The 115,343-nt window shown below is 61.9% G+C and carries 92 protein-coding genes, 2 tRNA genes and 1 pseudogene (2 of these 95 only partly in view); 46 read left to right on the top strand and 49 right to left on the bottom strand.

Features of this window, described 5'->3' with window-relative positions; genetic code table 11:
* From phaP to BM193_RS05365, 4 genes are all read left to right on the top strand, one after another.
* Positions 1–764, top strand: partial view of a TIGR01841 family phasin gene (gene phaP / locus BM193_RS29265; protein ID WP_092795963.1) — the 3' portion only. The gene continues 139 nt to the left of window position 1, outside the view; the window shows 764 of its 903 coding nt (coding positions 140–903); its start codon lies off the left edge, out of view; the stop codon is at positions 762–764.
* A gap of 161 nt (positions 765–925) precedes the next feature.
* Positions 926–2,677 carry an ABC transporter transmembrane domain-containing protein gene (locus BM193_RS05355; RefSeq protein ID WP_092795965.1) on the top strand — a complete coding sequence of 584 codons (1,752 nt, stop codon included), beginning with the start codon at positions 926–928 and terminating at the stop codon, positions 2,675–2,677.
* On the top strand, positions 2,667–4,475 hold the full coding sequence (locus BM193_RS05360) for an ABC transporter ATP-binding protein (protein ID WP_254785845.1): 1,809 nt from the start codon (positions 2,667–2,669) through the stop codon (positions 4,473–4,475). The genes BM193_RS05355 and BM193_RS05360 overlap by 11 nt, the downstream gene beginning before the upstream one ends.
* A 120-nt stretch (positions 4,476–4,595) precedes the next feature.
* Complete coding sequence (locus BM193_RS05365) at positions 4,596–6,725, top strand: tetratricopeptide repeat-containing diguanylate cyclase (RefSeq protein WP_175533148.1); 2,130 nt, start codon at positions 4,596–4,598, stop codon at positions 6,723–6,725.
* Positions 6,726–6,774: 49 nt separating this feature from the next.
* On the opposite strand, the gene BM193_RS05370 is transcribed toward BM193_RS05365, so the two are convergent.
* Both BM193_RS05370 and BM193_RS05375 read right to left on the bottom strand, forming a co-directional pair.
* Entirely contained in the window at positions 6,775–7,104 is a 330-nt protein-coding gene (locus BM193_RS05370) for a hypothetical protein (RefSeq protein WP_092795969.1), read from the bottom strand.
* Positions 7,105–7,243: 139 nt separating this feature from the next.
* The gene (locus BM193_RS05375; protein WP_092797087.1) at positions 7,244–8,563 is read right to left on the bottom strand and encodes a cytochrome-c peroxidase; all 1,320 of its coding nucleotides are present in this window, start codon (positions 8,561–8,563) and stop codon (positions 7,244–7,246) included.
* A 166-nt stretch (positions 8,564–8,729) separates the two neighbouring features.
* Here BM193_RS05375 and acpA point away from each other — a divergent pair, with 166 nt between their 5' ends.
* A complete protein-coding gene (gene acpA / locus BM193_RS05380) occupies positions 8,730–10,862 on the top strand; it encodes an acid phosphatase (protein ID WP_254785846.1) in 2,133 nt (710 codons plus the stop codon).
* 61 nt (positions 10,863–10,923) lie between these two features.
* Here acpA and BM193_RS28705 read toward each other — a convergent pair whose 3' ends face one another.
* The gene (locus BM193_RS28705) at positions 10,924–11,874 is read right to left on the bottom strand and encodes a hypothetical protein (RefSeq protein WP_175533149.1); all 951 of its coding nucleotides are present in this window, start codon (positions 11,872–11,874) and stop codon (positions 10,924–10,926) included.
* Between the two features lie 168 nt (positions 11,875–12,042).
* Between BM193_RS28705 and BM193_RS05395 the strand changes: the two genes are divergently transcribed.
* Both BM193_RS05395 and BM193_RS05400 read left to right on the top strand, forming a co-directional pair.
* Positions 12,043–12,933, top strand: a complete 891-nt coding sequence (locus BM193_RS05395; protein ID WP_092795975.1) for a hypothetical protein — start codon at positions 12,043–12,045, stop codon at positions 12,931–12,933.
* Positions 12,930–14,444, top strand: coding sequence for a hypothetical protein (locus BM193_RS05400; protein ID WP_092795978.1), 1,515 nt, complete (start codon positions 12,930–12,932; stop codon positions 14,442–14,444). The genes BM193_RS05395 and BM193_RS05400 overlap by 4 nt, the downstream gene beginning before the upstream one ends.
* A 136-nt stretch (positions 14,445–14,580) precedes the next feature.
* Here BM193_RS05400 and BM193_RS05405 read toward each other — a convergent pair whose 3' ends face one another.
* On the bottom strand, positions 14,581–15,000 hold the full coding sequence (locus BM193_RS05405) for a hypothetical protein (protein WP_092795980.1): 420 nt from the start codon (positions 14,998–15,000) through the stop codon (positions 14,581–14,583).
* A gap of 298 nt (positions 15,001–15,298) precedes the next feature.
* Between BM193_RS05405 and BM193_RS05410 the strand changes: the two genes are divergently transcribed.
* On the top strand, positions 15,299–16,369 hold the full coding sequence (locus BM193_RS05410) for a M29 family metallopeptidase (RefSeq protein ID WP_092795982.1): 1,071 nt from the start codon (positions 15,299–15,301) through the stop codon (positions 16,367–16,369).
* Here the strand turns inward: BM193_RS05410 and BM193_RS05415 are convergent.
* Entirely contained in the window at positions 16,362–17,321 is a 960-nt protein-coding gene (locus tag BM193_RS05415; protein WP_254785847.1) for a LysR family transcriptional regulator, read from the bottom strand. The two genes, BM193_RS05410 and BM193_RS05415, sit on opposite strands and share 8 nt — an antisense overlap.
* A gap of 109 nt (positions 17,322–17,430) precedes the next feature.
* Here BM193_RS05415 and BM193_RS05420 point away from each other — a divergent pair, with 109 nt between their 5' ends.
* The 12 genes from BM193_RS05420 (at position 17,431) to BM193_RS05475 (ending at position 33,062) form a co-directional block, all read left to right on the top strand.
* A complete protein-coding gene (locus tag BM193_RS05420; RefSeq protein ID WP_092795985.1) occupies positions 17,431–18,270 on the top strand; it encodes a phytanoyl-CoA dioxygenase family protein in 840 nt (279 codons plus the stop codon).
* Positions 18,270–19,088: a sugar phosphate isomerase/epimerase family protein gene (locus BM193_RS05425; protein WP_092795987.1), complete on the top strand. Its 819-nt coding sequence runs from the start codon at positions 18,270–18,272 to the stop codon at positions 19,086–19,088. The genes BM193_RS05420 and BM193_RS05425 overlap by 1 nt, the downstream gene beginning before the upstream one ends.
* 104 nt (positions 19,089–19,192) lie before the next feature.
* Positions 19,193–19,654 (top strand): MarR family winged helix-turn-helix transcriptional regulator, encoded by a 462-nt coding sequence (locus BM193_RS05430; RefSeq protein ID WP_092795988.1) that lies wholly within the window; start codon positions 19,193–19,195, stop codon positions 19,652–19,654.
* 165 nt (positions 19,655–19,819) lie between these two features.
* Positions 19,820–22,195, top strand: a complete 2,376-nt coding sequence (locus tag BM193_RS05435; protein WP_092795990.1) for a M1 family metallopeptidase — start codon at positions 19,820–19,822, stop codon at positions 22,193–22,195.
* Positions 22,192–22,680 carry a DUF6702 family protein gene (locus tag BM193_RS05440; RefSeq protein ID WP_254785848.1) on the top strand — a complete coding sequence of 163 codons (489 nt, stop codon included), beginning with the start codon at positions 22,192–22,194 and terminating at the stop codon, positions 22,678–22,680. Before BM193_RS05435 ends, BM193_RS05440 begins: the two co-directional genes overlap by 4 nt.
* Positions 22,681–22,799: 119 nt before the next feature.
* Positions 22,800–23,534, top strand: a complete 735-nt coding sequence (locus BM193_RS05445) for a 2OG-Fe dioxygenase family protein (RefSeq protein WP_092795991.1) — start codon at positions 22,800–22,802, stop codon at positions 23,532–23,534.
* A gap of 142 nt (positions 23,535–23,676) precedes the next feature.
* Complete coding sequence (locus tag BM193_RS05450) at positions 23,677–25,038, top strand: hybrid sensor histidine kinase/response regulator (protein ID WP_092795993.1); 1,362 nt, start codon at positions 23,677–23,679, stop codon at positions 25,036–25,038.
* Between the two features lie 406 nt (positions 25,039–25,444).
* Positions 25,445–26,182 carry a CerR family C-terminal domain-containing protein gene (locus tag BM193_RS05455; protein ID WP_092795994.1) on the top strand — a complete coding sequence of 246 codons (738 nt, stop codon included), beginning with the start codon at positions 25,445–25,447 and terminating at the stop codon, positions 26,180–26,182.
* The gene (locus BM193_RS05460; RefSeq protein ID WP_254785850.1) at positions 26,172–27,626 is read left to right on the top strand and encodes an efflux transporter outer membrane subunit; all 1,455 of its coding nucleotides are present in this window, start codon (positions 26,172–26,174) and stop codon (positions 27,624–27,626) included. Before BM193_RS05455 ends, BM193_RS05460 begins: the two co-directional genes overlap by 11 nt.
* A gap of 13 nt (positions 27,627–27,639) precedes the next feature.
* On the top strand, positions 27,640–28,806 hold the full coding sequence (locus BM193_RS05465; RefSeq protein WP_092795998.1) for an efflux RND transporter periplasmic adaptor subunit: 1,167 nt from the start codon (positions 27,640–27,642) through the stop codon (positions 28,804–28,806).
* 9 nt (positions 28,807–28,815) lie between these two features.
* Positions 28,816–31,932 (top strand): efflux RND transporter permease subunit, encoded by a 3,117-nt coding sequence (locus tag BM193_RS05470; RefSeq protein WP_092795999.1) that lies wholly within the window; start codon positions 28,816–28,818, stop codon positions 31,930–31,932.
* A gap of 131 nt (positions 31,933–32,063) precedes the next feature.
* On the top strand, positions 32,064–33,062 hold the full coding sequence (locus BM193_RS05475) for a hypothetical protein (RefSeq protein WP_092796001.1): 999 nt from the start codon (positions 32,064–32,066) through the stop codon (positions 33,060–33,062).
* A gap of 52 nt (positions 33,063–33,114) precedes the next feature.
* On the opposite strand, the gene BM193_RS05480 is transcribed toward BM193_RS05475, so the two are convergent.
* The 7 genes from BM193_RS05480 to BM193_RS28200 form a co-directional block, all read right to left on the bottom strand.
* A complete protein-coding gene (locus BM193_RS05480; protein WP_092796003.1) occupies positions 33,115–33,855 on the bottom strand; it encodes a tetratricopeptide repeat protein in 741 nt (246 codons plus the stop codon).
* A gap of 109 nt (positions 33,856–33,964) precedes the next feature.
* Entirely contained in the window at positions 33,965–35,356 is a 1,392-nt protein-coding gene (locus BM193_RS05485) for an efflux transporter outer membrane subunit (protein WP_092796004.1), read from the bottom strand.
* The gene (locus tag BM193_RS05490) at positions 35,353–36,552 is read right to left on the bottom strand and encodes an HlyD family secretion protein (protein WP_092796006.1); all 1,200 of its coding nucleotides are present in this window, start codon (positions 36,550–36,552) and stop codon (positions 35,353–35,355) included. The genes BM193_RS05485 and BM193_RS05490 overlap by 4 nt, the downstream gene beginning before the upstream one ends.
* Entirely contained in the window at positions 36,539–38,233 is a 1,695-nt protein-coding gene (locus BM193_RS05495; RefSeq protein WP_175533150.1) for an MFS transporter, read from the bottom strand. The genes BM193_RS05490 and BM193_RS05495 overlap by 14 nt, the downstream gene beginning before the upstream one ends.
* A 216-nt stretch (positions 38,234–38,449) precedes the next feature.
* Positions 38,450–40,861 carry a catalase gene (locus BM193_RS05500; RefSeq protein ID WP_092796009.1) on the bottom strand — a complete coding sequence of 804 codons (2,412 nt, stop codon included), beginning with the start codon at positions 40,859–40,861 and terminating at the stop codon, positions 38,450–38,452.
* 248 nt (positions 40,862–41,109) lie between these two features.
* Positions 41,110–41,463 carry an ElaB/YgaM/YqjD family protein gene (locus tag BM193_RS05505; RefSeq protein WP_092797093.1) on the bottom strand — a complete coding sequence of 118 codons (354 nt, stop codon included), beginning with the start codon at positions 41,461–41,463 and terminating at the stop codon, positions 41,110–41,112.
* Between the two features lie 153 nt (positions 41,464–41,616).
* A complete protein-coding gene (locus BM193_RS28200; RefSeq protein WP_139176028.1) occupies positions 41,617–41,862 on the bottom strand; it encodes a hypothetical protein in 246 nt (81 codons plus the stop codon).
* Here BM193_RS28200 and BM193_RS05510 point away from each other — a divergent pair.
* Positions 41,853–43,253: an aminotransferase-like domain-containing protein gene (locus tag BM193_RS05510; RefSeq protein ID WP_092797096.1), complete on the top strand. Its 1,401-nt coding sequence runs from the start codon at positions 41,853–41,855 to the stop codon at positions 43,251–43,253. The genes BM193_RS28200 and BM193_RS05510 overlap by 10 nt on opposite strands.
* Before the next feature lie 109 nt (positions 43,254–43,362).
* Here the strand turns inward: BM193_RS05510 and BM193_RS05515 are convergent.
* The 3 genes from BM193_RS05515 to pepN all read right to left on the bottom strand — a co-directional run bounded on the left by BM193_RS05515 (position 43,363) and on the right by pepN (position 47,285).
* Positions 43,363–43,438 (bottom strand) — tRNA-Thr (locus BM193_RS05515).
* A gap of 115 nt (positions 43,439–43,553) precedes the next feature.
* On the bottom strand, positions 43,554–44,555 hold the full coding sequence (locus BM193_RS05520; protein WP_077408194.1) for a class 1 fructose-bisphosphatase: 1,002 nt from the start codon (positions 44,553–44,555) through the stop codon (positions 43,554–43,556).
* A 75-nt stretch (positions 44,556–44,630) separates the two neighbouring features.
* Positions 44,631–47,285, bottom strand: a complete 2,655-nt coding sequence (gene pepN, locus BM193_RS05525; RefSeq protein ID WP_092796011.1) for an aminopeptidase N — start codon at positions 47,283–47,285, stop codon at positions 44,631–44,633.
* Between the two features lie 238 nt (positions 47,286–47,523).
* Between pepN and BM193_RS05530 the strand changes: the two genes are divergently transcribed.
* Positions 47,524–48,153: a DUF4136 domain-containing protein gene (locus BM193_RS05530; RefSeq protein ID WP_092796013.1), complete on the top strand. Its 630-nt coding sequence runs from the start codon at positions 47,524–47,526 to the stop codon at positions 48,151–48,153.
* Between the two features lie 188 nt (positions 48,154–48,341).
* On the opposite strand, the gene BM193_RS05535 is transcribed toward BM193_RS05530, so the two are convergent.
* The 4 genes from BM193_RS05535 to BM193_RS05550 all read right to left on the bottom strand — a co-directional run bounded on the left by BM193_RS05535 (position 48,342) and on the right by BM193_RS05550 (position 53,312).
* Positions 48,342–49,271, bottom strand: a complete 930-nt coding sequence (locus BM193_RS05535) for a quinone oxidoreductase family protein (protein ID WP_254785894.1) — start codon at positions 49,269–49,271, stop codon at positions 48,342–48,344.
* Between the two features lie 93 nt (positions 49,272–49,364).
* Entirely contained in the window at positions 49,365–49,754 is a 390-nt protein-coding gene (locus BM193_RS05540) for a methylglyoxal synthase (protein ID WP_034786684.1), read from the bottom strand.
* Between the two features lie 29 nt (positions 49,755–49,783).
* Positions 49,784–50,704: a DMT family transporter gene (locus BM193_RS05545; RefSeq protein WP_092796017.1), complete on the bottom strand. Its 921-nt coding sequence runs from the start codon at positions 50,702–50,704 to the stop codon at positions 49,784–49,786.
* A gap of 136 nt (positions 50,705–50,840) precedes the next feature.
* Entirely contained in the window at positions 50,841–53,312 is a 2,472-nt protein-coding gene (locus BM193_RS05550; RefSeq protein WP_092796018.1) for an alkaline phosphatase D family protein, read from the bottom strand.
* A gap of 185 nt (positions 53,313–53,497) precedes the next feature.
* On the opposite strand from BM193_RS05550, the gene BM193_RS05555 reads away from it, so the two are divergent.
* The 11 genes from BM193_RS05555 to BM193_RS05605 all read left to right on the top strand — a co-directional run bounded on the left by BM193_RS05555 (position 53,498) and on the right by BM193_RS05605 (position 63,001).
* Positions 53,498–54,223, top strand: a complete 726-nt coding sequence (locus BM193_RS05555) for a YebC/PmpR family DNA-binding transcriptional regulator (RefSeq protein WP_092796020.1) — start codon at positions 53,498–53,500, stop codon at positions 54,221–54,223.
* Positions 54,224–54,296: 73 nt separating this feature from the next.
* Positions 54,297–55,565, top strand: a complete 1,269-nt coding sequence (gene purD / locus BM193_RS05560) for a phosphoribosylamine--glycine ligase (protein WP_092796022.1) — start codon at positions 54,297–54,299, stop codon at positions 55,563–55,565.
* 124 nt (positions 55,566–55,689) lie between these two features.
* Entirely contained in the window at positions 55,690–56,484 is a 795-nt protein-coding gene (locus BM193_RS05565; protein ID WP_139176030.1) for a hypothetical protein, read from the top strand.
* Between the two features lie 116 nt (positions 56,485–56,600).
* Complete coding sequence (gene hemF / locus BM193_RS05570) at positions 56,601–57,515, top strand: oxygen-dependent coproporphyrinogen oxidase (protein WP_092796025.1); 915 nt, start codon at positions 56,601–56,603, stop codon at positions 57,513–57,515.
* A gap of 23 nt (positions 57,516–57,538) precedes the next feature.
* Complete coding sequence (gene nadD / locus BM193_RS05575) at positions 57,539–58,207, top strand: nicotinate (nicotinamide) nucleotide adenylyltransferase (RefSeq protein WP_092797098.1); 669 nt, start codon at positions 57,539–57,541, stop codon at positions 58,205–58,207.
* Entirely contained in the window at positions 58,208–58,897 is a 690-nt protein-coding gene (gene rsfS / locus BM193_RS05580; RefSeq protein ID WP_092796027.1) for a ribosome silencing factor, read from the top strand.
* A gap of 6 nt (positions 58,898–58,903) precedes the next feature.
* Positions 58,904–59,374 carry a 23S rRNA (pseudouridine(1915)-N(3))-methyltransferase RlmH gene (rlmH, locus tag BM193_RS05585; RefSeq protein ID WP_092796028.1) on the top strand — a complete coding sequence of 157 codons (471 nt, stop codon included), beginning with the start codon at positions 58,904–58,906 and terminating at the stop codon, positions 59,372–59,374.
* A gap of 8 nt (positions 59,375–59,382) precedes the next feature.
* Positions 59,383–60,003 carry a Maf family protein gene (locus tag BM193_RS05590; protein ID WP_092796030.1) on the top strand — a complete coding sequence of 207 codons (621 nt, stop codon included), beginning with the start codon at positions 59,383–59,385 and terminating at the stop codon, positions 60,001–60,003.
* Between the two features lie 43 nt (positions 60,004–60,046).
* Complete coding sequence (rng, locus tag BM193_RS05595) at positions 60,047–61,510, top strand: ribonuclease G (protein ID WP_092796031.1); 1,464 nt, start codon at positions 60,047–60,049, stop codon at positions 61,508–61,510.
* A 2-nt stretch (positions 61,511–61,512) separates the two neighbouring features.
* Entirely contained in the window at positions 61,513–62,295 is a 783-nt protein-coding gene (locus BM193_RS05600; RefSeq protein WP_217638414.1) for an AraC family transcriptional regulator, read from the top strand.
* A gap of 85 nt (positions 62,296–62,380) precedes the next feature.
* Positions 62,381–63,001 carry a LysE family translocator gene (locus BM193_RS05605; protein ID WP_092797102.1) on the top strand — a complete coding sequence of 207 codons (621 nt, stop codon included), beginning with the start codon at positions 62,381–62,383 and terminating at the stop codon, positions 62,999–63,001.
* Between the two features lie 11 nt (positions 63,002–63,012).
* Here BM193_RS05605 and BM193_RS05610 read toward each other — a convergent pair whose 3' ends face one another.
* From BM193_RS05610 to BM193_RS05620, 3 genes are all read right to left on the bottom strand, one after another.
* Positions 63,013–63,552 (bottom strand): hypothetical protein, encoded by a 540-nt coding sequence (locus BM193_RS05610; protein ID WP_254785851.1) that lies wholly within the window; start codon positions 63,550–63,552, stop codon positions 63,013–63,015.
* A gap of 77 nt (positions 63,553–63,629) precedes the next feature.
* A complete protein-coding gene (locus BM193_RS05615) occupies positions 63,630–64,103 on the bottom strand; it encodes a hypothetical protein (RefSeq protein ID WP_175533151.1) in 474 nt (157 codons plus the stop codon).
* Positions 64,104–64,211: 108 nt separating this feature from the next.
* Entirely contained in the window at positions 64,212–65,237 is a 1,026-nt protein-coding gene (locus BM193_RS05620; protein WP_092796034.1) for a LacI family DNA-binding transcriptional regulator, read from the bottom strand.
* A 207-nt stretch (positions 65,238–65,444) separates the two neighbouring features.
* Here BM193_RS05620 and BM193_RS05625 point away from each other — a divergent pair.
* From BM193_RS05625 to BM193_RS05635, 3 genes and pseudogenes are all read left to right on the top strand, one after another.
* Positions 65,445–66,683 (top strand): annotated as a pseudogene (locus BM193_RS05625) (malic enzyme-like NAD(P)-binding protein); the annotation flags it as partial.
* Between the two features lie 253 nt (positions 66,684–66,936).
* Positions 66,937–68,148 carry an O-antigen ligase family protein gene (locus BM193_RS05630; protein WP_092796039.1) on the top strand — a complete coding sequence of 404 codons (1,212 nt, stop codon included), beginning with the start codon at positions 66,937–66,939 and terminating at the stop codon, positions 68,146–68,148.
* A 216-nt stretch (positions 68,149–68,364) separates the two neighbouring features.
* Positions 68,365–69,465, top strand: coding sequence for a glycosyltransferase family 9 protein (locus BM193_RS05635; protein ID WP_092796041.1), 1,101 nt, complete (start codon positions 68,365–68,367; stop codon positions 69,463–69,465).
* A 25-nt stretch (positions 69,466–69,490) separates the two neighbouring features.
* Here BM193_RS05635 and BM193_RS05640 read toward each other — a convergent pair whose 3' ends face one another.
* The 4 genes from BM193_RS05640 to BM193_RS05655 all read right to left on the bottom strand — a co-directional run bounded on the left by BM193_RS05640 (position 69,491) and on the right by BM193_RS05655 (position 73,874).
* Positions 69,491–70,102, bottom strand: coding sequence for a response regulator transcription factor (locus BM193_RS05640; RefSeq protein ID WP_092796043.1), 612 nt, complete (start codon positions 70,100–70,102; stop codon positions 69,491–69,493).
* Positions 70,089–71,684, bottom strand: a complete 1,596-nt coding sequence (locus BM193_RS05645; protein WP_254785853.1) for an ATP-binding protein — start codon at positions 71,682–71,684, stop codon at positions 70,089–70,091. Before BM193_RS05645 ends, BM193_RS05640 begins: the two co-directional genes overlap by 14 nt.
* A 118-nt stretch (positions 71,685–71,802) precedes the next feature.
* Positions 71,803–73,191, bottom strand: a complete 1,389-nt coding sequence (locus BM193_RS05650) for a sensor histidine kinase (protein WP_092796046.1) — start codon at positions 73,189–73,191, stop codon at positions 71,803–71,805.
* Positions 73,188–73,874, bottom strand: a complete 687-nt coding sequence (locus BM193_RS05655; RefSeq protein WP_092796048.1) for a response regulator — start codon at positions 73,872–73,874, stop codon at positions 73,188–73,190. Before BM193_RS05655 ends, BM193_RS05650 begins: the two co-directional genes overlap by 4 nt.
* Before the next feature lie 157 nt (positions 73,875–74,031).
* On the opposite strand from BM193_RS05655, the gene BM193_RS05660 reads away from it, so the two are divergent.
* The 4 genes from BM193_RS05660 to BM193_RS05675 all read left to right on the top strand — a co-directional run bounded on the left by BM193_RS05660 (position 74,032) and on the right by BM193_RS05675 (position 76,954).
* On the top strand, positions 74,032–74,853 hold the full coding sequence (locus BM193_RS05660; RefSeq protein ID WP_175533152.1) for a MipA/OmpV family protein: 822 nt from the start codon (positions 74,032–74,034) through the stop codon (positions 74,851–74,853).
* A 169-nt stretch (positions 74,854–75,022) separates the two neighbouring features.
* The gene (locus BM193_RS05665) at positions 75,023–75,496 is read left to right on the top strand and encodes a universal stress protein (protein WP_092796050.1); all 474 of its coding nucleotides are present in this window, start codon (positions 75,023–75,025) and stop codon (positions 75,494–75,496) included.
* 46 nt (positions 75,497–75,542) lie between these two features.
* Complete coding sequence (locus BM193_RS05670; RefSeq protein WP_175533153.1) at positions 75,543–76,541, top strand: VirK/YbjX family protein; 999 nt, start codon at positions 75,543–75,545, stop codon at positions 76,539–76,541.
* A gap of 182 nt (positions 76,542–76,723) precedes the next feature.
* Positions 76,724–76,954: a DUF6139 family protein gene (locus tag BM193_RS05675; RefSeq protein WP_092796053.1), complete on the top strand. Its 231-nt coding sequence runs from the start codon at positions 76,724–76,726 to the stop codon at positions 76,952–76,954.
* A 63-nt stretch (positions 76,955–77,017) separates the two neighbouring features.
* Here the strand turns inward: BM193_RS05675 and dnaE are convergent, their stop codons facing one another.
* Positions 77,018–80,566 carry a DNA polymerase III subunit alpha gene (gene dnaE / locus BM193_RS05680; RefSeq protein ID WP_254785855.1) on the bottom strand — a complete coding sequence of 1,183 codons (3,549 nt, stop codon included), beginning with the start codon at positions 80,564–80,566 and terminating at the stop codon, positions 77,018–77,020.
* 213 nt (positions 80,567–80,779) lie between these two features.
* Here dnaE and BM193_RS05685 point away from each other — a divergent pair, with 213 nt between their 5' ends.
* Positions 80,780–81,682: a sulfurtransferase gene (locus BM193_RS05685; RefSeq protein WP_254785856.1), complete on the top strand. Its 903-nt coding sequence runs from the start codon at positions 80,780–80,782 to the stop codon at positions 81,680–81,682.
* A gap of 347 nt (positions 81,683–82,029) precedes the next feature.
* Here the strand turns inward: BM193_RS05685 and BM193_RS05690 are convergent, their stop codons facing one another.
* The 17 genes from BM193_RS05690 to BM193_RS05770 all read right to left on the bottom strand — a co-directional run bounded on the left by BM193_RS05690 (position 82,030) and on the right by BM193_RS05770 (position 106,441).
* On the bottom strand, positions 82,030–83,046 hold the full coding sequence (locus BM193_RS05690; RefSeq protein WP_092796056.1) for an acyltransferase: 1,017 nt from the start codon (positions 83,044–83,046) through the stop codon (positions 82,030–82,032).
* Positions 83,047–83,517: 471 nt separating this feature from the next.
* Positions 83,518–83,919, bottom strand: coding sequence for a GtrA family protein (locus BM193_RS05695; RefSeq protein ID WP_092796057.1), 402 nt, complete (start codon positions 83,917–83,919; stop codon positions 83,518–83,520).
* Positions 83,916–85,205, bottom strand: a complete 1,290-nt coding sequence (locus tag BM193_RS05700) for an NAD(P)/FAD-dependent oxidoreductase (RefSeq protein WP_217638431.1) — start codon at positions 85,203–85,205, stop codon at positions 83,916–83,918. Before BM193_RS05700 ends, BM193_RS05695 begins: the two co-directional genes overlap by 4 nt.
* Positions 85,206–86,153, bottom strand: coding sequence for an NAD-dependent epimerase/dehydratase family protein (locus tag BM193_RS05705; RefSeq protein ID WP_092796060.1), 948 nt, complete (start codon positions 86,151–86,153; stop codon positions 85,206–85,208).
* Positions 86,154–87,058: 905 nt separating this feature from the next.
* Positions 87,059–89,584 (bottom strand): hypothetical protein, encoded by a 2,526-nt coding sequence (locus tag BM193_RS05710; RefSeq protein ID WP_139229959.1) that lies wholly within the window; start codon positions 89,582–89,584, stop codon positions 87,059–87,061.
* Between the two features lie 91 nt (positions 89,585–89,675).
* A complete protein-coding gene (locus BM193_RS05715) occupies positions 89,676–90,431 on the bottom strand; it encodes an SDR family NAD(P)-dependent oxidoreductase (RefSeq protein WP_092796065.1) in 756 nt (251 codons plus the stop codon).
* Positions 90,432–91,730: an FAD-binding oxidoreductase gene (locus BM193_RS05720; RefSeq protein ID WP_092796067.1), complete on the bottom strand. Its 1,299-nt coding sequence runs from the start codon at positions 91,728–91,730 to the stop codon at positions 90,432–90,434.
* Positions 91,727–93,157, bottom strand: a complete 1,431-nt coding sequence (locus tag BM193_RS05725) for a UbiA family prenyltransferase (RefSeq protein ID WP_092796069.1) — start codon at positions 93,155–93,157, stop codon at positions 91,727–91,729. The genes BM193_RS05720 and BM193_RS05725 overlap by 4 nt, the downstream gene beginning before the upstream one ends.
* Positions 93,158–93,317: 160 nt before the next feature.
* On the bottom strand, positions 93,318–97,766 hold the full coding sequence (locus BM193_RS05730; RefSeq protein WP_092796072.1) for a glycosyltransferase: 4,449 nt from the start codon (positions 97,764–97,766) through the stop codon (positions 93,318–93,320).
* Positions 97,763–99,109, bottom strand: coding sequence for an ABC transporter ATP-binding protein (locus BM193_RS05735; protein ID WP_092796074.1), 1,347 nt, complete (start codon positions 99,107–99,109; stop codon positions 97,763–97,765). The genes BM193_RS05730 and BM193_RS05735 overlap by 4 nt, the downstream gene beginning before the upstream one ends.
* Positions 99,099–99,953: an ABC transporter permease gene (locus tag BM193_RS05740; protein ID WP_092796076.1), complete on the bottom strand. Its 855-nt coding sequence runs from the start codon at positions 99,951–99,953 to the stop codon at positions 99,099–99,101. The genes BM193_RS05735 and BM193_RS05740 overlap by 11 nt, the downstream gene beginning before the upstream one ends.
* Positions 99,950–100,495, bottom strand: coding sequence for a dTDP-4-dehydrorhamnose 3,5-epimerase (gene rfbC, locus BM193_RS05745; RefSeq protein WP_092796078.1), 546 nt, complete (start codon positions 100,493–100,495; stop codon positions 99,950–99,952). The genes BM193_RS05740 and rfbC overlap by 4 nt, the downstream gene beginning before the upstream one ends.
* On the bottom strand, positions 100,492–101,382 hold the full coding sequence (rfbA, locus tag BM193_RS05750) for a glucose-1-phosphate thymidylyltransferase RfbA (RefSeq protein WP_254785895.1): 891 nt from the start codon (positions 101,380–101,382) through the stop codon (positions 100,492–100,494). The genes rfbC and rfbA overlap by 4 nt, the downstream gene beginning before the upstream one ends.
* Positions 101,382–102,278: a dTDP-4-dehydrorhamnose reductase gene (gene rfbD / locus BM193_RS05755; RefSeq protein ID WP_092796080.1), complete on the bottom strand. Its 897-nt coding sequence runs from the start codon at positions 102,276–102,278 to the stop codon at positions 101,382–101,384. Before rfbD ends, rfbA begins: the two co-directional genes overlap by 1 nt.
* A complete protein-coding gene (gene rfbB, locus BM193_RS05760) occupies positions 102,275–103,345 on the bottom strand; it encodes a dTDP-glucose 4,6-dehydratase (protein ID WP_092796082.1) in 1,071 nt (356 codons plus the stop codon). Before rfbB ends, rfbD begins: the two co-directional genes overlap by 4 nt.
* Before the next feature lie 2 nt (positions 103,346–103,347).
* Complete coding sequence (locus BM193_RS05765) at positions 103,348–104,397, bottom strand: glycosyltransferase family 2 protein (RefSeq protein ID WP_217638415.1); 1,050 nt, start codon at positions 104,395–104,397, stop codon at positions 103,348–103,350.
* Between the two features lie 502 nt (positions 104,398–104,899).
* A complete protein-coding gene (locus tag BM193_RS05770) occupies positions 104,900–106,441 on the bottom strand; it encodes a DEAD/DEAH box helicase (protein WP_092796084.1) in 1,542 nt (513 codons plus the stop codon).
* 318 nt (positions 106,442–106,759) lie between these two features.
* Between BM193_RS05770 and BM193_RS05775 the strand changes: the two genes are divergently transcribed.
* A complete protein-coding gene (locus BM193_RS05775; protein ID WP_254785858.1) occupies positions 106,760–107,032 on the top strand; it encodes an oxidoreductase-like domain-containing protein in 273 nt (90 codons plus the stop codon).
* On the opposite strand, the gene BM193_RS05780 is transcribed toward BM193_RS05775, so the two are convergent.
* On the bottom strand, positions 107,029–108,711 hold the full coding sequence (locus BM193_RS05780; RefSeq protein ID WP_092796086.1) for a methyl-accepting chemotaxis protein: 1,683 nt from the start codon (positions 108,709–108,711) through the stop codon (positions 107,029–107,031). The genes BM193_RS05775 and BM193_RS05780 overlap by 4 nt on opposite strands.
* 589 nt (positions 108,712–109,300) lie before the next feature.
* Between BM193_RS05780 and BM193_RS05785 the strand changes: the two genes are divergently transcribed.
* Complete coding sequence (locus BM193_RS05785; RefSeq protein ID WP_092796088.1) at positions 109,301–110,020, top strand: Crp/Fnr family transcriptional regulator; 720 nt, start codon at positions 109,301–109,303, stop codon at positions 110,018–110,020.
* A gap of 156 nt (positions 110,021–110,176) precedes the next feature.
* Positions 110,177–110,644, top strand: a complete 468-nt coding sequence (locus tag BM193_RS05790) for a lipocalin-like domain-containing protein (protein ID WP_092796090.1) — start codon at positions 110,177–110,179, stop codon at positions 110,642–110,644.
* Here the strand turns inward: BM193_RS05790 and BM193_RS05795 are convergent.
* Positions 110,635–111,033: a GFA family protein gene (locus BM193_RS05795; RefSeq protein WP_092796092.1), complete on the bottom strand. Its 399-nt coding sequence runs from the start codon at positions 111,031–111,033 to the stop codon at positions 110,635–110,637. The two genes, BM193_RS05790 and BM193_RS05795, sit on opposite strands and share 10 nt — an antisense overlap.
* Before the next feature lie 79 nt (positions 111,034–111,112).
* On the opposite strand from BM193_RS05795, the gene BM193_RS05800 reads away from it, so the two are divergent.
* Together BM193_RS05800 and BM193_RS05805 are read left to right on the top strand one after the other, a co-directional pair.
* Positions 111,113–111,604: a DUF4265 domain-containing protein gene (locus BM193_RS05800; protein ID WP_092796094.1), complete on the top strand. Its 492-nt coding sequence runs from the start codon at positions 111,113–111,115 to the stop codon at positions 111,602–111,604.
* 435 nt (positions 111,605–112,039) lie between these two features.
* On the top strand, positions 112,040–112,753 hold the full coding sequence (locus BM193_RS05805; protein WP_092796096.1) for a YjjG family noncanonical pyrimidine nucleotidase: 714 nt from the start codon (positions 112,040–112,042) through the stop codon (positions 112,751–112,753).
* 109 nt (positions 112,754–112,862) lie between these two features.
* Here BM193_RS05805 and BM193_RS05810 read toward each other — a convergent pair whose 3' ends face one another.
* The 3 genes from BM193_RS05810 to rpoD all read right to left on the bottom strand — a co-directional run.
* Complete coding sequence (locus BM193_RS05810; protein WP_092796098.1) at positions 112,863–113,198, bottom strand: FKBP-type peptidyl-prolyl cis-trans isomerase; 336 nt, start codon at positions 113,196–113,198, stop codon at positions 112,863–112,865.
* A 101-nt stretch (positions 113,199–113,299) separates the two neighbouring features.
* A tRNA-Ile gene (locus tag BM193_RS05815) sits at positions 113,300–113,378 on the bottom strand.
* 108 nt (positions 113,379–113,486) lie between these two features.
* On the bottom strand, positions 113,487–115,343 hold the 3' portion of the coding sequence (gene rpoD / locus BM193_RS05820; protein WP_092796101.1) for an RNA polymerase sigma factor RpoD. It continues 384 nt past the right edge of the window; 1,857 of the gene's 2,241 nt are visible here — the last part of the coding sequence; its start codon lies off the right edge, out of view; its stop codon occupies positions 113,487–113,489.

The following is a 115,343-nucleotide window of genomic DNA, read 5'->3' on the forward strand; positions in this document are numbered from 1 at the left end:
CCGCCATTTCGCAGACGGCGGAAACGGCGCAGCACCTGCTGGTCACGCAGGACCCGCGCGACTTCTTCAGCTACAGCACCAGCCAGGCGCAGCCGAACATCGAGAGCGTGCTGGCCTACAGCCGCCAGTTGTTCGGCATCGCCTCGGGCACCCAGGCCGAATTGCTGGCCTCGGCCAAGGCCCGCCTCGATGCAGCCTCGCCTGCCGACGCGCCCGCCGCTTCGCGCGCGCCTGCGCCGTCGGCGGCCGCCCCGGTCGCCCGGCTGGCGCCAGTGCCGGCGGCGCCGCTGCCACTGGCCGCCACCCTGCCGATCGCCGCCTCGGCCCCCGCTGTCACCACGGCCGCGGAAACGCCCAAGCCGGTGGCCAAGGTGGCCCTTGCCCCTGCGCCAGCCGCCAAGCCGGCACCAGCGGCCAAGGTGGCCGACAAACCGGCCGTGAAAGCGGCGGAAAGCAAGCCGGCCACCAAGGCGGTGGAGAGCAAGCCAGCGCCGAAAGCGGAAGCAGCCAAGCCCGCCCCGGCACCGGCGAAGGCCGCTGCCCCTGCGCCAGCGCCAGTAGCGGCCAAGCCCGCCGCCAAGCCGTTCCCGGCCAGCAAACAGGTCGCCAAGCCGGCCAGCGCCGCCGGCCAGACCGTGGCCAAGGCTGCCGTGAAGCACGCCGCCGCGCCGGCCGCCAAGCCGGCAGCCAAGCCCGCGCCCAAGGGCACGCCATCGAAACAGCTCGACATGCTGGGCGGTGGCAAAGGCAGCAGCCGCAAATAAGCCGGCACAGCGCAGCAAGCGGCAAAACAACGGGCTACGGCCCGTTTTTTGCGTGCCCGTCCACAGCGCGGTTTTCCGCCTTGTTGTATCCTACGCGTACTTTCTGTCCGCGTGCCCCTCCTTCCGCCCCGCGACACCCCAACAAAACAACAAAGGTAATCATGAGTTTATCGAGGCTCATCGCCGGCTTCGTGCGTCAGCATTGGCCGGCGTATGCCGCCGCCGCCGTCATGCTGACGGGCGTGGCAACCCTGACCGTCTGGATCCCGCGCCGCGTGGGCGCCATCATCGACGCCCTGGCCGCGCACCGCATGACGGCCGCCGAACTGTGGCTGGAGCTGCTGACCCTGCTCGCCGTCGGCGTCGTCATCTACTTCCTGCGCGTGGGCTGGCGCATCACCCTGTTCAAGGCCGCCTACCAGCTGGGCGTGATGCTGCGCACGCGCTTCTACACGCGCATGTCGCAGCAGGGCGCGTCGTTCTACCAGCACCAGCGCACGGGCGACCTGATGGCGCTGGCGACGAACGACATCGACGCCATCGAAATGGCCGCCGGCGAAGCCATGCTGGCCGGCTTCGACGGCACCTTGACCCTGCTGATGGTGCTGGGCATCATGCTGCTGGGCGTGGACTGGCGCCTGGCCTGCATCGCCCTCTTGCCGTTCCCCCTGATGGGACTGGCCTTCTGGCGCATCTCCAGCCATATCCACACGGCCTCGACGGACTCATTACAACGCTTTGCCGCGCTGAACGACCATGTGCAAGAGTCCTTGTCGGGCGTGCGCACCTTGCGCGCGCTGGGACTGGAAGAACGCAGCAGCAAGCAGTTTTCCACCCTGGCCGGCCACGCGGCCAACGCCAGCCTGACGGCGCAGCGCTGGGAAGCGGCGTACGAACCGGCCGTCGGCCTGACCCTGACGGCCGCCACCGCGCTGACCTTGGGCCTGGGCGGCTACCTCGTATGGCACGACCAGCTGACCATCGGCGCGCTGACGAGCTTTTCCATGTACCTGGGCCAGCTGATCTGGCCCATGTTCGCCGCCGGCTGGGTGCTGTCATTGATCGAACGGGGCCGCGCCGCCTGGCAGCGCCTGCAGCCCATGCTCGATGCGCCGCTGGCCATCGACGACCATGGCACGATCGATACGCTCACGCCCGGCCCCCTGCAATTGCAGGATATCGGCTTTGCCTACGCGGGCCAGACGGCGCCCGCGCTGTCGGGCATTTCGCTGCGCCTGCTGCCGGGCCAGACCCTGGGCCTGGTGGGCCCGACGGGCAGCGGCAAGTCGACCCTGCTGCGCGTGCTGCTGCGCCAGGTCACGCCGCAATCGGGCACGGCCACGTGGAGCGGCCAGCCGCTTGATGCATATACCCTGCACGCGCTGCGCGCGGCCATCAGCTGGGTGCCGCAGGAATCCTTCCTGTTCTCCGCCACCATCGCCGACAATATCGCCCTGGCCCGCCCCGGCGCCACGCGCGAGGAAGTGGAGCGGGCGGCGCAGCTGGCCGACATCCATGCCGACATCCTGCAGTTCCCCGATGGCTACCAGACGCACGTGGGCGAGAAAGGCATCACCCTGTCGGGCGGCCAGCGCCAGCGCGTGGCGATTGCCCGGGCCCTGCTGGCCGACAACGGCTTGCTGCTGCTCGATGATGCGCTGTCCGCCGTCGACACGGGCACGGAAACGCGCATCCTGCAGCACCTGGAGGACCTGCGCCGCAAGCGCCCCGAGCGCAGCGCCATCATCGCCAGCCACCGCCTGAGCGCCGTCGTGAATGCCGATGTGATCCTGGTGCTGCGCGATGGCCACGTGACGGAAACGGGCAACCACGAGACCCTGATGCAGCGCGACGGCTGGTATGCCAGCCAGTGGCGCTATCAACAACTGGAGGCCAGCCTCGATGCCATCTAAAACCATGCGGGCCGACAGCGCCACGTCCTCCGTGCGCCGCCAGGCCGTGCAGGCCATCGGCCTGCTGCGCCGCGCCGCCGCGCCCGACCTGCGCCATTTGTACTGGGCCACGTTCTGGCTGATCCTCGCCGCCGCGCTGGAAGTGACGGGCCCCATCCTGGGCAAGGCCCTGATCGACCAGCACCTGCTGCCGCGCCACCTGGACTGGACGCGCATGTCCCTGCTGCTGGGCGGCTGCCTGCTGACGGGCTGGGTCGCGTCCGGCTTGCGCTACCTGCAGCTGGTGCGCCTGTCCGGCCTGGCCATGCGCTCGGTGCAGCGCCTGCGCGAAACCGTGTACCAGCACGTGCTGCGCCTGCCGATGGCCTTCTTCGACCGCGCCATCACGGGCCAGCTGGTCAGCCGCGTCACGAACGACACGGAAGCGGTGAAATCGCTGTACGTGCAGGTGCTGTTCGTCATTCTCGACAGCTCCATCGTCCTCGTCGGCACCATGGCCGCCATGGCTTTCCTCGACTGGCGCCTGATGCTGATCGTGCTGGCCCTGCTGCCGGCCGTGCTGGTGATCGTCTTCCTGTACCAGCGCTGGAGCGCGCCGGCCGTCACGCGCGCGCGCGCCCTGCGCAGCGAGATCAATGGCCAGATCGCCGAATCGATCGGCGGCATGAGCGTGCTGCAGGCGAACAATGCGGAAAAGCGCTTCGGCGCGCGCTTCACGGGCATCAACCAGGACCACTACACGGCGCGCATGCAGGAATTGCGCGCCAACGCCTGGCTGCTGCGCCCCGCGCTCGACATGCTCAACATCGTGCTGCTGGCCGTCGTCATCTTCAGCTTCGGCCGGCGCGAGATGGGCGCCGTGGAGGTGGGCGTGCTGTATGCGTTCATCAGCTACATCGCGCGCGTGATCGAGCCGCTGATCCAGATCACCATGCAGTTCAGCCAGCTGCAGCAATCGGTGGTGGCGACGGCGCGCGTCTCGGCCCTGCTCGATGAAGCGCAGGCGCTGGAACACGCGCAGGGCAGGCAAACACCGGCCCTGCGGCAGGCGCACACGGGGGGCGACGTGCCCGCAGTGGACATTGCCCACCTGACCTTCGCCTACGTGGAAAACCAGCCCGTGCTGCACGACCTGTCGCTGACCATTCCGCAGGGCGCCTTCTTTGGCATCGTCGGCCACACGGGCAGCGGCAAGTCGACCCTGCTGTCGCTGCTGCTGCGCTTTTACCCCGTCACGCAGGGCGGCATCGCCATCAATGGCGTGGCCCTCGACAGCATCGACAACGAGCATTTCCGCGCCGACGTGGGCCTGGTGCCGCAAGACCCCTTCCTGCTGGCCGCCTCGGCGCGCGAAAACATCGACATGGGCCGCGGCTACACGCAGGCGCAGATCGAGACGGCCGCGCGCGCCGCGCATGCGCACGATTTCATCGCCGCGCTGGAACACGGCTACGACACGCCGCTGGGCGAAGGCGGCTCGCGCCTGTCGTCCGGACAGAAGCAGCTGATCGCCATTGCCCGCGCGCTGGCCGGCCAGCCGCGCATCCTGCTGCTCGACGAAGCCACGTCGCGCATCGATAGCCAGACGGAGCAGATCGTGCAGACGGCCCTCAATGAATTGCGCGGCAAAGTCACCATCATCGCCATCGCGCACCGCCTGTCGACCATCCGCGACGCCGACCGTATCATCGTGCTCAATCACGGCCGCATCACGGAAGCGGGGCCGCACGATGCGCTGATGCAGATCGACGGCGGCCTGTACCAGCGCCTGTACCTGCTGCAGCAGCTGGCGCAGTGATGACGTCCTGTCCATGCCCGTAGTGTGCACTTTCGGAGATTTCTGCAGTGCGCATGATATTTCTTGATTGCAACAGAATATAATCGTTGCAGACAAGTGGGCCATTGCGGGGGCGGGACGTTGGCAGGCAGAGAGAAACGGGCATCATGGCGAAAGGCACACTGGCTGCTGCTACTGGCCTGCTGGCTGCCGCCCGCCGCCAGCGCCCAGGAAGCGTCGCTGCAGCAGCAGATCGACGCCGTGCGCGAAGACGGGCGTTTCGTGCCCGAACGCGCCCTGCAGCGCCTGCAGGAAGTGGAAACGCAGGCGCGTAGCGCCGCCCTGCCCGTGCGCGCCGAATTTCTTACCCAACTGAGCAACGCCCGCATGCGCCTGGGGCAGCACGACATCGCCATGCAGCTGGCCGAGGAACTGATCGCCGACGCGCGCCAGAACCACAACGACGTGGCGCTGGCCAAAGGCATCCTGAACAAGGCCTACATCACCTTCGCCATGAACGAGCGCCGCGCCTCGCACCTGCTGGCGTTCGAGGCGGAGCGCGTTGCCAACCGCACGGACGACTTGCCCGTGCGCGTGCAGGCGACCATCAGCGCGGGCCAGTCGTGGGCCGAGGAAGGCAACTTCCCGTTCGCGCTGGCCAAGCTGCAATCGGCCGTCGACCTGGCGCGCCAGAGCGATTCCCCGTCCACCCTGGCCGCCGCCCTGAATGCCCTGACCTTGCTGTACACGCAGATGCGCGAGTACGAGCAGGGCTTCAGGACACTGGACGAATTGCTGGCCGTCTCCGCCACCCTGGCCTCGCCGGGACGCATGGCGCAGGCGAAGAATACGGAATATGGGCTGGCGCTCGATGCGCAGCAGCCGCAGCGGGGCCAGCGCGCCCTGCTGGCGGCCCTGGCGCTGGAACGCCAGCTGGGCGCGAAGGGCATGGTAGCGACCACCCTCGTCAACCTGTCGGACAGCTACCTGAAGGAGGGCGACTATGCGCGCACCCTGCGCTATGCGAATGAAGCCATCACGGCCGCGCGCCTGGTCAACAACGAACAGGTGGAGGCGACGGCGCGCCTGAACATCGGCCAGGCGCTGATCGGCCAGGGCCGCCTGCAGGAAGGCAAGCAGAGCGTGGCCACGGGGCTGGCTTATTACGAGCGCACGGCCAGCCAGCCGGACATGCAGGCGGTGCTGCAGGAATACGGCATGGCGCTGGAAAAGGCGGGCGACATGCGCGGCGCCGTGACGGCGTACCACCGGGAACGGGGCATTTCCAACCAGCTGTTCGAAAAGCAGCGGCAAAAAGCCGTGTACGAATTGCAGGAAAAATATGAGGCGGAAAAGAAGCAGCGCCAGATCGAACTGCTCAGCCGCGAAAACCAGCTGAAGAGCACGGAGATCGACAACCGCCGCCTGCAGCAGCGCGTGTGGTGGCTGCTGGCGCTGGTGCTGGCCATGGGAAGCGCCATCGTCGGCTTGCTGTACCGCAAGGTGCGCCATGCCAACGTCCAGCTGAAGGTGAAAAACCAGGAACTCAAGCGCCAGAGTTCGCGCGATCCGCTGACGGCCCTGTACAACCGCCGGCACTTCCAGGAATTCATGCGCAGCCACGCGGGCCGCGCGCCGCAACTGACGCCGCAGACGGGCAGCGATCTTGTCGGCGCCCTGTTCCTGCTCGATGTCGACCATTTCAAGCACATCAACGACCGCCATGGCCATGCGGCGGGCGACCTGGTGCTGACGACGATCGCCGAAACCCTGCACGAGGTGCTGCGCGAAACGGACATGATCGTGCGCTGGGGCGGCGAGGAATTCCTCGCCTTTCTGCCGGCCGTGGCGCGCGATGGCCTCGATGATATCGCCCGGCGCATCCTGCATGGCGTGGCCGCGCAAGCCATCGCCTACCAGGGACAGGCCATCAAGGTGCAGGTTTCCGTGGGGTTCGCGCCCTACCCGCTGGCACCGCTGGGCCAGCCCCTGAGCTGGGAACGCAGCGTGAACCTGATCGACATGGCGCTGTACCTGGCCAAGTCGCACGGGCGCAACCGGGCCTATGGCTTGCGCGGTTTCCGGCACGTGGAACGCACGACCCTGGAAGCGGTGGAGCAAGACCTGGAACGGGCGTGGCGCGACGGCTACGTGGACTTGAGCGTGGTGGTGGGGGCGGAGGACGGGACGGGTGGTGCGGGAATGACAACGGCGGCGCAGGGCCGGCCGGCGGGGAACGGCGAGGCTTACGGGACAGCGGCCGCCAGTTGACGGCGGGCCGCTGCCGGGGCAAGGCCGGCGGAAGCGGCCTGTGCGGGATTTACTTGTGGGCGGCGTCCTGCATCTTTTCGCCCGCTTTTTCCACTTTTTTACCGACGGCATCCGCCGCTTCGGACATTTTCTTGTCTGCATCAGCAGCGACCTGATCCATCTTGGCGCTCGTATCGGCAGCAGCGCTGCTCACGGCGGCATCGGCCTTGGCGGCGGCGGCCTTGATGTCGGCTTCGGCCTTGGCGGCGGCGGCATCGATTTGCTGGCCAGCGTGCTCAGCCGGACCGGCAGCGACGTCTTCCTTCTTCTGGCAAGCGGCCAACGCCACGACGATCATTCCGGCGGCGCACAACGTCATCAGATTTTTGCTTACTTTCATGATTATTCCCTTTCATTGTTATCAAAAGACACAGATCAGTTCGCAATATACACCTGGATAATATTTTCAAGCGTTCGCTAACGCACATAAGATCGGGCTTTTGTAGCGTATTTGTAAGCAATGGTATCTTGCTATCTTTTTAGCCGGTTTTCCCCTGCCCCTGCTGCTGCGCTTTGCGCTGCACGGGAGCTGGCGCCTGATAGCCATCCGTCAAGGTGCGCAGGAAAACAATCACGTCGGCCATTTCCCGTTCGTTCAGGGCCGGCGCCTGGCCCGGCTGGCGGTCGAACGGCGCTTCCACGTTCACGTTCGCTTCCAGCCCGGGCGGCAGATCGTCGTACTTGCGCACCTTGCCGTGCTTGTCTTTCGGATACCATTTCTGCGGCGCCGTCTCGCGCTGCACGTAAAAGCGCAGCACCTGCTCCAGGCTGGTGAAACTGCCGTTATGGAAAAATACCTTGCGCAGGGCCACGTTGCGTAACGATGGCGTCTTGAAGCTGCCGCAGTATTCCTTGTGCTGCGTCAAATCCGTGCGGTCCGGGCCACACAATCCCAGGTCGAAGAACGCGGGGTCGGCGTTGGCCGGCAGCTTGGCGTTGCGCGGCACGCCGATATTGATCAAGCCGTAATCCGTAAATTGGGGGAAGGCGCCGCCTTGCGTGATCTGGCTGATGTGGCAGGAAGCGCAATTGCCCTTGTTTTCATCGTTGAACAGGGCCAGGCCGCGCGCTTCCTGCGGCGTCAAAGTCGCCTGCTGGCGCAGCACGGCGTCGTACTTGCTCGTGTAGGGATAGAAATCGGCGGGGCTTTCCTGGAACACTTCCAGCGACATCAATGCCCAGCGCAGCGCCTGGTCCGGCTGCCCGAAAATATCCGCGCCATACGTCTGGCGGAACTGCGCCGCCAGGGGGCCGGCGCGTAATTTGGCCACCACGGCGGCCGCGTCGCGGTTGCCCATCTCGCGCGGCGACAGCAAGGGCGCCAGCGCCTGTTCGTGGCCCGACTGCGCGCGTCCATCCCAGTTGCGCCCGCCCGTCGGGCCCGCGTCGACGCTGTCGTCGCCATCGTCGTCGTGATAGTGCTCGGTGAAGGCAGGCGCGTTCTGGATATAGCGCAGCGAAGGCGCGGCGCGCGTGCCCGCATCCTGCAAGTCCGGGCCGCCCAGCTGCACGGCCAGGTCGTTCGGCGGGCCATACGCGTGATCGGGACTGTGGCAGCTGGCGCACGACAGCTTGCCCGACACGGACAGGCTGGGCTCGAAAAACATGGCGCGCCCCATGGCCGTCATCTGCGCCACCGAAGGCTGGCGTTGCAGGGTGGGCGCATACGCGCCGGACAGATAGGCGGGCGGGGAGGAAGGCGCGGGCTTGGCCGCAGCTTCTTTCTGCGCCGCCGGATGGCAGGCGGCCAGCAGGCAGGCCGCCATGGCGGCGAGCAGCAGGGAGGGTGTCGGTTTCATCATGGGCTGGCAGCGTAGCAAGCACATATGACAGCTGCGTGACAAAACCCCGCGAAAACTAATGTATCAAGACCGTACATTACGTCATGTAACAGGGGCTGACATGTCACGCAGCGGACATATTCGCTGCCTAGCATGCGACGTTTTCCACCCACAAGGCATGAACATGAAACCGCAAGCCCGAATCACCTTAGCTCCCGTCCTACGTCCCTTACCGCTGTTATTGTCGCTGGGCCTGGCCGCCTGCGGCAGCGACTACGCCGTCACGCCGCACATCACGGGCCAGGTGATCGGCAGCTACTATGAAAACGCCCAGGTCTGCGTGGAAAGCAGCACGGCCAAGCTGACCTGCGACAGCGGCTCGGCCGCCGTGCGCACGGCCGCCGACGGCAGCTACAGCCTGGAAGGCCAGGGCGCCGTGCTCGTCACGGTGGGCACGGACGCCATCCGCCACGAGGCGATCGGCGACGCGGGCAGCAAGGTCACGCAAAAACTGCTGCTACGCGCCCCCGCCGGCCATGCCGGCTTCGTCAGCGCCCTGTCGACGGAACTGGTGCAAGTCATGGAAGGCAATGGCGGTGACTTTGCCGCCGCCAGCAGCAAGCTGGCGGCGCGCCTGGGCGTCTCCGAAGCGGGCCTGGCATCGGACTTCAACAAGGCCAGCGGCGACGAGCTGGCGAAACTGAAGGCGGAAAACGCCAGCGTCACGGCGCTGATCGCCAGCGCCAGCGCACAGGCGGCGCCGGCCGACGCCCTGGCCGCGCTGAACAGCTCCCTGGCGCTGAACAACATCCAGACCATCGTCGTCATCTACGCGGAAAACCGCGGCTTCGACAACCTGTACGGCCTGTTCCCCGGCGCGAACGGCGTGCCCGGCGTGAACCCGACGTCGAGCACCGCCTACGTGCCGCAGAAGGACATCGACGGCAGCACCCTGCCCGTGCTGCCGCCCACCTGGGGCGGCATGACGGCGGCCGGCCAGAGCACCGTCATCACGCAGGCGCAATCGGCCAACCTGCCCAACAAGCCGTTCCAGATCGATGACGCCAACAGCCCCCTGTACCTGCCGCAATCGGTCATCACGCGCGACCTGGTGCACCGCTTCTATAACAACCAGATGCAGATCAACGGCGGCGCCAACGACAAGTTCGCGGCGTATTCCGACGCGGGCGGCCTGACCATGGGCTATTACGACGGCAGCAAGATGCAGCTGTGGGACATCGCCAAACAGTATGCGCTGGCCGACAACCTGTTCATCGGCGCCTTCGGCGGCTCCTTCCTCACGCACCAGTACCTGATCTGCGCCTGCGCGCCCACCTATCCGAATGCCGACACCTCGGTGGCGAAAGGCTCGATCGCCAAGATCGACGTCGACGCCAAGGGCAACTTCGTGCGCCTGACGCCGTCCGCCACGGCGCCCGCCACGGTGCTGAACGGCGCGCCCGCCTATGCCAACGATGGCGCGCTGACGCCGGCCGACAGCACGGGCATGTTCTACGCCGTGAACACCATGCAGCCGCCGTTCCAGCCCAGCAGCAATGCGCCCGCGTCGGGCGACAGCAGCAAGCTGTATGCGGATACCGGCAAGGCCACCACCTTGCCGCCGCAGACGCAGACGAACATCGGCGACCTGCTCACTGGCAAGAATATCGACTGGGCCTGGTATGCGGGCGCCTGGAAGGACACGACGGCCCTGGCCACGGCCAGCGCGCGCGGCGGCAGCTTCCCCAGCCCGCCGAACTTCCAGTTCCACCACCAGCCGTTCAACTACTTTGCCAACATGGACCCGGTGAAGGCGCCCGCCTACCGCGCCGCCCACCTGCGCGACTTCGACAGCCAGTTCCTGGCCGACGCGGGCGCCGGCAAGCTGCCCGCCGTGACCTTCTACAAGCCGCAGGGTAACTTGAACCAGCACGCGGGCTACGCCAGCGTGGCCGATGGCGACGCGCATATCGCCGGCGTCATCGCCCAGCTGAAAAAGAGTCCGCAATGGAAGAACATGCTGGTCATCGTCACCTACGATGAAAACGGCGGCTTCTATGACCACGCCGCGCCGCCGAAAGGCGACCGCTGGGGTCCGGGCACGCGCGTGCCCGCCATCCTCGTGTCGCCGTACGTGAAAAAGGGCTTGGTCGATCATACGCAATACGATTCGGCCTCGATCCTGCGCGCCATCACGCACCGCTTCGCCCTGCCCGTGCTCGATGGCTTGAGCACGCGCGACAAGGCGCTGGTGGCCAACGGCGGCAAGCCGATGGGCGACTTCAGCGCCGCGCTGGCGCTGGTGCCGCAAGAGTAAGCTGGCCTGCAAGGCGCCCGCCACCCGGCCAGGCCGCGGCGGGCGTCGTGCACTGCAAGCGCTACTGGCCCGGCGCCGGTCCCGGCGCCGCGTCCAGCAGCGAATGTTCGAGCAGTTGCGACAGCGCCGTGCGCAGCGCCTGCGTGCGCTCCGCCAGCTCCGGCCGCTTGTAGCGCTCGGCGGCGATCAGGCGGCTTTCCAGGCAGACCCGGTCCCCTTTCGCCAGGCAGGCGTCGGCGGCATCGAGCTGCGCGCCGGCCAGCGCCACCTTCACCCTGGCATCGAGTTCCAGGGTATCGGGATCATCGCCCCAGCGCTTGACATGGGCGGCCAGGCGCGTGGCGGCCAGCTCCGGCTTGCCTCCCTCGAGCGCCTGGTTGACGGCGGCCTGCGCCGCGCCCCACGCCTGCGCGCGCCGCTGTTGCTTCTCGCACGCGCTGGCGGCCGTCGTGATGCTCGCCTGCAGGCGTTTCAGCTGCGCCGCCGGCGCCTTGGCGCTTTTCAGCACGGCCAACGCGCTGCGCGCGCCATCGAGGTCGCACTGCGCCGCCAGCGCCATGGCCGTGTCGACCTGCTCGGCCACGCTGGCCGGCTTGTCGGCAGGCTTGTTATAAAACCAGATGCCCGTCAGCACCACGGCCGCCGCGATCCATGTGCGCAGGCGCACGGGCGGACGCGGTGGCGGCACCGAACCCCTGGCGGCAGGCTTGGCGGGCGGCGCCTTGGCCGGTAACGGCGGCGGCGCTGCTGGCGCGGGTGCGGGCGGGGGCGCCGGTGCAGGCACTGGCGCCGGCGCCGGCTTGTCCAGGGGCACGGGCATGGGCGGCGGCATGCGCGGCTGAGGCGGCGGCACGGCTGGTGGCGGCACCGGCGGTGCCGGCATGGCCGGCGCCACGTTCTGCACGCCCTGCGCCACCTGGCGCGCGCCGCAAAACGGGCAATGCGCCACGCGCAGCGGCAAATAGCGGCCGCAAGCGGTATTCAGGCAAATTTCATTTACTGGTTCAAGCACGGTCCAACCTTTTCCGGGATTTACTCTGCTGCATTCTGCCGCAATATTACCCTACGCGGCGGCCGTCCCGGTGCGCCTGCGCGCTGATCGACAGGCTTGATAATGATCAAAAGGCATAGTCCGCCGCGGCCTAAGCTGGAGTCACAGGCCACGGACAAGGAGAACGCCATGTCAGCCCACCTCATCATCGAAGACGGCCAGCCCTGGTGGTGGGACAGCGCCGACATCTGGGTCGTCCCGGGCAATGATCCGAACGGGCCGCCCGGCGCGCCCATCGCCGGCACCACCAATTACCTGTGGGGACGCGTGCACAACACGGGCAACAGCGCGTCGAACGGCGTGCGCGTGGATTTTTACTGGGCCGACCCGTCGGGCCAGATCGCCGTCGGCGCCGCCACGCAGATCGGCTCCGCGTTCGCCGACCTGCCGCCCGGCGCCACGCAGGAAGTGCTGTGCCTGGTGCCATGGATCCCCGTCATCGTCAATGGCGGCCACGAATGCCTGCTGGCCGTGGCCCATGGCCCAGGCGACATCAACCCGCTGCCCGACCCGCTGCCCAATGGCTATCCCTTCCAGCCCACCTTGCACGAGCAGATCGCCCAGCGCAACGTCACCGTGGTGCTGGCGGCGCGCCGCGCGCAGTTGCTGGCCATTACCGTGGCGGCCCTGCCCCGCGCGGGGAAAAAAGTGGAACTGCAGCTCGACTATGGCGGCGAACTGCCGGCGCGGCTGCTGGCCACCGTGGGCCTCGACCGGTGGCAGCCTGCCAAGGAAATACGCCTGGAGGCGGGCCTGGCGCGCACGCCCCACTGCAATGGCGATGGCCCCGGCGAGCAAAAGCTGACCCTGGAGGTGCCGCGCGGCCAGGCGCTGGCCGCGTACCTGAACCTGCGCGCCGACGCCTTGCCCGCGCGCCAGTATGCGCTGCTGCGCGTGCTGGAAACGCAGGATGGCAAGGTCATGGGCGGCATCACCTACATCGTCATCGACCTGGACAATAAAGAACAAGAGCATGAACAAGGCCAGGAACAGCACAGTCCCGAGGAGCAGCCATCATGAGCGATACCCCCATGCAGGTGCTGACGCGGCCCTTCGCGATCGAGCCCGTCACCAATATCATGCTGCCGGACGGCATTTTCGACAATGCCATCTACGGCTTGCGCATCGCCGCCCACGTCACCAACATGTCCAGCAGCGCCCTGAGCAATGTCACGGTGTACCTGGAAAGCGTGGGCGATCCCGGCATCGTGCCCGTGGCGCGCACCTTCTTCTTTGCCAGCATCCCCGCCGGCGCGGCCATGCTGGTGATGTGGGACGCCGATTTCCAGCATGCGGCGCCCGGCAAGCGCCTCGTCAGCTTTGTCGCCAAGGCCGACGGCTACACGCCACGCCGCTCGATCCAGCAAATCTTCGTCTCGCAGACGCGCTTTGACAGCAGCACCAATACCTATACCTGCACGGTGGAGGAAGGCACCCTGGAACTGTCCAAGCCGCAAGGCCATGTGCCCGGCAAGCGCTGGGGCAGCACGGGCGGCGACGGCAAAGGCGGGGAAAATGCATGCCGCTGCCCGCCCGGCCTGGGGCCGATCGTGCCGACCGGCATGACCCTCGTGTGGACACCGAATCCCGCCTATGCGGGCACACATGGCGACCTGCCGTTTTCCGACCCGTGGTGGAAAATTCTCGCCATCATCATCGCCATCATCGCGGCACTCGTGGCCATCATTGCCGCCGCGCTCGGCTCGGGCAAGGCCAGCTTCAGCGTGGGCGGTAGCTTCGAGGAAACGGAGCCCGACGTGCACTGCTGTTCGCTGGAAGGGGCCGGTTCGGGCCAGCCCGAGTTCACGGTGGCGGGCGTGGCATCGGCCATTGCCTCGGGCGCCATCGCCGTCGCCTGTTCCGACGTGGCCGACCCGTTCTGGCGTGGCCAGGAAGCAACGCCCCCGGCGGCCGGCGAACTGACCCTGGCCGAGCGCGTGGTGGCGCAATGGGTCTTGCCGGAAGCGCCGAATGCAGGCCTGCCCTACACGGCCGACATCAGCTGGGAATACCAGCGTTTCACCACGGGCGCCACCTACCAGCATGCCGTCACCGAAACGCAGGTCAACATCCACGTGGCGGGGCCCGTGGAAACGGATACGCCCGCCGTCGTGCAGGCATATGAACCGTTATGGATACGCGCCAGCTTCAAACGCGACAATGGCAATGTCTTCCGCGGCACGGAACTGTATGCCTTCGTGCTGTTCCAGGCGCCGCAGGGCCTGTATTTCGTCGAATCGCTGACCGATGACGGCCTGGGTTTCGACCCGGGCGCCAATGACGGCGTGTACGCAGGCAGCCTGGACTTGAAACGCGCTTACCGCACCCTGCTGCAATACGACCAGAAGGTCTACGGCACCTGGAGAGTCTTCGTCTTCGCCCAGGACGTCAACCTGACCAAGCCCGGCACGCCGCCGGAAATCGCCGCCCAGCACATCGGCGGCATGTTCGTCGCCAGCGCCATCGAAATCACCTTCGACGACACCCTGCCCTGCCCGCTCAAGGCGCAGGCGACTATCATCGTGGTGTAATGACGAGAAGCAGGATGGCGAGCGAGGTCAGGCGCAGGTCGCGCAGGTCGGATTGGCGGGGCAACGCCCTGCGTAATCCGACAACGTTGTTGGCGTCAGGAGTCGTATCGAATTGGCATGCACGCGCGCCAGGCGCTTACACCTTGACGCTATCAGGCTTCGCGATCACCGTGCGCGCAATAATCTCCGTTTCCGGGCACGACGCCATGGCATCCGAGTACGCCAGCCAGCGCTGCAGGCTGTCCATGCGGCGGATGGTGATGCCCTTGCCATTGATGTAGCCGATCTGCTCGAAATTGGCGGGGCTGGTGGTCAGCTTCGACACGGTCGGCGCATTGTCGACCAGGCGGTCATACGCCTTGCGCGCCTTGTGCTCCCACTTGGCCAGCACGGGGTCGTCGAAACGGTTGCTTTCAAAATAGACGGTGATGGTGCGGTCATGATTGGCGAAGCCGACGATGGCCGCGCCCTTGCGTATGGTCAGCAAGACATCTTCCTTGACGCCCGGCACGGGAACGAACACAGCGGCACGCCCATCCGTATCGGGCCGCTCCATGGGAATATCCTGTCCAATTATGCTCATCGCATCACGCTCTTGTCCTGGCCTGTCGGCCTGTTGTATTGATACCGCTCGCTGGAAACGCCTGGTTAAGCGGACTGTGCCGCCGCGCCAGAGCGCGTCCACGCTCGCTGGCAAGCTATCTGTCAAATAATACATTGCCATGTGGCACTACACAAGATCAGCGGCGCCGGCCGCCGGCCTCCGTCGGATGGGGAATGGTGGCGCCCGGGGCAATCGCCTTATAATGCCGTGTTTACAGACGCTCAACCCACCCGCCCAAGACTTCCGCACCATGACGCTTCCCGAAAATGACACCAGCCGGCTTGACGCCATCAGCGCCGCCGCCACCGAAGTGGCCGCGCACAACGTGGCCGACCTGCTGGCCATGGCCATCTGCCACCGCCCGGATGAACCGGCGCTGGTCGTCTGCGACAAGCGCAGCTGGCTCAATGTGGTGCTGACGGAAGCGTATCGCCAGGCCTTGCCGGACGCCACCTTCATCGATTTCGATGACGTCACGCCCGAGGCCGTGCTGGCCGCGTTTGCCGAGCTGCCGGCCGGCAGCCTGGTCGTGCTGATCCAGTCGACCAGCTTCCGCCTGGAAGCGTTCCGCATCCGCATCGAGCTGTTCAAGCGGGGCCTGAAAGTCATCGAGCACGTGCACCTGTCGCGCATGCCCGGCGTGCAGGGCTTGCACTACATCGCCTCGCTGGCCTACGACCCGGCGTATTACCGCGGCGTGGGCCATGCGCTGAAGGCGCGCATCGACACGGCGCGCCACGGCATGGTCGATAGCGGCGGCGAACAGCTGGTCTTCGCCTCGCCTTTCGAGTCGGCCAAGCTGAATATCGGCGACTACCGCGGCATGAACAATATCGGCGGCCAGTTCCCCCTGGGCGAAGTGTTTACGGAAGCGCAGGACCTGGAAGCCGTCAACGGGCGCGTACGCATCTTCGTCTTTGGCGACACGCACTTCATGGTCAACCGCCCCGACACGCCGATCACCCTGATCATCGAAAAAGGCCGCGTGACTGGCACGGAGCACGCCACGCCGGAATTTACCGCCATGCTGGAGATCATCCGCGCGCACGAGGGCGAAGTGTGGGTGCGCGAACTGGGCTTCGGCATGAACCGCGCCTTTTCGCGCGAGCAGCTGGTCAACGACATCGGCACGTATGAACGCATGTGCGGCATCCACCTGTCGCTGGGCGCCAAGCACGGCGTCTACACGAAACCGCAATTCAAGCGCAAGGATGCGCGCTACCACGTGGACATCTTCGCCGTCACCGAAGCCGTCTACCTGGACGACGAGCGCGTGTACGCCGATGGCGCGTGGACGGTGGAACCCGTCGCCTTCAGCTAAAAAATCCGGCGGCCGCCAGCTCGCTGTCCCACGGCGGCACGGGCTGGTATTCGGCCACCAGGAAATCGATCAGCGCGCGTACCTTGGGCGACATTTGCCGGCTGGCCGGATACAGGGCGCTCAAGTGATTCAACGGCAGGTCCCAGTCGGACAGCACGGGCTGCAGGTTGCCATCGAGCAGATTGCGCCAGGCCAGGAACGTGGTGCTGTAGACGATGCCAAGCCCCCGCTGCGCCGCCTGGTGCAGCACCAGCCCGTTATTCGCCGTAAATCCCGCCTGCACGCGCACGCTGACCTCCTCGCGTTCATCTCCCTCGCCACGCTGGAAATGCCAGTTCGTGCCATCGGTCAGGTGGCTGAAATGCAGGCACTGGTGCTGCAACAAGTCTTGCGGCGTCTGCGGCACGCCCCATTGCGCCAGGTAGGCGGGGCTGGCGCACAGCACGGCGCGGCACGGCGCCAGCGGACGCATGGCCAGCGCGCTGCTGTCCGGGATGCCGCCCACGCGTATCGTCAAATCGAAGCCGTGGCGTATCGGGTCGAGCAGGGCATCGTCGACAAACAACTCGGCCCGCACCTGCGGGTGCAGCAGGCTGAAACGGGCGACGGCGTCCGCCAGCCACGCGCTGCCGAAGCTCGATGGCGCCTGGATGCGCAGCGGCCCGGCGAGCTCCGCCCCCGCGCCCGCCTGCGCCACGTGCGCCACCATGCGCGCCGCTTCCTGCGCCTGGCTGACGGTGGCCATGCACGGCGCCAGGTAGGCGCGGCCCGCGTCCGTCAAGCTCACTTCGCGCGTGGAGCGATGCAGCAGCCGCGCAGCGAGGCGTTCTTCCAGCTGCATGATGGTCTTGCTGACCATGGCCCGGGTCAGGCCCAGGCGCTGCCCGGCCACCGTAAAGCTGCGCTGGCGCGCCACCTCGACAAAGATTTCCATCGCTTTTAGTTGATCCATGTCAAAGATTGTCTGCGTTTTGGCGACAATCTGTCAACCGCCTGCCGATTGTTTGCACCCATCGGCCGTCCTACAATGACGGCTTCTTTCTACTTACGGAGCCGCCGCCATGCTAAATAAATCACAACAAGAACAATACCAGCGCGACGGCTACCTCATCCTGCCCGATTTCAAGGGCGCCGACGAAATCGCCGCCCTGCGCGCGCGCGCCGAGCAGATTGTCAACGAATTCGATCCCAGCGTCAGCCAGTCGATCTTCACCACGCGCGACCAGGCGAAGAACACCAATGATTATTTTCTCGCGTCCGACAACACCATCCGCTGCTTCTTCGAGGAAGAGGCGTTCGGCCCGGACGGTCAATTAAAACAGGCCAAGTCGCTGTCGATCAACAAGATCGGCCACGCCATGCACGACCTGGATCCCGTCTTCCGCAGCTTTTCGGCCGATCCGAAACTGGCCGCCGTGGCGCGCGACCTGGGCCTGGCGGACGCGCAGGTATGGCAATCGATGTATATCTTCAAGCAGCCCGGCATCGGCGGCGAAGTGCGCTGGCACCAGGACGCCACGTATTTTGAAACCACGCCGATCAGCGTGACCACCTTCTGGTTCGCGCTGGAAGACGCGACCCTGGAAAACGGCTGCCTGTGGGCCGAACCGGGTGGCCACCGCGGCCCCCTGCGCGAACGCTTCATCCGCGACGGCGACGCCGTGCGCGTGGAAAAACTCGATACGATGCCCTGGCCCGACGACAGCACGGCCGTGCCGCTGGAAGTGAAGGCGGGCGCCCTCGTCTGCTTCCACGGCTTGCTGCCCCACTACAGCGCGCCAAACCGCTCGCCCGTCTCGCGCCACGCCTACACCTTGCATGCGACGGACGGCCAGACCGAGTACGCGGCGCATAACTGGATCCAGCGCCACGCGGCGTTCCCCGTGCGGGGCTTCGTCTGATGCGCATCGAGGTATTCGCCGCCCACTGGGGCAATAACGACCTGGCGCCCGACGTCTTCATCGACAGGGTGGCGGCGGCAGGCTTCGACGGCATCGAGATGTCGCTGCCGCTGGACGCGGCCCTGCGCGAGGAATGGACGGACCGCATCGCCAAGGCAGGACTGCAGCTGATCGCCGCGCAGTGGGAAACCGTCTTCCACAGCGACTTCGAGCTGCACCGCGCGGCCCTGGCCGAACTGCTGGAAAACGCCTGCCTGGCGCGCCCCGTGCTGGTCAACACGCACACGGGCAAGGATTACTATACCCAGGCGCAGAACGGGGCATTGATCGACCTGGCCGCCGCCATCTCGGAAAAGCACGGCGTGCCCATCGTGCATGAGCTCCACCGCAGCCGCTTTTCCGGCCACCCGATGCTGCTGCTGCCGTACCTGGCGCAATACCCGGATTTGCCCTTGACGGCCGACCTGTCGCACTGGTGCTGCGCCTGCGAATCGCTGCTGGAAGACCAGCCGCACACGCTGGCGCAAGTGCTGCCGCTGGTGCGCCACGTGCATGCGCGCGTGGGCCATGCGCAGGGTCCGCAGGTGGCCGACTTCCGCGCGCCGGAAGCCAAGGCCGCGCTGGACGCCCACCTGGCCTGGTGGGATGCCATCGTCGCCCTGCGCCGCGCGGCCGGCGCCGAACGCATGACGTTCACGCCGGAATTCGGCCCCGCCCCATACACGCAAACCCTGCCCTGGACGCAGCAACCCGTGAGCGATGCATGGGAACAGAACGTCGCCATGCTGCAGCTGCTGCGCGCGCGCTACGCGCCATAGCGGCTCGGGCACCGGATCCACCAGTCCGGTGCCTTGCGCGGCAGCGCGGCAGCCGCGCCGCTCACTCGCTTGCAATTGAGTAGCGCGCTATATATACTCTCCCCATGGATACCACCACCTCCCCCAATCCGCTGCACCAGGTGCCGCGCCTGGATAGCCAGCTGTGCTTTGCGCTGTACTCGACCTCGCTCGCCATGAACAAGCTGTACCGCAAGCTCTTGCGCAAGCTGGGCCTCACGTACTCGCAATACCTGGTGATGATGGTGCTGTGGGAGCGCGACGGCCTGACGGTGTCGGAAGTGGGCGAGCGCTTGTTCCTCGATTCGGCCACCCTGACGCCCTTGCTCAAGCGCATGGAACAATCGGGCTTGCTGACGCGCACGCGCGCCGCCAGCGACGAGCGGCAAGTCATCATTTCCCTCACACAGCAAGGCGACCAGCTGCGCCACGCAGCGGCCCTGTTGCCGGAAGCCATCCTGACGGCCAGCCACTGCAGCGTGGAACAAGTTGTGGACATGAAACAACAGCTGAACCAGTTGCGCGACAGCCTGATGAAAAGTGAGTGATTTCACCGCTACACCAGGCAAAATTTGGCGCCTAACGGCATAGGCTGCGCCTGGAAAACCCTGGCGCACAATTCGCCTTTCTTTATTACAAATCGATACAAGCCCGGCACGCCCCTGCGTATAGAATAGTTGCCACTATTTCCGTACAACAATATCAGGGTGGGTATGCGCATTTCTTTCGGTTCCGTGGCCTCGTTGGCTCTCTGCTTCAGCGTCTCGGCCTTCGCCGCCGAACCCTTCGACGACAAGTTCCGCCAGCTCGACGAAGTGCTGCCCACGCCGAACACCTACCGCACGGCGTCCGGCGCGCCCGGCCACGCCTACTGGCAGCAGCGCGCCGACTACACGATCCGCGCCACCCTGGACGAAGCCAAACGCGAAATCAGCGGCAGCGGCAGCATCACCTATCACAACCAGTCTCCCGACACGCTCGGCTACCTGTGGGTGCAGCTGGACCAGAACATCTACAAGCCCGATTCCGACGCGCGCCGCATGGCCACGGCGCCGTCACGCCAGGCCTGGGCCAGGACGGCGGGCGACGACACGATGAAATTCGAAGGCTTGCGCGGCATCCTGGCGCGCGGCGACTTCCAGGGCGGCTTCCATATCCGCGCCTTGAACGGTGCGGATGGCCAGCCCCTGAAATACGTCATCAACCGCACCATGATGCGCATCGACCTGCCGCAGCCCTTGAAACCGGGGCAGGACTTCGTCTTGCAGATCGACTGGGATTACCGCATCAACGAACAGAAGGTGCTGGGCGGGCGCGCCGGCTATGAAGTCTTCGACGACAAGAACGCGCTGTTCGAAGTGGCGCAGTGGTTCCCCCGCATGGCGGCCTATTACGACGCGGCCGGCTGGCAGCACAAGCAGTTCCTGGGCTCGGGCGAATTCACGCTGGAATTCGGCGACTACGACGTGCAGCTGACCGTGCCGGCGGACCATGTCGTCGCCGCCACGGGCGAGCTGCAAAACCCGCAGGACGTGCTGTCGGCCGCGCAGCGCCAGCGCCTGCAACAGGCCCGCACGAGCGACAAGCCCGTCATCATCGTCACGCAGCAGGAAGCGGAAGCGGCCGAGAAATCCGTGAGCCGCGCGCAAAAGACCTGGCACTTCAAGGCGACCAACGTGCGCGACTTCGCCTGGGCGTCCAGCCGCAAGTTCATCTGGGATGCGCAGGGCTACAAGAAGGGTGGCAGCGATGTGATGGCCATGTCCTACTATCCGAAAGAGGGCAATCCGCTGTGGGAAAAATACAGCACGCAAGCCATCGTGCACACGATCGAGCAGTACAACAAGTACAGCATCGACTATCCGTATCCGACGGCCATTTCCGTCAACGGTCCCGTGGGCGGCATGGAGTATCCGATGATCTCCTTCAATGGCCCGCGTCCCGTCAAGGATAAAAAGACGGGCGAACTGACCTATTCCAAGCGCACCAAGTATGGCCTGATCGGCGTCATCATCCACGAAGTGGGCCACAACTACTACCCGATGATCATCAACTCGGACGAGCGCCAGTGGACGTGGATGGACGAGGGCCTGAACACCTTCGTGCAATACCTGGCGCAGCAGGCGTGGGAAGAGAACTACCCGGCCTCGCGCGGCGAGCCGCGCGAGATCGTCGACTACATGCGTTCGCGCGACCAGGTGCCCATCATGACCAACTCCGAATCGCTGCTGCAGTTCGGTAACAACGCCTACGCCAAGCCGGCGGCGGGCCTGAACATCCTGCGCGAGACCATCCTCGGGCGCGAGCTGTTCGACTACGCCTTCAAGGAATACGCGCAGCGCTGGAAATTCAAGCGCCCCACGCCGGCCGACTTCTTCCGCACCATGGAAGACGCCTCCGGCACGGACCTGGACTGGTTCTGGCGCGGCTGGTTCTACACGACCGACCCGGTCGACATCAGCATCGACGGCATCAGCGAATATGGCGTGAGCTCGAAAAATCCGGACACGGAAAAGGCCTGGAAGAAGGCACAGAAGGACGCCCAGCCGGAATCCGTCACCAGCCGCGCCAACAAGGGCATGCCGCGCCGTGTCGATGCGCATCCGGAGCTGAAGGATTTCTACAACCAGCACGACGATTTCACCGTCACCAACAAGGACCGCAACAGCTATGCCGAAACGCTGGCCGGCCTGGAGCCGTGGGAAAAGGACCTGCTGAAGCAGGGCAAGCACCTGTACCTGGTCGACCTGTCGAACGTCGGCGGCATGGTGATGCCATTGATCCTCGAAATCGAACTGAAAAGCGGCAAAAAATACGTCGAGCGCGTGCCGGCCGAAGTGTGGCGCTATTCGCCGAAGAAAATCACCAAGGTCGTCATCACGGATGAACCGATGGTGGGCCTGGTGCAGGACCCGTACTGGGAAACGGCCGACATCGACACCAGCAACAACGCCTGGCCGCGCAAGATCACGCCATCGCGCCTGGAGCTGTTCAAGAGCGAGAAGTCGCCCAAGGATAACCTGATGCGCGACTTCAATACGCCGCTGAAGGGCAAGGGCGCCGCAGCGGCCACAGGCGACGAAGCGTGACGCCCTGGCGCATGCTCGCGGCCATCGTGCTGGCCGGCGCCAGCCTGACGGCCGGCGCGCACAATTACCACATGGGCATCGCGGACGTCAGCTACAACGCGGCCAGCGGCAGCACGGAAGTGGTGCACACCTACACGGGCCACGACGTGGAAGCCTTGCTGACGCAGCGGTACCAGCGCCAGTTCGACCTGGGCCAGGACAACAGCGAGGCGGCCCTGCGCCGCTATGTCGAGAAGCAGTTTTATATCCTCGCGCCCGGCGGCAGGCGGCTGCGCCTCAACTGGGTCGGCATGAAGGTCAATGCCGACAACGTGGTGATCTTCCAGGAAATCGTACACACGCGCCTGGCGCCGGGCACGCGCATCCATCATCAGTTGCTGACCGACTTCCTGCCCGGCCAGCGCAACACCCTCAACGTGCAGGATGGCGGCAAGATCCAGACGCTCATTTTCGACAGCCGGAATGTGGAACTGCCGCTCAGGTAAATCAAGGAATTGGCGCAAACAAGAATAATTCCTATCGGACACTGCACAGGAAGCGCCGCGAAGTCGTAGAATGCCAGGCTGGATAAACTGAGACAGGCCGCGCCGCGGCCGGCACCGCCATGAGCACTTCCGCACCGATCTTTACCGACCCGTCCCACGTCAAGGACGCCTTGCGCGACGACGGCTATGCCGTGCTGCGCCCGCAGGACGTGGCCGCCCTGGCCGGCTGTCCGCTGGAGGCGCTGCGCGCGCTCGAACCCAGCTGGGACACCCTGGCGCTCGACAACTACCTGAAGGATGGCGGCCGCTACCGCCGCCGGCGCCACTCATGCTTCGTGCAGGATGGCGCGCGCCTGACGCAGACGGCGCACCGTCCGCACTGGCAGCCGGTCGAGTACAACGCCCTGCACGGCGGCATGCACCGCCTGTTCGAGCCGGTGGAACCGGCCATCGTCGCGCAGGCGGCCTGGCAGCAGCTGATCCGCGCGCTGGGCGACGCCTGCTCGCAGGTGAAGGGGCAGCAGCCGTGGTTCATCGAGGCGCACCAGTTCCGCATCGATACCACCGACGGCATCGGCCGCCCCACGCCGGAAGGCGCGCACCGCGATGGCGTCGACTTCGTCGCCGTGCTGCTGATCGGCCGTGCGCAGATCAAGGGCGGCGAGACGCGCATCTTCGAAGCCGATGGCCCCAACGGCAAGCGTTTCACCCTGACGGAGCCGTGGTCGCTGCTGCTGCTCGACGACGCGGCCGTGATCCATGAGTCGACGCCGATCCAGCCCATCGGCGAGCATGGGCACCGCGACACCCTGGTGCTGACGTACCGGGCTGGTCAATTCCAGGGCGAGAACTGAGCGGCGGCCCCGACATTCCCTGGGGCCAAAATAGTTACTTGGAAGTTACTTTTACAGACCTAAATCCGATATAGTCACAGGATGTCGATATTGCGCGCCCACTGCGCCCAGCATCAAATATACTGAATTCTAGGAGAGGTCTGTGGACTCCAACAACCAAATCAAGCCTGACGAAATCGAGATCCTGATCGTCGAGGACAGCCCGACCCAGGCGGAGCGCTTGCGCCGCCTGATCCAGTCGCTGCACTACAATGCGCGCGTGGCGGCGAATGGCCAGCTGGCCCTGGCCGCCATCCGCGAACGCAAGCCGCACCTGGTGCTGTCCGATATCGTCATGCCTGAAATGAACGGCTACGACCTGTGCCGCGCCATCAAGTCCGACCCGACCCTGCGCGACATTCCCGTGATCCTCGTCACCTCGCTCAACGATCCGAAGGACATCATCCGCGGCATCGAGTGCGGCGCCGACAATTTCATCCGCAAGCCGTACGCGGAAGACTATCTGCTCAACCGCATCAGCCACATGCTGATGAACCAGAAGCTGCGCAAGAACCAGAATGTGGAAATCGGCATCGCCCTGTACCTGGGCGACCAGAAGCACTTCATCAATGCGGAACGCCAGCAAATCCTCGACCTGCTGATCTCCACCTATGAGCAGGCGGTGCAGGTCAATGGCGAACTGCAGGCGCGCGAACGCCAGGTGATCGAACTGAACATGCGCCTGGCGCACCACGCGGCCGAACTGGAAACCATCAACCGCGAAATCGCCCTGAAAAACCTGGAACTGGCCGAGGCGAGCCGCATGAAGTCGGCCTTCATCGCCAACATGTCGCACGAACTGCGCACGCCGCTGAACGCCATCATCGGCTTCACCGGCGCGCTGCTGATGAAACTGCCCGGCCCCCTGACGGCCGACCAGGACAAGCAGCTCAACACCATCCGCGCCAGCGCGCGCCACCTGCTCTCGCTGATCAACGACATCCTCGACGTGGCGAAGATCGAGGCGGGCAAGCTGACCCTGTCGATCGAACCCGTGCACTGCCAGGAACTGATGGCCGAGGTGGCCGACACCCTGCGCCCGCTGGCCCAGCAAAAGGGCCTGGCGCTGGAAATCGAACTGGGCGAGGCAAGCCAGAAGCCCGCCATCATCGACACGGACCGCCGCGCGCTGACGCAAATCCTCATCAACCTGCTCAACAACGCCATCAAGTTCACGGAACAGGGCACGGTGCGCATCAGCCTGGCCCAGCGCCAGGAAGACGGCGTGCAGGTGACGGAAATGAGCATCGCCGACAGCGGCGCCGGCATCAAGGAAGAAGACCAGGCCAAGCTGTTCCAGGCCTTCTCGCAGCTCGATTCCACCTCCACGCGCCACGTGGAAGGCGCGGGACTGGGCCTGTACCTGTGCCAGAACCTGGCCAACGCCATCGGCGGCGCCCTGTTCTTCAACAGCGACTACGGCTCGGGCAGCACATTTACGCTGGCCCTGCGCAGCAAGGCGTAATCGCTGTGCGATGCAACATGCAATTGTGATTTTTTAGCATTTTAGACAGATCGACACCGTAGTTCTACTGTATTGCACTGCACCATTTTTAGCGCTATAGTAGAACTGTCTCCTCCAATTCGTTCTCCGAACATTGGATTCAGCCCGCGCCGCAAGGTACGCGGGCTTTTTTTTGCTTGGTGGCCATCGAACCCAAGCTGCTGCGCGGTGCGCCTTGCGGCCGGCGATGCCCACCATACTGTACTGAAGTACGGCTGCGCTTCTCGGCCACAATACCCATCCGCTCGCAATGGTTGGGTTCGATGTTGCGGCGCCAAATGATGAAACATCGGCCAGATGTGAACATTAACTACATCAAGTGATTTAGTTATATCAATCGTTTGAGATATGTGATTCAATCTGGGGCATGACTGAAAAAAACATTTCCCATACATCACATGCCGACGACGGGCGCAAGCCCCGTTCCGATGGCGAACAGTCGCGCGAGCGCCTGCTGCATAGCGCCATCCGCCTGTTTGCCGAACAGGGCTACGCCAAGACATCCACGCGCGAACTGGCGCAGGCGGCCGGCACGAACGCGGCCGCCATCCGCTATTATTTTGGCGACAAGGCGGGCCTGTACCGCGCCGCGTTCGCCCAGCAATCGGCCAACCCGCAAGACAATATCGCCCTGTACGAGCAGCCCCATTTCAGCCTGCGCCAAAGCCTGGAAGGCTTTTATGCGCAGCTGCTCGCGCCCATGCAGCAGGGCGAGATCGCGCGCGACTGCATGCGCCTGTGGTGCCGCGAGATGCTCGAACCGACGGGCCTGTGGGCGCGCGAGATCGACCAGAATATCCGCCCCGAACATGAAGCGCTCACGCGCGTGCTGGCGCGCCACCTGGGCGCGCCGGACAACAGCGACGACATGCACCGGCTGGCGTTTTCCATCGCCTCGCTGGCCTTGCAGCACATGGTCGGCGCCGAGGTGCTGCAGACCCTGCGCCCGCAATTGCTGGAAACGCCATACGCCGTCGACACCTGGCTGGCGCGCATGACCGACTACGCGCTGGCCATGGCCGAGGTGGAACGCCGCCGCCTCGCGCCCCCCTCCTCCACACCCCACCCGCTCAACGACAAGCACAAGGAACAGCATGACGATTAGCATGACGATTCGCCGCAACGCCATTCAGCGCGCCCTGGCCGCCAGCATCGCGCTGGCCCTGGGCGGCTGCGCGCTGCAGGGGCCGCCCGCCGCCGTGGCCGCCAGCGCGCCCGCGCAATGGCAGGCGCCGCTGCCGCACAACGGCAGCCTGACGGACCTGGCCAGCTGGTGGCAGCACCAGGGCGACAGCCTGCTGGTGGAACTGATCACCGACGCGCAGCAGGTCAGCCCCACCATCGCCGCCGCCGGCACGCGCATCGCGCAGGCGCGCGCCGACAGGGTGGCCAGCGGCGCCGCGTTGGCGCCCACCCTCGATGCCACGGGCAGCGTGGTGCGCACCAGCCAGCAATCATCGCAACCGAGCGGCACCACCTCGCAGGCGGCCCTGCAGGCGTCGTGGGAAATCGACGTCTTTGGCGCCAACCGCGCCACGCGCGACGCGGCGCAGGAACGCTACGACAGCGCCCGCGCGCAGTGGCACGACGCGCGCGTCTCCGTCGCCGCCGAAGTGGCGAACCAGTACTACGCCTTGCGCGCCTGCCAGCAATTGCAGGGCGTGGCCGAGCAGGACGCCGTCTCGCGCCGCGATTCGGCGCGCCTGACGGAGCTGAGCGCCGGCGCCGGCTTCCAGCCGCCGGCCAACGCCGCCCTGGCCCGCGCCAGCGCCGCCGAAGGCGCCAGCCGCGCCATCGAACAGCGCGCCGCCTGCGACGTCAGCGTGAAAGCCCTGGTGGCCCTGTCGGCCATGCCGGAAGCTGCCTTGCGCCAGAAGCTGGCCGCCAGCCCCTTTGTTGCGCCCTCGCCCGTGGCGATCGCGGACCTGCCGGCGCAGACCCTCGCCCAGCGGCCCGACATCTACAGCGCCGAGCGCGAAGTGGCGGCCGCCAGCTTCGAAGTGCGTGGCGCGCAGGCGCAGCGCTATCCTCGCTTGAGCCTGGCCGGCTCCATCGGCAAGGGCAATATCCGCAGCGGCGGCACCAGCATCACGGCCAGCACCTGGAGCATCGGCCCGCTGGCCGTCAGCCTGCCCATCTTCGACGGCGGCACCCGCCGCGCGCAGATCGCCGCGGCCACGGCGCGCTACGACGAGGCCGTGGTGAAATACCGCGCCGGCGTGCGCCAGGCCGTGCGCGAAGTGGAAGAGGCGCTGGTCAACCTGGCCAGCACGGACGAGCGCAGCGAGCATGCCAAAACCGCGCTGGAAGGCTACCGCGTGTCGTTCGTCGCCACCGAGGACCGCTACAAGAATGGCCTGGCCAGCCTGATCGAACTGGAAGACGCGCGCCGCACCCGCCTGGCCGCCGAAAACACGGTGGTCAACCTGGAGCGCGAACGCAGCGCCGCCTGGGTAGCGCTGTACCGCGCCGCCGGCGGCGGCTGGAACAGCGGCAGCGCCAGCAACAACACCGGCAGCACCAACGCCATCGCCAACAACGCACCCTGACGGATACGACAACATGAAAAGACTGACCCTGAAACCGATGGCGCTCGCGCTGGCCACCCTCTGCCTGGCGCTGGGCGCCGGCGTGGCCCTGTACTCCCCGTCGTCCACGGCGGCCGATGAGGCCAAAGATAAAAACGCAACGCAAAAGCCCGCGCTGACCGTCACCACGGCCAAGCCGCAGACGGCCAGCCTGCCCATCAAGCTGAGCGCCAACGGCAACGTGGCCGCCTGGCAGGAAGCCGTCATCGGCAGCGAATCGAACGGCTTGCGCCTCACCGAGGTCCGCGTGAATGTCGGCGACGTCGTGCGCGCCGGCCAGGTGCTGGCCGTGTTCTCGAACGACACGGTGAACGCCGACGTGGCGCAAGCCAAGGCCGCCGTGCTGGAAGCGGAGGCGAATGCCGCCGAAGCCTCCGCCAACGCGCAGCGCGCCCGCTCGCTGCAAAGCACGGGCGCCATCAGCGCGCAGCAGATCAGCCAGTACCTGACGGCCGAACAGACGGCCAACGCGCGCATCGCATCAAGCAAGGCGCAGCTGGCATCGCAGCAGCTGCGCCTGAAATACACGCAGGTGCTGGCACCCGACAGCGGCGTCATCTCCTCGCGTTCGGCCACCGTCGGCTCCGTGGTGGGCGCCGGCACGGAACTGTTTCGCATGATCCGCCAGGGGCGCCTGGAATGGCGCGCCGAGGTGACGGCCACCGAGCTGCTGAACCTGAAGCCGGGCACCCTGGCGCAGGTGAAGGCGGCCAATGGCAGCGTCCTCACAGGCAAGGTGCGCATGATCGCCCCCACCGTCGATCCGCAAACGCGCTCGGCCCTCGTCTACGTGGACCTGCCGGCCAGCACGGGCACGAACGCGCCGTTCAAGGCCGGCATGTACGCCAGCGGCGAATTCGAACTGGGCACGTCGGGCGCGCTGACCGTGCCGCAGCAGGCCATCGCCGTGCGCGATGGCTTCAGCTATGTCTTCCGCCTCAATCCCGACCAGCGCGTCAGCCAGATCAAGGTGCAGCCGGGACGCCGGCTGACGGACCGCATCGAGATCATGAAAGGCATCACGGCCGACACCACCATCGTCGTCAGCGGCGCCGGCTTCCTCAATGACGGTGATTTGGTTCGCAATGTGCAGGCTCCGGCACCGGCCAGGCCTGCCGTCGCCCAGGCAGCGAAAAAGTAAGGAGAGGCCATGAATTTTTCCTCCCTCTCGATCAAGAACCCGATCCCGGCCATCATGCTGTTCGCGCTGCTGACCCTGGCCGGCCTGCTGGCTTACAAGGCCAACCCGGTGCAGGATTTCCCCGACATCGAACTGCCCATCGTCACCGTCAGCGCCGTGCTGCCGGGCGCCGCGCCGGCGCAACTGGAAACGGAAGTGGCGCGCAAGATCGAAGACTCCGTCGCCACACTGCAAGGCGTCAAAAACATCTATACCAAGGTGCTCGATGGCGTGGTCACGGTGACCGTCGAATTCATCCTGGAAAAGCAGATCGCCGAAGCCGTCAACGACGTGCGCGACGCCGTCGCCCGCGTCAAGGCGGACATGCCGGCCGAGCTGCGCGACCCCACCGTCACCAAGGCGTCCACGGCCGGGCGCGTGGTGCTGACCTTCATCGCCACGGCGAAACCCGGCGTCGACAATCCGCTCGATGCGCCCGACCTGTCCTGGTACGTCGACAACACGGTGGCCAAGCGCCTGCTGACGGTGCCCGGCGTGGGCGCCGTGACCCGCGTGGGCGGCGTCTACCGCGAGATCCAGGTGGAACTCGACGAGGCGCGCATGGCGGCGCTGAAGGTGTCGGCGCTCGACGTGTCGCGCCAGCTGCGGCTGGTGCAGCGCGAAGCGCCCGGCGGCCGGGGCGACGTCAGCGGCGCCGAACAGTCGGTGCGCACCATCGCCACCGTCAAGACGGCCGATGAACTGGCCAAGATCGACATTCCCCTGCCGGACGGGCGCCACGTGCGCCTGGAGCAGGTCGCCACCGTGCGCGACACCATCGCCGAGCCGCGCGCGCTGGCCGAGCAGGATGGCAAGACCGTCGTCGCCTTCGAAGTGTTCCGCACCAAGGGCGCCAGCGAAGTGGCCGTCGCCAAGGGCGCGCGCGCCGCCATCGCCGACCTGCAGAAGGAAAACCCCAGCGTGGTGCTGCAGCAGTCGATCGACAATGCCTTCCCCGTCGAGGAAAACTTCGACGGCTCGATGGAGCTGCTGTACGAAGGCGCGCTGCTGGCCGTGCTGGTGGTGTGGTGGTTCCTGCGCGACTGGCGCGCCACCCTGGTGGCCGCCGCCGCCCTGCCCCTGTCGGTGATGCCGGCGTTCCTCGGCATCTACTGGTTCGGCTACACGCTCAACACCGTCACCCTGCTGTCGCTGGCCCTGGTGGTCGGCGTACTGGTCGACGACGCCATCGTGGAAATCGAAAACATCGAGCGCCATCTGCGCATGGGCAAGTCGCCGATGGAAGCGGCCATGGAAGCGGCCGACGAAATCGGCATGGCGGTGATCGCCACCACCTTCGCGCTGGTCGCCGTGTTCCTGCCGACGGCGTTCATGAGCGGCATTCCCGGCCTGTTCTTCAAGCAGTTCGGCTGGACCGCCGTGCTGGCCGTGCTGGCGTCGCTGGTGGTGGCGCGGCTGCTCACGCCGATGATGGCGGCGTACATCTTGAAACCGCTGCCGCACAAGGAAGAAAAGGATGGCTGGCTGATGACGCGCTACCTGACCGTCATGCGCTGGTGCCTGAGGCACCGCGGCATCACGGCCATCGCCTCGGCCCTGTTCTTTGTCGGCTCGATCCTGCTCGTGCCGCTGCTGCCGACGGGCTTCGTGCCGGCCGCCGACCGCGCGCAGACGCAGATCAACCTGGAACTGCCACCCGGCTCCACCCTGGCGGAAACCCAGGCCGTGGCGGCCATGGCGCGCAATGCGGCCATGCAGATTCCCGGCATCCAGGGCGTCTTCAGTTCGATCGGCGGCGGCTCCAGCGGCGACGCCTTCGCCCCCGGCGCGGCGGCCGAGGCGCGCCGCGCCGTGCTGACATTGACCACCGTGCACCGCACCGACCGCAAGGAATCGATGGCCGGCCTGGAAACGCAGCTGCGCCACAAGCTCGATGCGATTCCCGGCGCCCGCTTCACGGTGGGACCGCCCGACACGGGCGTCAAGATGCAGCTGGTGCTGCGTTCGGAAGACCCGGTGGCGCTGATGGAAGCGGCGCAAAAGGTCGAGCGCGAACTGCGCGGCCTGAAAGGCATCGGCAACGTCAATTCCAGCGCGTCTCTCGTGCGCCCGGAAATCATCGTGCGGCCCGATTTTGCCAGGGCGGCCGACCTGGGCGTGACGGCGGCGGCCATCGGCGAAACCGTGCGCGTGGCCACGGCGGGCGACTACGATACGGACCTGACCAAAATGAACCTGCCCGAGCGGCAAGTGCCGATCCGCGTCAAGCTGCCCGACAGCGTGCGCGCCGACCTGGCCGCCATCGAACGCCTGACCGTGCCCGGCAAGAATGGCCCTGTGCGCCTGGCGAACGTGGCCACCGTGACGATGGAAAGCGGTCCGGCGCAGATCGACCGCCTGAACCGCAGCCGCAACGTGACCCTCGACGTGGAACTCGGTTCGCGCACCCTGGGCGAATTGAACGAGGAAGCGCGCGCGCTGCCGTCGATGAAGAACTTGCCGCCTGCCGTGAAGATCGCCGAACTGGGCGACGCGCAGGAAATGGCCTCGCTGTTCGCCAGCTTCGGCCTGGCCATGCTGATCGGCGTGCTGTGCATCTACTGCGTGCTGGTGCTGCTGTTCAAGGACTTCATGCAGCCGATGACCATCCTGGCGGCCCTGCCGCTGTCGATCGGCGGCGCCTTCGTGGCCCTGCTGATCACGGGCAGCGCGCTGTCGATGCCGTCGATGATCGGCCTGATCATGCTGATGGGGATCGTCACGAAGAACTCGATCCTGCTGGTCGACTATGCGATCCTGGCGCGCCAGGCGGGCATGAACCGCTTCGACGCGCTGGTCGACGCCTGCCACAAGCGCAGCCGGCCGATCCTGATGACGACCATCGCCATGGGCGCCGGCATGATGCCGCTGGCGCTGGGCTGGGGCGCCGATCCCAGCTTCCGCTCGCCGATGGCCATCACCGTCATCGGCGGCCTGATCACCTCGACCTTGTTGAGCCTGCTGGTGGTGCCGGCCGTCTTCACCTACATCGACGACCTGGAGCACCTGCTCAAGCGCGGCATGGCGAAACTGCGCCGACACAAGGCGCCGGCGCGGCGCGATGACGCGGTGGTGCTGGAAAAGTAAGCGCCACGGCAAACGGCAAAATCGCCCCCTGCGGGCAAGGAAGCGAGGCGGCGGCCAACAGGCCGCGCTCCCTCGCTTCCATCTATCTGGCATACTGCGCCCATTCTCCATGAACGCATTCTGCCCTGCCTATGAATTACCGCACCCCGCTCACCCTGCTACTGGCCACCAGCCTGCTCGGCGCCTGTTCGAACAAGACCGCTCCTGCCAGCGCCAGCGTGGCCGACTCGGCAGCCGACGTGGCCGCCAGCGCGCCTGCCAGCGCCGACGATGCCGCATCGGCCGCATCGGACGCAGCATCTGATGCCGTGCGCCCGCCCGTCGCCACCGCAGCCAAGACGGAAGACATGAACACGCCCGAGGCGCGCGAGCGCGAAGCGGGCATGATGCGCGCCGTCTTCGGCAAGGAATACCGCGACGACAGCGACGATGCGCTGGCCGACCTGCCCGACCCGGACAAGCATATCGACAAGCTCAGTTACGTGGTCAGCGCCGTCAGCCACAAGGTGCTGCCCGATGGCCGCGCCATCCTGGTGGCGAATGCGGAGACGGCCAACACGGAAGGCACGGCCGAATCGGCGCACGCGTCATCAGGACTGCTGAACGTCTTTTTCCTGGCGCCCAAGGGCCAGCCGGGCGATGGCCAGTGGAAGGTCGTGAAACGGCTGGAAAACATCGCCGCCCTCGGTTCATCGGGGCAGCTTGGGGAAGTCCACTGGGTCACGCTGGGGGCGAACAAGCCGGGCCTGGCGATCCGCCATGGCTACACGGGCCAGGGCTACACGATCACGCAACTGGCGCTGTTTGAAATCGGCGATGGCAAGGTCACGGCGCTCGATGGCGGCATCGACCTGTACTCGGACAATATGGGCGCCTGCACGCCGGACATGGATGAATGCTGGCTGGTCGACGGAAGCTGGCGCTTCGCACCCGCGCGCGACGGCGGCGCCTACGACGACCTGCTGATCGACTTCAAGGGTTCTTCCGAGAAGATCAAGCCCGGCGCCACCGTCAAGCCGGACCAGGACCCGCCGCGCATCGCCACGCCCTTGAATGGCCACGCGCGCTATGCCTTCGATGGCAAGGGCTATAAGCTGGTCGAAGGAAAGAATCCCGTGCCGGGTATTTAATGGGGCCAGACCCTGGGGCCAGACCCGCCGGGTCCGACCCCACGCAAGCGAGCTACTTGCGCGCCGCCTCCAGGCGCGCCAGCAGCGGCGCATACATGTCGCGCGTATGGCTGCTCCAGCGGGCCATGGCGCTGTCGATATCGAGCAGCAGGCGTTCCGACAATACCTTGTCGCCCTGCCGCAGCGCCCAGATCGCGCATTCGGCGCGGCACTCGAAACTGTTGTAGCGCGTCAGCGCATCGTCGAATTCCGCTTTCGCCTCCGCCTGGCGCCCGCTTTGCGCCAGCGCGCGCGCCGTCAGCAGGGACACCATCTCGGGACGAAAATGGATGTCGCTGCGGCGGATGAATGCCAGGTGCGTCAGCGCTTCGGCGCCCCGCTCGCACTCCAGGTAGGCGCGCGCCGCGCCCAGGCGGATTTCCAGGTCAGATGAAAACGCGCCCTGCAGGCACGCTTCATACGTCGCTGCCGCCTCTTGCGGGTTGCCCGCTTCGAGCAGCGCGCTGGCCAGGCGCATCTGGTTCTGCGCCGTCGGCGTGTAGTCGAAGGCGGCTTTCGCCTCGCGCAACTCGCGGTTCGGATCGAGCACCTGCACGGCCACCGACGCCACCTTGCGCGCGCCTTGCGGCAGGCGCGAATTGGGCAGGTAGATGGCGAAGAAATACACCACGCTGCCCAAGAGCGGGAACATGAATAAAATGAGCAGCCAGTACAGCTGCTGCCCGTTGCGCACCACGTGAATCGCAAAGAAGACCGCGATCAGGATGTGGATGCCTATGCCAAAAATCGTCATGCTTCAACCTCGTTCATTCGTGACGGGAGCGGCCGGCACCATGCCGCCGCTTTCCCTGATGAGAATATTACACTGGCCGCCGCCGCAAGTAGCGCCGGGCACGCCGGCGCTACGGCGCGCTGGCTTGCCAGCCGCCGCCCATGGCCCGGTACAGGTCGACGGAGGAAACAAGAATGCGCGTCTTCAGCTGCAGCAGGCCCACGTCGGCGCTATAGAGGGTGCGCTGGGCGTCGAGTTCCTCCAGGTAGGAGGCATAGCCATTGCGGTAGCGGTTGTGCGCGATGCGCAGCGTCTCGGCCGCCGTGGCGCGGCGCGCGTCGTTTTCCACGGCTTGCTGCTGCAGCCGGTAGATGGCGCCCAGGCTGTTCTCCGTTTCGGCGAAAGCATTCCTCACCACGTTTTCATACGCGTACACCAGCTGGTCGCGCTGCGCGCCCGCCGCATCCGTCTGCGCCTGGACCCTGCCGCCGTCGAACAAGGGGCCGGCCGCCAGTGCCGTCAAGCGCCACAGGGCCGTCGGCGCATGCAGGAAATCCGTGAGTGTCGTGGCCTGGCCGCCACCCACGGCCGTCAGTTTGAACGACGGCAGCAGCTGGTCGCGCGTGGCCGCCAGGCTGGCGTTGGCGGCCGCCAGATTGTGTTCCGCGCGCGCGATGTCGGGCCGGCGGCGCAGCAGTTCGGATGGCAGCCCCGCCGGCACGGAGGGCGCAGTCAGTTGCGCCAGCGGCATGCCGCGCGCGATGGGGCCGGGATTGCCGCCGACCAGCACGGCGAGCGCGTTTTCCTGTTCAAAAATCTGCCGCTGCAGCTGCGGCACCTGCTCGGCCGCCGCATGGTATTCCGACTGCGCCTGCAGCCATTCCAGGCGCGAGCTGTAGCCCACCTCGAACTGCTTGCGGGCCAGCTCGCGCGACTGTTCGCGCAGCTGCAGGGTCGATTGCGTCAGCGCCAGCTGCGCATCGAGGCCGCGCAGATTCAGGTAGGCCGTGGCCACGCTGGCGGCGATCGACAGGGCCGCCGCATCGAGGCTGGCCTGCTCGGCGCGGTAGCTTTCGCCCGCCGCGTCGCTGAGCTTGGCCAGGCGGCCCCACACATCGATTTCATAGCTGGCCTGCAGTTCAGCCTGGAAGACATTCGTCACATACGGCACGCCGTTGTAGGCCAGGGTGCGCGTGCGCGTGGGCGAGCCATCGAAGGCCAGGTTCGGCGCGCGGTTGGCGTCGGCCTGCGCCAGGCGCGCGCGGTATTCCTGCACGCGGGCGCGCGCCACGCGCAAGTCGCCGTTGCGCGCCAGCGCCTCGCCCACCAGGTCGCTCAGCACGGGGTCGCCAAAGGCCTGCCACCACAGCTGCTCGACATGCGCGCCATCGGCGGTGGCAATCGGCGCCGGCGCGCGCCAGCCGGACGGCAGCTGCAGGCTCGATGCCGGCTGCGGCGGGGCCTTGGCGGCGCAGCCGGCCAGCGCCAGCGCGCCCGCGAGGATGACATGGCGGCGTTTCATGGCTTGGCCTTCGCGGGCGCCTTCTTCGGCGGGGGCGGCGGCGGCGCGGGATTTTCCGCCGAGTCGTTCAACACGGCGGACGTATCGACGCTGACCACCACCGACATGCCCGGCAGCAGGCGGCGCGCATTCGCCTGGCCCGGATCGATGCGGATGCGCACGGGAATCCGCTGGGCAATCTTCAGGTAATTGCCCGTCGCGTTATCGGCCGGCAGCACGGAAAACTCGGAACCCGTGGCCGGCGAAATGCGCTCGACCTGTCCCGTCAGCACGGCGCCATCGAGGGCGTCGACGTGGAAGGTGGCGCTTTGCCCTTCCTGCACGCCATTCATCTGCGTTTCCTTGAAATTGGCGATGACCCACATCTGCCGCGGCACCAGCGCCATCAGCTGCGCGCCCGAATTCACGTAGGCGCCCTGGCGCACCGTCACCTGGCCCAGCTGGCCATCGGAAGGCGCCACGATGCGCGTGTTATCGAGGTCGATCTTCGCCGCCTTGACGGCTGCCTGCGCGTTCGCCACGGCCGCTTCCAGCGACAGCTTGTTGACCACCACGGAATGCGCGCTTTGCTGGGCGATGTCGAGATTGGCCCGCGCCTGCGCCAGCGCGGCCGCCATCTGCGCCTGCGCCGCGCGCGACTGGTCGTGTTCGCGCTGCGACAGCGAGCCGTCGGCCACCAGCTGCTCCACCCGGTTCAAGTCGGCGCTGGCCTTGCGCGCCTGCGCTTCCGCATTCGCCATCACGGCCTGGCTGACGGCGATGCCCGCCTCCGCGCTGGCCTTTTGCTGCGTCCAGTTCGACAGCGCCGCCTGCTGCGCGGCCAGTTGCGCCTGCGCCTGTTCATAGCGCTGCTGGTAGATGCGGTCGTCGATGCGCACCAGCAGCTGCCCTTCCTTGACGTCCATGAAATCCTGCACCGTCACTTCCACGACATAGCCGGACAGCTGGGTGCCGATGATCGTCACCTGCCCCCGCACGGTGGCGTTTTCCGTCGTCACGATGGGGCTGGTGAACGGCGGCAATCGCCACGCGTACAGCACGATCAGCACCCCCACCAGGGCCACGGCGGCGAAGGCCAGCGCGGACAGCCACTGATGGCGGCGGTCGGGCTGCGGCGGCGTGGCGCTTGCCGCTGGCGCCGGTGGCGCTGCGGGGACGGCGGGAGCGGAAGGTGGCGTGGTGTTATTGTCTGTCATTGCTCGGTTCCGAATTGGTAATGGGGACGATGGACATGGCCGTCTGCGCGTCGCGCACGGGGCCGACCAGGCGCCGCGCGCCGGTGGTGATGCGGGTCCAGAACTGGCTGACCAGCATCCACAGCAGGGTGGCGAGGGCGACGCCGGCGATCATCAGGAAAACATCGTTGTAGGCGAGGACATTGGCTTCGCGCGTGGCGATGGCGCCCAGGCGCGCCACGCCTTCGGCGCTGCGCAAGGTGGGGTCCGTCAGCACGCCGCCGTAGCCGGCCGCGCCCGACTGCACGCGCGCGGCCACCTGCGGGTCGAGCATGGTGAGATGTTCGACGAGGTAGCTGGAGTGGTATTTTTCGCGCGCCGTCTGGATGGTGCCGACGATGGCCGAACCGAGCAGGCCGCCCAGGTTCTGCGTCATGGTAAACATCACGGAAAAACTCACCAGGTTGCGCGGTTCGGCGATCACGGCGCCCATGCCGGCCACCATCGTGGGGCCGAGAAAATACGTGCCGCCAAAGGCCAGCAGGAACTGGCTCACATACATGTTGACGGGGCGCGTCTGGCTGGTGGCGTGCGCGTCGATCAGGGCACCGAAGGCGATCAGCAGCAGCGCGAACATCAGCGAGCGGTTCAGCGTCGGCGGATTGATGGTCAGGGCGCTGACCACCAGGCCCGCCACGCTGCCCAGGAGCACGACGATGAACAGGTTCTGCATCTGGTCCGTATTCAGGCCCAGCGCCTGCAGAAAGCCCACGGCGCCCGTCGATTCGGACAGCACGATGCGAAACAGCAGCACGGATAAAAACAGCTTGGCGATCTTGCCCGTGGTGAGCCAGCGCGTGTTGAGCAGCGGGCGCGCGCGGTTATGCTCGATGGCCAGCGCCGCGGCGATCAGCACGATGGAAGCGGCCAGGCTCACGCCCACCCACTCGGACGCCGTCCACCACGCCGTGCGGCCCTGCGCCAGCACGGCGCACAGCAGGGCCATGCCGGGGGCGAACAGGATGAAGGTGAGGAAATCGAGCGGCTCGAATGTCTGCATGCGGTCGCCGGGCGGCAGTTTCAAGGCCAGCACGCAGCCCAGCGCCAGCAGGGCCAGACCCAGTTCGAACAGGTACAGGCCGTGCCATTCGCCGATCTGCAGCAGTTCGGAGGTGAAGATGCGCGCCAGCGGCAGGGCCAGCTGGGCAAAACCGAGGCCCAGCACCACGCCCTTCAGCCTGTGTTTGGCGGGGAAGGCCTGCAAGGTGTAGTACAGGCCCAGCACCCCCAGCGCACCGCCCACCATGCCATGCGCGGCGCGCACGGCGATCGCCGACGACAGGCTGTTGGCATACAGGTGGGCAAAGGTGACGAGCGCATACAGCACCAGGAACGCTTCCGTAAACAGGCGCAGGCCGAACTGCTGGCGGAACTTCACCAGCAGCAGATTCATCGACACGATGGTCATCACGTAGGCGGCCGGCAGCCACTGCATCTGGTAGGCATACGCCCCCAGCGCGCCTTGCAGGTTCAGGATATTGGCCGTCACCAGGCCATTGCCCAGCCCCCCCGTCAATGCGACGATCAGGCCGACGATAAAATACGCGACGCGCTTGGGCGTCGAGTGTTCGGGCATCGATGGCGACCCGGGCAAGGTCGGGCGTTCGCCCGGCCCCCAGGTGCGTGGTGTGTACTTGTCCATGCGGCAATCGCGATCAGGTGGCTGAAGCTGTTCTTTGCTGCTTTACCGCTGTTTTACTGTTGTTAAGCAAACAGTTGCAAATGAACAGTTCTCATGCGCAGCATATCACCGCAGGACGTTTTCATAGTTTACATTGTTGGAACTGGCGCGGCGGCAGGGCCGGCGTGAAACAGGCTGGAGTGGCGCCGGACGCACCAGCCCCAGCCCGGGTGGACATCACACGCGCGGCGGGTCCGTTTCGCGCGCAAACGCCCGGTGCGCGGCCAGCGCCTTTTTAAAGGCCGCCACGGCTTTCACCACCTCGCTCGACGGCACGATGAAGATGGCGGGATCAGGTTTACCATCTGGCAAGGTCGCCGGTATGCCGGCCTTGTCCAGCAAGCCCTTGCCCGCGCCGATGGCCAGCATCGGCTTGCAGTGGCGGTATTGCAACCGCAGGAAATCGAGCGCATTGGCGTCGCCGCCCAGCTGCTGCACGGCGCCCTGCCCGTCCGGGATCACGACGGCGTCGAACAGCACGGACGGCCCCGTTTCCAGGGACATTTCCACGGCCAGCGGCGCGCCGCCGCTCGTGTCGACCTTGCCCAGGTGGCTGCCCACCAGGCGCGGCACGGCGCCGTCCGCCAGCAGCGAGGCGTAAATGCTGCGCACCTGCGCGCCGTCGCTGCCCGGCCCCACCAGGATGGCCACGCGCAAGGTGTGGATGCCGGTCTTGCCGGGCCGGAAAAACAGCGACAGTTCCGGCGACGGCGGATAGCTGGGCACGGGCAGCGGCAAGACGGGTGGCATCGCCGGCGGCAAGGCCAGGCCCAGGCCATCGGCCAGGCGCTGCGCCAGGGTTTCATCGACATTGCGCAGCATGGCCACGATACGCTTGCGGATAGCCACCGTCTGCACCTTGCTCAGTTCAAAGCGGAAGGCATGCACGATATGGTCTTGCTCGACCGGTGTCTGGCTGATCCAGAACAGCCGCGCCTGGGCATAATGCTCGGCGAATTTCTCGGGCTTGCCGCGCACCTTGTCGCCCTCGGTCTGCGCGGGGAAACTGTTAAACCCTTTTGCCCCCGCCTGGTGCGGATCGCCGCCCGCCAGCGAATTGGGTTCGTACGCCACCCGGCCCCGGTTGATGGCCTGGCGATGGATGCCGTCGCGCTGGTTGTTGTGCAGCGGCGCCAGCGGCGAGTTGATGGGAATCTCGTGGAAATTGGCGCCGCCCAGGCGCGTGATCTGCGTGTCCACATACGAGTGGATACGGCCCTGCAGCAGCGGGTCATTGGAAAAATCGATGCCGGGAACGATGTGCGCCGTGCAGAAGGCCACCTGCTCCGTCTCGGCGAAGAAATTGTCCGGGTTGCGGTTCAAGACCATTTTGCCGACGGGGATCAGCGGTACCAGTTCCTCGGGAATCAGCTTGGTGGGATCGAGCACGTCGAAGGGGAAGGCTTCGGCCTGTTCTTCCGTGAAGATCTGGAAGGCCAGCTCGTATTCGGGATATTCGCCGCACTCGATGGCTTCCCACAGGTCGCGGCGGTGGAAATCGGAATCGGCGCCGCTGATCTTGACGGCTTCGTCCCACACCAGCGAGTGCGTGCCGGCCAGCGGCGACCAGTGGAATTTACAGAAAACCGACTGCCCCTTGGCGTTCACGAGGCGGAAGGTATGCACGCCGAAGCCCTGCATCATGCGATAGCTGCGCGGGATGGCGCGGTCGGACATGACCCACATCAGCATGTGCGTGATTTCCGGCGACAGCGAGGCGAAATCCCAGAAGGTGTCGTGCGCGCTGGCCGCCTGCGGGATGCCGTTGTTCGGCTCGGGCTTGACGGCGTGGATCAGGTCGGGAAACTTCATCGCGTCCTGAATAAAGAAGACGGGGATGTTATTGCCCACCAGGTCCCAGTTGCCTTCGTCCGTGTAAAACTTCACGGCAAAGCCGCGCACGTCGCGCGCCGTGTCGGTCGAGCCGCGCTCGCCGGCCACCGTGGAAAAGCGCACGAAGACGGGCGTGCGCTTGCCCGCCTTGGCGAACAGCGCCGCGCGCGTATGCTTGCTTTGCTCCTTGTAGCATTCAAAGTAACCGTGGGCGGCCGAACCGCGCGCATGCACGACGCGCTCGGGAATGCGCTCATGGTCGAAGTGCGTGAGCTTTTCACGCAGAATAAAGTCTTCCATCAGGGTGGGGCCGCGCAAGCCCGCCTTCAGCGAATTCTGGTTATCGCCCACGGGCACGCCCTGGTTCGTCGTCAGCACGCAGCCGCTGTCGTCCGCGCGCGCGCGGTCCAGCGACGCATTCGCGGCGTTTTCGCCCAGGGCCGGCGCGCCCTCGCCCACTTTCGGCGACGGCGTCGTCTCACCCGTGGTGCTGGCCGTGGCCAGCGCTTCATCCGAGGCCACGTGCACGCCTTCGGCCGGTGCGCGCGCCGCCTCGCCATACTGGCCAGCCACGTTCGGATTGTCTTGCATGGCAGCCGACAGCGCCTGGCCGGCGGCGGCTTTCTTCAACAGCGCTTGCGCAACGTCGCTATTGCTGCCCAAACTTTGCGGCGAATCGGTCTCGGATGGACCGGACATGCTGCTCAAAACGGAACCCGCACCGTCCGTGGACGGCGTTTTCTTGTTGGTAGCCATTACATCTCCTGTGAGTTCTTGCCCGGGAAGTAACGCTACAACTCCCTCATTCAGCGCACGAACAGGGCAATCAAAATAATGATGGGAATAGGTACACCGATCAACCACAATAAAATGGAGCGCATTTTTCCACCCTCCTTACTGCTTGCTACTGTTACTACCTTGTGCGCGTGGGCGCTGTTCCGGTCCGCCGTAATGGCAGAGCGGGCCAGCGCCCACGCGCTATCCTTGGCAGGAGCGCGCCAGACTTATTTGCGCGAGCCCAGCAATTTCGACAGGCCATACCCGGCCGCCGCCGCGATCAGCAGCGACACGGCCGGGCGTTCGCGCACATAGTCGCGGCCCGTTTCGCCGGCGCGCTGGCAGGCGGCGCCCAGCTGCTTGCCGCGCGCCATCAGGCGTTCGGAGGCCTTACTCACGGTATCGCTGACCTGGTCGATGCGGTCGCCCACCTGGTCCACGCTGTCGTGGGCGCGCGTGGCGACCTTGTCGGCCAGAGGCTGCGCCTGGTTAGCCACCTTGTCGATGGCGCTATGCAAATCCTTGCGGGTATCCTGGGCGGTGCCGTTCAGGTCGGAGCTGGCTTTTTCAATCGCGTTCATGATGGTTTCCTTGTAGTGGTGAATAAATTCCAACCATGTTCGATGCCATGACCGAATCATGATTTTCCTCGCTTCCGGGAAAAAGAAGCGACTAAACGCTGCCGGGCTGAGCCATATCAAACACTGGATCAGCAGCGCGCTGTTGCCACCACCTTAACCGCCGCGGACCTGCTCCACCGTGCGCTGCCACACCTTGTGGTGCAGACTTAAATTCCTGGCAGAAATAACATCCGGCCGCGACAGGGCGTCGCCGGGGCGCTGACGCCGGGTGATGCCTGGTCCTGATGCATGGTCCTTATCCGAAGCGCAGGACGGCCCATACAAATGCATGGATTTTTTGTGAATTTTTACGCATAATGCATGCAATAAAATCCATGCATAAAGAAAAAATGCCCCCATCTAAATCCATACAAGAGGAAAGCCAGGCCAGTGCGTGGGTCACGCCGTTCGTGCAGCATGGCGGTCCGCGCTACCTGCAGATCGCCGACATGCTCGAGCGCGCGCTGTCCGACGGCAGCCTGCGCCCCGGCGACCGCCTGCCGCCGCAACGCCGCCTCGCCGCGCTGCTCCAGGTCGACCTGACGACGGTGACACGCGCCTATGACGAAGCCAAGCGCCGCAACCTGCTGCAAGGGCAAGGGGCGCGCGGCACCTACGCGGCCGCGCCGAAAGTGGAATTGACGCAGATGCTGGACCTGAGCATGAACATCCCGCCGCCGCCGGTGGGGGTGGATTTCGACGACCTGCTGAAACAGGGACTGGCGCAGGTGCTGCTGCGCACGGACAGCGATTTGTTGATGAGCTATCACCTGGGCGGCGGCGGCAAGGCCGACCGCGCAGCCGGCGCCGCCTGGCTGGCACCCATGTTCGGCCACGTCGACGCGGAGCACGTGGTGGCCTGCCCCGGCGCGCAGGCGGCACTGGCGGCGCTGATACTGACGCTCAGCCGTCCAGGCGACAGCATTCTGACGGAAGCGGCCGTGTACCCGGGCTTGCGCTCTGCGGCGGAGCAGCTGAACCGAAAGGCCATCGCCGTGGAATCGGACGCCGACGGCATGCTGCCCGAGGCGCTGGAAAAAGCCTGCCGCAAGCATCACGCGCGCCTGGTGTACTTGAATCCCACCCTGCAAAACCCCACCGCGCACACCATGCCGGCCGCGCGCCGCCTGGCCATCACGCAAATGGCGCAGCGCTGCGGCATGCACATCATCGAGGACGACCCGTACTGGCTGCTGGCCTCCGACGCGCCGCCGCCGCTGGCCCATTACGCCCCTGGCCACGTGGCGCATATCGCCACCCTGTCGAAATGCCTGGCGCCCGGCCTGCGCATGGCCTACGCCGTGATCGCCGACGCGCAGCTGCGCGAACGCTTCCTGCAGGCCCTGCGCTCGTTTTCCCTGATGGCCACGCCCGTGACCACGGCGCTGACGACGCAATGGATACACGACGGCTCCGCGCACGCACTGCTGGCCGGCATACGCAGCGAAGCCGATGCGCGCCAGGACGTCATCCGCACCATCCTCACCGGCACGAGCCACCCGCGCAGCGACGGCATCCACGTCTGGTTCTCGCTGCCCAGCTACTGGACCTCGCGCGAACTGGCCGCCACCGCCCGCGCCCAGGGCGTGGCCGTCACGGCCTCCGACGCCTTCTACGACAGCCGCCCGCCGAACGCCATCCGCATCTCGCTGGGCAGCATCCGCGACCGCGCGCGCCTGGCCGGCGCATTGAAGAAGCTGTCGCTGCTGCTGGCGCACAAGCCGGACGCGCACCAGGCGTTCGTGGTCTGAACAAGTGATGATCCGCCGGCGCAGGCTGGCGGTGACAAGGCCACAGCAAAGCCGCAGGCGAAAAAAAACCCACCGTTTGAGCGGTGGGTTTTTTTCTGCTGCGAATACTTGGTGCCGTTGGCCGGAATCGAACTGGCGACCTTCACATTACGAATGTGCTGCTCTACCAACTGAGCTACAACGGCGAAGACCCACATTCTACAAACAATGCACAAAATTTGCTAGTGTCAACGCGAACTTTTTTCATTTTTTTTAGCGGCCCGGCTGCGGGCCGCTGAAAATCGAGGAAAAGTGCGCTGTTTACTCCGCGTGGTAGGCCGTCACGCGGGCCACTTCGTCTTTCGAGCCGAGGAAGACCGGGACGCGCTGGTGCAGCTTGTGCGGGGCGATATCCATGATGCGCTGCTGGCCATCGGTGGCGGCGCCGCCGGCCTGTTCGACGATGAAGGCCATCGGGTTCGCTTCGTACATCAGGCGCAGCTTGCCAGGCATCGACGTGTCGCGCAGGTCGGCCGGGTACATGAAGATGCCGCCGCGGTTCAGGATGCGGTGCACGTCGGCCACCATCGAGGCGATCCAGCGCATATTGAAGTTGGTGCCGCGCGGGCCCGTGTCGCCGGCCAGCAGTTCGTCGACATAGCGCTTCACGGGCGGATGCCAGTGGCGCGCGTTCGACATGTTGATGGCGAATTCCTTGGTGGTCGGCGGAATCTGCATATTGCTTTGCGTGAGCACCCACGAACCCATCTCGCGGTCCAGGGTGAAGCAGTTCACGCCATTGCCGAAGGTCAGCACCAGCATGGTTTGCGGGCCGTACACGGCGTAGCCGGCCGCCACCTGCTTGCTGCCCGCCTGCATGAAATCCTGCTCGGTCGGCTCGCCCATGCCTTCCGGCGCCTTCAGCACGGAGAAGATGGTGCCGATCGAGACGTTGACGTCGATGTTCGACGAGCCGTCCAATGGGTCGAACAGCAGCATGTATTCGCCCTTCGGATAGCGGTTCGGGATCGGATGGATCGATTCCATTTCTTCCGACGCCATGGCCGCCAGGTGGCCGCCCCATTCATTCGCTTCGAGCAGGATCTCGTTGGAGATGATGTCGAGTTTTTTCTGCACTTCGCCCTGCACGTTTTCCGTGTCGGCCGTGCCCAGTACCTCGCCCAGCGCGCCCTTGCTGACGGCGTGGCTGATGGTTTTACAGGCGCGCGCGACGACTTCGATCAGCAGGCGCAGTTCGGCCGGAATGCTGTTGTTCGAGCGCTGCTCTTCAACCAGGTATTGCGTAAGACTGATGCGTTTCATGAATTCCCTTTTGTTTTGGTGTTTATTTTTTCTAGCAAAAAGCTGGGGCCAGACCCGGCGGGCCTGACCCCGGAATTAATTGGCCAGCGCCTTGGAAATGACTTCCATCACGTCATTCGACAGGCTGGCCTGGCCGGCGACCTGTTCCAGCGCCGTGCGCATGTGGTTTTGCAGCGCCGGCACGTAACGGCGCCAGCGGTCCATCGAACGGGCCAGGCGCGCCGCCACTTGCGGGTTCAGGGCGTCGAGGGCGATCACCTGCTCTGCCCAGAAGGCGTAGCCGCTGCCGTCTTGCGCATGGAACTGCGATGGATTGCCATTCGTGAAATTGAAGATCAGGCTGCGTGCGCGGTTCGGATTCTTCAGGGTGAAGGCCGGATGCGTCATCAGCTGGCGCACGGCTTGCACGTCCGTCGATGGCGCGGCGGCCTGCATGGCGAACCACTTGTCGACCACCAGCGCTTCGTTCTCGAAGTCGGCATAGAAGCTGGCCAGCGCCGCCTGCGCATGCTCGGCGGAACCGGAATGGATCAGGGCGCCCAGCGCGGCGGCACGGTCCGTCATGTTGCCGGCATTGTCGAACTGCTGCTGCGCCAGCGCCAGTTCCTGCGCGCCTGGCGCGATCAGCAAATAGGACAGGGCCAGGTTTTTCAGCGCGCGCTTGCCGGCCGACAGGGCGTCCGGGCTGTACTCCCCCGGCGTCTGGTTGGCGTGGTACTGCGCCAGCAATTCCGGCTTCAGGGCCGCCGCGATGGTGCGGCGCATGAACTGGCGCGCCGCGTGGATCGCCTGCGGATCGACTTGCGCCATGCGCTCGGCGATGATGGTTTCCGACGGCAGGATCAGCGCCAGCTCGCGGAAGGCCGCGTCCAGGCTGTCGTCGACCAGCAAGGCGCGCTGCGCGGCGATGAAAGTATCGTCCAGCGCCAGCGTCTCGCCGGCGGCGACCGCGCCCGTGAGTTGCAGCAGGCGCTCCATCGCCAGGCGCTGGCCCGCTTCCCAGCGGTTGACCGGGTCGCTGTCATGGCGGAACAGGTGCAGCAATTCGGCATCCGTGTAGTCGTATTCCAGCACCACCGGCGCGGAGAAATCGCGCAGCAGCGACGGCACCGGCGCTTCTGCCACCTTATTGAAGCGGAAGGTTTGCGCCGCCTCGGTCAATTCCAGCACCACGCTGGTGGCGCCATTGGCGGCCACGCCATCGACGTGCAGCGGCAGGTCGCGGCCATCGGCGCCCAGCAAGCCGACGGTGACGGGAATGTGGAACGGCAGCTTGTCCGGCTGGCCCGGCGTGGGCGGACAGCTTTGCGACAGGGTCAGCTCGAAGGTCTGGCTGGCAGCATCGTAGCGCGTGGCAGCCGTGACGACGGGCGTGCCGGCCTGGCTGTACCAGCGTTCGAACTGGCTAAAGTCGCGGCCATTCGCGTCGGCCATGGCGGCGCGGAAGTCGTCGCACTGCACGGCCTGGCCATCGTGGCGCTCAAAATACAGATCCATGCCCTTGCGGAAGCCGTCGCGGCCCACCAGGGTCTGGTACATGCGCACCACTTCGGCGCCCTTTTCGTAGATCGTGACCGTATAAAAGTTATTGATCTCGACGAAGGAATCGGGACGCACGGGATGCGCCATCGGACCCGCGTCTTCCGGGAACTGCGCCTGGCGCAGGGTGCGCACCTGGTCGATGCGCGTGACGGCGCGGCCCGTGTCCGTGCCGATCATGTCGGCCGAAAATTCCTGGTCGCGGAAGACCGTCAAGCCTTCCTTCAGGGACAGCTGGAACCAGTCGCGGCAGGTCACGCGGTTGCCCGTCCAGTTATGGAAATATTCGTGGCCGACCACCGCTTCGATGCCCGCGTAATCGACGTCCGTCGCCACGCGCGGGTTGGCCAGCACGTATTTGGTGTTGAAGATGTTCAGGCCCTTGTTTTCCATGGCGCCCATGTTGAAGTCGCCCACGGCGACGATCATGAAGCGGTCCAGGTCCAGCTCCAGGCCGAAGCGTTCCTCGTCCCAGCGGATCGAGTTTTTCAGCGACTGCATGGCGTAGTCGGTCTTGTCCAGGTTGCCGTCTTCCACCCACACCTGCAGCAGCACTTCGCGGCCGGACTGGAGCGTGTAGCGCTCTTCCTGGCACACCAGGCGCGCCGCGACCAGGGCGAACAGGTAGGACGGCTTCTTGAACGGGTCTTCCCACTTGGCGTAATGGCGGCCATCGCCCAGGTCGCCCTCCTCGATCAGGTTGCCGTTCGACAGCAGCACGGGATACTTGTCCTTGTCGGCGCGCAACATGACCGTGTATTTGGCCATCACGTCCGGACGGTCCGGGAAGTAGGTGATGCGGCGGAAGCCTTCCGCCTCGCACTGCGTGAAGAAATTATGGTTCGACACGTACAGGCCGGACAGCGAGGTATTGTCTTGCGGCGCCAGCACGGTTTCAATATCGAGCGTCACCTCGTCGGGCGCCTTGGGAATGGTCAGCATGCCGGCCGTCAGCCGGTATTGCGACGGCTTCAGCACCTTGCCATTCAGGCGCACCATCACCAGCGCGATGTGCTCGCCGTGCAATTCGATGCTGCGGCTGGCGCTGACCGGGTTGTGGCGCATGCGGATCCGGCTCGCCACCACTGTGCGGGCGGGGTCGAGATCGAAACCAAGTTCGACGCTGTCGACCAGGAAGCTGGGCGGCGTGTAATCTTTGCGGTAAATCGTCTGAGGGCTGTCTGTGCGCATAGGGATTTGGGTGGGAGCGGAGGCAAAAACCTATTTTACCAACACCGTGGCCGGATAGGACCGATTCAGCGCCCAATCGCGCCGATTCCCGTCACGATTGTGGGATTCTCTTACCCGCCGACATGCTCGGTAACATTCTGTAATAATGCATGGAAACAAATAGAACTATTCTTATAATACTAGGCGATGAATTGCGTCTACCAACAATGAATTGCAGCTAATCCAAGGAGATCATGCAATGAAACGATATCTCACCATCTTGATGGCCGCATTGACCGTGTTGCTCACCGGATGCGCCACCACCATACGCAGCGAAGTGACGGCATTCCATGAATGGCCGGCGCAATTGCACGACAAATCGTATGTGTTTGAAGCGCCGTCAGCGGAATATGACACGCTGGAATACCGCAACTATCAAAACCTGGTGCGCGCCGAACTGGCAAAGCATGGCTTCGGCGAAGCTTCCGGTCCTGCGGCAGCCAATTTGCGCGTGTCGATGGCTTTTTCGACGGTCGACTACCCTGAGCGCGTGATCCAGGCCACCGACCCGTTCTGGTATGGCCCCGGCTACTGGCCTGGCCGCTACGGCTACCGCTATGGCGCCTGGCCAGGCTACGGCCGCTTTGGCTATAACCCTTACTGGTATGGCCCGATGGAAGTGGAAGAAACCGTGCGGCATAAATATGAACGCGAATTGCGCGTGACGATCAATGACCGCACTGGCAAGAAACTGTACGACGTGACCGTGCAATCGACCAGCGGCAAGCGCGCCACGTCGCAAGTGATGCCCGCCATGGTGGCGAGCGCCTTTGCCGACTTCCCCGGCCAGAGCGGCGTGCCTCGTAAAGTGGAAGTAAAAATAGAGTAAACACGCGGCAATGCAAAAAACCGGCTGGTGCAGCAATGCGCCAGCCGGTTTTTTTATGTCTGCGTTCTATGCCTATGAGTAATATGCCTCGGCGGCAAAGGTGAGCGCGCCGATCAGCGCCACGGCCAATAACAGCACGATCAGCAGGCGGCCGAATTTCGGCGCGCCGTCCTTATCACCCTCGCCGCTCATGGCACGATGATGGTCGAACCAGTGGTCTTGCGCGCTTCCAGGTCCGTGTGTGCCTGGGCGATATTGGCCAGGCTGTAGCGCTGGTTGATCTCGATCTGCACTTCGCCACTGCTGACGACGCCGAACAGCGAGCTTGCCATCTCTTCCAGGTTCGCGCGGTTCGACGCATAGCTGAACAGGGCCGGACGCGTGAGGAACAGCGAGCCGCGCGACGCCAGTTCGCTCAGGGTGAACGGCGGCACGGGGCCGGACGCATTGCCGAAGCTGACCATCATGCCCAGCGGCGCCAGGCAGTCGAGCGAGCCGATGAAGGTATCCTTGCCGATGGAATCGTAGACCACGGAGACGCCCTTGCCGCCCGTGATCTCGCGCACGCGTTCGACGAAATTTTCCGTGTTGTAGTTGATGACGTGGGTGGCGCCATGCGCCTTGGCCAGCGCCGCCTTTTCATCGGAACCGGCCGTGCCGATCAGGTTCACGCCCAGCACCTTGGCCCACTGGCAGGCGATCAGGCCCACGCCGCCCGCGGCCGCGTGGAACAGCACCGTGTCGCCCGCCTTCAGGGCCACCGTGCGGTGGAACAGGTATTGCACCGTCAAGCCTTGCAGCATCATGGCGGCGGCCGTGTCGAAACCGATGCGCTCGGGCAGCACCAGCAGCAGGGCCGCCGGCAGGTTGCGCTGCTGCGCATAGGCGCCATTGATGCGCGCCGCATACGCCACGCGGTCGCCCACCTTCACCTCGGTGACGCCCTCGCCTACCGCCTCGACGATGCCCGCGCCCTCGACGCCGAGGCCGTTCGGCAGCGGCTGCGGGTACAAGCCCGTGCGGAAATACACATCGATGAAATTGAGGCCGATGGCCTCATGCTTCACGCGCGCCTCGCCGGGACCGGGCGGCGGCAGTTCCACGTCCACATACTCCATCACTTCCGGGCCGCCCACGCGCTGTACGCGGATGGCCTTGGTGGTAATCGTTGCGCTCACAATAGGCTCCTAGAAGAAGAATCGGGAAAAACGTCAGGCGGCCGCGCTGGCCCGCGCCTGCAGCTGCGACAGCACCAGGTGCGCCGACGACAGATTCGTTGCGCACGCCACGTTGTGCACGTCGCAGGCGCGCACCAGGGCATTGATGTCCGGCTCGTGCGGCTGCGGCGTCATCGGGTCGCGCAGGAAGATCACGCAATCGATCAAGCCTTCCACCAGCAGCGAGCCGATCTGCAAATCGCCGCCGAACGGGCCGGAATGCTTGCGCTCGACCGCCAGGCCCAGCTCGTTGATCAGGCGGCCGCCCGTGGTGCCCGTGGCCGACAGTTCACAGCCCTTTAAAAAATCCAGATATTCGCCCGCCAGGGTAATCATGTCATCTTTTTTCTTGTCGTGGGCGATCAGGGCGATGCGTGTTTTCATGGTGAGGGCGTTTTCAGTGGGTGGAGGAATTATTTCTTTTTCGACAGCAAGTAAATCCCGGCCAGCACCAGGCTGGTGCCGGCCAGTTGCCAGTTGGTGATCGGTTCATCGAGGATCATGGCGCCCAGGAACAGGGTCGACACGGGGCCGATCATGCCCGCCTGCGAGGCGACGGGCGCGCCGATGCGCTCGACGGCGATCATGGTCATGAAGACGGGCATCACCGTGCAAAAGATGCCGTTCAACAGGGACAGGCCATACACGGGCATGGGCTGGATCAGCAGGTCGACGGGGCGCAGGATGAAAAATTGCAGGATGCAGGCAGCGCTGGCCACGCACATCGCGTAGGAAACGAGGCGCATCGAGCCGATGCGCTTCACCAGCTCGCCCGAACCGAGCAGGTACACGGCATACGCGCAGGCCGAACCCAGCACCAGGGTGGAACCGAGCGCCACATTGCTGGCGCCACCCTGCAAGTCGTGCACGAAGACCAGCACGATGCCGCAGTACGAGGTAAACAGGGCCAGCCACTGCAAGCGGCTGATGCGCTGCTTGAAATACACGGTGGTAATGAGCAGCACGAAAGTGGGCGTGAGGAACAGGATCAGCCGCTCGAGGCCCACGGAAATGTATTGCAGGCCAAGAAAGTCCAGATAGCTGGACAGGTAGTAGCCGACGAGTCCCAGCCCGACCAGGCGCAGGCGGTCGCGGTTCGACAGCGGCGGCTCCGTGCGCATCTGCCACCAGGCGATGACGGCGAACACGGGCAGCGAAAAGATCATCCGGAAGGCGATCAGGGTCACGGCATCGATCTGGTAGCGGTACAGCAGCTTGGCGACGATGGCCTTGGTGGAAAACAGCACCGCCCCGCCCACGGCGATGGCCAGGCCACCGAGGTAGACGGAACGGGGAATCGAGGGAGGACTTGCTTGCGGGGAACTGGAGCTCATGCCCAGATTGTAATGGCAAAAGCCAAAGCAAGCTGATAACCCCAACGGCAAATACCGGGGTCGGACCCTGAGGGTCAGGCAAAAGCCAAAGTCGGCTGAGTACCGGGGTCAGACCCGACGGGTCTGACCCCAGCCGTTACGCCACCACCACCGCCGCCGCACCCGCCGTCACCGTCGCCGTCGTCACGCGCGCAATCACGTTCGACGGCGCCGCCGTGCCGACCAGCTTGTTCACCTGCTTGAACTGCGCCACCAACTTGCCCGGGGTCAAAGTGACCACCGTGTAGCCCTGCGCATCCGTGTTCAGGTGCTTGATCCACGGGTTGTTGCCCAGGCCGGACAATTGCTGCGCCAGGCCCAGCAGGGTCACGCTGAAGTCAGTGCTCGCTTTCAAGCCAGCCTGCACGGCCGACACGGTCGCCTCGAGCTGCGCTTCCGGCACGCCCTTGGCGGCCAGCGCGCCGCGCAGCTGCACGCGCAACTGCTCCAGCAGGCTGTCGACGGTCGGCGCGGCCTTGCCCATGGTGTAGTCGAGCAGGTTGACGTCGAGGTTGACCGTGCCCAGGCCCGTGACCGGAATCGCCAGCGGATAACTGACCAGGGTGCCGATGTCGCCCATCGTGCCGGCCGCCGACTTCAAATAGCTGAAGAAGGAATCGGAACTGACGCCGGCCGACACCAGGTCCACCATCACGGGCGTGCCGCCGCCGGCCGCGTCGAAATCGTCGCTGACCGTGCCGGCGAAGAACGAGTGGATATCGCCCGTGATCGCCACCACGTTGCCGATGGCATTGCTTTTCAGTTGCGCCATCAGGTTCTTGCGCTCGCTGTTGTAGCCATCCCACTGGTCGCAGTTGAGCAGGAAGCGCGTGAAGAACGGCGCCAGCGCCGCCTGCTGGCCCGATGCGGCCACAAAACTCGAGGCGGCGCCCTTGGCTTGCACGTCGGGCTTGATCCAGCCGAAGGCGATCACCTGCGCGGCGGCGGCCGGCGAGCCGCTGTTGTAGGCCGCCACCGTGATGCCGGCCTGGGCCGCGCTCAAGCCGGCGCCCACGGCGGCCGCGCCCTGCGCGCCGGCGTTCGCCGCCGCGCCGGCAATCGCCATGGCCGCCGCTTGCGCGACGGACTGCGATGCACCGGCCGTGGCGGCGGCCACGATGGCGGACGCCAGCGGCACGCTGCCGCCGACCAGCGGCAAGGTGCTGGCGATGGCCTGGCCCACGGTCGACATGGCGCTCAGGGCCAGCAGGGTGGCGATGGCGTCCGTGCCATTCAGGCCCATGCGCAGCAGCGACACTTCATTGCCCCACAGCTTCCAGGTGGCCGTGGCCGCCTTCATCTTGCCCTTCCACCAGTCGCGCTGCGTGCTGCCCAGCATGCCGACGGCCGCCAGCGGGTCGGCGCCGGCCTTGGTGGCGGCCGCCATCTTTTGCCCTTCCACGCTGTCGAACAGCGCCTGCGGCACCAGGTAGCGGCTGCCGATGCTGCCCAGCGGCTTGCCCGTGGCCGGGTTGATCGTCGATTCGGCGATCGCATGGTCGGCGCGGTACAGGCGCTCGTCCGTCATCACCAGCTGCATCAGTTTGCCGAACTGGAAATCGCGGTAGATCTGGATATTCTGGAACGTTGTCGCGGCGCTATCGAAGGTGACGTCGGCCGGCATGTATTCGAACCACGCCTGGTTGGCGCTGCGGCGGCGGGCCGGCTGGTGCAGATCGCTGCCATCAGGCGCCACGATGCCTTCATAGGTGGAGGCATCCTGCCACGCATCGTCCGTGAATTCATGGTCATCCCAGATGGCGATGAAGGCGAAGCGCTCATGCACGGCCTGCAGGCGCGTATCGGTGCGGTATTTCTTGTACAGGTAACGGTAGTCGGCCACCGTGGTGGCATATTTGGCGCCCGCATTGCCGCTTTTATACGTCCCGTCCGGCAATTTCAGCTGGTCGTGGCGGCCTTCCACGGCGCCGCTCTGGAAGGCTTCGCCCACCGTTTCATAGATGTAGTCTCCCAGGTGGACGATGAAGTCCAGCGCTTCGTTGGCGGCGATGTGCGACAGCGCGCCCCAGTGGTTGATGCTCCAGTCCTGGCACGTCAGGTAGGCGAACTGCAGCTGCGCCACGTCGCTGGTCGCGGCGGGCGCCGTCTTGAAGCGGCCCACGTTCGAGCGCACGTCGCCGGCGATGAACTGGTAGAAATACACCTGGCCCGGCTGCAAGCCCGTCACCTTGTGGCGCAGGGTATTGTCGAAATCGGCCTTCAGGGGCAGCTTGGCGTCGACGATGGGCGTGCCGGCCAGGGCCGTGTTGCCGCCCAGCGCGGCCGTGTTGTCGGCGGCGCTGACGATCAGGCGCACGGCGACGTCGGCCTTGCCGGCCACGGCGGGCGCGACGGCGTCGAAGCTGGCGGGCACGACGCGCGTCCACAGCATGGCGCTGTCGGCGCGCGGGTCGCCCGACGCCACGCTTTGCGGGAATTTCCAGTCGCTGCCCGTGGCCAGCGGCACGCCGGGATCGCTGTGATCGGTGCTGCCGCAGGCGGCAAGGCCGACAGTCGCCACGGAGACGGTAATAAAGCCGCCCAATTTCAGGAATTGCCGTCTATCCATTTGACTTGCCATGATGTCGCGCCCTTAATCTTGATTATTCGAGTGGTGGGATGATGCATAACATGAAAGCGCATCACTTTAACAACAAAATGTGTCGGCTTGATGACGGGGCCAGGCCGCTTTGCGGGGGGGCGATATGCTAAAATGTCGGCCACAATTGAACACCCGTCTAAGGAAGATTCGACATGGCAGGACATAGCAAATGGGCCAATATCAAGCATAAAAAGGCTGCCACCGATGCCAAGCGCGGCAAAATCTGGACGCGCCTGATCAAGGAAATCACGGTCGCGGCCCGCATGGGCGGCGCCGATATCGCGGCCAATCCGCGCCTGCGCCTGGCAGTCGACAAGGCTGCCGACGCGAACATGCCAAAAGACAACGTCCAGCGCGCGATCAACCGTGGCAGCGGCGGCGTCGATGGCGCCAACTATGAAGAAGTGCGCTACGAAGGCTACGGCGTGGGCGGCGCGGCCGTCATCGTCGAATGCATGACGGACAACCGCGTGCGCACGGTGGCCGAGGTGCGCAACGCCTTCAACAAGAATGGCGGCAACATGGGCAACGAAGGCTCCGTCGCCTTCATGTTCCAGCACTGCGGCCAGCTGCTGTTCGCGCCGGGCACCGACGAAGACAAGCTGATGGAAGCGGCCCTGGAAGCGGGCGCCGAAGACGTCATCGCCGACGAGGAAGGCGGCTTCGAAGTGCTGACCCCCGTGCACGATTTCGCCGCCGTCAAGGAAGCGCTGGAAGCGGCCGGCTTCAAGGCCGAAGTGGCCGAAGTCATCATGAAGCCGGCGACGGAAACCGTGTACACGGGCGACGACGCCATCAAGATGCAAAAGCTGATCGATGCGCTGGAGCTGCTCGATGATGTGCAGGAAGTCTTCACCAACGCATTAATAGAGAATTAATCTAGAGAATTAATCACTCTGCACACAAGGGCGGCACCGCCGCCCTGCAACCCACACTGAACGAACGGTCCCTATGAAAATTCTGGTAGTCGGCTCTGGCGGCCGCGAACACGCCCTGGCCTGGAAACTGGCCCAGTCCGAACGCATACAGATGGTATATGTCGCGCCGGGCAACGGCGGCACCGCGCGCGATGCGCGCCTGGTCAATCTCGATATCAGCGACCCGCAATTGCTGGCCGACTTCGTTCAGCAGGAACACATCGGCCTGACCGTCGTCGGTCCGGAAGTGCCGCTGGCCGCCGGCATCGTCAACCTGTTCCGCTCGCGCGGCCTGAAAATCTTCGGTCCGACGAAGGAAGCGGCGCAGCTGGAATCGTCGAAGGACTTCGCCAAGGCCTTCATGCAGCGCCACGGCATCCCGACGGCCGCCTACCAGACGTTCTCCGACGTCGCTCCGGCGCACGCCTACGTCGACGCCATGGGCGCGCCCATCGTCATCAAGGCCGACGGCCTGGCCGCCGGCAAGGGCGTGGTTGTGGCATTGACCCTGGAAGAAGCGCACCAGGCGGTCGACAACATGCTGTCGGATAACCAGTTCGGCGACGCCGGCGCGCGCATCGTCATCGAGGAATTCCTCGCCGGCGAAGAGGCCAGCTTCATCGTCATGTGCGACGGCAAGAACATCCTGCCGCTGGCCACCAGCCAGGACCACAAGCGCCTAAAGGACCACGACCAGGGTCCGAACACGGGCGGCATGGGCGCGTATTCGCCCGCCCCGATCGTCACGCCGGCCATGCATGCGCGCGTCATGCGCGAGATCATCGTGCCGACCATCCAGGGCATGGCCAAGGACGGCATCACGTTCACGGGCTTCCTGTACGCGGGCCTGATGATCGACGACAAGGGCACGCCGAAGACGCTGGAATTCAACTGCCGCATGGGCGACCCGGAGACGCAGCCCATCATGGCGCGCCTGAAGACCGACCTGGTCACCGTCATGGAACACGCCGTCAACGGCACGCTCGACGCCGTGGAACTGGAATGGGACCGCCGCACGGCCGTCGGCGTCGTCATGGCCGCCGCCGGCTACCCGGACGATCCCGTCAAGGGCACGCCGATCGGCGACATCCCGGCCGAAACGCCAGACTCCGTCACCTTCCATGCGGGCACCCGCATCGAAGGCGAGCGCCTGGTCACGAATGGCGGGCGCGTGCTGTGCGTGGTGGGCCTGGGCGACAGCATCAAGATGGCGCAGAAGCAGGCGTATGAAACGGTGGAAAAAATCCACTTCGACGGCGCGCAGTACCGCCGCGACATCGGCTGGCGCGGCCTGAAGCACTGATCCGCCCCTTGCGGCACACGGCAGGGCCGGCGCGGAACTTCTCCGCCCCGGCCCTGTTGTTTTTTGTGCGTCTGAAAAATGGGCATTGCGCTACCATGCTGCCTTCCTGACAAAGTTGCCGCCCATGACAGCCCACGCCCATCCCGCCCTTGCCGAACTGCGCCAGCTTGGCCTGATCACTGCCACGGAGCTCGGCGAGGCCATGGACGAACTGGCCATCCTCGCCCTGGACGAGGAAGACGATGTCGACATGCCGCGGCTGGACGCCGATGCGGGCCTCGCCGACGCGCTGGCCTGGCTGCTGCGCACGGACCTGCTGCCGCAGGACGCGTTCCTGCCAAGGGTGCGCGACCTGGCGCGCCAGCATGACGGCGCGGCCTTGCTCGAACGCCAGCGGCTGGCCGCCGACGCGCTGCGGCACGTCAACCGCCTGGCCGTCGACACCCTCTACGAGGAAGACCTGATCAACCAGTGGCAGCGCGATGCCGCCCACGCCAGCCTGCCCGCCGACCGCCTGCTCGCCTCGCCGATTGCCGCCGTGCGCGAGATGCTCGCGCAGGGCAGCTTGACGCCGCCACAGTTCGAGGCCCTGCGCACGCGCCAGCACGGTTCGGAACTGGCGCGCATCATCATCGACGGCGCCGCGCGCCAGCTACGCCGCGAGCGGCCCGCCCATGCGCGGCCGGGAACCTGGCTGCTGGCCGCGCTGCTGCTGCTGGCGCTGGGCCTTGCCGGCAGGGCTATCCTCAGCAGGCAGGCCATGGCGCCGCGTGCGGCTGGCATCGAAGGCCCCGCCATCGAACGTGGCGACCTGCAGCCGCGCGCCGCGCACGCCGTGGAGAGTGCGCGCGTGCCCGGCGCCGGTGCGGACCTGTCGATCACGGTGGTGCAGGACGGCGCCACGCCATCGGCGCGCTGAATCAACATACCGGCGCGCAGTAAAAGCCCACGGCACAAGCGCCGGCCTATCACAAAAACGCGTAACAGGGTACAATCCGTCCTTACTTTTTTATTTCGGCCTCGTCGGCCCACGCGATGTCGTCAACTCCCTCTCCTTCGGCCGTCAAGGCCTATTTGCTCGATTTGCAAAACCGTATCGTGCAGGCCCTCGAAGCGCAGGACGGCAAGCCCTTCCTGACCGATGCGTGGCAGCGTCCCGAAGGCGGCGGCGGCATTTCGCGGCTGATCGAGGAAGGCAATGTGTTCGAGCGGGGCGGCGTGAATTTTTCGCACGTCACCGGCGCCGCATTGCCGCCATCGGCAGCGGCCGCGCGCCCTGAACTGGGCGGCAAGGCGTGGGAAGCGATGGGCGTGTCGCTGGTGCTGCATCCACGCAATCCGTATGCGCCGACGGTGCACATGAACGTGCGTTTCTTCAGCACCGTGAATGCCGATGGCGAACCCGTATGGTGGTTTGGCGGCGGCATGGACCTGACGCCGTATTACGGCGACGCGGGCGACGTGAAGCACTTCCACCAGGTGTGCCATGATGCGCTGGCGCCATTTGGCGCGGAACTGCATCCGAAGTTCAAGCAGTGGTGCGACGATTATTTCTACCTGAAGCACCGGCGCGAAGCGCGCGGCGCCGGCGGTATCTTCTTCGACGATTTCAATGCCCTGGGCTTTGACGACAGTTTCGCCATGCTGCGCAGCGCCGGCGACGCCTTTATCGACGCGTATGTGCCGATCGTGGCGCGCCGCAAGGATACGCCCTACGGCGAACGCGAACGCGATTTCCAGTGCTACCGGCGCGGACGCTACGTGGAGTTCAACCTGGTGTTCGACCGCGGCACCCTGTTCGGCCTGCAGTCGGGCGGGCGCACCGAGGCGATCCTGATGTCGATGCCGCCCGTGGTCAAGTGGCGCTACGACTGGCATCCGGAAGCAGGCAGTCCCGAAGCGGCGTTGTATACTGACTTCCTCGTGCACCGCGACTGGCTGCAGGCGTGAACGAAGGCGGCACGGCGGGCAGCATGGCAAAAACCGCGGCATGCGTGACGCTGCTGGGCGGCAGCTACGATCCGGTGCACATGGGCCATGTCGCCCTGGGCACGCATTTTTCCAGCCTGCTGCACGCCGATGAATTGCGCGTGATTCCGGCGGGCGCGCCCTGGCAAAAGGGTACGCTGGGCGCCAGTGGCGCGCAGCGCGCCGAGATGGCCGGCCTGGCCTTTGCGGGCCTGCCGCTGCCCGTGGTGATCGACCGCCAGGAAATCGAGCGCAGCGAACAGGGGCAGGCCAGCTACACCATCGATACCTTGCGCCAGGTACGCGCGGAACTGGGGCCGCGCGCTTCCATCGTTTTCCTGATGGGCGCCGACCAGCTGCAGCGGCTCGCCACCTGGCGCGAATGGCAGCAATTATTTGAATACGCGCATATCTGCGTCGCAGCCCGCCCCGGCTTCGCGCTGAATGACACCGTAGTGCCGCAAGTGGTCGCCGACGAATTTTCGCGCCGCCTGGGGACACTGGACAGCATCCGCAACACGCCGCACGGTCTGACTTATCTGGCACAGGACTTCGCGGTGGATATCTCCGCCACCGAAATACGTGCGGCATTACAACGGGGGAATCGGGCAAACTCGCTTGTTTCCCCGCTAGTGCTAGACTATATTGAACAACATAATTTATACAAAAGCTAAATGGACATCAAAAAACTGCAAACCCTCGTCGTTGACGCCCTTGAAGACGTCAAAGGCCAAGACATCACTGTCTTCGAAACGAGCCACCTGACCAGCCTGTTCGACCGCATCGCGATCGTCTCCGGCACCTCGAACCGTCAAACCAAGGCGCTGGCCGCCTCGGTGCGCAACAAGGTCAAGGATGCCGGCGGCGACATCATCGGCATGGAAGGCGAGGACACCGGTGAATGGGTGCTGGTCGATCTGGGCGACATGATCGTTCACATCATGCAAGCACCGATCCGCGCCTACTACCGCCTGGAAGAAATCTGGGGCGACACCCCGGTCAAGCTGGGTGCCGCCAAGCGCGCGCCGAAAAAAGCCGCCGGCGACGAGCCGAAAAAGGTCAGCGGCCATCTGGCGGCAAGCAAGGCCAATGTGGAAGCGACGCCCGTGATCGAGAAAAAGGCGCCTGCGAAGAAAGCTGCGGCCACCACCGCCGCCAAGAAAGCCCCGGCCAAGAAAGCCACCGCTTCCAAAGCCGTCGGCAAGACCGTGAAAGTCGCGCCAACCAAGACCGAGGCGGCTGCCGTCAAGGCCTTGAAAGCGCTGCCGGAGAAAAAAGTGCGCGCCCCACGCGCGGCCAAGCCGGCAGCCGATGCTGCACCGGCAAAAACCGTGATCAAGCGTATCAAAAAAGTCGAAGCGTAATCCTCGATGCAGCTCATCATCGCTGCGGTCGGCCATAAAATGCCGGCCTGGATAGAGACGGGCTTCGCGGAATACGCGAAGCGCATGCCGCCGGAACTGCGCATCGTGCTGAAGGAAATCAAGCCGGTGGAGCGTTCCGGCAGCAAGACCGCCGCCACGGCGATGGCGCTGGAACGCGAACGCATCGAAGCCGTCCTGCCCAAGGGCGTGCGCATCATCGCCCTCGACGAACGCGGCAAGGACCTGACCAGTGTCGGCCTGTCGCAGCAGTTGATGGCGTGGCAGCAGGATGGCCGCGACACGGCTTTCCTGATCGGCGGCGCCGACGGTCTCGATCCGCAACTCAAGGCACGTGCCGAAGGCATGCTGCGCATTTCCAGCATGACCCTGCCGCACGGCGCGGTGCGCGTGATCCTCGCCGAGCAGCTGTACCGCGCCTGGTCGATCACGCAAAACCACCCCTATCACCGCGTCTGAACTCCCCCATGAAAACGGCTGATCACAAGATCTACCTCGCCTCCAAAAGTCCGCGCCGGCGCGAACTGCTGCGCCAGATCGGCATCGATTTCGAATTGCTGCTGCTGCGCAGCGACGGCCCGCGCGGCGCCGACGTCACCGAGGAAGTCCTGCCTGGCGAGTCGGCGCTCGATTACGTCGCGCGCGTGGCGAATGAAAAGGCCGCCTTCGCCTGGGACCTGGTGCGCCGCCGCCACCTGACCCCGCGCCCCGTGCTGGCGGCCGATACCACCGTCAGCATCGACGGCGTGATCCTCGGCAAGCCAGCCGACCGGGCCGAGGCCGTGGCCATGCTGCAGCAGCTGTCGGGCCGCACGCACCAGGTGCTGACCTCGATCGCCGTGCACTACAAGGACTTCGCCGAACAGCGCACGCAGATTTCGCAGGTGCGCTTCGGCGTGCTGTCGCCCGCCTCGATCGCCGCGTATTGCGCCACGCCGGAACCGTACGACAAGGCCGGCGCCTACGGCATCCAGGGCAGCGCCGCGCTGTTCGTCGAGCACATCGAAGGCAGCCATTCCGGCATCATGGGCCTGCCCCTGTACGAAACCGCACAGTTGCTGCGGCAAGCAGGTTTGCCCCTGCCCTGATCCCGGGTATGATGTCATTCGTTGCCTCCACTCCCGCGCCTCCATGAACGAAGACATCCTGATCAATATCACGCCGCAAGAAACCCGCGTCGCCCTCATCCTGCAGGGCGCCGTGCAGGAATTGCACATCGAGCGCACGCTCACGCGCGGCCTGGCCGGCAATGTGTATTCCGGCAAAGTGGTGCGGGTATTGCCGGGCATGCAGTCGGCCTTCATCGACATCGGCCTGGAACGGGCCGCCTTCCTGCACGTGGCCGACATCTGGGAAGCGCGCGGCCACGACGGCCAGAACGCCACGCCGGCGCCCATCGAGAAAATCCTGTTTGACGGCCAGGTGCTGACGGTGCAGGTCATCAAGGACCCGATCGGCACCAAGGGCGCGCGCCTGTCGACGCAGATTTCCATCGCCGGGCGCATGCTGGTGTACCTGCCGCAGGACAAGCACATCGGCATCTCGCAGAAAATCGAAAAGGAAGCGGAACGCGAACTGCTGCGCACGCGGCTGCAAAGCCTGCTGCCGCCCGACGAAAAAGGCGGCTACATCGTGCGCACCATGGCCGAGGACGCGTCCGACGCCGACCTGAAGGCGGACGTCGACTACCTGAGAAAAACCTGGAGCACCATCACGCACGGCGCGCGCACGCGTCCCGCCACCAGCCTGCTGCACCAGGACTTGAGCCTGGCGCAGCGCGTGCTGCGCGACTTCGTCGGCGATGAAACGGCCACCATCCAGGTCGATTCGCGCGAAAACTACGTGAAATTGCGCGAGTTCGCGGAAATCTACACGCCCAGCGAACTGACGCGCCTGCAGCACTACACGGGCGAGCGCCCCCTGTTCGACCTGTATGGCGTGGAAGAGGAAATCTTGCGCGCCCTGGGCCGCCGGGTCGACCTGAAATCGGGCGGCTACCTGATCGTCGACCAGACGGAAGCGATGACCACCATCGACGTCAACACGGGCGGCTTTGTCGGCGGGCGCAATTTCGCCGACACGATTTTCAAGACCAACCTGGAGGCGGCGCACGCCATCGCGCGCCAGCTGCGCCTGCGTAACCTGGGCGGCATCATCATCCTCGACTTCATCGACATGGACAACGCCGAGCACCGCAACGCCGTGCTGGCCGAACTGAAACGCACCCTGTCGCGCGACCGCACCAAGGTTTCGGTGAGCAACTTCTCGCCGCTGGGCCTGGTGGAAATGACGCGCAAGCGCACGCGCGAATCGCTGGCGCACATCCTGTGCGAACCGTGCCCCGCCTGCGCCGGCAAGGGCCAAGTCAAGACCTCGCGCACCATCTGCTATGAAATCCTGCGCGAACTGCTGCGCGAAGCCAAGCAGTTCAACCCGCGCGAATTCCGCATCCTCGCCTCGCAGGAAGTGGTCGACCTGTTCCTGGAGGAGGAATCGCAGCACCTGGCCATGCTCGGTGACTTCATCGGCAAGAAAATCTCGCTGCAGGTGGAAAATGCCTACCACCAGGAGCAGTACGACGTGATTCTGATGTAGCCATGGCCGGCGACTCCGCCTTCTGGCGCGACCCGGCGCTCCCCCACATGGAGAGCCGGCGCGCCTGCCACAGCCGCGCCTGCTACAAAGCGCACAGCCATCCCACGTTTTCCATCGGCGCCGTCGACGCTGGCGGCAGCCTCTTCACGGGCAGCCATGGCCGCCAGAGCGCCCTCGGCCCAGGCAGCCTGGTGCTGGTGCCGGCCGGTTGCGTCCATGCCTGCAATCCCCTGCCCGATCAAGCCTGGAGCTACCAGATGCTGCATCTCGATGCGCAGTGGCTGCACGGCGCGGTGCCGCAGCTGTGCACGGACAGCGCCACGGTGTTGCACGATCCCGCCCTGTACGCCCGTTTCTGCGCCATGAACGCGCTGCTGTTTTCCTGCGCCTGCGTGGCGGACAAGCAGGCTGCGCTGCTGGCCTGGCTGCATGCCTGCGCCAGCGCCGGCGGAGGGCGCGCCCTGCCCTCGACGGCCGCGCGGCTACCCGCGCAATTGCTGCCGGCCGTCGAGGCCCTGGCGGCGCAGCCGCTGGCCAGCCTGGCACACCTGGCGCAGCTGGCGGGCATGAGCCGCTACCAGCTGATCCGCGCCTTCCGCGCCGCCACCGGCATGACGCCGCATGCGTATCAGCTGAACCTGGGCGTCAACCGCGCCCGCGACGGCTTGCAGGCGGGCGGCGCCCTGGCCGATATCGCCTGCGAGCTGGGCTTTGCCGACCAGAGCCATCTGCAGCGCGTCTTCAAGGCGCATGCGGCCATCACGCCGGGCCGCTACCGCAGCTGATCCCCCGCCGCCTGCAATTTTCTTCAATACACGCGGCAAGCCCTGCCCGCATACTCGCGCATCGCCATTGCCGGAGCCGCGCTTCATGCAGGATTTTGCCCTTATCGCCGCCGCCCATTTCCTCGCGCTGCTGTCGCCGGGCCCCGACTTTTTCCTCGTTGCCCGCAGCGCCCTGGCGCAAGGCTGGCGCGGCGCGGTGGGCGCCTGCCTCGGCATCACCCTGGCCAATGGCGTGTTCATCGTGGCCGCGTTTGGCGGCGTGGCCGTGCTGCATCCGGGCAGTACGCTCTTCCTCGCCGTGCAGCTGGCCGGCTGCGCCTATCTGCTGTACCTGGGCTGGCTGTTCCTGCGCCATGCGGGCAAGAGCCTTCTGGACGCGCTGCCGGCCACAGGCAAGGCGCATTGGCGCGCCGGCATGGGCATGGGATTTCTCTCGGCGATATTAAATCCGAAGAATGCGCTGTTCTATGTCAGCCTGGCGTCCGTGGTCGCCAGCCGGCAGACCAGCAGCGGCTGGACACTGGCGTATGGCGCGTGGATGGTGTGTGCGGTGCTGGCGTGGGATATGGCGGTGGCGCTGGCGATTGGCAACGCGGCGCTGCGGCAGCGCTTTGCGCGCGCCCTGCCGGCGCTGGAACGGCTGTCCGGCGCCATGCTGATCCTGCTGGCGGCGCTGCTGCTGTTACATGTGGCCGGCAGCGCCTGAGGAATGACGGATCAGGCTGGCAACGGGTCCAGGTAGAACACGGCATACACTTTCAACGGCGACGTCTCGGTCGCTTTTTCCGAACGCACGACGGAGCAGTCGTCAGCGGCCAGGCTGCGCCAGTTCTGGATGCCGGCCTTGGCGAACATGGCGTGCGCGGGCGCGTTGGCGGCCAGGTCCAGCACCAGGCAGGCGTTGCGCGGGCCGGCGCCGTAGTTGACGGCGCGGATCTCGATGCCGAAGGTCGTCATCCACGGTTCCCACAGTCCTTTTTCCTTGCCGGCCGCCATGCGGTCCAGCATCTCGCCGAACGTCAGGCCTTTTTTGACGGTATCACGCAAGGCTTGCAGCGACGGTGCCAGACGCGGATCGGGCTGCTTGTTGCCGGCGCGGATCTCGGCGATCGCTTTCAATTCCTTGATGATGGCCGCGTCGCGTTCCGTGTAGTCGCGCATGCGCGCATAAAACTCGGCGTCGAGGAAGGGATTGACGGTCAGCTTGGCAACGCCCTCTTCGCGGCGTTTCGGGGAGGGCGTGTTGGTTTTGGTCATGGCGATAGAGGGCAAGAGAAACGTTGAGGGGCGCCAGTTTAACACCATGCGCCCCTTGCGGCGACGTGGCGGGCGCTTTAATGTTGCGCCTGGCGGGTGCCAGGTGGCGCCGCCTTGGCGCCCGCCGCGCCAGGTGGCTGGAAGAAACGCCGTGGCCCGAACAGGAAGACGGCGCCCGCGTACAGGCCAGCCAGGGGGAAGCGCACCTCCTTGAGCAACTGGTGAAAAATGGCGATCGAGCGCGCGCGGGTGACGGGAATCTCGGCGCGCCACTGGCACAGCACGTCATGCACGAGGCTGGCATGATAGGTGGCCGGCAAGCCCAGGTGCTGCGCGCCATCGGGCGTGCCCACGTAAAACAGGCCCAGCACGCTGATACAGGGCGAACAGCCATCCCAGGCATAGCCGGCGCGGATGCGGATCGCCGACTCGCGGATGGTGACCCATTCGTTTTCAAACTCGATGCCGTCGAGCAAGGGCGAACAATAACCATAGTCGCTGCCCAGCGCATAGCGCCAGGCGTTGCCGGGCATGCCGAAGTTTTTCGGCATCAGCGGCCTCCCTGCCGTGCTGGCGTTGCTCGTGTCCGCATGGTGTCATCTTGATGTTTATCAATATCAAGATTTAAACATACTCAGGCGAAAGAAGGGCAAGAAGTGTCAGGCGCGCGGCGGCGCCGTCGATTCGCGCTCCACCAGTTCCGGGCGCAGGCGCACGTCCAGCACGGCGGCGTCGGGCGCCTCGATGGCTTGCAGAATCAGGCGCGCCGCTTCCGTGCCGATGCCATGGTGGCGGATGCGGATGGTGCTCAGGGGCGGGCGCATCATGTCCATGTAGGGCATGTCGTTATGTCCCACGACAGAAATATCTTCAGGGCAACTCAACCCCAGTTCGCGGATGGCGTCGTAGCAGCCGATGGCCATCAGGTCGCTGCCGGCCACCACGGCCGTCGTCTGCGGCGACTGGCGCAGCAGTTCCAGCAGGGCCGCCTTGCCGCACTCGCGTGAATAGCCGCTGCTTTCAAAGACGAAGGCGTGGGATGGGTCCAGCTCGCTGGCCTGGATGGCGGCAAGGAAACCCATGCGCCGCATGTGGCCGGTGGACAGGTTTTCCGGGCCGGCGATATGCGCGATATGCCGGTGCCCCTGCAACAGCAGGTGTTCCACGGCCAGGCGCATGCCCACCATGTCGTCGCTGACGACGCAGGAAGCGCCGCCCGTGTCGTCGCTGCGGTTGACCATGACCAGCGGCACGTTCTGGTCGATGCACATCTGGATGATGGGATCGTGGCGGCGCGCCGTGGCCAGGATCAGGCCATCCACCTGCTGCCCCAGCAAGCGGTTGATGACAAACAGCTGCTCTTCCTCGTCGGCCCCCACGTTGGTGACGATGGCCAGGTAGCCATGCTTGCGCAAGCCTTCCTCGATGCCCAGCAGAATGGGCGGGAAGACGGCGTTGGTGATGTCCGGCAAGACCACGCCGATGATGCGCGACTTGCGCGTGACGAGGGTGGAGGCGGCGCGATTCGGACGATAACCGAGCCGGTTCGCCTCGACCAGCACGCGCGCGGCCACCTCGGCGCTGACCATTTGCCGCGTTTGCGGGTTCATCACGCGCGACACGGTGGAAAAATGCACGCCGCTGGCCCGCGCAACGTCGCTTAAGGTGGGGTTCTTGTTTGTCATGGGCTTCCCGGATCGCAATGCGCCGATTTTATCGCAGAAAGCCCCGGAATCGTCAAAAACCGAGCAAACGCTTGCATTGATCTGACGCCCTTCTTCAAAGCGGTTTTGATCGACTTCCCATCAAACGAGCCTTGACAGCGTGCAAACGCTTGCATACCATGGCTCGGATTGACCACTCGGGCCTGTCTGGCCCCTCCCAGAATTCCTATGTCTACTGCCCAAAGCAAGCACGCCGAACACACCGGCGAAGCCTTCAACCTGAAGGAAGCCGCCCTCGCCTATCACGCGCAGCCCCGCGCAGGCAAGATTTCCGTCACCCCCACCAAACCGCTGGGCGACGCTCGCGCCCTGACCCTGGCGTACTCGCCCGGTGTCGCCTTTGCCTGCGAAGCCATCGTGGAAGATCCGCGTTCGGCCGGCACCTACACCTCGCGCAGCAACCTGGTGGCCGTGATCACCAACGGCACCGCCGTGCTGGGCCTGGGCGATATCGGCCCCCTGGCCAGCAAGCCCGTAATGGAAGGCAAGGCTTGCCTGTTCAAGCAGTTCGCCGACGTCGACGTGTTCGACATCGAACTGGCCGAGAACGACCCCGACCTGTTCATCGACACCGTGGTGCGCATGGAGCCGACCTTCGGCGGCATCAACCTGGAAGACATCAAGGCGCCCGACTGCTTCTACATCGAGCAGCAATTGCGCAAGCGTATGAACATTCCCGTCTTCCACGACGACCAGCATGGCACGGCCATCATCGTCGCGGCCGGCATCCTGAACGGCCTGGAACTGGTGGGCAAGGAGATCGGCAACGTCAAGGTGGCCGTCTCGGGCGCCGGTGCGGCCTCGATCGCCTGCCTGGACCTGCTCGTTTCGCTGGGCCTGAACAAGTCGCTGCTGAAAGTGTGCGACAGCCAGGGCGTGATCTATCCGGGCCGCGACGCCAGCATGGAAGAGAACAAGGCACGCTACGCGAATGACACGAGCGACCGCGACCTGGCCGACGCCATGGTCGGCGCCGATATCTTCATCGGCGTGTCGAAAGGCGGCGTGGTGAGCGCGCAGATGGTCGAATCGATGGCCGCCAAGCCATTGATCTTCGCGCTGGCCAATCCGCACCCGGAAATCGCCCCGGAAAAAGTGCATGCCGTGCGCGACGACGCCATCGTTGCCACGGGCCGCTCGGACTACCCGAACCAGATCAACAACGTGTTGTGCTTCCCGTACATCTTCCGCGGCGCGCTGGACGTGGGCGCCACCACCATCAATGAAGAAATGAAGCTGGCCTGCGTGCGCGCCATCGCCGCGCTGGCCAAGGAACCATTGCCGGGCCACGAGTCCAGCGCCCTGACGCCGCTGCAGCTGATCCCGTCGCCATTCGACGAGCGCCTGCGCAGCTGGGTCGCGCCCGCCGTCTCGCAGGCGGCCATCGATACGGGCGTGGCGACACGCGTGCCCAGCGGCACCTGATGCCGGCACCAGGCTTGATCTTCATGCAATAAAACGGCAATAGTTACCATTGCTTACAAAAAAACCATGGCTAAAAACCATGGTTTTTTTTCGTTTAGCCCTTGGAAATGTCAAGTTGTATGAGAACAGCAACTAATTGGCGGCGTATTTCAGAACGACCTTCGATTACAATGGCGCCTGCTTTATGTTGCCACAGTTGCCACGATGATGGTGGCGCGCACGACCCAAGGATCCCATGCTCGGCTTGACCTCTGTTTGCGTTTTTCTTTTCTTCGCCCTGGCATTGGCTGTCACCAGTGGCTATTCGCTGGGTGCCCTGATACTACTGCTGAGCAGCATGCTGCTGCTGTGGAAGCGCCCCCGCCTGAATTTGCAGCGCCGCGACTATCTGCTGATCGGCACCCTGCTGGGATATTTCCTCATCTATACGTGCAACATGCTGTACCACGGCGACCAGGCGCGCGAGCTCGACATGCCTTCGCGTACCCTGCTGGCCATACCCGTCCTGCTGGTGCTGCTGGCCTATCCGCCGCGCCCGGCCGCCTGGTGGGCCGGCCTGCCCATCGGCGCCATCGCCGGCACGGCGCTGGCCGTATGGCAACTGTGCGCACTGCACATGGACCGTCCGCAGGCGGCCACCAGCAATGCCATTCACTACGGTAACGTCAGCATCTTGCTGGGCATGCTGTCCCTGTGCGGGCTGGGCTGGGCACGCCAGCAGCGCCATCGCGGCGCCTGGACCGTGCTGCTGATCGCCGGCGGCGTGGCCGGCGTGGCCGGCTCCATCATCAGCGGCAGCCGCGGCGGCTGGCTGGTGCTGCCCGTCTGCGTTTTCCTCTACGCCTTCCACTACACCCAGGGCCGTGGCAAACACTATATTGCCATCGTGCTGGCGGGCTTTGTGGCGCTCTCCGCCCTGGCCTTTGCCTTGCCCGAGTCGCCCGTGCGCGAACGCGTCGCCGTCGCTGTCGACGATCTGCAGAAATTCAAGCAAAACGATAACGTCACCACGTCGATCGGCCAGCGCATTGAAATGTGGCGCACCGCATTGGAATTGTCCACCGAGCATATCTGGCTGGGACTGGGTAGCGACGGCTATATGGCGGCCAAGCAAACGCTGGCGAACGAAGGCGAGATGGACAAGATGATCCTCCATCATACGAATGCCCACAACGATTACATCGATGCCCTGGTCAAGCGCGGCCTCATCGGCCTGGCCGCCTTGCTGGCGCTGTTCTTCCTGCCGCTGACCCTGTTTGCGAAAGCCCTGCGCCGTGGCAATGCCGCAAGCCGGCCGTTTGCCCTCGCCGGCGTGGTGCTCTGCATCTGCTATCCGATTTTCGGACTGACCACCAGTTCCCTGACCTTGAATATCGGTATCTTCATGCTGGTCTTCCCCATGGTCATGCTGTGGGCGCAGCTGCGCCGGCAAGAGCGCAGCAGCTGACATGCCTGTGCAAGCAACGCATCGTCAATTGTCATTGTTTATCAACATTTGAGCGGCTACGCTGTATCATGGTATTGTCACACGGGAAAATACTAAAAGGCGGCAATGATTGACAACGATTCGATGCACGTGGCGTGCATGCCGGTTGTAGCGCCTGGCATTTTCCCGCCCAGTGGCGCACCGCCATCGAATGAATACCTGAACCCGTACTGATACATGACGCCTTTGATTCCTCCCGAACTGCTGCAAAAATCGGACAAAATTCTCTTTATCGCCCATCTGGCGCTGGGAGATTTTACTTATCTGCAAAACGGTTTTCGCGCCTTTGCGGCGGCCTACCCACATGTGCAGATCCACCTGTGGGTCGATGAAGTGCGGCGCACTTCCGACGCCAGCCAGTGGGAAGGATTGCGGACCTACTCGCTGTACGACTGGGTCGAGCAGTCGGGCCTGTTCGCCAAGATCTACCGCAAGACCTATAGCCCGGCGCTCTACGAAGAGTCACTGCGTGAAGCGAAGGCGGAACGCTATCCTATCGTCGTGTCGCTGGCGCACGTGCGCCCGCAGCAGTACGCGGACCTGGCACGCGAGATCAGCCCGAACGGACTGGTGATCGGCACGCGCAAGCCGTTCAGCCCGTTGCGCCCCTGGCACTATCTGGCGTATCGCAAGATCGATGCCGTGCTGGTCTCGTATGCGGGCCAGGATGCGGGCGAACACCATATCAGCAGCGTATACGCGGACTGGTTCCACCAGTTGACGGGCCTCGACATTCCCATCGCCGAGCGCTATCCCTTCGTGCACATTCCGGAACAGGCGCTGCAGCAGGCTCAGGAGCAACTGGCCACCTGGGGTTTTGCCCCGCGCCAGGGCCCGCTTATCCTGCTGAATCCGTTTGCCAAGTCGCACAAGCGCAGCTGGCCGCTGGAACGCATTGCCGAACTGATCGCCCGCATGCAGAAGATGCCCAAATGGGCCAACGCCTGTTTCCTGATCAATGCCATGCCGCAGGAGCTGGTCAAGGTCGATGCCGTGGTGCAAGCGCACAAGTTGCCGCGCACGCAGGCCTTCAGCGCCGTCGACAACTTTTTCCAGCTGCCCGCCATGCTGGCGCAATGTGATCTGATCATTTCAGTGGAAACATCGATCATGCATCTGGCGAATGCCGTGCATGTGCCCGTGGTCGCGCTGATGCGCAAGAAAAGCCCGGAATGGGCGCCGTTCGACAGCGAGAACAGCACCGTCATCACGGTGGCGCGGCGCAGCGACTGGGTCAAGGCAATTTCAGTCGAGCAGGTATTGAAGGCGATCGCCTAGCCGGGCCTGACCTGACCTGCAAGGCTCAGTCGGCATTCAGCATGCTGATGCGTACCAGGTCGGCCACGTTATCGACTCCCAGCTTGTCCATCAGGCGGGCCTTGTGCACTTCCACGGTGCGCACGGAAATGCCCAGCGCGGGGGCGATATCGCGGTTATGCTGCCCCGTCACCACCAGTTGCATCACTTCCCGTTCGCGTGGCGTCAAGGCGCGCAGCAAGGCCTGGCCTTGCGCCTGGCGCAGCAGCTGGCCACGCGCATGCGCCTCGCGCGAGAACGCCTCATCGATAGCTGCCAGCAATTTGTCATGATCGAATGGTTTTTCCAGGAAATCGCTGGCTTGCGCCTTGAACGCCTGGCGCGCCAGTGCCACGTCGCCATGGCCCGTGATGATGATGACTGGCAGCAAACAACCGAGCTCCAGCAGGCGCGCCTGCAGGCTCAAGCCATCCATGCCCGACATGCGGATATCGATCAGCAAACAGCCGGCCCACTCGCGGCGCCAGCCTTGCAGAAAATCCTCGCCGCAGGCAAACAAGGCCGTACGGTAGCCGCGCACGCCCAGCAGCAGACCCAGCGCATCGCGCACGGCCGGGTCGTCATCGACGATAAACACGGTCAGGTTACTTGTCACCATACTCTCCTGTTGCAGCCGCGCTGGCGCGCGCCAGGGGCAGGACAAAACGAAAAATGCCATGCTTGCCCACTTCGGCCCACAGCTGGCCGCCATGCGCCTCGACAATGGCCCGGCTGAGGACCAGGCCCAGCCCCAGGCCACTGGCCTTGGACGAGACGAAAGGCTCGAACAGGCGTGCCGCCAGGCTATTGGAAATACCCGGCCCGCTGTCTTCCACGGACAGGCGCAGCCGCCCGCCGTCGAGCGGCTCCGCCGAGACCGTGATGCGGCGCTGGCCACGCGGCTGGCCCAGCACGGCATCCTGCGCATTGGCCAGTAAATTACGCAATACCAGCTCGATTTGCAAGCGGTCGGCGTTGACGGCCAGCGGCGACGGCGGTGCCAGCACCAGTTCGATGCCATGTTCATGGAACAGCGGCGTAAACTGGCGCGCCATGCCGGCGATCAGGGCGCTCGCCTCCACCGCTTCGAGCTGCATCGCCCCGGTACGGAAGAAATCGCGCAAGCGGCGCACCACTTCCGCGGCGCGTCCCGACTCGACGATCATGTGGCCGACGGCACTTTGCAGCAAGGCACCATTCTCGCCCCGCTCCAGCAAGTATTCGCAGGCCTTGCCATAGGTCGACAGGGCCGTCAGCGGCTGGTTCAGCTCGTGCGCCAGCGCAGCGGCCATCTCGCCCGCCGCCGCCAGGCGCATCGTATGCTTGAGCTCATCGGCCACCTGGCGCATTTCATCGACGACGATGCCGATAAAAAAGCCCACCAGCGCCAGCACGGCGTCGAGCAGCTGCAATTCATAAAACTGGATATTCACCGCATGCGACCACTTCACCAGGGTGATGATGCACAGTTGCAGCACGAACACGGCCAGCACGGCCCCATGCAAGCCCTGGCGCGATGCGGCCCAGATGACGGGTAGAAACAGGAAGTAGAAATGCTTGTACTCGGAGCGGATGATGGAACCGAAGACGCTCCACAGCACGAAACTGGCCAGTGCCAGGTAGGCCAGGGTTTCCCAGCGCCAGACGGCCGCGCGCAGGCGCTCGCGCCCGCGTTCGCTGACCAGTACCCAGATGAGCGGCATCGAGACGACGATACCCACCGTGTCGCCGATGCCGAAACGCAGCACTGCCGTCGCCCACTCGCCGGCCGGGATGCGTCCCGTCAGCGACAGCAGCGAAATGTAGCCGAGCGCGTTGACCATCGTGCCGAACAGCACGATGGCCACCCAGCTGCTCAGGCGGCGGCGGTTGTCGAAGATGTCGCTGCTGCTGAAACCGCGGCGCAAGGCCACGCCGATGCCGCCATAGCCCAGCACCAGCCAGGCCGAACACAGCAAGGTCAGCGGCAGCCCCGCCGGCATGCCGCGCACCAGCACTTCGCCGGCCAGCAGGGCGATAAACCAGGGCAGGATGGCCTTGCGCCCATGGATCAGCCAAAATACCAGGCCCAGCGACGGATCGGGATTCCAGGGCGTGATGTTCAGTCCATACATCGGATCGATATACGTGGCCCAGTCGAACAGCAGATACAGGCCGACGAAGGCGGGATACTGCAGGTAGGAGGACAGGGTTGGGCGCATGGACGGTGTGTTCTGACTGTTCCGCATTATGCATCGCAGGCGCGCGCCGCGCCATGGGGTCCGGCGTTATAGGCGCACCCGAGCCTTTTCATGCCACACCCATGCGCCGCCAGCGCGGCTAGTTCCCGCCTGCCAGCGGCAGCCGCACTTCCACCAGCAAGCCGATGCCGCCATGTCCCCGATGCAGCTGAATCGAACCGCCATGCTGGCGCACCACCGAGGCAACGATGGACAAGCCCAGGCCGCTGCCTGGCTGTCCCTGCTGGGGGGCGCGGAAGAAGCGGTCGAAAACGCGCTCATACAGGGCCGGCGCGATGCCCGGTCCCTGGTCCGCCACGTGCAGTACAGCCTGGTTGCGCTCCGCGTGCAGCGACACCGTGACGCTGCTGCCGCGCGGACTGTACTTGATGGCGTTCTCCACCAGGTTGTCGATCAGCGATACCAGGCTCTCGCGCTGGCCCGGCACGCGCAGCGACACGCTGGCCAGGAGCTCCAGTTCGATACCACCGGCCTGCGCCAGGCCGGACAGGGCCGCCAGCCGGTCCTGCAACAAGGAGTCCAACACCTGCGGCTGGCGCTCGCCCCCTTCGGCCTGCACTTCGTTGCGCGTCAGCTGCAGCAGCTGCCCCACCAGGCGCGCGGCGCGATTGGCGCTGTTCAAAATGCCGTCCAGCAGCTCCTGCTGACGCGGATCATGCGTCTGGCCTTGCAGGGCTTCGACATTCACGCGCATGGCCGCCAGCGGCGTACGCAGCTCATGCGTGGCATCGGCAATGAAACTGCGTTCGCGCGCGGCGCTGGTATCGACCCGCTGCAGCAGCGCATTGATATTGTCGACCAGCGCCGCCAGTTCGCCGTGCGGCGGCTTGAACGTCAGCGGGCGCAAATCCTGCGGCCCCCGCGACGCCACTTCCTGCGCCACCTTGCGCCATGGCCGCATGGCCAGACGGATCGACAGCCAGGCCGGCAACAGCAGGAAGGGCAAACTGATCAGTAGCGGCAGCAAGTAGTAGCCTCGTGAATTGATGGTGATGAAGAACTGCCAGGCGCCGCCCGCTTCGAGCACCGTCACGCGCGTGGCGCCCTCGGCCAGGCTGCGGCTGCGCCAGGGTTGCCCCTTGACGTACACCACCTCCATCTGTTCCGGACCGGCGCTGCGGATGCCGCTGGGCGCATTCGGCGACTTGTACACCAGCTGGCCCGCGCGCCAGACCAGGATGCGCGGCGCCAGTTCCGGCACCTGCCCCATTTCAAATTCCTCGCGCAGGGCTTCATCGATGGCCCGCAGGCTCTGCGCCTGGCGCGCGGGCTGGTCGGCCAGGTTATCCGTCACGCTGATAATGGCGTGCAAGACCCCGCGGGTCACATTGCTCGCTTCGCCCGTGCCCTCGAACAGCACATACGCCACCGCCAGGCTCCACAGCACGCTGAGCATCAGCATTTGCGCGATCATCAGGCGGCGTACCAGGGTGGGACGGCGCAGCATGGTCCAGAAACGCCCCATCATGCGCCAGGGCCCGGCTGGGCAGGCGACTCGCCCTGCTGGTCGATGACATAGCCGACGCCGCGCACGGTGCGGATATAGCCTTCGCCTATCTTGCGGCGCAAGTTACCCATATGCACATCCAAGGTATTGCTGGCATTCGCCAGGCCGCCGGGCAGGATATGCTCTTCCAGCACGCGGCGCGTGATGACCCGGTTGGCGCGCATCAGCAAGGTTTTCAGCAAGGCATATTCACTGGCCGTCAGCTCCACGGGACGGCCGTGGACGCTGACCCGCCGCGTGGGCACTTGCAGCAGCAGGCCGCGCAGCTCGATGGTGTCGCCATCGAAGCCATAACTGCGGCGCGCCAGCGCGCGCACGCGCGACAGCAGTTCGGCCAGCACGAATGGTTTCACCAGGTAATCATCGGCGCCGCCGTCCAGGCCCCGCAGGCGCTGTTCCAGCGTGTCGCGGGCGCTGAGGATCAGTACGGGCAGGCGCGCCGCGCGCAAGCGGGCCAGCAGGTCGAGGCCGTCGCCATCGGGCAAGCCCAGGTCCAGCAGCACCAGTTCGCAACTGTCGTGGTCGATACTGCGCGCCGCATCTTCCAGGCTGCGCACCCAGACCACTTGCATGCCCTGGTCGCGCAAGGCGATCCGCACGCCATTGCCCAGGTCCATATCGTCTTCTATCAGCAGTATTTTCATGAGCATCATTAAACCATCACAAGCTGAAGAATGGGTAAAGACGCCACCTTCATGCAATCTTCATACAAGGCTCATTTTTCCTTCATGGCACAGGCCGATACTGTGCGCAGTCAATCGAGCCACTCCGGACTCGGTTCTCCACCTGACGGAAAACGCCATGCACACACCGACCACCCTGCTGACCTCGTTGGCCCTCGCCAGCGGCCTGATCCTCAACCCGCTGGCCGCCGCGGCCGCCGAGCCCGCACCGGAAAATGTCTTCACCATCGGCGGCGGCGTCGCCGCCATTTCCAGCTATTCCGGTTCCGACAAACTCTCCGCCTCGCCGCTGATCATTCTCGACTACGCCATGGCCAATGGCCTGTTCATCAGCACCTCGCGCGGCATCGGTTACGGCGGCCAGGCTGGCCCCTTCAGCTACAGCGCCGCGTTCGGCTATCGCGGCAACCGCGAAGACCACAAGCGCAAAGGCATCAACGGCTGGGGCGGCAGCGATTTCCTGAAGGGCATGGGCGAAGTCAAGGGCAACGCCAGCGCACTGCTGAGCGCGGGCTATTCGCCACTGCCGGGCCTGTCGCTGAGCATCACCAGCGACATTCCCCTGACCAACCGCGAAAATGGCGCGAACGTGCATTTTGGTGCCAGCGGCCAGATCTACGGCCGGGCCGATGCCAAGGGCGCGCAGCAAGACAGCGTGACCATCGGCGGACAGCTGGGCTGGGGCGAGCGCAAGTACGTGCAGACCATGTATGGCGTGACGGCGACACAGGCGGCCAATACGTCGTTCAAACAATACACGCCCAAGGGCGGTTTCTATGAAGCACAAGCCACCGTCAACTGGGAACACCGCATCGATACCCGCTGGGGCGTCAACACCCTGGTCGGTGTCGAACACCGCCTGGGCGATGCGGCCAAGAGCCCCATCGTGCGACGCAAGACGGCGCCGATCGCCGCGCTCTACGTCACCTACCGTTACTAAAAAACAGCCGGCATAAGGGAAACCCGTACGCTGTTTCGCCAATTTACACGGGCAATGGGCGCCGATAAGATGACGCGGTTTCCTTCCTGTAGCCAGCTCATCCATGCACGCATCGCGCCTTGCCCCGCAACGTCTCCGCGCCCCGGAAAGCGCTGCGGGGGCGTGCGGCATGCCAGGCAAGGATACCTTGCTGCTGCTCTTGCCCGTCAAGCGCGCCAGCGACATCATCTACGGCGCGCGCTACGCCAGGCGCTTGCAGGAATGGGGCATCAAGGTCAACGTCAGCCTGCTGCACGTGACACCTGCCCCGCCGCGCCAGGCCAAGGACTTGCCGCGGCATGGCGCCGGCGAGCACCATGCGCTGGACCTTGCCACGCAGCAGATGATGCACGAGGCGGAACTCTACCTGAGCCGTTCCCATATCGCCTTCCATACCCACATTTTCGCCGGCGAACTGCTGTTTACGATCCTCGATACGGCCGAATTGCTGGGTTGCCACGAAATTGTCTTGCCAGCCCCCCGGCACAGCGCCTGGCCGCGCCATTTTTCGGGCGGACTGGCCGGCAAGCTGGCGCGTGGCAGCCGCGGCACCACCATCCTGCTGGCGAACGACGAGGGCGTCAGCAGCCCGGTACCCGCCTGAGCCGACACGGCTTCGGCGTTCTCTCTTAATCATGGACATGCGCACGATGATGCCAACTATTACCCTGTCTGACGGCCTGATGGCGATGCCGAGCGGCATACGCCGCTGGCGCGAAGTCTTCAAACTGCATTTTCGCGCCCGTATGCAACAGCGGCAAACCCGCCGCTGGCTGCAACTGCTGAACTCCCATCCGGTGTTTCATGGGCTGGTCCACGCCTATCCGCACATGATCCACAAGGTCTACCGCCCTTACCTGAGCCATACGCTGAATTGCCACCAGCGCGTGGAATTGCTGGTCGAGCATTACCACTTCATCCTGCAGCAAGGCTGGGGCAAGCTGATGACTGAAGCGGCTCACGGCCCCGTGCGTCTGGCGACGGTGCCGGGCAAATCCGGCGCGCCCTATCACCTGCAACTGTGTTCGCTGCACCCCATGGACCGCGAAGGCGAAATGGTGCTGCAACTGATGCATGACGAGCACGTGCTGTATTCGATCGCCTTCTCCTTCTTCGGCTGCCCCCAGCGCGCGACCCTGGGCATGCGCATCGGCTGCGTGCAAGGCCCGAAGGGGCAGGAAAGCATGCACCGCGTGCGCGAGGCAACGCGCGACTTGCACGGCCTGCGTCCCAAGACCCTGATGGTGCGCCTGGTGCGTCAACTGGGGTATGAACATGGCTGCCGCAAGATAATTCTTGTCGGCAATATCAACCGCGCCGTGCACCATTCCGCCAAGAAAGGCCGTTTATTTGCCGACTACAATGCGCTATGGCATGAACTTGGCGCCCTGACGCGCCAGGATGGCGATTTTGAGCTGCCGTGTGAAAACTTGCCCGCGCCCGTCATGGAAGACATCCCCTCGAAAAAACGCTCGGAAGCGCGCAAGCGCCATGAACTGACCTTGCAGATGATCGCCAGCCTGCGTAGCGGCCTCGACGCCCATCGCAGCCCCGCGCAGAGCATCGCGGCAGGCGCCTTGGCGGCGGCCGGCGCGGTACGGCCATCGAGCAGCCTCGAAGACGACGACTACGCTTCCGCCATCGCCTGAACATCGCTGGCCAAGTGCACGACGCCCCGCCCCCGCGTCATTGCCAGCCACCACCTCCGCAGCACACTATTGCCCCTGCGGCACACGCCTGAAACCCGTTGCGCGCACAATCCTGTTACGCTAGCGCTATCGGAAGGCACTTCCAGTGCACCGGTTCCCCCAACGCTTACTAGGAGGCATTCATGCGCGTAGACATCTACCGCCGGGCCGAGCACGACGGCATTTTTTCCTATCTCGCCGTGCCGGAAGGAAAGATCATTCCTGAAGAAGTCACGAATACCGACTGGCAGCTGGAAGCACGCGCCAGCGAAGTGGCCGACGATGCGCAGGCCTTGCCTGACTACCATATCGAGCAGCCGCACCAGCAGATCGCCGCCAAGGGTTACGCGATCACGGGCCTGAAGGATATGTAAACCAAAAAAGCCAAACCTGGATCTCTCCGGTTTGGCTTTGTTATCGGCGGCGCGACTTGCCGGTCAGTATTCGACCGCCACCTCTTGCGCGCCCAGCATCTGCTCGAGCGCCGTCTGCAACTCATCCGATGGCGCCACCTTCCACTCCTCGCCAAACTGCAGCACGCAGCTGACGCCTTGCGGGCTGACCCGTGCGGCGATCGGCAAGCCCGTCTCGGCGCGGTGCGGCAGGATTACGTCGCGGATGCGCTTGGCGTCCAGGGTGGCCGGCAAGGTCAGGCCCAGCTGGCGGCCATACTGCACCCGCGCGGCGATGATGTCGAAGGCGCTCTCGGCCGTGATGCGCAAGCCGCCCGAAAAGCGGTCTTCCGACACCTTGCCCACCACGGCGAGAAATTCGTCTTCCTTGAAGATCTTCTTGTTGGCGTCGAACAGTTCGCCATACACCGTCACTTCCACCGTGCCGCTCTTGTCGTCCAGCGTGACGATGAGGATCTTGCCCCGCTGCGTCATCTGCGTGCGCAAGCCCGTGATGACGCCCGCCATCATGCGCGGTTCGCGCGACGGCGACAGTTCCGACAGTTTCGTGCGGGCAAAGCGGCGCGCCTCGGGCGCATATGAATCGAACAAATGGCCGGACAGATAAAAGCCCAGCGCGATCTTTTCTTCCGTCAATCGCTGTTTATCCGTCCACACGGGCACCTTGACGTACTCGGGCGGCGCCACCATGTCGCTGTCGTCGCCGCCGAACAGGCTCACCTGGTTGGCCGCCTTGGCCGCCTGGTCGGCGCATTCCATGGCGAACGCCACGGAGGCCAGCAGGATGGCGCGGTCGACCTTCAGGCAATCGAAGGCGCCGCTGCGGATCAGGGACTCGATGGTGCGGCGGTTGATCTGCTTCTTGTCCACCCGCTTGCAGAAGTCGAACAGGCTGGTGAAGGGCCCGCCCGCCTCGCGCGCGGCGATGATGGCTTCGATGGCGTTCTGGCCGGACCCCTTCACGGCACCGAGGCCATAGCGGATCTGCGTGACTTTCTTGCCGCTCACGGACGGTGGCGCGCCGCTCGGCGTGAAGCGGTAGTCCGATTCGTTGATATCCGGCGGCAACAAGGTCAGCTTGCAGATTTCCAGCGAATCTTCCACCAGGATCTTGATCTTGTCCGTGTCGTCCATGGCCAGCGACAAGTTGGCGGCCATGAAGGCGGCCGTGTGGTGCGCCTTCAGATACGCCGTGTGGTACGACAGCAGGGCGTAGGCGGCGGCGTGCGATTTGTTGAAACCGTAGCCGGCGAACTTTTCCATCAAGTCGAAGATCTCGTCAGCCTTTTCCGCCGTCAAGCCATCTTTCGCCGCACCGGCGCGGAAGATCTCGCGGTGCTCGGCCATCTCCTCGGCCTTCTTCTTGCCCATGGCGCGGCGCAGCATGTCGGCGCCGCCCAGCGAGTAGCCGCCGACAATCTGCGCCATCTGCATCACCTGCTCCTGATACACCATGATGCCGTAGGTTTCGGACAGAATCGATTCCGTGCGCGGATCGGGATAGTCGAAACGCTCGCCGTGCTTGCGCTTGCAGAAGTCGGGAATCAGGTCCATCGGGCCCGGACGGTACAGCGCCACGAGCGCGATAATGTCTTCGAAACGGTCGGGACGCGCATCCTTCAGCATGCCCTGCATGCCGCGCGACTCCAGCTGGAACACGGCCACGGTCTTGGCCTTGGTCAGCAGGTCGTACGATGGCTTGTCGTTCAGCGGCAAGGTCGCCAGGTCGAAGTTCGCCTGCGCCGGATCGAGCTGCTTGATGTAGCGCACGGCGCGGTCGAGAATCGTCAGCGTGGTCAAGCCCAAAAAGTCGAACTTCACCAGGCCGACGGCTTCCACGTCGTCCTTGTCGTACTGCGACACGACGCCCGAGTCGCCTCCCTGCGTGTACAGCGGGCAGAAATCCGTCAGCTTGCCCGGGGCGATCAAGACGCCCCCCGCGTGCATGCCGATATTGCGCGTGATGCCTTCGACCTGCTGCGCCAGGTCCAGCAGCTGCTTGACCTCTTCCTCGTTTTCCAGGCGCTCCTTGAGCAGCGGTTCCTCTTCGATGGCGTCGGCGATCGACACGGGTTTGCCGGGCTTGAACGGAATCAGCTTCGAGATGCCGTCGCAGAAGTTATAGCCGAAGTCCATCACGCGGCCCACGTCGCGGATGGCGCCCTTGGCCGCCATGGTACCGAAGGTGGCGATCTGCGAGACGGCCTCCTTGCCGTACAAATCCTTGACGTGCTGGATGACGCGGTCGCGCCCTTCCTGGCAAAAGTCGATATCGAAGTCGGGCATCGAGACGCGTTCGGGATTCAAAAAGCGCTCGAACAGCAGGTTGTACTGCAATGGATCGAGGTCGGTAATGAGCAGCGAATACGCCACCAGCGAACCGGCACCGGAGCCGCGGCCCGGGCCGACGGGCACGCCATTTTCCTTGGCCCACTGGATAAACTCGGCCACGATGAGGAAGTAGCCGGGGAATTTCATGTTGCAAATCGTGTCTGTCTCGAATTTCAGGCGCGACTCGTAGCGCGGGCGCTCCTTTTCACGGCGCTCGGCATCGGGATACAGCTGTAGTAAGCGTTTTTCCAGGCCCGCCTGCGATTCGGCGACGAGGAACTGGTCGATCGTCATGCCGTCCGGCGTGGGGAAGTTCGGCAGCTGCGGCTTGCCCAGGGTCAAGGTCAAATTGCAGCGCTTGGCGATTTCCACGGAATTGGCCAGCGCGGCCGGCAGGTCGGCGAACAGGTCGGCCATGTCGGCCTGCGACAGGAAGCGCTGGCTGTCATTGAAGCGCTTCACGCGCTTGGCATTGGCCAGCATTTCGCCCTCGGCGATACAGGTGCGGGCTTCGTGGGCAATGAATTCCTCAGGAGAAATAAATTGCACGGGATGCGTGGCCACCACGGGCAAGCCCAGCTTGGCCGCCAGCGCCACCGCGTGGCGCACCTGCGCTTCCTGGTTGGCCTGGCCGCCGCGCTGGATCTCGACATAGAAATGGCCGGGGAAAATCTCGGCCCAGCGCTGCGCGTTGCGCTCGGCCAGGGCCAGGTTGCCATTCTCGATGGCGATGCCGACATCGCCGAAGTGCGCGCCGGACAGCGCGATCAAGCCATTCGCCGCGCTTTCACCCGGGTACAGGTCATAGGTATTCGTCGCCAGCGCCTGCAGCCACTCGATGCGCAGCTCGGCGCGGCCCTTGTACTGGTTGGTCAGCCAGGCCGTCGACAGCAGTTCGCACAGCTGCAGGTAGCCCATGCGGTTCTTCGCCAGCAACAGCAAACGCGACGGTTTTTCGCGGTTGTCGTCATTCGTGATCCACACGTCGACGCCGACGATGGGCTTGATGCCCTTGCCGCGCGCTTCCTTGTAGAACTTGACCATGCCGAACAGGTTCGACAGGTCGGTGACGGCCAGCGCCACCTGTTTGTCCTTCGCCGCCGCCTTGACCACGTCGTCGATGCGCACCAGCCCATCGACGATCGAATACTCCGAGTGCACGCGCAAGTGGACAAATCCAGGGCCTGGCGGGGCTTGCCGTTGATCTTGCTGCGAACCTGCCGGAGCGCCGGCCTCTTGCATTACCATTTCCATCCTGTGTACCGTTTCCTGCAAAATTCAATGGGGTCTATTCTACCGCGTCGCGGCCCCGGACCGGCGACGCGGCCCCCGGTTGCAGGCAAGAAATTCCTGCCGCGCACGACCGGCGGGGATGGCACCAGGAGCGCCACCGGGTATCCCGCCCGGCCCGCCGGGCTTATAATATCGGCTGTTCAGTCTACGCCGATCGCCATCATGCAAGCCATCACCCCAGCAACACCGTCCGTTTCCGCCGCCGCCAGCCCGCTGGCCGCCACGCCCGCCGCCACGTTTGTCAATATTGCAGCGTATAAATTCATTACGCTGGACGATACGGAAGCCATGCGCCCGCTGTATCAGGAGCAATGCCTGGCGCTGGGCCTGAAGGGCACGATCCTGCTGACGCCGGAAGGCATCAACATGTTCCTGTCGGGCACGCGCGCGCATATCGACAGCTTCCTCGCCTGGGTACGCAGCGACGAACGTCTGGCCGATCTGGAGTGGAAAGAAAGCTTGTCGAATGAGCAATCGCACAAGCGCATGCTGGTCAAGCTGAAAAAAGAAATCATCACCATGCGCATGCCGCTGATCAAGCCGGAACTGGGCCGCGCCCCGTCCGTCGATGCGCACACGCTCAAGCGCTGGTTAGATGCCGGCGTCGACGACGCGGGCAAGCCCGTGGTCATGATGGAAACGCGCAACGCCTTTGAAGTGGACGTGGGCACGTTCAATAACACGCTCGATTACCGTATCGACAAGTTTACGGAATTTCCCGCCGTGGCCGCCGCCCACAAGGACGAGCTGGAAGGCAAGACCGTCGTCACTTTCTGCACGGGCGGCATCCGCTGCGAAAAGGCCGCCATCCACATGAAGGAAATCGGCTACGACAGCGTGTACCAGCTCGACGGCGGCATCCTGAAGTATTTCGAGGAAGTGGGCGGCGAGCACTACACGGGCGACTGCTTCGTCTTCGACTACCGCACGGCCCTGAACCCGAAACTGGAACCGACGGAAACCGTGCAATGCTTCGTCTGCCGCGCCGTCGTCACGCCGCGCCAGCAGCTGGCGCCGGAATACGTGTATGAGGTGTCTTGTCCGCATTGCTACAACAAGAAGTAATTCTCGCTGTGTCCTCCACGTTGGTCATGCGCATCTGACGTCATGCGCATGACAACGCTGAGAGAGCCACGCCACTGCGCATAATGGGCAGATACGCAAAGTTGCCGCGCCAGGATAATGTAACACCTCTGCCTCCCTCGCCTGGATCGTAACGCGACTCCGACAAGCACAAGTAAAACAAGCTGCGGATGCTCGTGCAAGTCACAAAATACCATCCCTCGGCTGCCATCAGCGCACCATTCCACCTTGAACTTATCCCATCCTGCAAACAGTGAGGCCATGGCGTTTTTCCTCACCGCATCGCTCAATCCGTGGCCAATTTATCAATCAAGATCAGTTAAAGAACATCACGTCACATAACGACAAAACTTCACTTTTCTACAAACAAAAATGATGGCAAGAGAAGCAATAAACACCAACCCGGACACCACTAACGGTGCTATCCAAGGATTACCAAATTTCACAGATATACCAAGGGCAGCGGAAAACCGGTCAATCATCAACACATGAAGACAATAAATTCCCAACGAACAATCAGATATTGCAGAGAGAATTTTTGATGGCGCCTCTTTCTTTAATGCCATCAACATGGAAAACAAGCCATATGCCGCGGCGAGCACAAATGGAGAAAGATAACCAAAAAGCAACTCAGTTGGTTTCCCAGTCTTAATTGACATGACATAAGTAAAACACATCGTCAAAAAAGATGAAATAAAAAATATTAAAAATCCAACTTTAAAGTTATTTTTCTCAGAATTACCCACGTAAGCACCGAGAAGAAAATATCCAATATATCCCGAAAAATATACCAAGGAATAAGTAGAATTCAATTTATCGGATAAAATTTCACCTCCACCGAAAATTGAATTATATACCTCGGCGAATTGTGGATAAATGGAAGCCACAAGCACCCAAATTGCAATTATTGCCACTTGTTCACTTTTTGTACTATTTAAAAAAAACTTCCTCAATACCGGAACTGTCGCATACAAGCCAATCAATACGTAGAAGTACCAAAGATGATACATAACTGGACCTTGAGCAATTTTTATAATCCAGTTACCCACATCTACTCCGTTGTAAGCCAACCAAGCCAAATAGAAGCATGACCAAAATATGAGAGGAGGTAGTATTCTAACGCAACGCTTCTTGAAAAATACGCTTAACGCCTCGTCCTTTTTCAACAGTGCTTCTCCGCTAATCATTAAAAAGAGAGGAACACATGCCCGACTAAAAGAATCAAAGAAGTTAGCTGCCCACCACTTATCTCCAAATGAAGAAAAATTCTGTGATGAAACATGAAGAAGAACTACCATAAAGCAGGCAATTACTCTCACCCATGAGTTTCGCCTATCCATTTTCATATTAGTTCTTTCAGAAATCGCTGATCAATTCGCTGCTATAGTGAAGAGTTGCTGTCCGGACAGCTGTATGACGAGCCAAACAAAAAAATGCCAGCCGATTGTAGGAAATTATTTATCCTTCATAAAAAAAAGCACACCATTCATTTATCATTACACACCCATAACAAACAAAAAATGGGAGAATATCAACACGAAAAATATTAGTACCCCCCATTGCCAAAGCAGCAGATATTAAAAATCAACAACAATGGCAAAATCAATGTGCGCTTTTTATCGAACATTAACTTTCAATTCACCGGGTTGATTTAGCAATAATATTAAAAGTTGACTATTCTAAATTAATTTAAAAATAAATAATGACTTTACATATAAAAATTTCCCAACTAAGAACATATCCTGCCATTTAATCATGAATATGCTTCGCAATTTAGATATGCAGGCGCAAAAACACTTGCACGCCATCTCTTCTTTCTATTTGAAGCTCCACCGTTTGTGGCCAACATAGCTGGTAAATACAGGAACCAATACGCCAATTGCATGAGCAAATTCTTTCGAATATGCTGATATTTTCATTGCAGGAAATACGTAAAACAACAAGAACAGACTGATACCCCAAGTCTGCAGTATTGCCACTGCATTGACAAGAATGAAAAATAACATGGAACGATGCACGGCCTGTTGGCTTTCCTTGAAAACAAAAAGACGCGCCAACACATAAGCTGTAATCATGCCAGTGATGTAGGAAAGAATCACTGCGGTAGAGAATGACATCCACTGATTATAAATAATTCTGGAACCAAAATTAACTACCGCTGCCATACCACCCGTTACCAGGAATAAAATAAACTGGCGCGATGCAAACACCTTCATCATACGCAGGCATCCTTGGCCATCTGACGCCCAAAGCCGATACTCTCAGAAATGCCGCGATCTTCTGGATAATAATAGGAGGTATCGGCAACCCACAGCCCCTGTACCGGCAAGGAAACAGGCGGAAGACGCTCAAGATAGCCGGGCTCACAAATTGGCTGCGCATAACGATAACGGCTAGCACGCATATCGATAAAATCTTCATCACACAGCGCGGGATTTATCTTCTTGAAGTAGCTCCGTACCTTATCAAGAAAAGCCTGATCGGGTTCGGCATATTTGGGATGCTCGCCAGGCATGTAAAATGGTACGTACACGATATGTTGATCCAGTGGCCGCAGGTTGGAATATTCCACCAGACCGGGAATATCCATCTCTGGGTCATTGGTGTTGAGCCAAAAATTGTCCGTCAATTTCTGGCGCAGTTTTACAATCACGCATACTACAGCGATGTTATTCAGCGCGCGGAACTTCCCCAATACTTCAGCCGGTAAATCAGGCATGATACGCGGCACAAATGGCAGCGGAATCGTGCTGATAACCTTGTCAAACTTCTCAAACTGCCCGCCGACTTCGACACCGCAGACGATATTCTTCTCAATTACTACTTTACTTACCGGAGAACTCAATCGGATAATACCGCCATGCTTCTCAATATCGCTATGCATCGCTTGCAACAAGGTATCCGAACCACCATCGAGATAACCCAGTTTTTCCTTGAACAGGCTATAGCGAGATCGGCCAATACGGCGAATACGGCTCCAGATCCACGCCGCAGACAGATTCTCTGTGAAATCATAAAACTTGTAATCAAACAAGCGGCGCCACAATACTTCGTATGCCTCCTTGCCTACCCAGCGCTTGATCCAGGTGACCGCATCAACGTGGTCTAGCGGCTTCCAGTCATCACGCTTGGTCGAGATGAACGCATGCAAACCATAGCGGAATTTGGCGGCCAGTCCCAGACCTTTAAATTTCAGCAGTGCCACTGGATTTCCCCAGTCCTGTAATTGGTTCTGATACCAATAACCCATTTTGGTTGGCACCCAGTGCATCTTGTCGGCCAGATGCAACTCGTCCAACACGGTCAAGAAAGCATGGTCTGAAATAGCATGAAAGTGATAGTATCGTTCGATCGACAAGCCTGAAAAATCAAAGGCAGCGGTCATGCCACCCACCCGGTCATCAGCCTCAAAGACGACGGGTATATGACCATCGCGGGCCAGTTGATACGCTACCGCCAACCCCATGGGACCTGCTCCCAGTACTGCAATTCGTTGACCCATTATTTAGAACTCCAGAATGACTTTGTTATAACGAGGGTCGTTGAATGTCTCATCGATCGCATTTGCAAACGTCGTATACGGCACGCCGAATTTTCCAGGCCAGTCGATCACTTCGAATTCATCTTTTGCACTCAATGCCTTCAGTTGCTGCGTGGTAAACGGTGGATTCTTGTCAAACATGGACCACGTGGCGATCAGAGCATAAAACAGGCCGTACGGAATTTTGACGATAGCTGTCTTTGCATCAGTTGCACGTTTGATGATGCGAATGATATCGATGTAGTCGATCTTTTCATGACCTGAAATATTGTAAATGCCATCAGTCACGCGATTTTCGATACAACTGATAATGATGCTCGAGAAATCTCCGACATACAGCGGCTGACGCATGTAGCGGCCGTGCCCGGGAATGGGAAATACTGGTACCTTTTTCATGAAGCGGGACAGCCAGCCGAGATGCTTGCGGTCAAACCAGCCAAACATCAAGGTCGGACGCAAAATAGGACAGGCAATGCCACTGGCGAGCACCAACTGCTCTTGCTCAATTTTACTGCGCGTGTAGAAATCATCAGCCACCGATTCCACCACCGACGAACTGATATGTACCAAATACGGTTGCTTTTTGGCAGACTTGATTAATTCCAGTATCAAGCCGCTTGCATCAATATTATTACGTTGGAAATCCTGATAATCAATGCCGCCGATCTGGGCCTGCAACATGACGACCACGTCGGCATCCTGGAAATGCTGCTGCCATTCACCCGGCTCCGCAAGATCCGCGTAGACACACTCGACGTCCGGCTGCACCTGTTGCAGGATAGCCAGGTTGGTACGATGCTTGTCGAGTACGACGATATTCGTATAGCCCTTATCCTTGAGACGTGCCACCAGATTTTGCCCCACCAGTCCGGCGCCCCCTGGTAAAACAATTTTTTGATTCTTTAAAGTCATAATTTATCCACAAAAGGCTGTTGCATTACTATTCGAACTGCACTGCGTGCATGTCTTGCACCAACATGCACGGCGCAACAGGATTGTCATCGCGCCATGTAGGCAGCGAACAATCCATAAAATTGGTATCCAGCCTGATATGGAATAACAGAGTGTGAAAGCATCTTGCCATTTCAATCAGAACCAGATCAAACCACGGTTAGATATATAGCGCGCTGGATAGGGAGGCATGATGTATGCCAACCCAACACTATATGCATTACCGGAATTAGGGTAACGATCACAAAAGCAATCGCGGCCAAGCTCTCAGTACTGCCTGCCTGGGCTATCAGTCTTTTCGCAATCGACGGCAAAATACGCCCCGACCTATCCCCTGATCTTCACAGTATGCAACTGCAGAAAAATGCGAGGAATATCATGAAAAAGAAATACCCATTCAACTGGCGCAACTGCAGTAGATGTGCACTTTCGTCCACGGCATGAATCAGCAGCTTGGCGCCGAGCATAACCAAAAAAGTTATAGTGAAAGGCGCCAAATATCGTTGCAACATGCGGTCAGACCTTGGCCCAGTCCATATTCAAGTCGTTTCTTTCGACCTTTCCCATATGGACACCCGACGGTAGTTGCTCATCCATATTACTGATCAGCCCAGGCGGCGCTGTCCACGGAGTGAAACCGAGGAACGCCAACAGCAGGCGATGACTAGCACAGACATGGAATAGATCCGACTACGAGAATCAGCCTGTTGTCTGCGCTTTGTTACCTTGCCTGCTGATACGGAACTCGATACGCTCAAATTTATACTTCCCTTGCTTGAAATTGCCATTTTGGCACTTTCAAGCACTTACCCAAGTATCACCTGAGCAGTTACCGCCAAGTTAAAAAACCTTGATTGTAGATTATTCTACTTTCTTAATGCAATCGCAGACCACTCCCCCCAAGCACTTCCTTGATCCGAGAATTTAACCATTACTCCATCTTCGGGAATATGCTCCCCAGAAAATCTTAGCCTCGACCATTGCAAGGACACCGGCAAGACCTGCTGCACTGGAACCACGCCGGCAATTTCCACCACCTGATGACCACCGGTGGGACCGGACCGATAAAAGAGCGTGTCGCCGCGCTTTACGCGCAGAGAAATACTGCCAATATCGGCATCGCCATGAATCACGCTTCCAAATATCTGCATGCCACTCAAAGTAGTTTTTTCAAAGTCACTTCCCGTCCATGCATTGTCCGACAACACGTCCTGAGCGCGGATACTAGTTTTGGCCAGGGATGGCTCCATGGTAGTGAGCTCCAATTGCGATGCCGGCGCATTGATCGCAATGGCAGACCACTCTCCCCAATTGCTTCCCTTGTCCGATAACGTGATGACAAATTCACCCTGCGGGAAAAAATCATCTGAAAGATCGATCAATGACCATTCATGTGCCACGGGTAGCATCACCACCGGCAATTTACTCTCAAGCACCTGGAGTGTTTGCGCTCCCTGCGTGGGACCGGAACGATAAAAGATACGATCGCCATGTTTGACGCGCAACGAGATCGTCCCCGTATCTACGTCCCCCCGGATAAAACTGCCCAGTACGACCATGCCGGGAATGCTGGTACGTTCAAAATCGGACGCTGTCCATGCATTTCCTGGCAGGACCTGCGAACTGTCGATTGTCGCATGGCCTGGTTCCGGCCGCATGGGCTGCGGATGAAACACGACAGGTGGCACTTGCAATTGCAAGCTACACTCGGCGTCCTTGTTGCGCACGCTTAGTGTTTGGCCATTTTGCGATGCCAGAACATATCCCTTGAAGCCGACTGGCTTTACGCCCTCTGGAACGTCGCCGAGCGCGGCAAGCGGGACACCGGGCAAGCCACTCAGGGCCGCGCCTGCTACTCGCTTGTCGCCATCCAGAAAATAGAGAGCGCCGCCTTCATGTGCAACCATAGGGCCCGCCAGCCAGCCTTGAATACGTAAATATCGCGGATCCTCCGGCAGCCGCTCTGCAATATTAATCGCGCCCTGACACGCCAGTGGCGCAATTGCAGGCATGCTGCCCCCCACTTTCTCGCGCAATCCCAGCAATGGCTCTGCACCAAACACGGACAACTTCATTGCCTTCGCCTGCGTAGCTAGTTGGATGCCTTGCTCAGCATTATAAAAAACAAAGCCGATTTGCTGTGTATCCTTGATACCGAGCTCCATTGCCAAAGCCGACACATCGCGTTCAAAATACATTCTGGTATCTGGACGGAATACCGCCATTTCCCTTACTACAATCAGCGCCGAGAGTATATACAATGGAATCAACAAGCGCTTCTCTTTACCCCTCAGTCCGTCCAATAGCGGCCGATAATACAGAATAATGAAGGCCGCCCAGGCCATCAAAGCTGGTGTGGTATAGCGGCTGGTCAACGCCTGCTCAGTACCTAAAAACAGGCGCCCGCCAGCCGTTCCAAATGCCGTACCACCGATGTAGGCAATGAACAGCAACATAGCTAGCTCAAAGGTATGCTCGCGCGGCCGTGCAACGGCAACATACAGTCGCCGTAGGCAAGCAATTATCAGAACCAGCGCCATGAACGCCGCGAGCAATTTGCCAGCAGATCCCTTGCCAAAAATATAATAAAATGGACTACCCAGATAGAATAGAACGTATTCCAAAAATCCGAGCGGATCGCCTTTCAGGGCAGACATCAATACACCATGTTTACCTACTGCGTGGTAGTTATGGAAATACAAATAAATACCACCTGCTGCCAAAACTACCAACGTGATGATTCTTCGGATTCCTTGACGGGCCAAGATGGCGTAGACCGCCATGAAGGGCAGTGCCAGCACACCGTTCGCCATTGTGCCAAGAGACGCAATGCCGAAACAGCAGCCAATCACAAAATGACGGCTCGATTGCGGCGTTGGTTGCGCCGCTTTCGCAAGCCAGTAAAGGCCACACAGTGGGAGCAATTGAGCCATAATAAACTGGCTCTGGAAGCCCCAGATCATGTTGTCAAATTGGATCCATTGAAATATCCAGGCTACCAGGAACAGACCCAATACCTGTTCTTCTTTTCCAGTTAGCTCTGTGCCCGCACATTTATGTACCAAGCGATAGAATAGTAACGCCGTAGCACCAATCAATGAATAATTGACACAAATCAGAAAGATACTGACACCGCCGAACCACGCATAGTCAGCCCAAAAGAAAATACGCGAAAGTAAAATACGATGCTCATTATGCTGGCTCCACCATATTCCTACATCACCGGACTGCGCCCGCATGAAAAATTCCAGGGTACCTGTCCACATATCCCAGAATGGAACAGGAGAATAGGACAAATAACCAGCAATTGCCGATGCACCAACAACAAACAGTGCCAGCGCCCTGAATATCATCAAAAAACCATTATCACCTTTGAATATACCCTTATCCATCTTGCTACCATATTCTGATATCTTCGATAAAGGTGGTCGGCTTCCTGATTTACTATCCACACGATCTACGTCAAATTCCATCGGCATAACACTAGATATCCATTTTATTAAAAACAAACTGAGGTAGATGACGGATAATCATCATGATTAAAGCCCATTTTCCAGGGGTATAAACAACAGGCTTACCCTGCCTCATGCCACTGACAATTTGCTGCGCCACCTGTTCGACGCTGGCCAGTTTGCCCCCATCCTGTTTTAAATGCGCCGTCATCGGCGTATCTGTTGGCCCTGGCTTAATCAGTACAATTTTGACAGCACTACCTGCGAGCCGATGTTGCAAACCTTGAGCGTAGCGGGTCACCAGTCCTTTTGCGGCGCCGTACACATAGTTGGACTTGCGACCACGATCGCCGGCAACCGAACCGATCAGCCCCAAAGTGCCACGATCGGCCTTCTCCATGTGCCGTACAAACGCCTCAGCAAACAGGACTGGGGAAACTCCATTAACCATGAGCGCCTCCTGATTGGCATCCAGATGCTGCTGACAGGCAACTTGGTCAGGCAATGAACCATGGGCGATGAGCACCACGTCGACAGGTGCCTCGGCACAAATCGCATCAACCTGGCGAGCAATCGCCAAAGGATCGGCGAAATCAGCTTGCAATGCGTGTACCTGCGCGCGCGGACTGCGAACACGTAAATCAGCGGCAACACGCTCGGTCTTTTCGAGGCTGCGTCCCAGCAGCGTCACATCGCACAGCGCCTCTTTTAGCCACAATCGGGCACAATGTTCTGCCATGGAGGACGTGGCACCAACAATAACAATTTTTTTTATTTGGTCAGACATTTAGTTTCCCATGAGGCGTCGCGACATTGCCGAGCTAATGCCAGCGTCGCGGAAAGGTAAGAATTCATTGAGGCGTGGATAGCCGGCTTCGAACAGATCCCGTGGCATGCGCGCATCCTTGGCCATGTAAAGTCGGCCACCAGCCTCACGGACAATCGCGTCGAGCCTTTCAAACAGCTTGAGCGTGCGCGCACCATGATTGGGAAAGTCCAGCGCCAGCGTCACGCCAGGCTGGGGAAAACTCAGCATGCCAACCGCCTGACGTTCGCCGAAGGTTTTCAGCACGGCGAGGAACGAACCGTCACCGGCATTGGCAATCGCCTTCAACATGGCAGAGATGGCATCCTGGCCAACGCTACGCGGTACAACACTCTGATACTGATAAAAGCCACGTGGTCCATACATGCGATTCCACTCAAGCAGATTATCCAGGGGATAGTTGAAAGCCTCGTAATGGCTGAGTCCCCGGCCTGCGCGCCATTTATTCAAATGGAAGTAAGCGGTGTTGAAAATTGGTAACGACAGCTGGTTAACCAGTGAAATGGGCGGTACAAACGGCATTTTCCGTTCACGTGTACGCGGTGGCGGCCGCTCAATCAGCGAGCTCGGATTGCCACGCATAAAAATACCTCGCCCCCCGCCACCCGACATGCAATCAATCCAGGAAACCGTATGCTCCCACGCCGCTTCAGAAGAGTCTGCCAATTCGAAAAACTGCTCGATATTCGCATAAGGCACGGTTTCCGTCGCCATCCAAGGCCCGGCGACACGACGCAACTGCAATTCAACCGTAACGATAATGCCGGTCAGGCCAAGACCGCCAACGGTGGCGGCAAACCATTCAGGATTCAGTGCCGCACTGCAAGAGAGTACCGTGCCATCGGTACGCGCCAATTGCAGTGTCAGTACGTGATCGCCAAACGAGCCCGTTGCATGGTGGTTCTTTCCATGCACGTCATTGGCAATCGCACCGCCGACCGTCACCATTTGCGTACCGGGTGTGACGGGTAACATCCACCCTCGCGGTACGCTCATGCGCTGAATATCACGCAACAGGACACCTGCTTCACAGACTAGCCGGCCGTTATGCTCATCGAAAGATACAAAATGATTCAGTCCGGTAGTCTGCCAAAGCAAGCCGCCTGGATTCAGGCAAACATCGCCATAACTTCGTCCCATGCCATGGGCAAGACCCGGCCGGGAAGCCGCGATCTGCCGCGGCACATCGCTTGGCGCCATGAGTGGTACGACCCGATGCGCTGAACGCTCGAGACGGCCCCATGAGGACACATCGATCATGGTAAGCCCACCGTGCCGATTCCCATGATAATCGCAAAAATCAGGCCGGCAAGCAGACTCGCCTTATCCTTCAGCGCAAAAACGAGAGGATCATCGTGCATTTCACCGCGATGTGCCTTGATCCACACCCAACTCACCCAGAACAGCATAACTGGCACCGCGCCCCAAACCGCTTCTGGCAAACGGTATAACACAAGCACGGCATCGCTATTCAGGTACAGTGCCAGTACGACAGTGGCAGCATAACCAGAGGCGATACCCAATGTCTGTACCAGCGGCGCGTCAGAGGTAAAGTACCCACGTCCATGGACCTTCGTTTTGCCACTCAACATTTGTCCCTGCAGTTCAGCATAACGCTTCACGAATGCAAGCGACAGGAACAGGAATACCGAGAACGCCAGCAACCAGAAGGAGAGAACATGGCCAGCGGCGGCGGCACCCGCGATGATGCGCAAGGTGTACAGCACGGCGAGAGTCAGGCAATCTACCAATATCAATCTTTTCAGACCGAACGAGTACAGACAGGTCAGCACAAAGTAGACGAATAACCAGGTGAGAAATGCCTTGCCGACAAAACTGGCCAGGACGACGCTCGCTGACAATAGCAGCGGCGCTAGCAACACCCCCATCCAGACCGGCACACTACCTGCCGCGAACGGGCGCTTACATTTGCGAGGGTGCTCACGGTCGCTTTCAAGATCCAGCAAGTCATTGGCAATGTAGACGGTCGAAGCACATAAACTAAATGCAACGAAGGCGAACAGCAACGCTACCCAGGTATCGAGGTCGGAAATCTCGTGCGCGGCAAAAAGTGGAACAAACAGCAATAGGTTCTTCATCCATTGGTGCACACGCAATACCCGGCGCCATACCGAGAACCCTCGTTCAGCTGGTGGAAATTCACGCTCCACCTCACACTGGGCGGCAGCTTTTCCGGCCAGCTGGGCTGAGGCGTTAACCACGACAGCGCGACGCGCGCGAGCCCATACGGCAAGATCCGCGCTGGAATTGCCAGCATAGTCGAATCCGGCACGGCCGAAGCGTAGCTCCAGCGCTGCGGCCTTATTTCGCCCAGCCAAATTATCACCACCATTGCTCGCCATTACCTCATCAAAAATACCGAGATGGTTTGCAATCGCCGTGGCAAAGGAGCGGTCTGACGCTGTACACAATATCAATCGACGGCCAGCGGCCTTTTGCTGCTTTAGCCAGTCCAGTAACGGTAAATTATAGGGAATGGCATTCACATCGAACTTGGCACGACGTGCCAGTTGCTGCTTCAATATGGCTTTTCCCTTATATAGCCAATACGGCATATACAGCGAATCCAAGGGTTTATCCCGAAATGTCTGCAATGCAGATTCATGGAGCATGTCCGTTAAGATCAGGGTGCCATCAAGATCGACAACCAGAGGGGGTGACGTCAAAATATACTCCCGGCGCTTGCCAGAACTAAACTGGGAGAAATTTCTCTTAAAGAGTTAAACATATATTTTCTAATTTTAACTTCAAACATAAATAAAATTACTCAAAAAACCCTGCAGCCATGACGTATTCGAAAACAACTACGTCATACCGAAGCTTATGTTATTTGTTAATGTTGTGCATGGGGCTGCGGCTCAGTGACCGTTTGATACCGCGCCGAACCGCGTAGGGGATCATGGCGTTGATACGGCGCAGCGATGGATTCATGTACAGACGCCATAACACCCTCAGCAGCGCTTCACGCCAGCCATGCGACGATTCGACACCGCTGACAATTTTCTGTGGATCAATCTGGAAATCCCTTTTCTGGCCAGAGTGCGGCGTTTTCATGGCGCGTGCCACTAATTGAGGATAATCCTGAATGTAGAAGTCCGCCTTGATCGTTCCCCCGTCATATACGGGTGCAACCATCGCACCGTTGGGTAATTCCTCAACGAAATGATAGATCTGCGATAGCAGCTGTGTCGTTGGCTGCAGGTGATCGAACAGCATGGTATTGGCACGGCCGGATAAACGCTCGCGGAAGGCGCCCAAATCAGGTGCAATAATCGGCAAGCCCGAATCCAGCGCATGGCTCAACGTGTAGCTATAGGTTTCAGGCCATTGTGCCGGGAAAAAAAGCACATCAATCTGTTGCTGCGCGATCAGTTCCCGCAAGTCCGCCACAGCGTAAGGTCCAGTGGTTTCCAATACCTTCAACAACCGGTAGGAGTAGCCGATCAATTTGAACGAGACCTGCGCGCCCTCGCCCTGCGCCAGCTCCGCCAGCTCTTCCAATACATCCGCGCCCTTTTCCCGCCCAACCGCTCCCAGGACACCAATAACATGATGCGATTTCCGTTCGATATTGCGCGGCGCCCGATTAACATCGAGCGACGCTTCAATATGCGGTGCGACAACGGCATTATTTAACTGATAGACACTGGCAAACAACTCCTTGGTCGGATTACAGGGGAAAATAAGGCAGTCCGCATTTTCAATCAATGGCCGAAAACGCTGCTGCCATTCATCAACACTGATACCTGGTGGCAATGGATAGAGGGGGTTATTCTGCATCGCGGAAAAATATCCCGGATAGCACCCATTTTCCTCGGTCAAGGTCGGGTTCGCATTAAGCCAGTAATAATCATGGGCGGTGATCAGGGAGGGTACCTGTAGATCCGTCGGCAGGCCCAGCAATGTCGAATCGAGGTGATAAGTGTGGTGGAAGTGCACGGCACTCACGCCGATTGCCTTGCACAGTTCAATCAGTGCCGGATACTCCATCGGCATCGCATACATCACCTTGTCACCGTGCGGCCCAGCCCGCAAGCTGACAACCACGCTGGAACTTCCTTCCAGCGGCGCCAGAACAAGATGCGCCATGCTGTGCTCGAAGTACTGCGTCAGTTCCACGATATGTTGAGCTACCCCGCCGCCCGATGCATGCGACACATGCAACACCTTGGGCAGTGCCAGCGAGGCCAGCAGCTGCACGTAACGCTGCACGCGCGCGGCACGCAACGGGTCCTGCTTGATGAACATCTGGACATCGGCGTGGTAATTCGGATGCAGCGCGTCGAGCACGCCCATGGCCCGATCGACCAGCGCTTGTTTATCCGTCGAAAAACTAACGCCGCCCTCATGGTAGGCGTACATATTTGGCGACAGGACGTTCAGCCAGCCCGCCTTCAGCGCACGCTGGCACAGGTCATTTTCTTCGCCATAGCCCCGGCCAAATTTTTCCGTATCCAGATAGCCGATCTGATCCAGGCAGGCACGACGGATGTACATGCAAAAGCCAATCCCCGTGGGGGCAGCGACACAGGGCAGCTTCGATTGCCGAAAGACGGCATCAATGGTGTTTACATCAAGATTGAACGGCTGCGGATTCTCTTCGAGAAAGTTCGGAAAGCTGCATATGGTTGCATTATTTGAAAATGGCGTTACCGTGGCAATGTCCGGGCGCGCATATGCCTCCTCGACAAGGCGAGCCAGCCAGTTATGCGGCACCATGACATCACTATTGAGCAGTACCACATCCTGCCCGGAAAAATGTGCAAGTCCGCGGTTGACTGTTCCGACGAAGCCAAGGTTGGCGGGATTTTGCAGCACCTCGAAACGGCCTGGCCATACTTCGACCAACGCCTCGAGCATGGCTTGCATACCTGCATCAGGACTACCGTCATTGATTGCCAACAGCATCGCGTTGTCAACCGCCAGAATAGCCGGCATCGCCGCTTCAATACAGCGCCGCGTCATTTCTATACCGCGATACACGGGCAGGATGACCGACACACTATGCGTTGGCGAGATAGGCTGCGGAATCACTAACGAGGTGTCAATCACCGGCGTTCCCGCTGCTGGTATACCGCCGGGCGCAGTCGCGACAGTGGCATTCTGCTTCGCCATCCTTTTGCGGAAAGGATCCATTGCAGCGGAGAAATCACCGCGAAGTACCCGACCAATCCAGCGGTATGGCTTGGTCATTTTCCATGAGCGTGATGCGATGATGTCAGATAGGGACATCTCACATTGCTCGAGGCGCGCGCGCAGGTGTTGCGCCTGCGCCTCGAGGTTAAGGACATGTTGCTGCTGACCCTCGATAGCCTGCTGCTGACCTTCAATAGCCTGCCGCTGGCCCTCGATAGCCTGCTGCTGCGCCACAATGGTCGCCTCGTGATGAACAATAGTTGCCTCGTGCTGCACAATTGTCGCATCACGTTCCTGGATCATCTGAGCATGTACCGCGATATCAGCTTCAAGTTCGCCACTCTTGGTGTCACGCTGAGCAAGCATCGATGCGTACTCGCTGATAGTCGCTTCTCGCTGGCCAATGGCCCAACGCAGATGAATCACTTCATCCGCGCGCTCCGCAGCAAGTTCACTTGGTGTGTACATTGGCAACAGTTTGTCCATCTCCCAGTCCCTGAACAGCTTCGCGGGACGGCCTGTGATGGTCTGCTGAATACTCGACTCAAGAGCAATATAGCGCGCAAAATCAGCCTCGTCGAGCGTCAGGCCGACCGCCGACAATGCACCGTCGATAAACTCTCTACGACTGATTCGCGCCTGCGGCGCAGGGCGCGCAAAACGGCTCACCGCCTTAATAAGCGCCAACAACGAACGGAATAACAAATGGCCAATCTCGATCGGGAGTTCAAGTTGCCACTCTTTGTCGATCAATATCGGCTGGCCATCCGGGGCAATGACGATATTTTGAGGAATGACGTCAAAAAAACGTCCCGGCACCTGCAAATGCGTTGTCAGCGAGGTGCCGGTAGCGAAGGCGCCGACCTGCACCAGTACGCCAAGATAATCCTGAAGATACTTGGCGACCTGCTGATATGACCAGCCTTCCTGCGTAATGATGTCGATGAAGTCGAGCGTAAATACCTTGCCCAACGCGTATTCATCCTGGGCAGCCACAGCGAAGCGGACTTCGGACGATGCAGGAGCATCGTCCTCAGTCTTGCCAAGGCGCCGATACAGTACTTGCACCGGTGCACCGCCCACGCGGACAAAACGGGTTTCCTTGCAATACGCAGGAATCCGGTCGACACTATAATGAAATGCCAGCGTATCGCCAGCCACGCTGGCGCGCGGTGCAGGCGAGGCAGCGATGAGGAAGGAATTGCTGATATCCATCCCCAGGCCGTTGGCGATCATTTGCGGAAAGGCCAGCTCAAGCGAAAAATTACACTCCGATGGCAATTGGGGATCACGCAAGGCGCTCTGCCAGGCCAGGGCCGCAGCATCAAACTGCGGATCGGCGAAGCCGGATTCGGTCACGATAGACACAGGTAACTTGTAGTCGGGGAACGGGGCCAGAAACTCTGCCGTGGAAAAACCAGCCTGCCTGAGCAAATCGGTCAGAACCTGACGACCAAATGTATGCGGCTGATCATCACGATAACGGCCTTCGATGCCAATCATCGGTCGTCCCAGATGGTCCTCCGGTGCGCCGGCAAAATACTTCAAGCCCAGCTGATTTTCTATCGCGATAATCAGTTGTCCGCCAGGTTTCAACAATGCGCGCACACGCGCCAGCATGGTCAAGGTAGGGTGCTCGCCACCCGTGAACAAATTGGCATACTCTAGGACACCAATCAAGGTGATCACGTCGAACTGGTACTCGCATTTGAACTGATCGAACTTTTCACTGAGTACGGTGACATTATCGAGTTCGCGAGTACGCGAACGGGCGATGGCCGCACGCCGCGGGCTTCCCTCCAGCGCCAGCACGCGCGCCCCGGACTCGCCAAGGTAACGCGTGATGGCCCCACATCCGGCGCCGATCTCGAGCACATCAGCGTCCTGTAGTGTGCTTTCGAAGGGACGCATCAGGTTGGCGCGGGTTCCGCTCAAGTGATATACAGATGGCCAATCGATGCAATGCTGACGCAATTGCGTCGACAACACGGAAACGTCAGTTACCTCTCGAATGGCACGCGCGATGCGTTGCTCCACCTCGTCGCCATCGCTGTAGGCGATGCCTGCATAGTTCGGGTCGCGCCAGACCTGCTGCGCCGTATCCAATACATATCCTGCCCGTTCAACTAACGCCTTCATGCAACAACCTCTTTTGCCATCATATTAAGTTCCAGATCGACCAAGCCAAACAGCACAGAATTTGGCCCTACTTGCAAATGTATCGAATCATAGCGGCGGTCATGGGGCACGGCTTCCTCCCCCTCCTTGGACGCGATACCCAGCGAAATAAAATAATCGCCCGGCGCCAGCCGGCAAATGAAAGCGGCATCGGCCTGTATCACCGATCCCGCGCGGCCCACCTCATGGAAGGAAGCGCACTCCAACGTCTCCGAGTTCACGCCGTAAATCGTGACGCCTTCCTTGGTTTTGATCGTGATACCCAGGATAGGACGATAAAAGCTGGTATGAAACTTCACCGATACTGACAAGCTGATACGCTGCCCCGTACTTACCACTGCGGGATAAGGCACGCCATCTGCCGCCACATAGAAATCCAGGATGGAGGCCGTGCCGTCACCCCAACGGTATTCGTGCGGGTTGTAGCCTGGACGCGATGCAAACACATCCTCAAGGTGACTTAGTCCGTGCTCGGTCGTATCGAGCAGCGTTGGCGCCTGGCGTGCAGCAGCGGCGCTGTCTTCCGGCAAGGCCTGCTTTTCTTTGCCAAAGAGCAAATCCAGATAACGATTGACCACTTGCTTGGGCGCGCCACTCTCCAGCTGCACTCCTTGGTTAAGCAAGATGGCGCTGGTGCAGTGCGTGACAATCTGTTCGCTGGAATGGGTCACCAGCAAAATGCTGGTACCGTTATCCTTCAACTGGCGCAAGCGCTCGAAGCACTTGGCCTGAAATTTCGCATCACCGACCGACAATGCTTCATCGACAATCAAGATATCCGGATCGATCTGTGACTGCACCGCAAATGCCAGACGCACCGTCATGCCACTCGAATACGTCTTGATGGGCTGGTTCATGAAGTCGCCAATATCGGCAAACGCGGCAATGCGGTCGAAGCGCTCGTCGATCTCGCGCTCGGTCAAGCCCAGCACGGTGGCGTTCAGATAGACGTTCTCTCTACCGGTAAATTCCGGATTGAATCCTGAGCCCAGTTCAAGCATCGCCGCGATACGCCCGCGCGTCTCGATCTGGCCGCTGGTGGGCGACAAAGTACCGCAAATTATCTGCAGCAAGGTCGACTTACCCGATCCATTGCGCCCGATGATACCAACGGTCTCTCCTTTTTTTACCGTGAAATTAATGTCACGTAAGGCCCAAAATTCACGAAAGTACTGTTTCGACACACCGCGGTCACGCTGCAGGCGTGGCAGGATAAATTGTTTCAGGCGGTCGCGCGGCGTATCATAAATTTCATAGCGCTTGCTCAGCTGGCTGACGCGGATCATCGTATCGTCAGAGGACATCGGCAAACCCTTTTCTCGTTTTTTGAAACCAGGCAAAACCTGCCCAAGCAATAACAACAGCTACCGCCATATACAAGCCCAAACCTGGCCAGCTTGGCATCTTTCCCCAAATCAATACGTCACGCGCCTGCTCGATGATGAAAGTCAGAGGGTTGGCCATGATGTAACCGCGAAATGCTTCAGGTACGGCAGTCACCGGATAAAAAACGGGAGCAAGAAACATCATCAAGGTAGTAAGAATAATAATTGTCTGGCCGACATCGCGCAAAAATACCCCCAGCGATGCAAGTATCCAGGCCAGCCCGGTGGTCAACACCACAAGGGGCAGCAAAACCACTGGCAAAAAAACGATCGTCCATGGTAAATAACCATTAAACAGGGCAAATGCAGCCAGTAGCACGCAAATACTGACAAGGCCGTGGAACAGGGTTGCCCCCATCGTAACAATCGGCATGATCTCGATGGGAAAAACCACCTTCTTGACATAATTCACATTCGACAAGATCAATCCAGGTGCGCGGTTCAGCACTTCACTGAACAGGTTCAGCACAATCATGCCCACAAACAGGAGCAAGGCAAACTGAGTCTTGCTTTCACTGCCGTTCATGCCGCCCCAGCGCGATTTGAAAATTTCAGAAAAAACAAAAGTATAGACAAGCAACAGCAATACGGGATTGAAAAATGACCAGGCCAGCCCCATTGCGGAGCCTTGATAGCGGCCGACGACATCGCGCTTCGTCAATTGCCAGATCAAACGCCGATTACGCCACAAGCTCGATACGAGGGCGGCAGGGGAAACAGGCTGTTCGGCATGGGGGTTGGTCACATTGGCGTTGATGCTCATGCAAAGCACTCCGCATCTCGCAGCAGCTTTCCTTGCTGGTCTTTGGCGGACAGGATGGGCGCACCATCGAGCGGCCAGACGATGCCCACCTGTGCATCATTCCACAGCAGACTGCGCTCAAACTCTGGCGCCCAGTAGTCGGTGGTTTTATATAAAAACTCAGCACTGTCGGACAATACCAGGAAACCATGTGCGAAACCTTCTGGTATCCAGAACATGCGCTTGTTCTCAGCAGACAATTCGACACCGACATGCTGGCCAAACGTCGGCGAACTGGCACGCATATCGACAGCGACATCAAAGACACGGCCTTGCACCACGCGCACCAGTTTGCCTTGCGGGCACTGAATCTGATAATGCAAACCGCGCAACACATTTTTGGCGGATCGACTATGATTGTCCTGCACGAAATCCACGTCCAGTCCTGTCAATGCATTAAATTGACGTTGGTTGAAGCTTTCGTAGAAGAAACCGCGCTCGTCGCCGAACACTGTGGGCTCGATAATCAGCAGCCCATCGATGGCTGTATCAATGCGCTTCATGAGACTGGCCTTTCCTTCAGCAGACGCAACAAGTACTGACCGTAAGCATTTTTCAACAGCGGCTGTGCCAGGAGAGACAGTTGTTCCGCATTGATAAAGCCCTTGCGATACGCAATCTCTTCTGGACAAGCTACTTTTAGACCCTGGCGATGTTCAATCGTCTGGATAAAGTTACTCGCTTCCAACAGGCTGTCGTGCGTGCCAGTATCGAGCCACGCAAAGCCGCGGCCCATCATAGTCACATTCAATTGCTCTTTTTCCAGATAAATCCGGTTTACGTCCGTAATTTCCAGCTCGCCCCGCGCCGATGGCTTCAGGCTTGCCGCAATATCGACTACTTGATTGTCATAGAAATACAAGCCCGTGACAGCATAATTACTTTTCGGCTGCGAAGGTTTTTCCTCCAGGCTGATGGCCTTGCCCGCCGCATCGAAATCCACGACGCCGTAACGTTCAGGGTCTTGTACGTGATAGGCAAAAACCGTGGCCCCATCGCTGCGCTGGGAAGCTGCTTTTAATTGCACAGGTAAATCATGGCCGTAGAAGATGTTATCGCCTAATACCAAGGCACTCGGTGCCCCAGCCAGGAAATCTTTCGCAATAATAAACGCTTGCGCCAAACCATCCGGCGTCGGCTGGACCGCATATTGCAGGTTCAACCCCCAAGCACTGCCATCGCCAAGCAATTGCGCAAAACGCGGCGTGTCCTGTGGCGTAGAAATAATCAAAATGTCCCGTATCCCTGCCAGCATCAGCGTTGTCAGAGGATAGTAAATCATCGGCTTGTCGTAGATAGGCAGCAACTGCTTGGATACCGCCGTAGTGACCGGATACAGGCGGGTACCGGAGCCACCGGCAAGGATAATACCTTTACGTTCAATCATGATCATTTCTCAAAATTTTCCGTCAGCATGCGCAAAACACCCGTCTGCCAGGTGGGTAACGTCAATGCGAACGTGAGTTGCAGTTTTTGGGTATCCAGTCGCGAATTCTTGGGGCGCGCGGCAGCGGTCGGAAAGGCTGCCGACGCGACTGGCTGAATGTCCTGCTGGGCGACCAGCACGGGCAAGCCGGCCTCGCGCGCCTGCGCAATGACGAAACTGGCATATCCATGCCATGATGTCTGGCCGGCTGCGGCCAAATGGTAGATGCCGCTCAGTTGAGCGCCTCCCTGCCAGCGGGCGATCGCTTGCGCAGTAACGTCGGCGAGTAAATCGGCGCCGGTAGGAGCACCGATCTGATCATCAATGACCGATAACGTGGTGCGCTCACAGGCGAGACGCAGCATGGTCTTTGCAAAATTACCACCCCGCCCGGCATAAACCCAGCTGGTCCGGAAAATCAGATACTGACAAGCACTCGCCGCTATCGCCTGCTCGCCTTCCAGCTTCGTGCGGCCATATACATTGAGTGGATTGACGGCGTCCGTCTCACGCCACGCCTGCTCGCCGCTGCCATCAAACACATAATCGGTAGAATAATGAATGAGCAAGGCGCCGATGCGTGCAGCCTCCCGCGCCAACACGGCAGGCGCTAACCCATTGATGGTGCGACAATCCTCACTATCGGTCTCGGCCTTGTCGACGGCCGTATAAGCTGCGGCGTTGACGATCACATCAGGGGCGACAGCCCTGATGGTTGCGGCCAGGCCTTCCAAGTTCAGGAAATCACCGCACAGTGGCGCACTTCGGGAACCGAGCGCAACTACCTCCCCAAGACATGCCAGGCTACGTTGTAGCTCCCAGCCGACCTGCCCATTCATGCCGAACAAAAGAATTTTCATACCTTTCGCTCCGCATAATTTTTTTCAAGCCAGTCACGGTACGAACCGGATTGCACATTCGACACCCATTCCTGGTTGTCCAGATACCACTGAACTGTCTTGCGAATACCGCTATCAAAGGTTTCCGCCGGTTTCCAGCCCAGCTCTCTCTCGATCTTGCTAGCATCGATTGCATAACGGCGGTCGTGCCCAGGACGATCTGCAACGTAGACGATCTGCTCGCTGTAACTAAGCATGTCGGCGCGGGGACGCAGGCTATCGAGTAACGCACAAATAGTCTGCACGATCTCCACATTCGGCTTTTCGTTCCAACCACCGATGTTATACACCTCGCCCAGGCGACCGGACTCGAGCACTCGGCGAATTGCACTGCAATGATCTTTCACAAACAGCCAATCGCGAATTTGTTGTCCATCTCCATACACCGGCAGATGTTTGCCTGCCAGCGCATTGACTATCATCAGCGGAATCAACTTCTCTGGAAAATGATAAGGGCCATAGTTATTCGAGCAATTGGTCGTCAGGACTGGCAGTCCATACGTGTGGTGATATGCACGCACGAGGTGATCGCTTGCAGCCTTGCTGGCCGAATAAGGGCTATTCGGCTCATAACGATGCGTTTCGGTAAACGCCGGCTCAGCGGCGCTCAGGGAACCATACACTTCATCAGTCGATACGTGCAGGAAACGGAACGCCGCCTGCTCTGCGGCGGGAAGCGCGCTCCAAAAAGCGCGTACGGCCTCCAGCAACTGGAAAGTGCCAACAATGTTTGTCTGGATAAACTCGCCCGGCCCAAGAATAGAACGGTCAACATGACTTTCTGCAGCAAAATTAATGACTGCACGTGGTTCAAATTGCTTAAGCAACGATGCCAGCAAGTCAGCATCAGCGATATCTCCGTGAACGAAATGATGCCGGGCATCTCCTTCCAAGCTAGCCAGATTGCCGAGATTTCCCGCATAGGTCAGGCTATCCAGAATAATGACTTTTTCGTCGGATACCGCCAACCAATCGAGTACAAAATTACTCCCAATAAATCCTGCACCACCAGTTACAAGTATGCTCATGATTAAATCTTTTTAAAAATTGCAGCAACGAATAAACCCACATTACCACCAAACGTTTGCCGATAAATTCCCGCTTTTTTCAATCCTATGAGACGCGGCAACAACCATTTCTTACGAGCATTTGAAAACAAATCAAGCACCTGTTGATTTTCAGGCGTCAAATGCGTCCGAATACGATGTAAAGAAATAATATTGCGATCATTCCAGTCCCTGAACCACCCTTTCCCCAGCCGAGTGATACGGTCGAGCTTTGCGCGCCAGTCCAAGTTTGTGCCAACCAGGTTCCCCCCATGCTGGCGGTAGCGCAACGATGGATAAGGGTCATAAAACACCTTGCCACCGCAACCGCTCACGATCATATACGCCCATGAATCATGCGATACGACCTCGACGTCAGGGCCGGCTTCGCATAGTAGTTTTCGAGCGGCATGATTAAAGACCATGGTATTTCCGCCACCGATGCTTTGCATCAATGCATTGGCAAAGCTGGCCGGCTTGCTAAAGCACGCTGACAAGCCGATTTCCTGGTTGGCCTCATCCACCAGACGGGTACGCGAGCAATATAGCGCTGGTACCTCGGCAGGCACGCGCTCAAGACAGTCCAGTGCACGCTGCAACTTGTCGGCCTCCCATATATCATCCTGATCGCACCAGGCGTAATATCCCGCCTGGATGGATTGATCGCAAGTAAGGGATAGAAAATTTCTCGCAAAGCCCAACGCAGGGCCATGCTGAACGAACAAACGTTCACACTCCCATTTACGCTGATAAGCTTCAAGGATAATGTGCGTGTCGTCCTGAGATCCATCATCAGATGCCCAAATTTTCCAGTTATGAAAAGTTTGCGCTTCGATCGAATCAAGCTGATCCGCTAAAAAATGTTGCCCATGAAAAGTACAAAGGAGGATCGCGACACTGCAAGGATCCGGGGTATCGATGGTAGCCGCAGAAATTTCGCGCGCGACGGTGCCGGCACAATAGTCGTCCAAGCGTCGCACATCAGTATTGCTCGCATTAAATTTATGCTCAGCATTTTTGCAAAGTTTTACCAACGAGCCTCCACCTTGAATATTCCCACAGTTGGCATGTCAAAGTACTTTGCCAACAAAGGAAAGGGCAGATGTTTAGCGCTTATAGCCGATCACACCATGCACAAATAATAACCATCGCAGATTTTAACACCCGGCGACATGCCACGGCAATCTCATTCGAATGGAGAACAGCCGGCCAAAAGTGCACATAATCCAACATTTTCCTCTTAAATACAGAGGTTATTTCAACTAGTTACATTTACAAGGCGAGACGATGGGCATCGTCAGGAGGATGGGCGTGGCGAGCACAATGTACTTAATATGACAAATATCAAATACCAATCTCAGCAGGAGCGGCTTTTGCCGCCTGCTGATGGAAAGCGGGCAACGATGTGAGCAGTTAGAGATGGCGATCAACCAAGCGCTGGCATGCATTCTTGCGACATGAGGACGGACTGCAGGCAGTATATACGCACCCAACCGTTTGATCGGGCACGCACAACGCAGGCATGCAGCAGCGACATTACTGTTTGAGCAATCCACCCAGCAAGGCTGCGACCTTCTGCTTTGGCTTGGTCGTTACAGGGGTCGCACCACTGGCAACCGGTGCGACCACCTTGGCCGGCTCATACGGTTTCAGGAACCATGGGTCGGCTTTTTCGCGGCGGGCACCGGGGCCGAAGGCGGGACGGGCGCCGCGCTCGGCGGGACGCGCCGTGGCATCGCCGCCGTAGCGGCTCTCGGACGGACGTGACGGACGCACCTCGCCGCCTTCCGTACGGCGTGGCGGACGGCGCTCGCTGTCGCTGCCGCGCGCAGGGGCCGGCGCGAAGCCCGTCAGTTCGCCGCGCTTGATGCTTTGCTTGATGAGTTTTTCGATATCGGCCAGCAGGCGCTCGTCCTTGTCCGAATAGATCGAGATGGCGTCGCCCGAGGCACCGGCGCGGCCCGTGCGGCCGATACGGTGCACATAGTCTTCCGCGTTGTACGGCAAGTCGAAGTTGATGACGCAAGGCAAATCGGAAATATCCAGGCCGCGCGCCGCCACGTCGGTCGCGACCAGCACGTCGATCTCGCCCTTCTTGAACGCTTCCAGCGCCGCCATGCGTTCCTGCTGGCTCTTGTCGCCATGAATCGCGGTGGCGCTCATGCCTTCCTGTTCCAGCACGCGGGCCAGGCGCGAGGCGCCGATCTTGGTATTCGAGAACACGATGACCTGCTTCAGGTCGCGCTGGCGCAACAGATGGGCCACCAGGGCATGCTTCTGGTCTTCCGGCACCTTGTAGACCACTTGCGTGACCTTGTCGGCCGTCTGGTTGCTGCGCGCCACTTCGATCGTCAGCGGATCGTTGAGGAACGTGCCGGCCAGTTTCTTGATTTCCGGCGAGAACGTGGCCGAGAACATCAGGTTCTGGCGCTGTTTTGGCAGCAAGTTGATGATGCGCTGCAAGTCTGGCAAGAAACCCATGTCCAGCATGCGGTCGGCCTCGTCCATGACCAGCATCTGCACCTGGCTCAGGCTGATGTTTTTTTGCTCGATATGGTCGAGCAGGCGGCCCGGCGTGGCGATGACGATTTCCACGCCGCCGCGCAAGATGACGGTTTGCGGCTTCATGTCCATGCCGCCGAAGACGACGGTCGAGCGCAGTGGCGTGTGCTTGGCGTAAGCCTTCACGTTTTCGGCCACCTGCACGGCCAGTTCACGCGTCGGCGTGAGGATCAGCGCGCGCACGGGATGGCGCGCGGGCGACATGCTGCTGCTGGCATGCGCCAGCAGCAATTGAATGATCGGCAAGGAAAAACCCGCCGTCTTGCCGGTACCCGTCTGGGCGGCGCCCATCACGTCGCGGCCTTGCAGCACCACGGGAATGGCTTGTTCCTGGATCGGCGTCGGGTGGGTGTAACCCTGTTCGGTCAAGGCACGCAAAATTTCGGGTGCGAGGCCGAAATCGGCAAAACTGACGCTGGCAGCAGCAGGAACAACAGGAGCAATGGGGGTAGCGGCAGGCGCCGCTTCAGGGACAATCGCCGGGCTAGGCGTAGGAGTCGATTCAGTTTCAGACATAAATTTTCTGGTGTGCCTCCGCACTGCGGAAGCCATGCTTTCTCAATAAACAACATTTCGGGGCACTGGCAGCTCCGTTTTGCAAGCCATGGATCATCGTTCTTGCCGCACCTCTGTGCTCCGGAACATTCTGTACGGCGAGTGCGGGAGCGTCGGGGAGGTGTGCTGCGATGGCGGCGGAGATCGCGCCGGCGGAACATCGCGCGCAGAAGATACAATATCAGTGCTGTAAACGATACCCTAATTCACCGCCACTGTACACGGAAACCGTGATTTTTGAGCAAAAAGCGTTCCAGCAAGCGCCGGCCAGAATACCGTATGATGCCCGCTTTGCCGCCCTTCCCGCCCACTTCCGCCGCCATGTCCACCACTGCCCTGCCAGACGATCCGCCGCCGCAACCGCCCACCAGACCGGGCAATGACGAATGCTGCCACAGCGGCTGCACTTTTTGCGTACTGGAAATGTACCAGGAAGACCTGGCGGCTTACGAAGACGCCTTGCGGGCGTGGCAGCGGCGCCAGCAAGCGGCGCTCACGCCGGCGGCTGCCAAACGCCACCACTCAGCTGGCAAGACGCCCAAGAAACCTTAAAAGCTTTCCCACTCATCGACAGGTGCCGTGCTGCGCGCGGCACTGGCCAGCTTGCGCGGCGCCACCACGGGTGCCAGGCTGGGCGCTTTCGGTACCGCACGGGCTGCGGGCACGGCCACGCTCACGCTATGAACGTCGAGCTTGAAAATACTGACGACCTCGCTCAGGCTAGCCGCCTGCTCCTGCATCGACTCGGCCGCCGCAGCCGCCTCTTCCACCAGGGCCGCATTTTGCTGCGTCACCTGGTCCATCTGCGCGATCGCCTGGTTGACTTGCTCGATGCCGGCGCTCTGCTCGTTGCTGGCGGCCGTGATTTCACTCATGATGTCCGTCACGCGCGTGATGCTGGCGACGATGTCATCCATCGTACGGCCCGCCTGGTCCACGAGCCTGGAACCCGCCTCGACCTTTTCGACCGAATCGCCGATCAGGACCTTGATATCCTTGGCCGCCGCCGCCGAGCGTTGCGCCAGATTGCGCACTTCGGTGGCGACCACCGCGAAGCCACGGCCCTGCTCGCCGGCGCGCGCCGCCTCGACAGCCGCATTCAGCGCCAAGATATTCGTCTGAAAAGCAATGCCATCGATGACGGCGATGATGTCCACGATCTTGCGCGACGATGCGTTGATCGAGGCCATCGTGCCCACTACCTCGTTCACCACCTTGCCGCCTTCGACGGCGATGCTTGACGAGGTCAGCGCCATGGTGTTGGCCTGGCGCGCATTGTCCGCATTCTGCTTCACGGTCGAAGTCAGCTCTTCCATTGACGAGGCGGTTTCTTCCAGCGAACTGGCCTGCTCTTCCGTGCGTGATGACAGGTCCTGGTTGCCGGCCGCGATCTGACTGGACGCCGTCGCAATGGTATCGGTACCGCTGCGCACCTGGCCCACCAGGTTTTGCAGGCTGGCATTCATGTCTTTCAACGCTTGCATCAATTGCCCCGTCTCATCTTGCGACTGCACCACAATGTGCGCCGTCAAGTCGCCGGCGGCCACCTGGCGCGCCACGCCAACGGCTTCGACCAAGGGGCGTGCCACGCTGCGCGCCACCCACAGGGCCAGCAACATGCCCACGACAACGATACCCACCAGCAAACCCGTCAGGCTGGCGCGCGAGGCGGCATAAGTGGCATCCGCGCTGGCGCTCGAACGCACGCCGCCGTCGGTATTGATAGCCACCAATTTATCCAGCGCCAGCATCATGTCCGCCATGACCTTGGCAGACGGCCCCACGGCCAGCGCGCGCGCCTCTTCCTTTTTCATCTCGCGTGACAGGCTCAGCATGCTCGCGTGCAAACGCATGAATTCATCATTGAGCGTCATGAAACGCTCGAAAATTTCCTTTTCCCCCGGTTCGGAAATCAGGGTGCGGTAGTTGTCGCCGTCCGTCTTCAGCTTGGCCTGCGTTTCCGTCATGCGCGTTTCATTCTGCGCCATGTCGGAATCCTGGGCCGCCAGCATGTGCGCCAGTTCCCAGCGGCGGAAATCACTGACATCGCTGCGCATGGACATGGCCGCCAGCACGCTGGGCATCCAGTTGGCCGACAGATCGGTTGACGCGTCATTGATGCGCGCCATGGAAAAAATCGCCGACACGCCGAGTGCCGCCGTCAACAACAGCACGGCGCCAAACGACAAGATCAGTTTGGTAGCAATTTTCAGATCAAAAAACCATTTCATGCGTTGCTTCCTTCATTAATCAGTGGGGCAAAACAGGCGCGCACGGGTCAGATGCCGGTACGGCCAGGAGCGAAGAATGACCAAGCGTCGCAGCTTGGGCCGACGCAGTAAGCCGCAGAGCCAGGACACGAATCGGTGCAACAGGCCGGCCCGCCACGGCGGACCATACTGAAACGCAAGTCAAATTTCCGCAATGCAACATTTTATCATCGTGACTCCAGGCCGCAGAACGGTTTGATCAAGGCATGCCGTTAAAGTTCGCTTTATGCCGGCTACCTGTCGCATTTTTGCCAAATCACTGTTATTTCCATATGGAAAAATTAAAAACCTGGCGTAGGAGTCGGATGACACGAGGCAATGTTCCTAGCCTACATAAGCGCGTCGGCTCATCTGATGCCGGGCAACGCGGCATCGTCTTATAGTGGAGACATCAGCACAACGCTAGCAAGCCAGAAGCGCAGCGCCATCCAACAAAATCAGAAGACGAGGCCATATCATGTACAAAGCTTATAGCAACCTGACACCAGCAACGAACAACGCCGCCCGCCACGACTGGCAAGCGGCTCCGGCAAAGACGCCGGCCACGCCCATGATCAGCATCACCGGCGCCCAACAGAACGAATTGCTGCGCGCCTTGTCGCGCGCCGATCTGGAACGCCTGTTTTGCCAACTCGAACTGGTCGCCTTGCCTGCTGGCAAGCATTTGTTCGATTGCGGCGGCAAGATTGAGTACACGTATTTCCCCACCAACGCCATCGTTTCCCTGCTGTATGTCATGGAAGACGGCGCCACCACAGAGATTGCCGTCATCGGCCGCGAAGGCGTGGCAGGCGTGGTGCTGTATGAAGCCGAACGCGCCACCTGTACGGCCATCGTGCAAAGCGCGGGCTATGGCTACCGCCTGAAAACGGCTTTCCTGCGCGAAGTGTTTAATGAAGGCGGCGCCCTGGCGCAATTGCTGATGCGCTACACCAGCGCCATGTTTGCGCAAATGGCACAGAATGTCGTCGGTGGCCGCCATTGCAGCATCGAGCAAAAACTGTGCCGCTGGCTGCTGGATCGCCTCGACCGCTCGCTGTCGAACGAGCTGAAAGTCACGCAGGACACCATGGCCAACATGCTGGGCGTGCGCCGCGAAAGCGTCACCGTCACGGCGCGCAAGCTGCAGGACGAAGGCCTGATCCAGTATCGCCGTGGCACCGTCGAAGTGCTGGACCGCGAAGGCCTGGAAGTGGCTGCCGGCAATTGCTACAAGGCAGCGCGTGCCGGCTTCGAACAATTCCGCAGCGGCATCAGCGCGCATAATTAAGCTTAAGCGCGATCGCCAGAACATCGCCTGAAAAGCACGCTGCGGCGTGCTTTTTTCATGCCCATCAAGCACTCAAAACGTGCGTCATGGAAATACTCTGTGTGCTTCAATGTGCATCGCACCATACCCACTTTGACCAACCTCAAGGAGTATGCAATGAGCGGCACATTACGTGAGCTATTGATCGGCACCTGGCAATTGCAGTCCTACACGGAAACGGCGGTTGGCGAATCGCAGGCCTCGTATCCACTGGGCGACGATGCGCAAGGCACCATCCTGTACGCATCCGACGGCTACATGGCGGCGCAACTGATGCGCCAGGGCCGCAAGGCCTTCTCGGGCGGCGACCTCTACCAGGCCAGCGCCGAGGAATTCCGCGACGCGGCAAGCGCTTACCTCAGCTATTCCGGCCCCTACCACGTCGATGAGCAGCGCGGCTTGCTCAGCCACTGCGTGGAACTGTCCCTGTTTCCCAACTGGATAGGCCAGGTACAGCAGCGGGTCGCCAGGCTCGACGGAGACACCTTGCACCTGAGCACCTACAAACCCATGCTGGCGCGCGGACGCGAAGTGATCGCCCACCTGCGCTGGAAACGCGCCACGGTGCCCACCGGCTACGCTTGATCCACGATGGGCATGCCACGCGGCCACCAGCCAGGCACGCCGTCCTCGAACGAATGATAGGCCGGCGCGAACGCCGCCTGGTCCGGCTCGTCAAAACTGCCCACCAGCAAGGCAATCGTCGGCGCATCGTCGATGGCGCCGATGGAGCTGCCGCACAGGGCGCAAAAGGCCCGGCTGGAATCAGCAGAGGAACGATACACGGCCGGCGCGCCGGCCGTGCCCGTCCAGCGCACCTGCTCACAGGCAAATTCCACCCATGCGGCCAGCGGCGCGCCCGTATGCCGCTGGCAAAAACGGCAAGCGCATCCATGCGGATTCGCCCCCTCGCCCGTCACCTCAAAGCGCACGGCGCCACATAAACAGCCTCCTTTTTGCACCACCTGATCCATCGTATTTCCTTCCGCGTTAATCGAACGACAGCGAGCCGGTACAATAATGCCATCAATATGTTTCTGACTGAAAGATTCGATGGACGACATCAATTGCGAAGGACTGCCGCACATCCGCGTGCTGGCAGGTGAAAATAAAAGCGGCCCCGTGTACGAAACGCTGCCCGCGCGGCAGATTGACGAGCACGTATACGAACTGCTGGCCTCGCCCGGCCTGACCCTGAACCTGGCGCGCGGCGACATCGTCAGCATCGCCGACCCGCTGGCCCCTGCCGAAGTATTAAAGCGCGGCGGCAACTTCTGCATCCAGATCTACGCCGATGAACTGCCACAATCGGCGATCGACCACCTCGAGCGCGAAGTGCAAGAGCAGCTGGGCGGCACGCTCGACGGCCAGTACAAGGGCAACCTGGCCTTCAGCGTGCCCGGCCATCACGGTATCTACGATGTCAACGGGCCCTTCGACGCCTTCCGCGAAGCAACAGGTGTGGAATGGTATTTCGCCAACATCTACGCCAACCTCGACGACGATGATGACGAAACCTTGCTCAAATGGTGGGAAGCGATGTAAGCACCCGACCGATGATGGCTGAGGTGGCATGTTGTCCTCGCCAGCCGCCAGCTGTCCCTGTGCCGAACACAGGCGAATCTTGCCGTCATGGGCGGATACAGCAGCGCTGCCTCATCGGACAACCTCAGCCCGCAAGGCCAGCATGCCGCCAGTGCGGCTGGCGCCAGCACATCGGCGAGCGCCCGGCTGGCAATGAAAAAGACGGGTGCCACGCCGTCCGCATGCGCTGCAATACAACGCTGCCACAACGGCGCCGCAGCTGGTGGTGTCAGCGCCTGCACCTTGACGCTAACGCTAGCTCGATCATGAGCCTGGGACGCAAATCAGGCATCGCCGAGGGTGAAAGCGATAGCAGCTGAACGCATGGAAGGGGCCATCAGAACTCATCAGTACGTGCTACCATGCAAGATGGATTCACTGCTTTCAAGACATGCCATGAAGTACAACTTGTTTCTGTTTGACCTGGACGATACCCTGCTCGACTTCCGGGCGTCCGAAAAACGCTCGTTTCTGCACACCATGCACACCCTGGGCTTGCGCGACGGCATTGATGCCCTGTTCACGCGCTACCAGGAAATCAACGTCGACCTGTGGAAACGTTTCGAGCTGGGCACGGTGAGCAAGGACTTCCTGAAAGTGGAACGCTTCCGCAAGTCCTTCCAGGAAAACGCCATCGACCTGGACCCGGAACTGGCCAGCCGCCTGTACCTGGAGTCCCTGCCCGACACGGTGGTGCTGATCGACGGCGCCAGGCAAGTGTGCGCGGCCCTGTCGGCCATCGGCGAAGTGGGCATCATCACCAACGGCGTCGAAGCCATCCAGAACCGCCGCATCGCCGCCTCCGGCCTGAGCGACTACATTTCCTTCGTCGCCACCTCGGAAGCGTGCGGCCACGCCAAGCCGGACGTGCGCTTCTTCGAATATGCCGCCAACATGGCCCGCGCATTCAGCAAGGATACGACCATCATCATCGGCGACCGGCTCGATGCCGATATCCTCGGCGCCAACCGCTATGGCATCGCCAGTTGCTGGTTCAACCCGGACGGCATGGCCAATACCTCGGCCGCCATCCCCACTTATGAAGTGGCCAGCCTGCACGCCATCGTGCCAGCGCTGGACATGATGCAGGTCAACTTGAAACAGGCTTGATCTTCCACAAGCGCACCACCTGAAATACGCTGACAGCGGCACGAAAATACGCCGCTGTTCGCGTAGAGTGAAGGCAAGCGCCCTGCCTGCCTGAGTTCGCGTCAAGCGATCAATCGCGCGTCAGCACTTCTAATAACTCAATCTCGAAGATCAAATTGGAGTGCGGCGGAATCAGGCCCACCTGCCGCTCGCCATACGCCAGCGCCGCCGGCACCCACAGCTTGCGCGTGCCGCCCACCTGCATGCCATGCAAACCCAGAATCCAGCCCTGGATCACCTTGTTATTGCTCAACACGCAGCGGAACGGCTCGCCCCGCTTGTGCGACGAGTCAAACTCCGTGCCATCTTCCAGCCAGCCCCGGTAATGGGCCGTGACCAGCGCGCCGCGTGCCGCCGCCTTGCCGTCGCCGACGACGATATCGTCAACCTTCACTTCAGCCGTCATGTCGAATGATCCTTCATCAATTTACGATGCCGCGATTGTACGACAGCATGAAAAAAGCCCCAGCAGTTACCCGCTGGGGCTAATTCTATTATTGCAAATTCTGGTGGGCCTCCCGTGAGTCGAACACGGCACCAACGGATTATGAGTCCGCTGCTCTAACCAAGCATGAGCTAGAGGCCCGGGGACTGTGGCGTGGCGGCGCTATTGATGCCCGCCTCGCGTGACCGTTTTGGAAACGGACACGCGAGGATAGGGGTATCAGGGGCGTACGTCAAGCCCTATTGGCTTCTAGTTGCCTTCCAAGAAGCTTTTCAGCTTGTCGGAGCGCGAGGGGTGGCGCAGCTTGCGCAGCGCCTTGGCTTCGATCTGGCGGATGCGCTCGCGCGTCACGTCAAATTGCTTGCCCACTTCTTCCAAGGTGTGGTCGGTGGACATTTCGATGCCGAAACGCATGCGCAGCACTTTCGCTTCGCGTGGCGTCAAGGAATCGAGCACGTCCTTGACCACGCCCCGCATGGACGCGTGCAGCGCCGCGTCGGCCGGGGCCAGGGTGTTGTTGTCCTCGATGAAGTCGCCCAGGTGGGAATCGTCGTCGTCGCCGATCGGCGTTTCCATCGAGATCGGTTCCTTGGCGATTTTCATGATCTTGCGGATCTTGTCCTCGGGCATTTCCATCTTGATCGCCAGGGTGGCCGGATCGGGCTCCGCGCCCGTTTCCTGCAGGATCTGGCGGGAAATCCGGTTCATCTTGTTGATCGTCTCGATCATGTGCACGGGAATGCGGATCGTGCGCGCCTGGTCGGCGATCGAGCGCGTGATGGCCTGACGAATCCACCAGGTCGCATACGTCGAGAACTTGTAGCCGCGGCGGTACTCGAACTTGTCGACGGCCTTCATCAGGCCGATATTGCCTTCCTGGATCAGGTCGAGGAATTGCAGGCCCCGGTTGGTGTATTTCTTGGCGATCGAAATCACCAGGCGCAAGTTGGCCTCTGTCATTTCACGCTTGGCCTTGCGCGCCTTCATTTCACCGGCCGCCATCTGACGGTTGATGTTGCGCAAGTCCGGCAGCGGCAGCACGACCCTTGCCTGCAGGTCGATCAGGCGCTGCTGCAGTTCCTTGACGGTCGGAATGTTGCGGCCCAGGATGGCGCTGTACGCGTGTCCTGCGTTGACTTCGCCATCGACCCAGTCGAGGTTGGTTTCATTGCCCGGAAACACCTTGATGAAGTGGGCGCGCGGCATGCCGCAGCGGTTCACGGCCACGTCGAGGATCTGCTTCTCGATATGGCGCACTTCGTCGACCTGGCCACGCAGGGTGTCGCACAGCTTTTCCACGACCTTGGCCGTGAAGCGGATGCCCAGCAACTCTTGCGAAATGGCTTCCTGCGCCTTGGCGTACGGTTTCGAGTTGTAGCCCTCTTTCTCGAAGGCGCGGCGCATCTTGTCGAACTGCTGCGAAATGACGGCGAATTTTTCCAGCGCCGTGCGTTTCAGGGTTTCCAGCTGTTCCGCGGAGAAACCGGCGGCGCCCGAAGCGCTCGCTTCTTCTTCCTCCTCTTCTTCCTCTTCTTCCGCTTCGCCTTCTTCCTCGTCTTCCTCGACGGGCGCAGCCACGACAGGGGCGGCGACGGGTTCGTTCTCATCGACGAGGCCGTCGACGATTTCGTCGATCTTGATCTCTTCGTTGGCGATGCGGTCGGCGGCGGCGATGATTTCGGCGATCGTCACGGGACAGGCGGAAATGGCCTGGATCATGTCTTTCAAGCCATCTTCGATGCGCTTGGCAATCTCGATCTCGCCTTCGCGCGTCAGCAGCTCGACCGAGCCCATCTCGCGCATGTACATGCGCACGGGATCGGTGGTGCGGCCAAAGTCGGAGTCGACGGTGGACAACGCGGCCTCGGCCGCCGCTTCCGCCTCGTCATCGCTGGTGACGACGGCGACGTTATCGGACAGCAACAACGTTTCCGCATCGGGCGCGTGCTCGTAGACGGCGATCCCCATGTCATTGAAGGTACCGATGATGCCTTCGATGGCTTCCGGATCGACGATGTTTTCGGGCAAGTGATCGTTGATTTCCGCGTACGTCAGGAAACCGCGCTCCTTGCCGAACTTGATCAGGGTCTTGAGTTTCTGGCGCCG

The sequence above is a fragment of the Janthinobacterium sp. 344 genome (genome assembly GCF_900112025.1).
Classification (GTDB): Bacteria; Pseudomonadota; Gammaproteobacteria; order Burkholderiales; family Burkholderiaceae_D; genus Janthinobacterium.

Excerpts from the sequence above, each read along its gene's own strand:
- BM193_RS05590 (WP_092796030.1), top strand. The coding sequence starts at position 59,383 with ATGAAAACGGCTGATCACAAGATCTACCTCGCCTCCAAAAGTCCGCGC.
- BM193_RS05455 (WP_092795994.1), top strand. The coding sequence starts at position 25,445 with ATGACTGAAAAAAACATTTCCCATACATCACATGCCGACGACGGGCGC.
- BM193_RS05360 (WP_254785845.1), top strand. The coding sequence starts at position 2,667 with ATGCCATCTAAAACCATGCGGGCCGACAGCGCCACGTCCTCCGTGCGC.
- BM193_RS05565 (WP_139176030.1), top strand. The coding sequence starts at position 55,690 with ATGACAGCCCACGCCCATCCCGCCCTTGCCGAACTGCGCCAGCTTGGC.
- purD (WP_092796022.1), top strand. The coding sequence starts at position 54,297 with ATGAAAATTCTGGTAGTCGGCTCTGGCGGCCGCGAACACGCCCTGGCC.
- BM193_RS05785 (WP_092796088.1), top strand. The coding sequence starts at position 109,301 with ATGATCAGCATCACCGGCGCCCAACAGAACGAATTGCTGCGCGCCTTG.
- BM193_RS05600 (WP_217638414.1), top strand. The coding sequence starts at position 61,513 with ATGGCCGGCGACTCCGCCTTCTGGCGCGACCCGGCGCTCCCCCACATG.
- dnaE (WP_254785855.1), bottom strand. The coding sequence starts at position 80,566 with ATGCAAGAGGCCGGCGCTCCGGCAGGTTCGCAGCAAGATCAACGGCAA.
- BM193_RS05520 (WP_077408194.1), bottom strand. The coding sequence starts at position 44,555 with ATGAAACGCATCAGTCTTACGCAATACCTGGTTGAAGAGCAGCGCTCG.
- BM193_RS05720 (WP_092796067.1), bottom strand. The coding sequence starts at position 91,730 with ATGATCGATGTGTCCTCATGGGGCCGTCTCGAGCGTTCAGCGCATCGG.
- rsfS (WP_092796027.1), top strand. The coding sequence starts at position 58,208 with ATGGACATCAAAAAACTGCAAACCCTCGTCGTTGACGCCCTTGAAGAC.
- BM193_RS05630 (WP_092796039.1), top strand. The coding sequence starts at position 66,937 with ATGCTCGGCTTGACCTCTGTTTGCGTTTTTCTTTTCTTCGCCCTGGCA.
- BM193_RS05425 (WP_092795987.1), top strand. The coding sequence starts at position 18,270 with ATGCGCATCGAGGTATTCGCCGCCCACTGGGGCAATAACGACCTGGCG.
- BM193_RS05770 (WP_092796084.1), bottom strand. The coding sequence starts at position 106,441 with ATGTCTGAAACTGAATCGACTCCTACGCCTAGCCCGGCGATTGTCCCT.
- BM193_RS05635 (WP_092796041.1), top strand. The coding sequence starts at position 68,365 with ATGACGCCTTTGATTCCTCCCGAACTGCTGCAAAAATCGGACAAAATT.
- BM193_RS05730 (WP_092796072.1), bottom strand. The coding sequence starts at position 97,766 with ATGAAGGCGTTAGTTGAACGGGCAGGATATGTATTGGATACGGCGCAG.
- BM193_RS05375 (WP_092797087.1), bottom strand. The coding sequence starts at position 8,563 with ATGAAACCGACACCCTCCCTGCTGCTCGCCGCCATGGCGGCCTGCCTG.
- BM193_RS05775 (WP_254785858.1), top strand. The coding sequence starts at position 106,760 with ATGATGCCCGCTTTGCCGCCCTTCCCGCCCACTTCCGCCGCCATGTCC.
- BM193_RS05810 (WP_092796098.1), bottom strand. The coding sequence starts at position 113,198 with ATGACGGCTGAAGTGAAGGTTGACGATATCGTCGTCGGCGACGGCAAG.
- BM193_RS05485 (WP_092796004.1), bottom strand. The coding sequence starts at position 35,356 with ATGAAACGCCGCCATGTCATCCTCGCGGGCGCGCTGGCGCTGGCCGGC.
- BM193_RS05510 (WP_092797096.1), top strand. The coding sequence starts at position 41,853 with ATGCCCCCATCTAAATCCATACAAGAGGAAAGCCAGGCCAGTGCGTGG.
- BM193_RS05695 (WP_092796057.1), bottom strand. The coding sequence starts at position 83,919 with ATGATGAAGGTGTTTGCATCGCGCCAGTTTATTTTATTCCTGGTAACG.
- BM193_RS05710 (WP_139229959.1), bottom strand. The coding sequence starts at position 89,584 with ATGGATAAGGGTATATTCAAAGGTGATAATGGTTTTTTGATGATATTC.
- BM193_RS05420 (WP_092795985.1), top strand. The coding sequence starts at position 17,431 with ATGCTAAATAAATCACAACAAGAACAATACCAGCGCGACGGCTACCTC.
- BM193_RS05465 (WP_092795998.1), top strand. The coding sequence starts at position 27,640 with ATGAAAAGACTGACCCTGAAACCGATGGCGCTCGCGCTGGCCACCCTC.
- BM193_RS05650 (WP_092796046.1), bottom strand. The coding sequence starts at position 73,191 with ATGATGGGGCGTTTCTGGACCATGCTGCGCCGTCCCACCCTGGTACGC.
- BM193_RS05370 (WP_092795969.1), bottom strand. The coding sequence starts at position 7,104 with ATGAAAGTAAGCAAAAATCTGATGACGTTGTGCGCCGCCGGAATGATC.
- rfbD (WP_092796080.1), bottom strand. The coding sequence starts at position 102,278 with ATGAAAATTCTTTTGTTCGGCATGAATGGGCAGGTCGGCTGGGAGCTA.
- BM193_RS05685 (WP_254785856.1), top strand. The coding sequence starts at position 80,780 with ATGCAAGCCATCACCCCAGCAACACCGTCCGTTTCCGCCGCCGCCAGC.
- BM193_RS05740 (WP_092796076.1), bottom strand. The coding sequence starts at position 99,953 with ATGAGCATCAACGCCAATGTGACCAACCCCCATGCCGAACAGCCTGTT.
- BM193_RS05460 (WP_254785850.1), top strand. The coding sequence starts at position 26,172 with ATGACGATTAGCATGACGATTCGCCGCAACGCCATTCAGCGCGCCCTG.
- BM193_RS05655 (WP_092796048.1), bottom strand. The coding sequence starts at position 73,874 with ATGAAAATACTGCTGATAGAAGACGATATGGACCTGGGCAATGGCGTG.
- BM193_RS05690 (WP_092796056.1), bottom strand. The coding sequence starts at position 83,046 with ATGAAAATGGATAGGCGAAACTCATGGGTGAGAGTAATTGCCTGCTTT.
- rfbC (WP_092796078.1), bottom strand. The coding sequence starts at position 100,495 with ATGAAGCGCATTGATACAGCCATCGATGGGCTGCTGATTATCGAGCCC.
- rng (WP_092796031.1), top strand. The coding sequence starts at position 60,047 with ATGAACGAAGACATCCTGATCAATATCACGCCGCAAGAAACCCGCGTC.
- BM193_RS28200 (WP_139176028.1), bottom strand. The coding sequence starts at position 41,862 with ATGGGGGCATTTTTTCTTTATGCATGGATTTTATTGCATGCATTATGC.
- BM193_RS05620 (WP_092796034.1), bottom strand. The coding sequence starts at position 65,237 with ATGACAAACAAGAACCCCACCTTAAGCGACGTTGCGCGGGCCAGCGGC.
- BM193_RS05470 (WP_092795999.1), top strand. The coding sequence starts at position 28,816 with ATGAATTTTTCCTCCCTCTCGATCAAGAACCCGATCCCGGCCATCATG.
- hemF (WP_092796025.1), top strand. The coding sequence starts at position 56,601 with ATGTCGTCAACTCCCTCTCCTTCGGCCGTCAAGGCCTATTTGCTCGAT.
- BM193_RS05505 (WP_092797093.1), bottom strand. The coding sequence starts at position 41,463 with ATGAACGCGATTGAAAAAGCCAGCTCCGACCTGAACGGCACCGCCCAG.
- BM193_RS05780 (WP_092796086.1), bottom strand. The coding sequence starts at position 108,711 with ATGAAATGGTTTTTTGATCTGAAAATTGCTACCAAACTGATCTTGTCG.
- BM193_RS05410 (WP_092795982.1), top strand. The coding sequence starts at position 15,299 with ATGACGCTTCCCGAAAATGACACCAGCCGGCTTGACGCCATCAGCGCC.
- rlmH (WP_092796028.1), top strand. The coding sequence starts at position 58,904 with ATGCAGCTCATCATCGCTGCGGTCGGCCATAAAATGCCGGCCTGGATA.
- BM193_RS05550 (WP_092796018.1), bottom strand. The coding sequence starts at position 53,312 with ATGGATAGACGGCAATTCCTGAAATTGGGCGGCTTTATTACCGTCTCC.
- BM193_RS05490 (WP_092796006.1), bottom strand. The coding sequence starts at position 36,552 with ATGACAGACAATAACACCACGCCACCTTCCGCTCCCGCCGTCCCCGCA.
- pepN (WP_092796011.1), bottom strand. The coding sequence starts at position 47,285 with ATGCGCACAGACAGCCCTCAGACGATTTACCGCAAAGATTACACGCCG.
- BM193_RS05645 (WP_254785853.1), bottom strand. The coding sequence starts at position 71,684 with ATGCGCCCAACCCTGTCCTCCTACCTGCAGTATCCCGCCTTCGTCGGC.
- BM193_RS05495 (WP_175533150.1), bottom strand. The coding sequence starts at position 38,233 with ATGGACAAGTACACACCACGCACCTGGGGGCCGGGCGAACGCCCGACC.
- BM193_RS05665 (WP_092796050.1), top strand. The coding sequence starts at position 75,023 with ATGCCAGGCAAGGATACCTTGCTGCTGCTCTTGCCCGTCAAGCGCGCC.
- BM193_RS05800 (WP_092796094.1), top strand. The coding sequence starts at position 111,113 with ATGGACGACATCAATTGCGAAGGACTGCCGCACATCCGCGTGCTGGCA.
- BM193_RS05500 (WP_092796009.1), bottom strand. The coding sequence starts at position 40,861 with ATGGCTACCAACAAGAAAACGCCGTCCACGGACGGTGCGGGTTCCGTT.
- BM193_RS05445 (WP_092795991.1), top strand. The coding sequence starts at position 22,800 with ATGAGCACTTCCGCACCGATCTTTACCGACCCGTCCCACGTCAAGGAC.
- BM193_RS05545 (WP_092796017.1), bottom strand. The coding sequence starts at position 50,704 with ATGAGCTCCAGTTCCCCGCAAGCAAGTCCTCCCTCGATTCCCCGTTCC.
- BM193_RS05615 (WP_175533151.1), bottom strand. The coding sequence starts at position 64,103 with ATGCCGAAAAACTTCGGCATGCCCGGCAACGCCTGGCGCTATGCGCTG.
- BM193_RS05715 (WP_092796065.1), bottom strand. The coding sequence starts at position 90,431 with ATGTCTGACCAAATAAAAAAAATTGTTATTGTTGGTGCCACGTCCTCC.
- BM193_RS05355 (WP_092795965.1), top strand. The coding sequence starts at position 926 with ATGAGTTTATCGAGGCTCATCGCCGGCTTCGTGCGTCAGCATTGGCCG.
- BM193_RS05795 (WP_092796092.1), bottom strand. The coding sequence starts at position 111,033 with ATGGATCAGGTGGTGCAAAAAGGAGGCTGTTTATGTGGCGCCGTGCGC.
- BM193_RS05735 (WP_092796074.1), bottom strand. The coding sequence starts at position 99,109 with ATGTCCTCTGACGATACGATGATCCGCGTCAGCCAGCTGAGCAAGCGC.
- BM193_RS05605 (WP_092797102.1), top strand. The coding sequence starts at position 62,381 with ATGCAGGATTTTGCCCTTATCGCCGCCGCCCATTTCCTCGCGCTGCTG.
- BM193_RS05640 (WP_092796043.1), bottom strand. The coding sequence starts at position 70,102 with ATGGTGACAAGTAACCTGACCGTGTTTATCGTCGATGACGACCCGGCC.
- acpA (WP_254785846.1), top strand. The coding sequence starts at position 8,730 with ATGAAACCGCAAGCCCGAATCACCTTAGCTCCCGTCCTACGTCCCTTA.
- BM193_RS05430 (WP_092795988.1), top strand. The coding sequence starts at position 19,193 with ATGGATACCACCACCTCCCCCAATCCGCTGCACCAGGTGCCGCGCCTG.
- BM193_RS05660 (WP_175533152.1), top strand. The coding sequence starts at position 74,032 with ATGCACACACCGACCACCCTGCTGACCTCGTTGGCCCTCGCCAGCGGC.
- BM193_RS05480 (WP_092796003.1), bottom strand. The coding sequence starts at position 33,855 with ATGACGATTTTTGGCATAGGCATCCACATCCTGATCGCGGTCTTCTTT.
- BM193_RS05435 (WP_092795990.1), top strand. The coding sequence starts at position 19,820 with ATGCGCATTTCTTTCGGTTCCGTGGCCTCGTTGGCTCTCTGCTTCAGC.
- BM193_RS05400 (WP_092795978.1), top strand. The coding sequence starts at position 12,930 with ATGAGCGATACCCCCATGCAGGTGCTGACGCGGCCCTTCGCGATCGAG.
- BM193_RS05675 (WP_092796053.1), top strand. The coding sequence starts at position 76,724 with ATGCGCGTAGACATCTACCGCCGGGCCGAGCACGACGGCATTTTTTCC.
- BM193_RS05530 (WP_092796013.1), top strand. The coding sequence starts at position 47,524 with ATGAAACGATATCTCACCATCTTGATGGCCGCATTGACCGTGTTGCTC.
- BM193_RS05415 (WP_254785847.1), bottom strand. The coding sequence starts at position 17,321 with ATGGATCAACTAAAAGCGATGGAAATCTTTGTCGAGGTGGCGCGCCAG.
- BM193_RS05555 (WP_092796020.1), top strand. The coding sequence starts at position 53,498 with ATGGCAGGACATAGCAAATGGGCCAATATCAAGCATAAAAAGGCTGCC.
- BM193_RS05540 (WP_034786684.1), bottom strand. The coding sequence starts at position 49,754 with ATGAAAACACGCATCGCCCTGATCGCCCACGACAAGAAAAAAGATGAC.
- nadD (WP_092797098.1), top strand. The coding sequence starts at position 57,539 with ATGGCAAAAACCGCGGCATGCGTGACGCTGCTGGGCGGCAGCTACGAT.
- BM193_RS05805 (WP_092796096.1), top strand. The coding sequence starts at position 112,040 with ATGAAGTACAACTTGTTTCTGTTTGACCTGGACGATACCCTGCTCGAC.
- BM193_RS05790 (WP_092796090.1), top strand. The coding sequence starts at position 110,177 with ATGAGCGGCACATTACGTGAGCTATTGATCGGCACCTGGCAATTGCAG.
- BM193_RS05705 (WP_092796060.1), bottom strand. The coding sequence starts at position 86,153 with ATGACTTTAAAGAATCAAAAAATTGTTTTACCAGGGGGCGCCGGACTG.
- BM193_RS05535 (WP_254785894.1), bottom strand. The coding sequence starts at position 49,271 with ATGGAGTATGTGGACGTGGAACTGCCGCCGCCCGGTCCCGGCGAGGCG.
- rfbB (WP_092796082.1), bottom strand. The coding sequence starts at position 103,345 with ATGAGCATACTTGTAACTGGTGGTGCAGGATTTATTGGGAGTAATTTT.
- BM193_RS05395 (WP_092795975.1), top strand. The coding sequence starts at position 12,043 with ATGTCAGCCCACCTCATCATCGAAGACGGCCAGCCCTGGTGGTGGGAC.
- BM193_RS05610 (WP_254785851.1), bottom strand. The coding sequence starts at position 63,552 with ATGACCAAAACCAACACGCCCTCCCCGAAACGCCGCGAAGAGGGCGTT.
- BM193_RS05475 (WP_092796001.1), top strand. The coding sequence starts at position 32,064 with ATGAATTACCGCACCCCGCTCACCCTGCTACTGGCCACCAGCCTGCTC.
- BM193_RS05670 (WP_175533153.1), top strand. The coding sequence starts at position 75,543 with ATGATGCCAACTATTACCCTGTCTGACGGCCTGATGGCGATGCCGAGC.
- BM193_RS05405 (WP_092795980.1), bottom strand. The coding sequence starts at position 15,000 with ATGGAGCGGCCCGATACGGATGGGCGTGCCGCTGTGTTCGTTCCCGTG.